Genomic DNA, 113,521 nt, shown 5'->3' with positions numbered 1-113,521 from the left:
CGTCGTGCAGCTCGCGCAGCACGCCCACCAGGCCCTGGGTGTGCTGGGTTTTCTCTTTGGCCGTGAGCGCGCGGCCTTCGCGCAAGGCGGCCAGCACGTTGTAGAGGCCGGTGAGGGTGAGGCCGGTGTTGCCGGATTCGGGGGCGAGCACGCGCTTGCGGTGGGCGTCGATCTGCTCGGCGAGTGTGGCGATGCGCTCGCGCAGCGGCGGGGTCAGGCCGGTGTCTTCGTCGGGGAAGGGGAAGGTTTCGAAGCAGCGGGATTTGTTGTAGCGCGGGCGATCTTCCAGCGTTCCGCCGGTTGCTAGGGCCCATTCGATATGCAATTGGCTAGACAAGACGCCGAGGACAGTCGCGTCATTCACGGCGATGGCGATCAGCATGTTGTCCGGCAGGATGCTGGCGTCGAGGAACTGGAAAGTGCGGTGTTTGGAAGTTTCGACCGTGGCAATGTAGCGGGGAAGGCCAACGAGAGCCAAACGTATTTCGCCTCGTGTGCGGCCATGTAGCCACCAGTTGGTCTTGATCTGGGCGTCTCGGTTGGTATCGCGTTCAGGTTTGACGCGTTCCAACAGCCATTGATAAACGGCTGGGTATTGCCTGCGCAGTTCATCTGTATTGAGACCAAATGCGTCGATCACCATCGCTTCGCGCGGTCTGTCGGTTAAGTCTCGTCCGTTGCGGTATGGGCGCACCAGTGTCGGACTACCCCATGACGTTGCCTGTTCGGGTGAAACGATAAAACCCGCTCCAAAGAGCATGACACCTCTGCTGGAGATTTTTCCGTTGGCTTGCAGGTGCACAACTGCCGCCACATTTGCGCCCACGCTTAAATCCGCGTGGATCAGCCCGCGGCGCTCGTGCAGCGTTACCGCCACTTCACCAAAGTCTCCCGTTTGCTCCACTGCTACGTTGTGTAGGCGGCCTTCGTTGGCGCCAAGCGCCAGCACCGTCATGGCAATGCGCACGGCGGCGCCGTTGGCGCCGTCCACCCACGGGTGGTCGGGAATCGCCATGTACAGATGACAGCCTTTGCTCAGCGCCGCCTGCACCACACGCCGGTTAAAGGTCTGGCGCAGGCTGTTGGTGGTAATCAGCCCCATGCGCCGCGTGCGGCCCGCCGCCACTTCGTCGGCCGCATGGTGCCACCAGAACATCACAAAGTCCGCGCTCTCTGGCACCTCGGGCCAGGCGCCGCGCAGGGCTTGCACGTAGCCGTCGCCCAAGGCAGCGCGCATGCTGGCGGCGCCAATGAACGGCGGATTCCCCACAATGAAATCCGCCTGCGGCCACTGCGCCTGCCGGGCGCCCACGTAGCGCCATTGCGGCACCTGGGCGGCTTCGTCGGGCACTAGTTCGCCCGTTACAGGGTGGGTCTTGAACGTGGTGCCGTCCCAGCGGCTGAGCAGCTGGCCGGCGTCGTCATACGCCAGCTCTTGCGCGTCCCAGGCCAGCACGGCGTCGCGGCATTCGATGTTGCCGTAGTTGTGCACCACGGGCTCGGCCACGGCGGCGTTGCCATGGGTGCGGATGTGCCACTGCAGGTAGCCGATCCACAGCACCAGCTCGGCCAGGGCGGCGGCACGTTCGTTCAGCTCGATGCCGCGCAGTTGCTGCAGGGTGACGGTTTCGCCTTCAAAGCCGAGCTGGTCTTGCGTGTGGCCGAGGGCTTCGAGCTGATTGACGACTTCGCCCTCCAGGCGCTTCAAGTGTTCCAGTGTCACGTACAAGAAGTTGGCGCTGCCGCAGGCCGGGTCGAGCACGCGGGTGGTGCACAGCTGGTGGTGGAATTTTTTGACTTCGGCGCGGGCCTCAGCCAGCTTGGCTTCCATCGCTTTGCCTTGCAGCGCGGCGGCCTCGTGCGCCAGCACCAGGGCGGCGGCCTGGGCGTTGGCCCAGTCTGCGCGCAGGGGCTCGATGACGGTGGGCAGCACCAGGCGCTCGACATAAGCGCGGGGCGTGTAGTGCGCGCCCAGGGCGTGGCGCTCGGCGGGGTCGAGCGCGCGTTCGAGCAGGGTGCCGAAGATGGCGGGCTCTACCTCGCGCCAGTTGGCTTGGGCGGCCTGGATGAGCAGGTCTATCTGCGCGGGGGTGAGCAGCAGGCTGTATCCGTCTTGCCCCGCGCCTTTGAACAGTTTGCCGTTGAAGTGCAGCACGGGTTTGGCCAGCGCAGCAGAAAAGCCACCCCGGTCCATGTCGGCCCACAGAATACGCAGCATCTGCTGCAGCGTGGCGGGGTCGTTGCGATGGGTTTGCAGCAGGCCGAGGAAGGCACCTTTGGGCAGCAGTTCCACATCCTCCGCAAACATGCTGAAGAGGCAGCGGGTGAGGTAGGATGCTATTATTCCAGGAGCTATTAACGCTTGCTGGTATTGGGTTTTCGCTGTATTTGTGGTATAATTTCTGTTCTGTTCTGTTCTGTTCTGTTCTGTTCTGTTCTGTTCTGTTCTGTTCTGTTCTGTTCTGGGCGACAGGCGATTCGAGCGACTTGGCCAGTCGCGCCAGCAGTGCAGACACGTCGCGCGTGACCTGCGCGCTGATGCGTGCGGGGTTCAGGCTGTCGGGGTCTTGCCAGATGCGGCGCAGGCGGTCTTGCACCTCGGGGCGGGCCAGGTCGGCCAGCTGCAGGCGGTGGCTGCGCGGGTCGGGGTAGGGGGTGTAGGTGCCGCCCGTTTTGCTGAACTCGGCGTACACCTCGATCACGGTGCCGACATCGACCACCAGCACGAAGGGCGGGCGACCCTCGTGGGCGGGCAGGGTGCGGGCATATCCCTCGCCCTGGCTGCGGGCGCGCAGCAGGCCGTCGTCAAAACCTTTGGTGTGGCTACTGGCCTTGAGCTTTTTGGCCTCCAGCACAAAGTGGCTGCGCCGGTAGCAGTCGATGCGTCCCGCGCTGGTGCTGCCGTCGCCATGGGTGAAGGTGACGGGGCGCTCGAACATGTAGTCCTGCTCGGGCGTGGGGTGGGGCTTGGCCATGCCCAGCAGCGCGCACAGGTCGATGACAAAGCTTTGTGCGGTGGCCAGTTCGCTGGCGGTGGTGCCGCTCCAGCGGGCAATGAAGTCTTGCGCGGCGGCGCCGTCAACCGGTGCGCTGGCGCCTGTGGCGGTGTTGTGGGCTCCCATGCCCGGGATGATAGCGGGGGGGCAGGGCGCCGCCGCTGCATCACCCACGTGCCGTGATTTCCTCTTTTGAAGTCGGGTTGAAGGGCGTAAGGAGCAGGCCTTAGGGGGATTCAACAAGAAACACCGTGTCATCCGCTTGCAGCTTCAGGCGCGCCAGTACCTCATCGGGCCGAACGAAGCCCACGGAGTCACCGATGGGTGAGGGGAGTGAATTTGCACGTTTTCATTCCGACCCGCACTACACCCACTCGCGTAGAGTGATGCAGGACGTCCTTAGCGGGCGCTGTGCCCGCAGTCGTGGGATTTTTCAGGCAAAGGTATTGACCTGCGTGCCCAGCGTGCCCGAGGTGGCCAGCGGGGGCTGGGGCGTGGTCTGCACCATGGCGTCGATCATGGTGGTGGCTGTGGCTTGTTGCATGTCCAGCGCCTTTTTCAGCATGGTGATGTTCACCGCGTCCGACGTTTTGGCGCTGGCCATGTTGGTGGCGGTGTTGATGATGGCGTTGGAAAGGGCGACGTCCATGGCAGAAAACTCCGGTAATAAGGCTTTATCGGCTCGCAGGGTGATTTCTTGAATGGACGGCGTTGCGACCGGCCTTACTCCAGCGCGGCCGAGCCCATCGGCGCGCAGTGTGCAAGGTCGGATACACGCGGCCCAGGGAGCTTGCGGGATACGTCGCGCAGCGCGGTGCGCAGGCCTTCTTCGAGCACGGGGTGGTAGATGGGCATGGCCAGAAGGTCTTGCACACCCAGGCCTTGCGACACCGCCAGCCCCAGCAGATGGGCCAGGTGTTCGCCCGCCGGTGCACACAGCTCGGCGCCCAGGAGCTTGCCGTCCGTGCCATCGGCGTACAAGGCGATGCGCCCTTCGTTGCGCTGGCCCGCCCGGGCGCGCCCCTGGTTAGCGAAGCTGGCGGAGCCCACTACAAAAGAGGGGTGCGCCAGATGGGCGGCGCTGGCGCCCACCACGGCCACTTCGGGGTCGGTGAAGACGATGGACAGGGGGGTGCGGCGCTTGTAGCAGCGCACTTCTTCGGCCAGTGCGTTCATACCGGCAATGTGGCCTTCGTCAGCGGCTTCGTGCAGCAAGGGGCGGTCGCCATTGACGTCCCCGGCGATGAAAACGCGCAGGTCGCCCACCTGCGTGCTGCCGGGGTGAAACGCGGGCATGCCGTGTTCGTCAAGCGGCACGCCGAGTGTCTCCAGGCCCAGCCCCTGCACGTTGGGCCTGCGGCCGACGGCTGCCAGTACTTGGTTCACCACCACGCGGGTGTCGCCGCTGGTGATGGCAATGCCGCCGTCCACCGCCTCCAGCTGCGCCTGGGCGCCCGTGTGCAGTGGCATGTCGGCCGCCAGCGCGGTGCGCAGCACGGCATTGATGTCGGGATCGCTCAGGCCGGCCAGCATGTCTTTGCTGGCAAAGGCGCTGACCTCGATGCCCAGCCGTGCGAGCGCCTGCACCAGTTCCGCGCCCAGCGGCCCCAGCCCCACCACGCCCAGCCTGGGGCCGATGCGGCTTTGCTCAAACAGCGTATCGGTTGTCAGCACGCGGTCTGCAAAGGCCTGCCACGGCTTGGGGATGAAGGGGTGTGAGCCGGTGGCGATGATGATGGCGCGTGCCGTGAGGCGTTCGCCGTTGACCTCCACACAGTCGGGCCCCCGCAGGCGGGCACGGCCCGCCACACTGCGCTTGCCCAGGGTGTCGGTCAATGCGAGGGTGCTGGCGACAAAATCGTCCCGCATCGCCCGCACGCGCTGCATCACGGCCGGGAAGTCGATCGACAGGGCGCTTGCCCCCCGGATGCCAAAGGTGTCGAAGCTGCCACGGCGGTGGTAGGCGTTGGCGGCTTCGATGAGCAGCTTGGAGGGCATGCAGCCCACACGTGCGCAGGTGGTTCCGTACGGCCCGTCGTTGACGATGAGGAAGTTGTCTGTGTGCTTTTTGACCTCGCTCAGTGCGGCAAGGCCTGCAGTACCGGCGCCGAGGATGATGACGTCGAAGGACTTTGGCATGGTGGGCTCCTGGGGGTTGCGGGGGTTACACCATGCTGCCATGGGCCTGCATTGTGTGGTGTAGGCCCATGCAGCCAAAACACCAGGGAAAAAAGCCTGATGAGCGACCTACCTCAGACGGAGACATCAGCCTCTGTATAAATAGCGGTGCCCGGATTGGGCCCCCTCTCCCGCAAGGGGATAGGGAGTGAAAACCTTTTGAGATATGTTCTCAATCAGGAAAAAAGGCCGTTACCGCTTTGAGGATGGCTTTTTATAGCTATCGAAACAGTAGTGTTTGCGCTATTCAATCCAGCGTCTCATCCCCATCGGGTACGTTGCTGCAGGTGATGGCGCCATGCGAGAGGTCGGCCAGGCGCTGCACCAGTGCCGGGGCGGCGGGTTCGGGCAGCGTGAAGTGCAGGCGCACATCGCTGGCATGCGCGGCGCTCTCCAGGCAGGCCCCGGCAGCGGCCAGTTCGCGCCGCACCGCGCCTTCGAGCGCGTAGGGCAGGCTGCAGTGCAAATGCGCGACGCGCTGCAGTGCGACCTTGTGCGCGCCCAGCAGGGCCTGGGCGACGGCGTCGGTGTACGCACGCACCAGGCCGCCCGCCCCCAGCTTGACGCCGCCAAAGTAGCGCACCACGGTGGCTTGCACGCCTTCAAGGTCCTGGTGGCGCAGCACATCAAGCATGGGGCGGCCTGCGGTGCCGCCGGGTTCGCCGTCGTCCACCGCAGCCGATTGCCCGCCCGCCAGCAGCGCCCAGCAGATGTGGGTGGCGCCGGGGTGTTCCTTCCAGAGCGCATCGACATGGGCCTGGGCGCTGGCCCGGTCCGGCATGGGCTGCACGCAACCGATGAAGCGGCTTTTCTTGATGATGAGTTCGCTGTGGACGGGGGCTGCAAGGGTGTAAGGCATGGAGCGGTAGAGCTTACCCTGCGCCCTACTCAGAGTGCTTTCAGGAGTGGATTTCGACAGCGAAGCGCTGATTCAGCAAGGGCGGTTTTGCTGGGTTCATAACGCCATGGCCACGCGATCGGGGGGAGAAACTCACTTGCTAACGCTATTGCAGACCCTGGGCCTCCACAGGTTTCTTGCGTTCATGCTGCCGTCGGAATGTTTGCAGCCTGCGGACGGCGATCACGCAGCCTGTCGCAGCGATGGCAAATGCTCCAAGGGTGAGCAGAATGATGACAATGTCCCGTGCCAAGGCTGCGCGCAGGAAAACTGGCAGATCCCAACTGTGCAGCAGATTGAAGAGCCATCGGCCGGTGCGCTGGGCGCGATCCATGCTGTGAACCACGTCGCCGGTGCGCGGGTCAATGTAGGTCTGCGTGCGGCCGATATCGCTGAACGTGAGCTTGAGTATCGGCAGTGGCCGTTCATTTCCTGCATACATCGAGGCACCGTGTCGCGCGTAGTAATACGCATCGTAATCTTGCAAAAACTCTACCGACTCGATGGAAGCGCTGTGCAGACGGGATGCCGCCTGCGCCAGCACACCGTCTGGCCAGCTTTCCTGCACGGCCCAGCCGTTGTTGTGCTGCACGACGAGACGGCTTTTGCCGTCGGCGCTGTGCGCCTGCAGATAGGCGGCGCCTGCAAGGACTTTCCATTCCAGTTCGCTGGCCGTAAAGCCGGCTTGCTGCAGCATGTCAAGGGCTTCGCTGGGGGGTAGCGTGGCGTGTACTGCACCAGGCGTACCTTGGCGATAGGCGACGATGTCGGGGCGGCCGTGTCCAGGGTTGAAGATGCCCACAGGGTTCATGGACATGATGCCGCTGAACATCCAGAGGATCAGCATTGTTCCAAAGGTCAAGCCGGCCACATGGTGCCAGCGCATGGGCAGGTTGCGGTACGGCGTTCGGTGGCCGGATTTGTATCGCCCGCGGAAACGCCAGCGCCACAGGCCAGTGCACGCGCCTGCAATGGCGCTGAGGGTGCCGAGGACAGAGAGAGCGATCAACAACCAGGTCCAGAAGGGGTCCGACGAACCGTCACGGAACATGTAGAGCCAATGCAGCCACGCGCCCACGAAGTTCCAGTACCTTTGTGCCTGTGGTGCATCGAGAACGACTTCGCCGGTACGCGAGGACACGTAAAGCAGCGTGTTCTGCGCATCGCCCATTTGCACCATGAACAATGGCCGGTGCGGATCCAGGCTGCGCCCGTGGGTCCAGCGGTCATCGTCCACCTGTCCTTGCAGTTCTGCCGAGGCGCCGGGCAGGAAGGCGCGGGCGCTTGCAAGGGCAGTGGCGTCATCCGCAGGCGGCAGTGCTTGGCCTGTCATCGCGTCGACGAGTTGTAATGTTCCATCGCCCTCGCGCAACCGGTAGCGCCAATGCTCGCCAATGCGGGTGAGAACCAGCTCCTGCACCTGTTCTGGTGCACGGCTGCGCGCCAGCGCTGCTTCTGCGGAAACGCAACAACCGGGCGCGCTCAGCGGGGGCAATGCCCTCAGCCGCTCCTGCGGCAGCAGCTTGGGGTAGCCAACATAGAGCATCACCACGCCGCTCACCAGCCAGAGCAGCATCAGCAGGCAAAAGCCGATGCCGCTCCAGCGGTGAAACAGGTAGATGAAGCGCTTGGCGTGTACGCCGTGCGACATAACTCGCGCGTCCTTAGAACCGGTGGTTCAAGGTCAGCTCGGCGCGGCGCCGCTCGCCAACGAGCCATTGCGTACCGCTGTAGTAAGCCGTTGTGAAGTAGTACTTGTCAAAGACGTTGAAGCCGCGCAGGGTGAGCGTGGTAGCAGGCCCAACGCGCCATTGAACTGCAAGGTCCGTGGTGGTGTAGGAAGGCAGCGCGATCGTGTTGGCGGTGTTGGCGTAGCGCTCGCCCACGTAACGCATGCCAGCGGAGAGAGTCCAGTTTGGCAAAACCTTCCAGCCCAGCCATGCATTGGCAACACGTTCGGGCACGTTGGTGGGCACCTTGCCGTTGCGTGAGGTGGCCACTCCGCCTACGGATTCCGTGAAGTCGTCATACCGCGCTTTCAACAGCGTTGCGTTGGCGTCAAACTGAAGTTTGTTGGCGATTGGCAGCGACAGCGTGCCTTCGATGCCCTGGGTGGACTGCTGGCCAACCTGAACCCACAACGACGGGTTGGTACTGTCCCGGGTCGTCAGGTTACTTTTCTTGATCTGGTACAGGGACAGTGACCAGTCGCCCTTCTTGTCCAGGATCGATTGTTTGATGCCAATCTCGAACTGACGGCCGGTGGTGAAATCAAAAGCGCTGTTGGCGGCAGAGAGGAACATCAAAGCCCGCGCCGGGTCGGCTGCCCGCGAAAACTGTGCATACACCGAAGTGTCGGGCTGCACCAGGTAAACGGCTCCCAAGCGACCACCGACGCTGGAGTAGGTTTTGTCGAAATCCTGGGTGCTGGCAACCAGGTTGTCACGCTGAATGCTGACCCGGTCGTAACGTAGGCCACCGACGATGGACAGCTTGTCGTTCAGCTCCAGCCGGTCTTCGGCGAAGAATGCGTATTGGTCGGCGCTGTTGCGGTAGCGCGGAATGAAGGGCACGGAGCTGTTGTAGTACCCCGGTGTCGGGTTGTAGGGGTCGACGGGTGTCGTTGTCCCCGTGTAGGTATTGTTCGTGTGCTGGAACTGGCTGGTATTGATGTCAAAGCCGACCGATGTGCGATTGGGCAGGCCGAATAACATGCCTGTGAACGCGACGTCGGTCGTGTTGCCAGTTTGGGACTGGTTGTGCGCGATCTCGGTGTTGTCGGCACGGTCAATCAAGCCGGTGCTGGTGTTGTAGGTAAAGGCCTCGGCGTTGCGCCAATAGCGGTAGCTGGTGAGGTGGTAGAACTTGCTTCGAACCAGCGTGTTGCTGTTGGGCGTCCACTGGGCCGCCAATTCGGTCCATTTGTCGTGGTACTCGATCTGGCTGTCTTCGACGTTGTAGTTCCTTCCGCGCAGAGCTTCGGGATGCTCTCCATTGATCGAGGGCATGCCGGCATAGCGCATCGGATTTTGCTTGCCCTGTGCGTGGCTGAGTTTGAACTGCAAATCGGGCGATACATCGAGCTGCATAGCCCCTGAGATGCTGGCGTTGTGGGTGTCGCCGAGATCGACCCAGCCGCCCGAGCGGTCGCCACTGACGTCAAGGCGGTACGAGAGCATATTGTTGATGGCTCCGCCACTTCCATAGGCCAGGGCCTGTTTGTCGCGGGTGCCGACGGTGGCCTGGATTTCGCTTTGAACCGGCCCACGGGTGGGTTTCTTGGGCACAACATTGATGACACCGCCAATACCGCCGTCGCCGTGGATCACCGAGGCAGGGCCCCGAAGCACTTCGATGTGATCAACCGACCAGGTGTCAAACGGGAAACTGACAGAGACGTTGCCATATTGGCGCGTACCGTCATACAGGCGCATGACTGAAGTGGAGTCGGTAAAACCACGGGCTGACAGGGCGCTGCCGCTGTTGCCGGGGTGGCCCATGCTGGTGATGCCGGTGGCGCGGGTGATGGCGTCGATGAGCGAGGCGTCTCCGCGCGCTTCCAGCTGCTCGCGGCTGATGATGTCGAGGCTGGCAGGGGTTTGCAGTGGTGTCAGGTCAAGGTTAGAGCCTGTAGATGCGGGTTTTTCCAGGCGGGGAGCCTCGCTGGCCGTGACGGTGACCTCCGGCAGTGGAGATGTGGCCTGGCTTTGTGCGGGCTGGTGCACGAGCAGCAAAGGAGCCAGCCAGGTGAGCTGCGCCAGGGCACTGCGAGGGAAAGGGACTTGAATGGACATGGTGGGTCAGAGAGTGTTCGAGGCGAAGCCGCATGCATGCGTGCAGGCCATTCTTTTGCGAGGGCAGATCCGGGTGCACCACGACGCGCTGCAGGGCAGCGTCAGCAAGGGTTCGGGGCTATCGTGCACAGGCGCGATGCCAGAACCGGCGCGGTTCAAGCGGAAAGGGAAGGGGGGGCTTCAGTGCTCCACAGCGCGTGCACTACGCGGTGGAAAACGATCTCAAGCCAGAGGCGCGGGCGGGGGGCCGCGAGCCGGCATTTGGGCACCCACCAAGCGGGGTGTGTGCCAGGATTCATAGTGTGGCAGCGCATACCCGCAGAGCTGGGGTTGCGCACACTTGGGCGGTGACGAAGTAGCAGGAGGACTGACGGCCAGACAGGTGGGGCAGTCCAGACTTGCATGAGCGGAGCTTACGACGGTGTCATCGCCCAGCGCAACCATTGTGAAATGCCCTGCCTGGGAACAGATCACCTGCATTGTCTTGGGCTGGACAAAAGGCGATGCGGTGGCGACACCCATGGACACCATCAGCCAGGCCAACATGAGGCGAGCGATGATGTTGAGGTGGCGCGGGCAGTTCATCGGGAGGGTTCAATACATGCGATGGGGTTCGCACCATCGCCGCCGGATGCTAAAGAGCGACCAGCAGAGAGAAACGCGAACGATTGCGTTTTCGACAAACGCTAACCATCGATCATATCAGTCGATGGCTGCCCCATTCGTGACGAGAATTCTCTATTTAGTGTTCTGTGGGCGGGCGCTTGATTCCCCGATCGGCATTCTCAAGCGGGTCACGGCGATGCTGAAGAAACACTGACATGAACGGAAAAATGTCGCGTGTTTGTGGTCAATGCGGCGTGGTGTTTGTCAGGATGCCCCGCACCAGGTTGCGGCTGTGTGCGCCGACATTGCGCATCAAGGTGGCGATGGTGGATTCCAGCGCGGCCTTGGGGGCTTCGCCCTGGCGCGCCACCTCGGCCATCAGGTCGATGTCTTTGGCGTGCAGGCCAAAGTCGAAACTGGGGTCGTTGACATAGCCCACGGGCACGGTAGCGAGCATCTGGTCGGTCACGGTAACGCCCAGGTCGTGTGCCTGGCGGGCCACGGTGTCCCGGGTGTACAGGTCGGACCACGCGGGGTAGCCCGCATCGGTGCCGGTGTCGTGCAGGGCCTTTTCCACACTGCTGGCCTGGCGGGTCTGGGCGGCAGCCTGGATCATCTGGCTCTCGTAGCGCTCCAGCACGAAGTGGCGGTTGGACAGCAGGATGACCATGTCGTTCTTGGCGCCCGGCATGCCCAGCAGGGACAGCAGGTTGATGCCGATGAGCCGCGCCGCCGAGAAGCCCGGCGCCAGGCTGGCATGGTAGGGCTGGGTCAGGTCTTGCACGTAGTGCAGCGCCAGCCCGGCAAAGCGCCAGCCCCAATAGGGGTGGCCGTTGCGAAAGGCCAGTTCGGACAGGCCCCGGTATTGCTGGATGCGCAGCAGTGGGTAGGTGCGCTTGAGGAAACCCGCCGCCATGTAGATGACGGGCGACTCGTGGAAGAAGCCCATGTGGAAGGGCGCCTGGGTGGAGAACGCGAGGTTGGGGTTGCCGAACGGAATTTTGCCAAAACCATAGCGCGGGCCCCAGGGCGAGGGGTTGTCCTCCCACAGGTTGAGGTCCATGCCGTAGTCGGGCTCGTCGCTGGCCGAGGCCAGCACCGCCAGCGGCGCCACGGCTTCGCCTGGGCGCAGGCGCACGAAGTGGTGGCCGCCGCCGTCTTTGTCGCGCTCGGGCAGGGCGCTGACGGTGTTGTGCGCCAGGGGCTCGGCCTGTGGCGCCGTGCTCCAGGGGTCGGGCTGCACGTACAGGGCCAGGCGGCTTTCGGGTGACACGCGCAATGCCGTCAAAAATGCCTTGCGCAGCGCCTGCGGGCCTTGCTGCGCCACCTGCGCATCAAAGCGCAGCGGTGCGGGCAGCGGTGGGTAGTGCGCAATGTGCTTTTGTGCCCAGGTGTCTTGCTGGGCCAGCAGCGCCGCGATGGGCTGGGCCTGTGCGGCCAGAAACGATTCGAGCGGTTCGGCCACGACCGGGGTGGCCTGCGCCACCTCGGGCATGCCCTCGAAAGCGCGGTAGCTGGCCAGGGCGTGGTTGCTCCAGGCCAGTGCGCTGCCTGTGGTGCCCAGGGCCAGCAGGGCGGCGAGGAAGAGGCGTTTCATGGCGGGGTTCCGGTGGTGTGGTTCAGTCTTGGGAAGGGTAGCCGGTGATGGCGCGGATGTCGCGGTACAGCGGTTGCAGGCGTTGGTACATGCGGCAGTACACCCGCCGGTAGAGCTGCTCGTAGGTGCGCGCGTGTACTGGCTCGGGCTCGAACCGGTCGCCCATGTGCGCCATGGCGGCCACGGCGGCGGCGTAGTCGGCGTGCAGGCCCAGGCCCACGGCGGCAATCATGGCGGCGCCCAGGCCACTGGTCTCGTACAAATGCGGGCGCTCGCAGGGCAGGTTGAAGATGTTGGCGGTGATCTGCATGGCCGCATTGCTTTGCGAGCCACCGCCCGAGACGCGCACCAGCGTGATCGGTGCGCCGCCGCGCTTTTCAATGCGCTCCTTGGCTTCTCGCAGCGCGTAGGCCAGGCCTTCGAGGATGGCGCGGTACAGGTGGGCGCGGGTGTGCACGTCGCCAAAGCCAATCACCGCGCCCTTGGCTTCGGGGCCGGGCACCTTGATGCCGGGGTTCCAGAAGGGCTGCAGCATGAGTCCCTGGGCGCCGGGCGGTACGCGGCCGACCAGGGCGTCGAACAGGCTCTCGGGCGTCACGCCCTCGGCCATGGCTTGTTGCTGCTCATACAGGCCGAACTGCTCCTTGAACCAGTTGACCATCCAAAAACCCCGCGTGATCTGCACCTCGGTGTTGTAGTGGCCCGGCACGGCGGCCTGGTAGGGCGGGATGAAAGGCGTGGCCTCCAGGTAGCGCGGCGTGGTGGTGTTGATGGTGGCGGCGGTGCCGTACGAGAGGCAGGCAATCTCGGGCGTGAGGCACCCGGCGCCCAGCACCTCGCAGGCTTTGTCTGCCGCGCCTGCCAGCACCTTCAATCCGGCGGGGATGCCAGTGTCCTGCGCGGCCTGTTGGCTCACTTCGCCGATGACGGTGCCCGCAGCCACCAGCTCGGGCAGCATGTCGGGTGTGATGGGCAGGGCCTGCCATTTCCAGTCGTGCGGCGGCGCCCAGTGGCCTTTTTTGTAGTCGAAGGGCACGTAGCCCACCTGCGAGGCAATCGAATCGACCAGGCGCCCGGTGAAGCGGTAGTTGAGGTAGCCCGAGAGCAGCAAATAGGTGCGGGTGCGCGCCCAGATGTCGGGCTGGTGCTGGGCAATCCAGTTGGCCTCGGCTTCTTTCTGGAAGTGGCGCACGGTATCGCGCATGCCAATGGCGCGAAAGGCCGCTTCCCACCACCAGGCCAGGCGCGGGGTGTGCTCGGCGCGCCGCTGGTCGAGCCAGATCATGGCGGGGCGCAAGGGCTGGCCGTGCTCGTCCAGCGCTAGGGTGGTGCCGCGTTGCGTGGTGATGACGAGGCCAGCGATGTCGCTCTTGTTGACGCTGGTGGTTTGCCACAGTTGCTCGCAGGCCTGGCACAGGGCTTGCCAGAATACGTCGGCGTCCGCTTCCATCCAGCCGGGTTCGGGCGACTGGTAGGTGATCGCTACCTGCGATTTGTCCACCAGGTTGCCATGCAGGTCGAACAGCAGGGCGCGCACGCTTTGCGTGCCGTTGTCGATGGCGAGCAGGTAGGGGGCGGGCATGGTGTCTCCGGTATTCTTCTGTTTTGATAGCTGCTCGCGCTTTATGGATAAGCGTTGGAGGCCGTTTTTACCCAATTATTGAATTGTCTTGGAAGCGGTGGCGCGGGCGAGCGGAGACTGCGCCCACGGTTCCGGGATTGGGGTCTGAGCACGAGTTTCGCTGCGCGAAATCGTGATCCGACCCCAATGCCTGCGCCGCGCCCGGCGGCTGGTAGTGCGCAGCGATCAGGGCGCGGTAGCGTTCGGCCTCGTCGGCCCAGCGTGCCGCTTCCCACGCCAGGTGCGGCGTGCACAGGGCCTGGATGCGTGGCAGGTGGGCAAGCCCCCCATGCGGCAGCAGCAGCCCGAGCCGCGTGCGGCGCAGCAGCAGGTCGTCCAGGTGCTGCACGGATTCGCGCCGGGCGGCGATGGACAGCTCCAGCCACAGGGTCTGGGTGCCGGGGACGGTGTGCAAATCGTCGTCGGGGGCATCGGCACTCCAGTCAGCCGCGTACGCGCCGTAGCGCGCTGTGAGGCGCTGGCGCACGGCGGGACTCCAGTGCGGGTTCAGCGGGGGTGCGGGGGTGAACAGTGCAGCGTCATTTGTGGCAAACGCCTTGCCTGCATGCGGCGCTGCCAGCGCCAGCGCGTCCTGGGCCATCAGGCGGAAGGTGGTGAGCTTGCCGCCCGCCAGCGTGACGAGGCCCGATTCGTCCCGCACCACATGGTCGCGCGTGGCCTTGGACGCATCCTGCTGGCCGTCGTCAATCACAGGGCGCACGCCGGCGTAGCAGGCGCTGATGTCGGATGGCGTGACCTGCGCCGCAGGGAACTGGTCGTTCACGGCGTCCAGCAAATAGGCCACTTCGGCCGCAGTGATTCTGGCCTCCACATCCAGATCCAGGGGGTGGTCCAGGTCGGTGGTGCCCACCAGCGTGGCGCCTTCCCATGGGTAGAAGAACACCGGGCGGCCGTCTTTGGGGTGCATGAAGCTAATGCTTTGCGCTACCGGCAGGCGCCAGAACGGTAGCACCAGGTGGCTGCCGCGCAGCGGGCGCAGCAGCGGCGCGGCGCCCACACCGGCACGCAGCCGGTCGGCCCAGGCGCCGGTGGCGTTGACGACGGTGCGGGCTTGCACGGTGTGGGTGTGGCCGGTGAGGGCGTCTTTGGTCACCACGCCGGTGACCTGGCCGTTGGCCGCTTGCAGGCGTTCAACCGCCATGTAGTTGAGCAGTGTGGCGCCGTCGCGCTGCGCTTCGAGCAGCACGCGCCAGACCAGGCGGGCGTCGTCGGTCTTGGCGTCCTGAAACACCAGCGCGCCGCGCAGACCGGGCGGTGCCAGGCCCGGCGCCAAGGCCTGGGTGGCGGCGAGGTCGGCGTAAAAGTGGCTGCTCCCCACACCTTGATTTCCGGCCATCCAGTCGTACACCGTTAACCCTGCCTGCATCAGCCAGCGCCCAGGCTTGCGGCCCGCGCAGTCGGCAAACAGAAAGCTTTGCGGTTCCACCAGGCCCGGGGCTTCGCGCAGCAGGCGCTGGCGTTCGCGCACCGAGTGCAGGGTGGTTTTGATGTCGCCTTCCTTGAGGTAGCGCAGGCCGCCGTGCACCAGCTTGGATGAGCGGCTCGACGTACCCCAGGCAAAGTCGCGCTGTTCGAGCAGCAGCACGCTCCAGCCGCGCCGCGCGGCCTGCTGCGCCACACCAGCACCGCTGATCCCGCCGCCAATGACGACCAGATCCCAGGGCTGCGCGGACAGGCGCGCGAGCGCGGCGGCCCGTTGCGCTTGTGGATTCAGTTCGCCCATGGCCCGCCGTCCTGCAGCAGCTTGCCGGGGTTCATGATGCCGTGCGGGTCAAAGTGGCGGCACAGCCCGGCCAGCGTCGCCATGCCCAGCGGGCCTTTTTCATCCACCAGGTGCACCGCGTGGTCGCGCCCCACGCCATGCTGGTGGCTCACCGTGCCGCCGTGCGCGGCAATGGCGTCCCCCACCGCGGCCTTGAGCGCTTGCCAGCGCTCGAAGTTGGGTGCAAAGCCGCCCGGCGCAATCGGCCACACGTACTGCGAATAAATGCTGCTGCCCTGCGGGTAGAGGTGCGAGAGGTGGGTGAAGGCGTGCACGCGCTGGCCGAAACTGTCGAACACGTCGCGCGCGGCCTGCTCCATGGCGAGCATCAGCGGTTTGACCTGGGGCCAGTCCACCGCCGTCTCGATGGTGTCGGCCGCGTAGCCCAGGTCCCACAGGGTGTTGCGCAGGTACGGCCCTTTGAAGCGGTTGGCCGCCCATTTGCTGCCCATGGCGGGGCCGATGTACACAGCGCCGTATGGCGCCAGCAGGCGCCGGGCCTCGCGCAGGGCGTGGCGGGCGGTGCGCGTGTCCGCGCTCACACCTAGCATCAGCATGCATTTGCCTGCGCTGCAACCGCGCCAGGCCAAGTACTTTTCCATCGCACCTACCAGCCGCTCGTGCCCGGCCAGCGTGAGGTTGGTTTCGGTCTCGATGCCGTTGGACAGCCGCAGCATGGACAGCGGGAGCTTGCGCTGCACCAGCGCGCGCACGGCGGCTTCGGCGCGGTCCCAGTCGGGCAGGAAGAGGGCGTGAAAGCTCTCGTGCTCCGGCAGCGGCGTGACGCGCACCGTGGCCTCGGTGAGGATGCCAAAGCGCCCTTCAGAGCCCAGCACCAGCTCGCGCAGGTCTGGCCCGGCGCTGGCGGCGGGCAGGGTGGGCATCGTCAGCGGGCCCACGGGTGTTTCCATGCGGCCCCCGGCAAACAGCTGCTCGATGCGCCCGTAGCGCAGCGACTGCTGGCCGCTCGATCGCGTCACCACCCAGCCGCCCACGGTGGAGTATTCAAACGACTGTGGAAAATGCCCCAGCGTGTAGCCGTGCGCGCGCAGTTGTGCCTCCACCAACGGCCCCGGCGTGCCCGCGCCAAAAGTGGCAAGCTGGCTGCTCTTGTCCAGGTGTAGCAGCCGGTTCATGCGGGTGAGGTTGACCGAGAGGATGGGGCCATCGCTCACAGGGCAATCGAGGTGTCCGGCCACGCTGGTGCCGCCAGCAAACGGGATGACCATCCAGCGGTTCGCCTGGGCCAGGTCCAGCAGTTCGCGCACCTGCTCGCCCGACTCGGGATACGCCACGCCATCGGGCACTGGGGGCAGCGCGCCAAAGCGTTTCCGGATCCAGTCGGCATAACTCTCGCCGAGCGCCATGGCGAGGCGCTCCGAAGGCTCGCGCGAAATGAGGGGGTGCGCGGGCAGGCGGGGCGGCGGGATGCGCGCCAGCAGGTCTTCGCGCTGCGCATCCTGCCCCGGCAGACCCGGGCCCAGGCGCGCGGCGATCATGGCGCGTGCGCCTTCTCCCAGACTCATCGAGGTGGCGTCGTCGCCCCAGCCGTTCCAGCGTCGCATGACATACTCCGTTGCAAAAGGGGCGCAATGCTTCCCCAGGTCCGCCAATGTAGTCCTGCGCCGCCCGTTTGCCACTTCGCAATGCCGCCAATTGATTGTTCGATCGCGCCAAGTGCGCCCCGCGTGGTGGCGCCCTATGCCCATACCTTGTGGGATGCCGCCCGTGCGGAGGGGCTGCCACAGGCAGTGCTGGAACAAGTGCTCGGCCCCGGTGGCCTGGGTGAGACCGACATAACAGCGGCGGCCTACAGGGCCCTGTTGCAGCAGGCGGTGGCGCATGCGGGTCCGGGGTTTGGCTGGCGTCTGGGCCAAAGCGTCAAACCCACCACCTACGGCGTTAACGGCATCCTGCTGCTGGCTTGCCCGACACTGGGCGAGGCGCTGCAGCAGGTGCTGCGCTTCGAATCGCTGGTGCACGATCTGGGGCGTTCGTCCTTTGAGCGCCAGGGCGACCAGGTGGTTTATGCCTGGCGCAACGATTGCCCAGGCCACGCGGCCGCCGGAGCGCTGGTCGAGTCGGTGTTTTCCGGCATACAGACCTGCGCACAGTGGCTGGTGGGCCAGCCTGTGACCGGGTTTACGCTGGAATTCATGCACCACACCGATGCCGAAACTGCCGCCGCCATTGCACGCGCCAGTGGTGCCAGCGTGCGCTGGGACGCGCAGGCCCACCGCGCAATCTTTCCGGCAGCGGTGCTGGACTGGCCGATTCCGCAGGCCAACAAAACCTTGCTGCCGCTGCTGCAAACCCACGCCGACGAACTGCTGCAGGCCCGCCACCCGCGCGAGGGCGGCATCGTGGCGCAGGTGCGCCAGTGCATCTCGGGTCGATTGGGGCAGGGCATGGTCAAACTGGCCGATGTGGCGCAAGACCTGCACTTGTCCACCCGCACCCTGCAGCGCCGCCTGATGGATGCGGGCGTGGCCTACCAGGCGCTGCTGGACGCCACGCGGCATGAGCTGGCTTGCCACTACCTCGCCACTTCGGCCATGCCCATTGCCGAGGTGGGCTACCTGCTGGGCTACCAGGATGCGCCGGCCTTCCACCACGCCTTCAAACAGTGGCAGGGGCAGGGGCCAGGGCAGTACCGGGCGTCTCGGGCCAGCGCATGACTGTTGCCTTGCGCACACAGAACGGAGAAGCCTGGCGTCGAGGGTGTGTGATTTCCGTCACGCTGGCCGCCATAGAGAGAGCAGGCGGGGTGTGGATGTGCGTTCTGTCACACGCAAGGAGGGGTTGCTTTCCTACACTGGACTGATACCCGGCGCCCTACGCTGTCCGTACCCCGCCCTTGAAGGAACTGCCATGTTTGCCCTGCCGCCCAACGCCCCTTTGCACAATGCCTTGGCCAGCCATGTGTTTGGCCGGTTTGCTGCGCGCGCTGTGCCTGCCGTGCGGCACGACAGTCCCGTGTCTGTGGTGTCCCGCCCCCGCCTGGCGCCACCCGAGGTGGTGGAAGACGCGGACGAGATCGACTTGGCCCAGCGGGTGCGTGACCTGGGCGAATGGTGACAGCCCAGGCGCAGGCAACACCTGCGCCGTATGGGGGCAAACCTGCAGGTTGCGACAAAAAGAGGCAGCCGCCGTAAAATCAAAGGTTGCCCCAAAATGGTCGCCTGGTTGCCCAAGGCCGCACCCCCATGAATTCCCCCGTTGATGTGTCCTTTTTTGCGCGTGCCGCCAAGCCGCTGACCAGCTACCGCCCGTACTGGGCCAAGCGCTTTGGCACGGCCCCGTTCCTGCCCATGAGCCGCGCCGAGATGGACCAACTCGGCTGGGACAGCTGCGACATCGTGCTCGTCACCGGCGACGCCTACATCGACCACCCGAGCTTTGGTATGGCCGTGATCGGCCGCACGCTCGAAGCGCAGGGCTTTCGCGTCGGCATCATTGCCCAGCCCGACTGGCAAAGCGCCGAGCCCTTCAAGGCGCTGGGCAAGCCCAATCTGTTCTGGGGCGTGACGGCGGGGAACATGGATTCCATGATCAACCGCTACACGGCCGACCGCAAGATCCGCAGCGACGACGCCTACACCCCCGGCGCCGAAGGCAACCGCCGCCCCGACCGCGCCGCCATCGTCTACAGCCAGCGCTGCCGCGAGGCGTACAAGGACGTGCCCATCGTGCTCGGCGGCATCGAAGGCAGCCTGCGCCGCATTGCCCACTACGATTACTGGAGCGACAAGGTGCGCCGCTCCATCGTGGTGGACGCCAAGTGTGACCTGCTGCTCTACGGCAACGCCGAGCGCGCCCTGGTCGAAGTGGCGCACCGTCTGGCGGCGCGCGAGCCGGTGCAGGAGATCACCGACGTGCGCGGCACGGCTTTTGTGCGCCGCAGCACGCCAGGCGGCTGGTTTGAAATCGATTCCACCGACGTCGACCAGCCCGGCCGCGTAGAAGACCACATCAACCCCTACCAAACCACCAGCGAGCAGGCGGCCGAGCAGGGCGGTACCTGCAGCTCGCAAGATACTACGATTTCGATAGCTGCTGGCGCAGAGCAGATAAGCGCTGACGGCCAAAAACAATCTGAAAAAAGCGCGACTACGCATGCGCTCAACTTCGTGCCCAATCCGGCGCTTGCAGCCAAACGCAAGGCGCCGCCGCAAGACCGCACGGTCATTCGCATTCCCAGCTACGAGCAGGTCAAGAGCGACCCGGTGCTCTACGCCCACGCCAACCGCGTGATGCACCTGGAGACCAACCCTGGCAATGCCCGCGCGCTGGTGCAGGCGCATGGCGAGGGCACCACCGCGCGCGACGTGTGGCTCAACCCGCCGCCCATCCCGCTCACCACGGCCGAGATGGACCACATCTTCGACCTGCCCTACGCCCGCAGCCCGCACCCCAGCTACGCCGACGCGCAGGGCCGCCACGATGGCGAAACCAAAATCCCCGCGTGGGAAGTGATCCGCTTCTCCATCAACATCATGCGCGGCTGCTTTGGCGGCTGCACCTTCTGCTCCATCACCGAGCACGAGGGCCGCATCATCCAGAGCCGCTCTGAGGATTCCATCCTGCGCGAGATCGAGGACGTGCGCGACAAGGTGCAGGGCTTTACCGGCACCATCTCCGACCTGGGCGGCCCCACGGCCAACATGTACCGCCTGGGCTGCCGCACGCCCGAGATCGAGGCCGCGTGCCGCAAGCCCAGCTGCGTCTATCCCGGCATCTGCACGAACCTGACGACCGACCACAACCCGCTGATTTCCATCTACAAGCGCGGCCGGGCGATCAAGGGCATCAAGAAAATCCTCATCAGCTCCGGCTTGCGCTACGACCTGGCCAACCAATCGCCCGAGTACGTGAAAGAACTGGTGCAGCACCACGTGGGCGGCTACCTGAAGATCGCGCCCGAGCACACCGAGGCTGGCCCGCTCACCAAGATGATGAAGCCGACGATCGGCAACTACGACAAATTCAAGCAGCTGTTTGAGAAATACTCGGCCGAGGCGGGCAAGAAGCAGTTCCTCATCCCCTACTTCATCGCCGCCCATCCCGGCACCAGCGACGAAGACATGATGAACCTGGCCATCTGGCTCAAGAAACACAGCTTCCGCGCCGACCAGGTGCAAACCTTCTACCCCAGCACCATGGCCAGCGCCACGGCGATGTACCACACCGGCATCAACACCCTCAAGGGCGTGCACCGCGATGAACGGGGCGAAAAGGTGGACGTGGTGCGCGGCGAAAAACGCCGCCGCCTGCACAAAGCCTTTTTGCGCTACCACGACCCGAAGAACTGGCCGCTGCTGCGCGACGCGCTCAAAGCCATGGGCCGCGCCGACCTGATTGGCAACGGCAAGCACCATTTGATTCCCACCTTCCAGCCTTTGGCGGGTGCGTGCGGTAGCCAGAAGAACGAGAAGTTCCTGACGATTCCGTCGATGGTGATGGAGAAAAACCAGCCCAAGCCGGGACAGATTCTGAGCCAGCACACGGGCCTGCCGCCGCGTGCGGGAACTGCAGGCAAAAAGCCGAGCTATCGCCCGTCTGGTAAGCGCTAAAAGCTATTGTTTTTGATGGTGTGAACGGGGCGCTGGAGCGCGGGGCTGTTCACTGGTTGTCCGGTTGCGGCGCTGCGGTGTGCGTGCCCACCTTCACCGATTGATTGGTGTCGCTCAGCGGCTGCTCAATCAGGTCTTCAATGACCAAAGTTCGGCAATAGAACGCTGCCACCGCGCCTGCTGCTTGCAGCTTGGCCCTGAGCGAGTCGGCATCGTCGTGCTTGCCCACCTCCACCAACAGGCCGTGGTGGCCAGGTCGGCAATGCTGCGCACCAAATCACTTTCTACGCTCATAGAAGACAAGAGCGAATCAGCATGAATTCGCAAGGGTCAGTACTGCCAAACCCAATCCACTTGGGCCATGCCGGTCAAAAGTCACTGTGAAGCAGTGCGCAAACCAAAAATGCCTGCGTCGTTGGATGCCAATGGTCGAGATTGGCGAAGGATGCCGACGTGCACCTCACGCCCGACACGCGCATACTCGCTCCCGTGATGCGATCCCTTCGCATCCAATTGGAGATTCATCCATGAATCACACAGTTTTGATCACAGGTTGTTCCTCGGGCATCGGTGCGGCTGCGGTGCAGCACTTTGCCGCGCAGGGCTGGAACGTCGCCGCGACGCTGCGCAACCCCGCTAGCGCCCACTTCGAGGACGGCGCGGGCAAGGTGGCGACCTTTGCGCTTGATGTGACAGACCAGAAGTCAGTCGACGCGGCAGTGGCGCAGGCTGCGGAGCGTTTCGGGCAGATCGACGTACTTATCAACAACGCCGGCTACGGCCTGTTCGGCCCGTTCGAGACCGCCACGCAAGAGGTCATCGAGCGCCAGTTCCAGACCAACGTTTTTGGCGTCTTTGCGGTGACGCGCGCCGTGCTGCCGCACATGCGCGAGCGCGCCAGCGGCGTCATCATCAACGTGGCCTCGCTCACGGGCCTGGTGGCAATGCCGCTGTACTCGCTCTATGCGGCGTCCAAGTTCGCCGTGGTGGGTTTTTCAGAGTCGCTCAGCCACGAACTAGGGCCCTTGGGCATACGGGTGAAAGTGTTTGCCCCCGGCGCGGTGGCGACCGACTTTTCGGGCCGCTCGCTGGTGCGCACGTTTGAGGGCGACGGCGGCCCTTATGCGCAATCCATTGGCAAGGTCATGGGCGTGTTTGCGGCCAATCGAGGCACCAGCAATGCCTCTACCCCTGAGCAACTGGCCCAGGCGCTGTACGACGCGGCGACCGATGGCAGCGAGCAGCTGCGCTATGTGATTGGCGAGGACGCCAAGGCGCTGATGCAAACCCGCAAGGATATCGGTGAAGAAGCCCTGATGGGTGCCATGCGCCAACGCTTTGGGTTGGCTGGTTGAAGCCTACGCCGGTTCGGTCAGAACGGCAAAGGTATGCGCCATTTGATTCCCACCTACCAGCCCATGGCCGGCAGTTGCGGCAGCCAGAAGAACGAGAAGTTATTGACCATTCCTTCGATGGTGATGGCGAAGAACCAGCCCAAGCCAGGGCAAATTTTGAGCCAGCACACCGGCCTGCTGCCCCGGGTCACCGGAAGCGCACGACCCGGGCCAAAGAAGAAGCCGCGCTGAACGGGCACGGCATGCTGGCAGCGCCGTAGGCATGGTGGAGACCTTGCCGAACGGCTGGTTCGCTGGACATTCTCTTGATGAATGACGCCATCCCTCACAGAATGAACTCTGTTGGGAGGCTGTAGGTGTGAGCCAACGGCGGTGTCTGGTGCTTGCAGATATGGGCCGCGTACGCTGTGCCCCAAGATCGGTACGAAACAGGGGAAAGGTCAAGTCGCGCAATGGTTCATCTGTCACACATCCTGCTGCTGCTGGGCGTTGCGGTCGCCGTGGTGCTCATTTTTCAGCACCTGCACATTCCCACCAGCCTGGGCTACTTGCTGGTCGGGGTCATTCTCGGTCCGCACACGGTCGGACCGATTGTCGATGTACCGGAGTTCAAGACCATGGCGGAGTTTGGCGTGGTCTTTCTGCTGTTCACGATCGGGCTGAATTTCTCTTTGCCGCAGTTGCACGCCCTTCGCGATCAGGTGCTTGGGCTTGGCACGGGGCAGGTGGTCTTCACGACGACCTTGGTCGGTGTCACCGCTTGGTTGGCGGGACTGCCTGCCGCTGTGGCATTCGTCATCGGAGCGGTGTTTGCCCAGTCCTCCTCCACCATCATCGGCAGCCAGTTGGCAGAACAAAAGGAAGAGAACTCACCCCACGGCCGACTCGGGCTGGCAATGTCGGTGTTCCAGGACGTCACTGCGGTGCCTTTTCTGGTCGTCATTCCTGTGCTGGGCATGGCGGTGGGGGCCGATATCCTGGCTCTCGAGCTGGGTTGGGCAATGGTCAAAGCCCTGCTGGCGTTTTCCCTCGTGTTTTATGTTGGTCGCTGGTTGCTGCGCCCGCTGTTTCGCTTCGTCACGCGGCGCCGCTCAGCAGAGGTGTTTACGCTGGCCGTATTGCTAGTGGCATTGCTCGCCGCCTGGACGACCTTCAGCCTCGGCATGTCGCTGGCGTTCGGTGCGTTTCTGGCCGGCATGATGCTGGGCGAGACAGAGTTTCGTCACCAGGTTGAATCGAGCATCCGCCCTTTCCGAGACGTGCTGCTCGGCCTCTTTTTTATCGGTATCGGCATGTTGTTCGACCCGGCGGCGATCCCTCGCATATGGCATTGGGCTTTGCTTGGCACCTTGCTGCTGTTGGTGAGCAAGATCCTGCTGGTCGCGGCGATGGTGAAGAAGAGCGGCATTGACACTCTGATGGCGTGGCGCACGGCGTTGTTGCTGGCTGTGGGCGGAGAATTCGGTTTCGCCCTGCTGGCCATTGCCCTCGATGCCAAGGTGATCGACATCGACGTGGGGCAGATCGCGCTGACCGCCGTGCTGTTCTCGATGATTGCGGGGGCCTTTCTCATCCGCTTCAACCATGCCATCGCCTCCCGGCTGGTGGGCGTCCGCCGCGATGCAGACCAGGGCCTTGCGCACCCCTTGTCGGATGCTCCTGAACCGCAAGTGGTGATAGGTGGCTATGGTCGTGTCGGTCACACCATTGCCGTGTTGTTGCATGCCAGCAATGTGCCGTTTGTGGCCTTCGACACCGACCCGAAGCGGGTGATGCAAGGGCGGGCCGATGGTTACCCGGTGCTGTATGGCGATATCACCGATGCAGAGCTGCTGGCAGCGGTTCATGTGGAGCGGGCCGCCCTGGTTGTCATCACGCTGGATGATCACGCCAACGCGTTGCGCACCGTGGGGGTTTTGCGCAGCAGCTGCCCCCATGTTGCCGTCATCGCGCGGGCGCAAGACCTCGAATCGAGCTCACGACTCATTGACGCCGGAGCCACCCACGCCTATCCGGAGGCGATTGAAGCCAGCTTGCGCTTGGGAGCGACCGCGTTGCGGATGCTGTCGATTCCGACCGACGATATCGATAGCATGCTGCAGGATGTGCGCGATTGGGACTACAAACCCGTGCTCGAAAATGAAACCGCCCCGGAGAAAAATCCATGACATCGCTCACACGTATTCTCGCCGCCACTGATTTGTCGGCCCACGCTCGCCACGCGACTGAACGCGCCGCCCTCGTGAGCAAGGATACGGCTGCGCTGCTCGATCTGCTGCATGTGGCGAATCTGGCGCCTCTGGAGCGGCTGCGGCAGTTGATGGACACATCGCCAGAGGAGATGGAGCGGCGGGTGCTCGATGCTGCGCGGCAACGGCTCCACGATCTGGCAGCTTCACTCCAGCAACGCTACGGTGTGGTTGCGGGCACGCATGCGGTGGTCGGCCCTGTGTTGGCGGAACTGGCCAGGCAGGTCGATAGCCAGGATGCCGGTCTGCTGGTTTGCGGAGCCAAAGGGGAAAGCATCATTCGGCACCATTTGCTGGGAACGACGGCGCTACGGATGTTGAGCACGACGAAATGTCCTGTTCTGGTGGTCAAGCAGCCCCCGCACGAATCCTATCGTCGGCTCCTTGTGCCCGTCGATTTTTCGCCTTCATCGCTGCGCGCGATCCGGCATGCACGCAGCATTGCCCCACAGGCTGGCATCGTGCTGCTGCATACCTTTGAGGCTCCTTTCGAGGGGAAGTTGCGCTACGCCAGCGTGGATGAGGACACCATCAACGACTATCGGGTCGTTGCCAGACAGGAAGCCATCCAGAAACTCCACGCACTGTGCGAGAAAGCCGGGCTGTTGCCCTACGAAACCCACCAGATCGTCCTACATGGCAATCCGACCTTGCACATCATCGAGCAAGAACAGGAGCAGGATTGCGATCTGATCGTGGTGGGCAAGCACGGTGAGAGCGTGCTGGAGGATCTGCTGCTGGGCAGCGTCACCAGGTACGTTCTGGCCGAATCGCAAAGCGACGTCCTGGTGTCGGTGTGACCATGATCGAAGCCGGGTTGGACCCTGCCTGCCTCCGGGGGCAAACGAACATGATGTCGGCTATTGCTGCGCTTTCAGCGCAATTCGTGCAGAACATCCCTAGAGCAAGTCACGATAGAGCCAGAACACCAGCGAGCCGCAATGCAGCACGATGGTGAGCCAGTACACCGCACGAAATTCCGCCTTGCTGGTTTTGTGCCGCATGTTTTGCTGGGCCAGCCAGGCAGCGGGCCAGCCGCCGAGCAGAGACAACAGGTGCAAATTTGACTCAGGAATGCGCCAACGGCCTGCACGTGCAGCGTTCTTGTCGGCCGCGTACATCCACAGCGTGACGACGTTCAGCGCCGCCAGGGCTGCGAGCGTCCACAGCGGCAGCCGCTGCGTCCACACGCCCCAGGCCAGCAAAGCGGCCCATACCAGCATCAGGCCATAGGCCAAGGATGCGCCGGTGGCGGGTGAGTGCGCTTTGCCCTGGCGTTGGTTTGCGCGGGGGGTAGGTGCCGAGCGCTTTGCGGGTGCCGGGCGTTGGGTGCGCTTGCTGTCGCTGCTGCGTGCGTCTTCGGCGCCCTGCGGGCTGGCCGCCGTGCGCACCGCCATGGCGCGCGGGCCTTTGCCGCCGACGTGGATTTCTTCAAACACCACGGCAAGGCCTTCGCGCGGGGGTGTGGCGCCGCGGTAGTCGCGTACGTGAAAGAACACATCGCCTGCGCAATCGCCGCTGCGAATGAAGCCAAAGGCGCGCGTGGCGTCCCAGCGAACGATGGAGCCTTGCTTGGTCATGTGTTGTCGTTCATTCAGTGTGTGGGCCTTTGTGCAGGTAGCATCGCTCTATCGACAAAATTACTATGAAAAATATAGCTGTTTGCGATTACTGGTAAAGCGCTAGAGGCCAAAAACTATCAAAATTGTCAGTAAAAAACCGCCCGTAGGCGGCTGGCAATTCCAAGGGTGCTGCGCACCCCCGAAAGCATCACATCACCTTGGCAATCGACGCGCAGACGTAGTCGATGTTCTTGCTGTTGAGCGCGGCCACGCACATGCGGCCGGTGTCGGTGCCGTACACGCCGAACTCGCTGCGCAGGCGCACCATTTGGTCTTTCGACAGGCCGGAGTAGCTGAACATGCCGATCTGCTGGGTGATGAAGGACATGTCCTTTTGCACACCGGCAGCCTTGAGGCCATCGACCAGCTTCTGGCGCATGGCCTTGATGCGCACGCGCATTTCGCCCAGCTCTTTTTCCCACAGGGCGCGCAGTTCGGGATTGTTCAGCACAGCGGCCACCACGGCGCCGCCGTGCGTGGGCGGGTTGCTGTAGTTGGTGCGGATGACGATCTTGAGCTGGCTCAGCACGCGGCTGGCTTCTTCCTTGTCAGCGCACAGGACAGAGAGGCCGCCCACGCGCTCGCCGTACAGGCTGAAGCTCTTGGAGAACGAGGTGGAGACAAAGAAGCTCAGGCCAGACGCGACGAATTTCTGGATGACGGCGCCGTCTTCCTGGATGCCGTGGCCAAAGCCCTGGTAGGCCATGTCGAGGAAGGCGGTGAGGTTTTTGGCCTTGACGACGGCGATGACCTGGTCCCACTGCGCGGGCGTGATGTCGTAGCCGGTGGGGTTGTGGCAGCAGGCGTGCAGCACCACGATGGTGCCGGGCGCGGCGGCGTTCAGGCTGGCCAGCATGCCGTCGAAGTTGACGCCGCGCTTCTCAGCGTCGTAGTAGGCGTAGGTATCCACGGTGAAACCTGCATTGGTGAACAAGGCGCGGTGGTTTTCCCAGCTGGGGTCAGAGATCAGCACCTTGGCATCGGGGCTGACTTTCTTCAGGAAGTCGGCGCCGATTTTCAGGCCGCCGGTACCGCCAATGGCTTGCACCGTGGCCACGCGGCCCGATTGCACAGGCTCGGAGTCGACACCAAAGACCAGGCCCTTGACGGCGTTGTCGTAGGCGGCGATGCCGTCGATGGGCAGGTAGCCGCGCGGCGTGGGCTTTTCCATCATGGTTTTTTCAGCCGCCTGCACGCAGGCTAGCAGCGGCAGCTTGCCGTTGTCATCGAAGTACACGCCCACGCCCAGGTTGACCTTGTGGGGGTTAGTGTCAGCGTTGAATTGCTCGTTGAGACCCAGGATGGGGTCGCGGGGGGCCATTTCGACGGCGGAGAACAGAGACATGGATCGTCCTTGGAGGGTGTAGGTGGCGGGCAAACCCAAGCTGCGTTAGGCTTTTGGGTTCACTCTTTGATTTTAGCGGCCCGCGCAGGCCGTGCCGCACCATGTCCATGCAAGAAACCGCCATCGAACCCGTCAAGGGGCAGTTCGTCCAGTTCCCCGGCTCGCCCTTCGAGCTGTACCAGCCATACCCCCCTGCGGGCGACCAGCCCACCGCCATCGACCTGTTGGTGGAGGGAGTGAACGCGGGAGAGGTGTTCCAGACCCTGCTGGGTGTGACTGGCTCGGGCAAAACCTTCACCATGGCCAACGTGATTGCGCGCCTGGGCCGGGCTGCCATTGTGTTTGCGCCCAACAAGACGCTGGCGGCGCAGCTCTACAGCGAGTTCCGTGAGTTCTTTCCGAAGAACGCGGTGGAATACTTCGTCAGCTACTACGACTACTACCAGCCCGAGGCCTACGTGCCCCAGCGCGATCTGTTCATCGAAAAGGACAGCGCCATCAATGAGCACATCGAGCAGATGCGCCTGTCGTGCACCAAAAGCCTGCTGGAGCGGCGCGATGTGGTGATCGTGGCCACGGTGTCGGCCATTTACGGCATTGGCAACCCCGAGAGCTACCACCGCATGGTCATGACGCTGCGTGCGGGCGACAAACTGGGCCAGCGTGATGCGATTGCGCAGTTGGTGCGCATGCAGTACCAGCGCAATGACATGGACTTTTCGCGCGGCAATTTTCGCGTGCGGGGCGACACCATTGATGTGTTTCCGGCCGAGCATTCGGAGCTGGCCCTGCGCATTGAGCTGTTTGACGACGAGATCGAGAGTCTGCAACTGTTCGATCCGCTCACCGGCCGGGTGCGCCAGAACATTCCGCGCTTTACCGTGTACCCCAGCAGCCACTACGTCACGCCGCGCGACCAGGTGCTGCTGGCGGTCGAAGCCATCAAGGCCGAACTGTCGGAGCGCCTCAAGCAACTGCTGGCCGACGGCAAGCTGGTCGAAGCGCAGCGCCTGGAACAGCGCACGCGCTTTGACCTGGAAATGCTCAGCGAGGTGGGCCATTGCAAAGGCATCGAAAACTACTCGCGCCACCTGGCAGGCACGGCGGCGGGCGACCCGCCCAGCACGCTGACCGACTATTTGCCGCGCGATGCATTGATGTTTCTGGACGAGAGCCACCAGATGATCGGCCAGCTCAACGCCATGTACAACGGCGACCGCTCGCGCAAGACCACGTTGGTGGAATATGGCTTCCGGCTCCCCAGTGCGCTCGATAACCGGCCACTCAAGTTCGAGGAATTCGAAGCCCGCATGCGCCAGGTGGTGTTCGTGTCTGCCACTCCGGCCGACTACGAAAAGCAGCACGCGAGCCAGGTGGTCGAACAGGTGGTACGGCCCACGGGCCTGGTCGATCCCTTGGTGGAAGTGCGGCCCGCCACCCACCAGGTGGACGATGTGCTGCAGGAAATCCGCATCCGCGCCGACCTGGGTGAGCGCGTGCTGATCACCACGCTGACCAAGCGCATGGCTGAGCAGCTCACCGACTACCTGACCGACAACGGCGTCAAGGTGCGCTATCTGCACAGCGATGTGGACACTGTGGAGCGCGTGGAGATCATCCGCGACCTGCGGCTGGGCGCCTTCGATGTGCTGGTGGGTATCAACCTGCTGCGCGAGGGCCTGGATATTCCCGAAGTGTCGCTGGTGGCCATTCTGGATGCGGACAAGGAAGGTTTTTTGCGCTCCGAGCGCAGCCTGATCCAGACCATTGGCCGGGCGGCACGCAATGTTTCGGGCAAGGCCATTCTGTATGCCGACCGTGTGACCGATTCCATGGCACGCGCCATCGGCGAGACCGAGCGCAGGCGCGCCCGGCAGGTCGCATTCAATACCGCGAATGGCATTACGCCGCGCAGCATTGTCAAGCAGGTAAGAGACCTGATTGATGGCGTCTACAGCGAGAAGGCGGGCAAGGACGCCCAACGCCTGGAGCAAGAGGCACTGCAGCGCGCACGGGCGGAGGATATGTCGGAAAAAGACCTGGCCCGTGAGATCAAGCGGCTGGAGAAGCTGATGCTGGAACATGCCCGCAACCTGGAGTTTGAACAGGCTGCCCGCGTACGCGACCAGTTGGCACGCCTCAAAGACATGGCCTTTGGTGCCCATGGTAGCGACAATGCCCCTCTGGCAGGCTAGGAATACAAGGTTTTTGCAACTTGCATGGCGCAATTGCGACCATCTGGTTTTTTTACCCGACAAATTTGATATGGATTGTGCTAGAATGCCCTTAGCCGAAAACAAAAAACCACGATGAAGACCCGCAGCCACTGACTTGTTGCGGGACGGGTGGAGACGGTGTCCTGATAGGTCATGAACCATTCAGGCGTTTCACGAACCAACAAGCCAGATAAAGGAGCTTGCGATGCGTCTCACTACCAAAGGCCGTTTTGCGGTCACCGCGATGATCGATCTGGCCTTGCGCCAAGGCAATGGACCAGTCACCCTGGCTGCCATCAGCCAGCGCCAGCGCATTTCGCTGTCGTACCTGGAGCAGCTGTTTGGCAAACTGCGCCGCCATGAGCTGGTGGAATCCACCCGCGGCCCTGGCGGCGGTTACACGCTGGCGCGCAAAGCCGGTGACATCACCATTGCCGACATCATTGTGTCGGTTGATGAGCCCATCGATGCCACGCAATGCGGCGGCAAGGAAAACTGCATGGGCGAAGCCGGTCGTTGCATGACGCACGACCTCTGGGCCACCTTGAACCAGCGCGTGGTTGAGTTTCTGGACTCCGTCACGTTGCAAAAACTGGTGGACGAGCAGTTGGCCAAAGGCTTGACGATCGAAGACAAGCCGATGACCCGCCGTGCCATCTCCACCACGCCTGTGATCAAACCGATCCGCGTGAATGCACCCAATTCAGTGTTTGCCCTGGGCAACGTGTTCGCCAAATCCTGAAGACCCTGATAGAGAAGCGGGTGGCTGCGTGCCGACCGGCGCGCGGTGCGCGTTTCCGGCAAGCTACCCGCCTGTGCACTGCAATTGCCAGCCCGAAGACCTGACCGAGCCAGCTATGGACATGACTCCCCACTTTCCGATTTATCTCGACTACGGCGCCACCACGCCAGTGGATCCGCGCGTCGTGGACGCCATGATTCCCTGGCTGCGCGAGCATTTTGGCAATCCTGCATCCCGTAGCCACGCCTGGGGCTGGGAAGCCGAAGAGGCCGTGGAAAAGGCCCGCGTCCAGGTCGCTGAGTTGATCGGCGCAGACCCGCGCGAAATCGTCTGGACCAGCGGCGCCACGGAATCGAACAACCTGGCCATCAAGGGCGCCGCCCATTTCTACAAGGGCAAGGGCAAGCACCTCATCACGGTCAAGACCGAGCACAAGGCTGTGCTGGACGTGATGCGCGAGCTGGAGCGCCAGGGTTTTGAGGTCACCTACCTGAACGTGCAGGAAAACGGCTTGCTGGACTTCGACGCGCTCAAGGCGGCGATTCGCCCCGACACCATCTTGATCAGCGTGATGTTCGTGAACAACGAGATCGGCGTGATCCAGGACATTCCGGCCATTGGCGCGATGTGCCGTGAAAAGGGCATCATCTTCCATGTGGATGCAGCGCAAGCCACGGGCAAGCTGCCTATCGACCTGGCCACGTTGCCGGTCGACCTGATGAGTCTGGCCTCACACAAAACCTATGGCCCCAAGGGCATTGGCGCTCTGTATGTGCGCCGCAAGCCGCGCATTCGCCTCGAAGCCCAGATGCACGGCGGCGGTCATGAGCGCGGTATGCGCTCGGGTACGCTGCCCACGCACCAGATTGTGGGCATGGGCGAGGCGTTCCGCATCGCCCGTGAGGAAATGGCGCAAGACCTTGCCAAGGCGCACAGCCTGCAAAAGCGTTTGCTCGATGGCCTGACCGATATGGAGCAGGTGTTCATCAACGGTGACATGGCGCAGCGCGTGCCGCACAACCTGAACATCAGCTTCAACTATGTAGAGGGCGAGTCGCTCATCATGGGGATCAAGGGCCTGGCGGTGTCGTCGGGTTCAGCCTGCACTTCGGCCAGCCTGGAACCCAGCTATGTGCTGCGTGCCCTGGGCCGCAGCGACGAGCTGGCGCACAGCAGCTTGCGCATGACGATTGGCCGCTTCACTACGGCCGAGGAAATCGACTACGCCATCGGCACGATCCGTGAAAACGTAGCCCGGCTGCGCGACCTCAGCCCCCTGTGGGACATGTACAAGGATGGCGTGGACCTGAGCACAATCCAGTGGGCCGCGCACTGAGCCTGCAGGCATTGCCCGCAGCACCCGTTATTTGAATCGAGGAGGTAAACACCATGGCTTACTCAGAAAAAGTGATCGACCATTACGAGAATCCGCGCAATGTGGGTTCGTTTGACAAGGGCGATGATTCCGTGGGCACTGGCATGGTCGGCGCCCCGGCCTGCGGCGACGTGATGAAGCTGCAGATCAAGGTCAACCCCGAAACGGGTGTCATTGAGGATGCACGCTTCAAGACCTATGGCTGTGGCTCGGCTATCGCTTCGTCATCGCTGGTGACCGAATGGGTCAAGGGCAAGACGCTGGACCAGGCGGCGGCCCTCAAGAACAGCGAAATTGCCCAGGAACTGGCGTTGCCGCCGGTCAAGATTCACTGCTCCATCCTTGCAGAAGACGCCATCAAGGCGGCGGTGCAGGACTACAAAACCAAACACGGCACCGCTGTTGCCGCCTGAAGCCATGGCAATTACCCTGACCGAAGCGGCAGCCCGGCATGTCAGCCGTTACCTGTCGCGGCGTGGCAAGGGCCTGGGAGTGCGTCTGGGTGTCAAGACCAGCGGTTGCTCGGGCCTGGCGTACAAGCTCGAATACGTGGACGACGCTGAGCCAGAAGACATCATTTTCGAGAACCACGGCGTGAAGGTGCTGATCGATCCCAAGAGCCTGGCCTATATCGACGGCACGGAGCTGGACTTCGTGCGTGAGGGGCTGAATGAAGGCTTTCGCTTCAGCAACCCGAACGAACGTGACCGCTGCGGATGTGGAGAGAGCTTCCGCGTCTGACCCTGGCCCGCTGAACTGTAAAACCGCCATCGCGCACCGTGTTGGCGGTTTTTTTGCTGATATGAACCTTCAATCCGACGATTTTGAGTTGTTTGGTGTGCCAAGGCGTTTTGCCCAGGAGCGCAGTGCGCTCGATGCACGCTGGAAAGAACTGCAGCGTGAAGCCCACCCCGACCGCCATACCGCCAGCAATGCCGCAGTACAACGCCAGGCCATGCAATGGTCGGTGCGCATCAACGAGGCGTATCAGCGCATCAAGGACCCGCTGCGCCGGGCGGCCTACCTGTGTGAGTTGAACGGTGCGCCGATCCGCGCTGAGGACAACACCGCCATGCCCGCTGATTTTTTGGTGCAGCAAATGGAATGGCGCGAAGCGCTCGAAGATGCAGAAAATCTGGCCGAAGTCGATGCGCTGGAAGCCCAGGTGCACCAGGCTCGGCGCACCACCCTGGAGCGCTGCGCCGATTTCATCGACCAGCAGCAGGACTATGCTGCTGCAGCCCGCCAGGTCAGAGCCCTCATGTTCATTGCGCGTTTTGCGCTCGACATCGAGCGCAAGCAGGAGCAACTGGGACAATAGCGCCCAGACCTATCGATTTTTCGTGCCGCCGAGCGTGCAGGCGCATCCCCCAGAAAAGACAGGAACCCATGGCGCTGTTGCAGATTTCCGAACCCGGCCAGTCCCCCGCACCCCACCAGCGACGCATTGCTGTGGGTATTGACCTGGGCACCACCCATTCGCTGGTGGCCGCTGTGCGCAACGGCGTGGCTGAATGCCTGCCCGATGGCGAAGGCCGGGTGCTGCTGCCTTCGGTCGTGCGTTACCTGCAGGGCGGGGGCCGCCAGATTGGGTATGCTGCCGTGGCAGCGCAGCAGGGTGATGCCGGTAACACCATTGCCTCCGCAAAGCGTCTGATGGGGCGGGGCCTGGCCGATATTGCCCAGGTCGACAAGTTGCCTTATGAGCTGGTGGCCGCAGGGCAGGGTGGCGGCATGGTCAGCATTGCCACGGCCGATGGCACCAAATCGCCGGTAGAGGTCAGCGCCGAGATCCTGGCCAGCCTGCGCCAGCGGGCCGAAGACACTTTCGATGACGACCTGTATGGCGCCGTGATCACCGTGCCGGCCTACTTTGACGATGCCCAGCGCCAGGCCACCAAGGATGCCGCGCAACTGGCGGGTATCAACCTCCTGCGCCTTATCAATGAGCCCACGGCTGCCGCGATTGCCTATGGCCTGGACAACGCCAGCGAAGGCGTTTATGCCGTTTATGACCTGGGCGGCGGAACCTTTGACATTTCCATCTTGCGGCTGACGCAAGGGGTTTTTGAGGTGCTGGCCACAGGTGGTGACTCGGCCCTGGGGGGAGATGACTACGACACGGCGTTGGCCGACTGGGTATTGGCGCAGTGTGGTGTGCAGGTGCACACCCCGGCCGACAAGACGGCGGCACAATTGGCTGCACGGGCCTGCAAAGAGGCGTTGACTGCTACTGAAAATGTAGCTTATAGCGCCCTGTTGACGGGCGTTAGAGTCCATTTTAATGTCAATCGCAATGATTTCGAGGCAGCTACGGCTGCGCTCACGGCGCGCTCGCTTGCCGCCGTGCGCAGGGCGCTGCGCGATGCCCAGCTGACCCGCGATGACGTGCAGGGCGTGGTCATGGTGGGTGGCTCCACACGTATGCCGCAGGTGCAACGTGCCGTTGGAGATTTTTTCGGCCGTGAACCTCTGACCAACCTGGACCCTGACGAAGTGGTCGCCCTGGGCGCCGCCATCCAGGCCAACCAGCTGGCGGGTAACAACACCACGGGTGATTTGCTGCTGCTGGACGTGATCCCGCTCTCACTGGGTGTGGAGACCATGGGCGGGTTGGTGGAGCGCATCGTTGCGCGCAACGAGACGATTCCCACCGCCAAGGCCCAGGATTTCACCACCTATAAAGATGGCCAGACCGCCCTGGCCATCCATGTAGTGCAAGGCGAACGCGACCTGGTGCAGGATTGCCGCAGCCTGGCACGCTTTGAGTTGCGGGGCATTCCCCCCATGGCGGCGGGCGCCGCGCGCATCCGCGTCACTTTTACCGTCGATGCCGATGGCCTGCTCAGCGTGGGTGCGCGCGAGCAAATCAGCGGTGTGGAAGCGCATATCGACGTCAAGCCCAGCTATGGGCTGAGTGACGAACAGATCGCCCGCATGCTGCAGGAGGGCTTCTCCACGGCCGCGCAGGACATGCAGGCGCGCGCCTTGGTAGAAGCCCGTGTCGATGCCGACCGCATGCTGATCGCCACGCAAAGTGCACTCGACGCGGATGGCGATATCCTGTCTCCGAGCGAGCGCGACAGCATTGACGCTCTCATGAACGCCTTGCGCCAAACAGTTTCGGTGGCCGATAGCGCCGCCACGCTGGAAGACGCCACGCAGGCCCTGGCCAAGGGTACGGAGGCCTTTGCTGCTCAGCGCATGAACCGCGGCATCCGCCAGGCGCTGGCCGGTAAAAACGTCCAGACCCTCTAACATTCAATACACGCCATGCCTGTCATCAAAATCCTGCCCCACCCCGAGTATTGCCCCGCAGGCACCGAGATCACTGCCCCCGTGGGCACCTCGATCTGCGAGGCCTTGCTGGAAAACCATATCAACATCGAGCACGCCTGCGACATGAGCTGTGCCTGCACGACCTGCCATATCATCGTGCGCGATGGTTTTTCTTCGCTCAATGAGGCCGAAGAAGAAGAGGAAGACCTGCTTGACCGCGCCTGGGGCCTGGAGCCGCAGTCACGCCTGAGCTGCCAGGCCATACTGACAACCCGGGATGTGACCATAGAGATTCCCAAATACTCGATCAACCACGCCAAGGAAAACCACTGATGGTTGTTGACCCCCACGTTGACTATTCACTGCTCGCCTCTGAGGCGGCGCACGCCCCCTTTGGGGCGGCCCGGCGGAGCGCATGATGCGCCAGATCGTTCTGGACACGGAAACCACGGGCCTGTCGGCAGAAGGCGGCGACCGGATCATCGAGATTGGTTGCGTCGAACTCGTGGCCCGCAAGCTGACGGGGAACAACAAGCACTTCTACTTGAACCCAGGGCGCGACAGCCACGAGGATGCGCTCAAGGTGCACGGCATCAGCAATGAGTTCCTGCGCGACAAGCCCCGCTTCGAGGCCGTGGCCGACGAGCTGCTCGAGTACCTGCAGGGTGCTGAGATCATCATCCACAACGCGGCGTTCGACGTCAGCTTTCTCAACAAGGAACTGGAGCTGTCGGGTCGACCCGCGTTCCGCACCCACGTTGCGCAGGTGACCGACACCTTGGCCATGGCCAAGGAGCTGTATCCCGGCAAGCGCAATTCGCTCGATGCGCTGTGCGATCGCCTGGGTGTGGACAACTCCAGTCGCACCCTGCATGGTGCACTGCTGGATGCAGAGTTGCTGGCAGACGTCTACATCAATCTCACCCGCGGTCAAGATGCGCTGCTGATGACCGATGACTCTGCCGGTGCTTCCGCAGGGGGTGTGTTCGTGCCTGCAGTCGATTTGCGTAGCCTGGCGCTGCAGGTTCTTCGTGCCAATGCACAGGAGTTGACGGCCCACGAGCAAATCCTGGTTCAGATCGACCAGGACAGCAAAGGCAAAACAATTTGGCGTAGTTTGGAAGGCGCCTAAAAAAGCTGTGCCATAATCAAAGGCTTGTTGCAGTTAGCATAATTAGGGTGATTAGCTCAGTGGTAGAGCACTGCCTTCACACGGCAGGGGTCGCAGGTTCAAACCCTGCATCACCCACCAACATTCCTCAGTCTGCATTCTTTCTCGACTGCAGACCTGAAGGGCGATTAGCTCAGCGGTAGAGCACTGCCTTCACACGGCAGGGGTCACATGTTCGATCCATGTATCGCCCACCATTTACATTGCCGCCTCGCACCCCTGCCAGTCCGCTCATCGCGGACTGGCATTGTTTTTGGTTACTGCAAAGAGGAAGATTGCCCGTAACGGACGCATTCACTGGCAATGGAATCGGCCCCGCGTTGCGCCGTCTGGCGTGGTATTTTTCGCCGATGCGTCCCTGCGGCCTATCGGGGGCAGTGTGGTTCATCCATTCCTTTGAGGCTGACCCACGGTCCAAACACCTGTGAAATCTACAGAGCCGTAAGAAGGCGCTCCTGTACCCTCCCGTCACTGCAGAGGCTCAGCCCTTCGCCACGCTGGCGCCCCGGTGGTCGTGCCAGCGTTGCTGGTGTTTTGCGGGTTGTACCCGGACAGTACAGACCAGCTTTTCTCCGGTGTACAGACCTGAGGGGGGCTTCCGACTGGTTCTATACCGTAGCCGTCACGGGGTTCTGGTGTTGATCGCGACCAGCCGTTTGGACGACATCCGCCTGGGGCCGGACGCCGCCGCGCCCGACCAAAACGGGTGGCACACCAGCGGCTGCACGCGAGGCGCTTGAATTGACCTTCTCTTACTGGGGATTTCACGCCTGGGCGGTGTACGGCCCGATGGGCATGGCGCTGGCCTACTTCGGGTTTCGCTACCACCTGCCGCCCACGCTGCGCTCGGGCTGGCCAGTCTCCAGTCGTCACTGGCAATGGTACGCATGTTCCTGGGCCCGCTCAGGCGCTGTGTGGCCAGTGCGTGGGCATGGGCCCAACCTTTTGCTTGTTGCACCAAACCCAGTCAGACATCAGTCGGCCGACATTGCACGCCACAAAATCTGGAACAGTTCGTTGAACTGATCGGTCAGTGGCGTTTTTTCTTCGCGCACGATGTGCATCAGCACGACCCGGCCGATCATGCCCATGAAGACATCCAGCAGCACCTTGGATGACACCTTGCTGTTGAGCACGCCCCGGGACTGGCCATCCTTGAAGACCCCCAAAAAAGCACCCATCAGCTTGGGGCTTTCGTAGATGTCGATGTTCTTGTACCGCGATACGGGCACGGCCGTGAACATCAGCAGCATCAAGGCGGGGTGCTTGTCCATGTAGTCCAGAGTGACCCAGCAGGTTTTGCGCAGGCGTTCGCGGACACCGTCAATGCCCTGCAGGTGGTCGATCATGCGTTCGGCCAGGCGGCCCAGCATCACGTCGAGCATGGTGTAGACCAGCACTTCCTTGCTGCCGAAGTACTTGTAGATCGTCTGCAATGAGACATTGGCGGCGCGCGCCACGTCGATCAGGCCTACTTCATGGAAATCACGGCTGGAAAAGAGCGCCAGAACTGCTTTTTCGATGCGCGCCTGGGTGTCGCTGCGCATCTGCGAAAGCTGGGCACTGCGGTGAAGCTTGGCGCCTGTCTGTGCAGGCGGAGCGTCGGGTGCCGGAGCAAGGGGTGGAGCTGTCATGGAAATTTATATTACCAAATGAGCTATGGCAGCGGAAGAAAATTGCGTCAACTTGTCATCCAGAGCCGGTTTGGTCAAGATACGGACTGTTGCGTCACCCTCGTATTCTCTTGTATGAAAAGGGTGATGGCACATGCAAGAGCTTGCAGATGGGTCTGTGTCGGTACACCAATTGTCGGTAATTGAAATTACTAATTTAGTGGTGCGATACATCGATGCAAGTTCTTTTGTTTGCATTACCGGAGGATTTGAACCCGTGGCTATTCAAAATTTTGCCCCTGCCTGGATGACCGAAGAGCACCAGATGCTGTACGACTCGGCACGTCGTTTTTTCAAGGAGCAGTGGGCACCCAAGGACGAAGCCTGGCGCAAGGCGGGCATGTTGGACCGCGAAGCCTGGGAAGAGGCAGGCGCCAATGGTTTTCTGTGTGCTTCCATGCCCGAGGAATACGGCGGTGGCGGGGGAGATTTTGGCCATGAGGCGGTGCTCATCCTGGCGCAGGGCTCGGCCAACGTTTCGGGATTTGGTGGCTCGCTGCACTCGGGCATCGTGGCGCCCTACATCCTGCACCATGGCACCGAAGAGCAGAAGAAGCGCTGGCTGCCGCGCCTGGCCACGGGCGAGCTGATTGGCGCCATTGCCATGACCGAACCGGGCACGGGCTCGGACCTGCAGGCGGTGCGCACCACCGCGATCAAAGAGGGCGAAAACTACCGCATCAACGGCAGCAAGACCTTCATCACCAATGGGCAGCTGGCCAACCTCGTCATTGTGGTCTGCAAGACCGACAAGGACCAGGGAGCGCAAGGCATGTCGCTGATGGTGGTTGAGACCGACCAGGTGCAGGGCTTCCGCCGCGGCCGCAATCTCGACAAACTGGGTATGGATGCGCAGGACACCTCGGAGTTGTTTTTTGACGATGTGGTGATTCCGGCTGCCAACCTGTTGGGTGGGCATGAGGGACAGGGCTTCGTGCAACTGATGCAGGAGTTGCCGCAGGAGCGCCTGATCGTGGCGTTTGCAGGTATTGCCGCCATGGAGCTGGCCATGCAGGAAACGCTGGCCTACACCAAGGAGCGCAAGGCGTTTGGCAAGCCGATCTTCTCGTTCCAAAACACCCGTTTCAAGCTGGCCGAATGCCAGGCACTGCTGATGGCCTCGCGCGCGCTGGTCGATGCGGCCATGGTGGCGCACCTCCAGGGTGGGCTAGGCGTGGACCGTGCCGCGCTTATCAAATACTGGATTAGCGACAACCAGTGCAAGCTGATCGACGAATGCCTGCAGCTCTTTGGTGGCTACGGCTACATGAAGGAATACCCCATCGCCCGCCTGTATGCCGATGCCCGCGTGCAGCGCATCTACGGCGGCACCAACGAAATCATGAAGGAACTGGCTTCGCGTTTTCTGTGATGCCAGACCAGAAAAACTTTAACCATTGAAGGAGCTTCCATGACCGAAGCCTATATTTTCGACGCCGTGCGTACCCCGCGCGGCAAGGGTAAAAAAGATGGCGGCCTGCACCAGGCCACGCCCGTGTGGCTGCTGCGCACGCTGCTGCAGGCCTTGCAGCAGCGCAACCAGCTCGATACCGCGCTGGTGGACGATCTCGTTCTCGGCTGTGTCACCCCGGTAGGAGAGCAGGGTGCCGACATCGCCCGTACAGCCGTGCTGGATGCTGGCTGGGCGCAAAGTGTGGCTGGCGTGACGCTCTCGCGCTTCTGTGCCTCGGGCCTGGAGGCTGTGAACCTGGCCACGGCCAAGATCATGTCCGGCATGGAGGACATGGTCGTTGCGGGAGGTGTCGAATCCATGAGCCGCTGGGCCATGGGCAGTGACGGTGGAGCGTGGGTGATGGACCCACGCATCAACAGCGGAACGGCCTTTGTGCCCCAGGGCATCAGCGCCGACCTGATTGCCACGCTGGAGGGCTTCAGCCGCCAGGACCTGGATGCCTTTGCAGCCGAGTCGCACCGCCGTGCGGCGGCCGCACAGGCCGGGGGGCGCTTTGCAAAATCGCTGGTCGCGGTCACGGATATCAATGGCATGACCTGGCTGGACCGCGACGAAACCATCCGCCCGGGGACCTCGGTCGAATTGCTCGCCAAGCTCAATTCCTCGTTCGAAATGATGGGCGCCATGGGTTTTGATTCCACGGCGCTGGACAAGTACACCACCATCGAGAAGATCCACCACCACCACCACGCGGGCAACTCCTCGGGCATTGTCGATGGCGCGGCGTTGATGCTGCTGGGCAGCAAGGCTGCGGGCGAGAAGGCAGGCCTCAAGCCCCGTGCCCGCGTACGCATGTGTGCCGTTATCGGCTCCGAGCCCACCATCATGCTGACCGGCCCCACGCCTGCGTGCCGCAAGGCGCTGGCCAAGGCGGGCATGTCGGCGTCAGACATCGACCTGTGGGAAATCAACGAGGCCTTCGCCACCGTGCCCATGAAGACAGCGCGCGACCTGGGCGTTTCGCTCGACCGCGTGAATGTGAACGGTGGTGCCATCGCCATGGGCCACCCCCTGGGCGCTACGGGCGCCATCATCCTGGGCACGGCGCTGGACGAGCTGGAACGCACCGGCAAAGCCACAGCCATGGCCACCCTGTGCGTCGGTGCCGGCATGGGCATCGCGACCATCATCGAACGCGTTTGAGGAAAGGCCGAACCATGACACAGAACAACACCATCGCCTTCGACGTGGATGCCAGCGGCATCGGCCTGGTCACCTTCGACCAGCCTGGCCGCGTGATGAATGTGCTTACGCCCGAGCTGCTGGGCGGCTTCGCCACCCTTCTGGAGCGGCTGGAGAAAGAAGACTCTCTCAAAGGGCTGGTCATCACCTCCGGCAAGCCCTCCTTCATCGTGGGCGCCGATATTGACCAGCTCAGCCAGATCACCACCGTAGAGCAGGCTTTCCAGCTCGGCGAAGAACTCAAGGCCCTGCTGCGCCGCATGGAGAAATGCGGCAAACCCGTGGTGGCCGCCCTCAACGGCACCACGCTGGGAGGCGGCCTGGAGCTGGCGCTGGCCTGCCACGCCCGCTTTGCCATCGACGACCCCAAGGCTAAGATCGGCTTGCCCGAGGTCAAGCTGGGCCTGCTGCCCGGTGCCGGTGGCACGCAGCGCCTGCCGCGCCTGATCGGCATCCAGAAGAGCTTCGAGCTCATCACCCAGGGCACGGAGCTGAGTCCCGCCAAGGCCAAGGGCCTGGGCATCGTCAACGAGCTGGCGGCCTCGCGCGAAGAACTGCTGCAAAAGGCGCGTGACTGGTGCCTGGCCAACCCCAAGCCCGTGCAGCCCTGGGACGCCAAGGGCTTCCGCATCCCCGGCGGCGACAGCAAGAGCCCGTCCGTGGTGCAGATGCTGGCCATCGCACCCTCCATGGCCAACGCCAAGGCGCATGGCAACTACCCGGCCATCACGCACATCATGAGCTGCCTGTTCGAGGGCTGCCTGCTCGACATCGACAACGCGCTGCAGGTCGAGTCGCGCTACTTTGCGGCCTGCATCGTCTCGCAGGTCAGCAAGAACATGATCGGTACGCTGTGGTACCAGCTGGGTGCCATCAAGAAGGGCCAGTCGCGCCCCGCGAACCAGCCGCAGGGCAAAGTCAAAAAGGTCGGCATCCTGGGTGCGGGCATGATGGGCGCGGGCATCGCCTACGTCTCGGCCAAGGCTGGCATCGACGTGGTACTGCTCGACACCACGCATGAGAACGCCGACAAGGGCAAGGCCTACTCGCAAGGGCTGCTGGACAAGGCACTGTCGCGCGGCAAGACCACGCAGGAGAAACGCGATGCGCTGCTCGCACGCATCCAGCCGACCACGCGCTACGAAGACCTGCATGGCTGCGACCTGGTGGTGGAGGCCGTGTTCGAGGACCGTGCCATCAAGGCCGACTGCACCAAGCTGGCCGAGGCCGTGATCGGCGAGGACGCGGTGTTCGCCTCCAACACCTCCACGCTGCCCATCACCGGCCTGGCCCAGGTGAGCCGCCGCCCGGCGCACTTCATCGGCCTGCATTTCTTCTCGCCCGTGGACAAGATGCCGCTGGTCGAGATCATCGTGGGCGAGAAGACGTCGGACGCCACGCTGGCACGCGGTTTCGACTACGTGCTGCAGATTGGCAAGACGCCCATCGTGGTCAATGACAGCCGGGGCTTCTACACCTCGCGCGTGTTCGCCACCTATGTGATGGAGGGCATCGCCATGCTGGCCGAGGGCGTGCATCCGCGCTCCATCGAGGTGGCGGGCGTCAAGGCCGGCATGCCCATGCCGCCGCTGGCCCTGCAGGACGAGGTGTCGCTGAGCCTGTCGCTGCACGTGAGCGACCAGACGCGCCGCGACCTGGAAGCCGAAGGCAAGACCTATCCCACGCACCCCGGCGAGGAGGTGCTGCGCAAGCTGTGCGCCGAGATGGGTCGCGTCGGCAAGAAGACAGGCAAGGGCTTTTACGACTACCAGGGCAAGGAAAAGACCCTGTGGCCAGATCTCACCAAACTCTACCCACCGCGCGCTGAACAGCCCACGCAGCAGGAACTGGTGGACCGCCTGATGTTCATCCAGGCCAACGAGGCCGCGCGCTGCTTCGAGGAAAACGTGGTGCGCTCGGTGGCGGACGCCAACATCGGCTCCATCTTCGGCTGGGGTTTTGCGCCGCACCAGGGCGGGGCATTGCAGTTCATCAACGCCATGGGCCTGCAGCGCTTCGTAGCGCGCTCGCGCGAACTGGCGCGGCAGCATGGCGCGCGCTTCGAGCCCGCGGCCATTCTGGTCCAGATGGCGCAGGAAAACCGGAGGTTTGAGGATGCGTGATCCGGCTCTGCGCAGTGTGTACGTGGACTACTTCAACGAAACCCACGGCATGGTGCGCGACACCATGCGCCGCTTCGTCAACGAGGCCGTCAAGCCGCACATCGACGCGTGGGAAGAGGCGGGCGGTTTCCCGCGCGAGATCTACCCGCAGGCGGGCGGCCTGGGCTTGCTGGGCATCGGCCATCCGACCGAGTTCGGCGGCTCGGGCGAACAGGATGTGTTCCTCAAGGTGGCCGCCAGCGAGGAACTGATGCGCAGCGGCTCGGGCGGCTTCGTCGCCAGCCTGGGTTCGCTGGACATCGGCCTGCCGCCGGTCTGGCGCACGGGTTCGGACGAGCTCAAGCAGCGCATCGTGCCGCAGGTGCTCGCGGGCGAGAAGATCATCGCCCTGGCCATCACCGAGCCCAGCGGCGGCTCGGACGTGGCCAACCTCAAGACCCGCGCGGTGCGCGATGGCGACCACTATGTGGTCAACGGCTCCAAGACCTTTATCACCTCGGGCGCCCGCGCCGACTACTACACCGTGGCCGTACGCACGGGCGAGGCGGGTTTTGGAGGCGTGTCGCTGCTACTCATCGAGAAGGGCACGCCGGGCTTCACCGTGGGGCGCAACCTGAAGAAGATGGGCTGGTGGGCGTCCGATACGGCCGAGCTGTTCTTCCAGGACTGCCGCGTGCCGGCGGAAAACCTGCTGGGGCCGGAGAACTCGGGCTTCTTCACCATCATGGCCAACTTCCAGGCCGAGCGCCTGAGCCTGGCCATCATGGCCTACATGACGGCGCAGCTTGCGCTGGAGCAATGCCTGGCCTACGTGAAGGAGCGCACCACCTTCGGCAAGCCGCTGTCCAAACACCAGGTCATCCGCCACAAGCTGGCCGAGATGGCCACGCAGGTGAACGTGGCGCGCGAATACACCTACCGCTGCGCCGCGCGCATGCAGGCGGGTGAGTCGGCGATCGCCGAGGTGTCGATGGCCAAGAACTTCGCCACCTCGGTGTCCACCATGGTCACCCACGAGGCGGTGCAGATCTTCGGCGGCATGGGCTACATGCGCGAGTCGCTGGTCGAGCGCCTGTACCGCGACAACCGCATCCTCTCGATCGGCGGCGGCACGCACGAGATCATGAACGAGATCATTTCCAAACAACTCGGGTTGTGACGGACATGGCTGTACCACCACTGCTGTCCGGCCTGCGCGTGCTCGACCTCACGCGCAACCTGCCTGGGCCGTTCGCCACGCGCCTGCTGGCCGACCTGGGCGCCACCATCGTCAAGGTGGAGCCGCCCGAGGGCGACCCTGCGCGGCCGCTGGCGGCGTTGTTCGAGGCGCTCAACCACGGCAAGGAATGCCGCACCATCGACTTCCGCAGCAGCGCCGACCTGGACCGCCTGCGCGCCTGGGTGCGCGACGCCGACGTGCTGCTCGACAGCTTTCGCCCTGGCGTGCTGCAGGGCCTGGGGCTGGATGCGGCCACGCTGCACGCGCTGAACCCGCGCCTGGTGATGGTGTCCATCACCGGCTACGGCCAGCATGGCCCCTGGGCGCAGAAGGCGGGGCACGACCTCAACTTCATGGCGCTGTCGGGCGTGCTGGACCAGATGCGCGCCCCCACGGGCGAGTTGGTCCTGTCCAACGTGCAGTGGGGCGATCTGGCGGGCGGCAGCGCCATGGCCTGCATCGCCGTGCTGGCGGCGGTGTTCGAGATGCAGCGCACGGGCCAGGGCCGGCACCTGGACGTCAGCATGGCCCATGGCCTGCACGCCCAACTGGTCATGCCCAAGGCCACGGGCGCCATGCTGGCGCCGCTGCTGGGGCGCCGCCCCGGTGCGGGCGAAGACTTGCTCAACGGCGTGCTGCCTTGCTACAACCTCTACGCCACGCAGGACGGGCGCCACCTGGCCGTGGGGGCGCTGGAGTTCAAGTTCTGGAAGGCAGCGTGCGAGGTCTTTGGCCGCGCTGACTGGGTGGCGCAGCACTGGCAACGCGGGCAACTGCCGGGCTCGCCCGAGTCCGCCGCTCTGCGCGATGCGGTGGCGCGGCTTGTGGCGTCGCACCCGCTGGAGTACTGGAGCGAGCGCTTTGCACAGGCCGATGCCTGCGTAACGCCGGTGCTCACGCTGGAAGAAGCGCAGGCGCACCCCTTGTTCGCGGATGGGGTGCGGCACCAGCCCTGGGCCGAGATACTGCCCTGATGCGGGCTTAAATCATGCTGCGCCGCTTTTACACTCAGCAGCATGATCACCTTTCACAACCCGCTGCACCACCTGCACGCTCCGGCCTATGAGTTTTTCCGGGGTGAGCGGGTGCCGTGTTTCGAGAAGCCTGCGCGCGTTGACTATGTCGAGACCCGCCTGACCGAGCAAGGCCATGTGCTGCTGGCGCCTGACCACGACAGCACCCCTGCGCTGGCCCAGGTGCATATGCTGCGCTACCTGCAATTCCTCACGACGGCCTGGTCGCAGTGGCTGGCGCTCGATCCGGCCAACGCCGATGTCCAGCCCTTTCCGTCGGTCTGGCCTGTGCGTACCCTGCGCAGCGACATCGAACCCGACAACTTCGTTGCCCGCCTCGGGCTGTATTCCATGGACAACGGCTCACCCTTGGCCGCTGGCACCTGGCAGGCAGCCAAGGCCGGCGCCGATGCTGCTGCCAGCGCAGCAGTGCGCGTGGCCGGTGGTGCGCGCGCTGCGTTCTGCTGTACACGCCCGCCGGGTCACCATGCAGGGCCTGACTTTATGGGGGGTTACTGCTTTCTCAACAACGCGGCGGTGGCCGCGCAAACGCTGCGCGACCAGGGCGCCGCCCGCGTTGCCGTGCTGGACGTCGACTACCACCACGGCAACGGCACGCAGGGCATTTTTTATGACCGCGCCGATGTGCTGTTCGTCAGCATCCACGGCGACCCGCGCACCGAATATCCGTTCTACCTGGGCCATGCCGATGAAGCCGGTGAAGGCGCCGGGGCTGGCTTCAACCTCAACCTTCCGCTGGCAGCGGGGAGCTCTGTCGTAGCCTGGTTTGACGCCCTGGATCAGGCCTGTGCGCGCATTGCGGCGGATGGTGTCGATGCCCTGGTGGTATCGCTGGGGCTCGATACCTATGAGGGTGATCCGATCTCGCGCTTTGCGCTGGCGTCGCCCGACTTCTTGCGGCTGGGCGAACGCCTGGCGCGGCTGGGCATGCCGACGGTGTTTGTGTTGGAGGGGGGCTATGCGGCTGCAGAACTGGGCACCAATGCCGTGAACGTGCTCGATGGTTTTGAACAGGCTTGACGGCAGAAGGAATGGGTATGGTGGACCAGGTCGATTGCGTGGTGGTGGGTGCTGGTGTGGTGGGGCTGGCAGTGGCGCGTGCGCTGGCGCTGCAGGGGCGCGAGGTCTTGGTGCTGGAGGCGGCGAACGCCATGGGTACCGGCACCAGTGCGCGCAACAGCGAGGTTATCCATGCGGGCCTGTACTACGCTGCGGGTTCGTTCAAAGCGCGCCTGTGTGTGCAGGGCCGCGAGATGTTGTATGGCTACTGCGCCGAGCGCCATGTTCCCCACCAGCGCTGCGGCAAACTGGTGGTGGCCACGGATGTCGCGCAGTTGTCCGCCTTGCAGGCGGTACAGCGCCACGCACAGGCCAATGGCGTGCTCGACCTGGAGTGGCTCGATCGCAATGCAGCGCAGGCGCTGGAACCTGCCCTGGAATGCGTAGCTGCCCTGCATTCGCCCAGCACGGGCATTGTGGACAGCCACGGCCTGATGCTGGCCTTGCTGGGTGATCTGGAGAGTCAAGGCGGTGTTTTGGCATTGAATTCGCCTCTAGAGCAAGCCCAATGCGCGCAAGAAGCTATTGAATTGGTAGTGAAGGACGGTACGCGATTGCGTGCAACCACCGTGGTGAACGCGGCCGGTCTGGCCGCGCCCAGCCTGGCTGCGCGGTTTGCGGGTGTGGACCCGGTGCATGTGCCGCAGGCGTGTTACGCCAAGGGCAACTATTTCACGCTCAGTGGCCGGGCACCTTTCTCGCGCCTGATCTATCCCGTGCCCGAAGCCTCCGGCCTGGGGGTACACCTGACGCTGGACCTGGGTGGCCAGGCCAAGTTTGGTCCCGATGTGCAATGGGTGGACAGTGCCGACGACCTGCTGGTGGATGCCGCGCGGGGCGATGCTTTTTACGCGCAAGTGCGCAAATACTGGCCGGGGCTGCGCGATGGTGCGCTGGCGCCGGGCTACGCCGGTATTCGGCCCAAGGTGCGTGGCCCGCAGGGACTGATGGCCGACTTCTGTATCCAGGGGCCGGCAGTGCACGGGGTGCCCGGACTGGTTCAGTTGTTCGGCATCGAATCGCCCGGCCTGACCAGTGCGTTGGCCATTGGCGCCCATGTCGCTGCCCTGCTGCAAGACTGACGGGTGACAGCCGCGTCCGACCAACTTTCTTGCGGGGTTTTGCCCATCATCGCTAAGATGAGCCCATGGTGGTCGCAAATTGGCACCTGCGGGCATGCCTGATTTGTATTTTTCATGAAAGGCTGATATGACGACTTCTGCAAACGATGTACTCCAAAGCACCCAGTCCGAACTGGAGAAACTGGTCTCCGACCTGCGTGCCCTGATGTCCAACAAGGATTTTGACGGCGTACCCGAAATCAAGATGCTGCGCCAGCGCCTGGACGATGGCCTGCACAACGCCCGCGATTCCGCCGTGCGTGCAGCCCAGGAAGCCGCGCGCCAGGCCAAGGATGCCGCACGCGCTGCCGACCGTTATGCCCACGACGAGCCCTGGCGTGTTGCAGGTGCCGCCATGGCTGTGGGCGCGCTGGTGGGATTCCTGCTTGCACGCCGTTGAAGCGAGCGTTCTGGCAATAGACAGACTGCAAGTGGGGAGGGAGGTGTCATGAACTGGATTTCCCTTCTCGGGCTTGAAACGCTTGTCTTGCGCTGGCGCGCCGCAGCCATGGAAGGTGCCATGGCCATCGAAGACAGGGCTGAGTTGGCGCGTCTCGAATGGCAGGAGCAAAAACGCAGGCTGCGTCAGCTGCTGCTGCTCGGCATTGCCGTGGCCGCACTGACCGTGGTGGCGCTGGTTGTGCTTTCGCTGGCTTTGCTGGTGCAGTTCTGGGACACGCCGCACCGTTCACTGGTGGCCTGGATTTTGGCGGCCCTGTGGTTGTTGGTCTGGGGCGGCTCCTTGGCCGCACTGCTGTCGGTAACCCGCCAGGCAGGCAATGCCTTTGCACTGACCCGCCAGGAGTTGCAACAAGACTGGCGCGAAATCAAGGAGCACCTGTGAGCATGTCGTCTTCCCCTGCATCCGTGCCCACCGCTCGGCGCCCCACCGCTCAGCAGCAACGGGTGCTAGAGCGTATTGCAACCCAGCGGACCAGACTGCGTGCCCGTAGCGCGCAGCGCCAACAGCTGCAGACCCAAGCCCGTAATACTCCAGGCGTTTCCCCCGATGCGCCTGTGATTCAACGGCTAGCGGTCTTTGCCAAACTGCATCCTGTGGTTGTGACGGCCGTGCTGGGCGCCGCATTGGCGGCGGGGCCGCGGCGCTTGGTGCGCTGGGCGGGGGTGATTTTGCCCCTCGTCATGCAGTTGCGCGGGCGATAAGACCCGCCTGCCTCGTCAGGCCAGGTTTTTGAGCGCGCGCGCCGTGCGCGCCACGATTGCTGGGCCTTCGTAGATCAACCCGGTGTAAATCTGCACCACATCAGCACCTGCGCGGATCTTGCTGACGGCATCTTCAGGACCCATGATGCCGCCTACCCCGATGATGGGGAAGCGGCTGCCCAGGGCGGAGCGCAACTGGCGGATGACCTGGTTGCTCGCCTCCAGAACAGGGGTGCCGCTCAGGCCGCCGGCTTCTTCGGCATGGCGCATACCTTGCACCGCAGTGCGGCTGATGGTGGTATTGGTGGCAACCACGCCATCCATGCCGTGGCGCTGCAGCGTTGCGGCAATGACGGCCACTTGGGCTTCGTCCAGATCGGGCGCAATTTTTACAAAAATCGGCACGCGGCGCGGTTGACCGTCGGCCCTGCGGTGCTTTCCGGCCAGTTGTTCGCGCCGCTCGGCAATGGCGCCGAGCAGGCTGTCCAGGGCCGCATCGCTTTGCAGTGCACGCAGGTTCTGGGTATTGGGCGAACTGATGTTCACTGTCACATAGTCTGCATGGGGGTAAACGCCATCGAGGCAGGTGAGATAGTCGCGCGTGGCCTCTTCGATGGGCGTGGTGGCATTCTTGCCAATGTTCAGGCCCAGCAGCAGGGGGTGCTGCTGCTTGGTGCGGAATTTCGCCTGTTGCACGTTGTGGAGAAAGGCGTCCAGCCCGTCGTTGTTGAAACCCAGTCGGTTGATGAGCGCGCGCGCTTCGGGCAGGCGGAACATGCGCGGCTTGGGGTTGCCCGGTTGTCCCTTGGGCGTGACCGTGCCCACTTCGACAAAACCAAAGCCCATGGCGCCCAGTGCGTCGATGCAGCGTGCATTTTTGTCCAGCCCGGCCGCCAGGCCTACGCGGTTAGGGAAGAGCAACCCCGCCAGCTCGATAGGGTCGTGCACGGTTTCATTGCACCAGGCCCACTGCAAGGGCGTGCCCTGGCCGCGGGCCAGCATGTCCATGGTGAGGTCGTGAGCGGTTTCGGCGTCGAGGCCGAACAGGAATGGGCGGGTAAGGGCGTAGGGGATCAGCGACATGGGGATAATTCAGTGTTCACCCCTTGATTCTCTCCCATGACGACACCTACCCCCCTGACCCAAGACGAACTCAAGGCCCTGGTTGGCCAGGCTGCCCTGCGCTATGTGGTGCCCGGCGACATTGTGGGCGTGGGCACCGGCTCCACCGTCAACAAGTTTATTGACGCACTGGCCACGATCAAGGACCAGGTGCGCGGCGCTGTTTCCAGCTCCATCGCCAGCACCGAGCGTCTGCGCGCTATCGGCATCCCGGTGTTCGACGCCAACGAGGTCGAGCAGCTCGCGGTCTATGTGGACGGCGCCGATGAAATCGATGGGAAGGGCTACATGGTCAAGGGCGGCGGCGCTGCCCTGACGCGAGAGAAAATCGTGGCGTCGCTGGCGCGGCAATTCGTCTGCATCGCTGATGAATCCAAGCTTGTGGATACGCTGGGGCGCTTTCCCCTGCCGGTAGAGGTCATCCCCATGGCAGCGGCGCATATTGCCCGCCGCTTTGCCGTATTGGGCGGCCAGGCCACGCTGCGCCTGAAGAATGACCAGCCGCTGGTGACCGACAACGGACAGCACATCCTGGATGTAACAGGTCTGCGCATTGCTGATCCGCTTGCGATCGAGTCAGAGATCAATCAGTGGGCTGGGGTGGTCACCGTGGGTATTTTTGCGCACCAGAAGGCGCAGGTCTGCCTGCTGGGCACGGCCCAAGGTGTGCAGACGCTGACCTATTGAGCGTGTTAACGGGCTCCGGTGCCGTGGCCCGTTTGCTCAGAACCGGATACCGGCCGGGTTGGATGGCGTTGGAGTGCCTGGTTCCGGTGGGGGCGGTGCGGGGCGTGCGCGCACAGGCGCACGCTGGGCTTCTGCGGCTTCGGCAGGGGCTGAAGCTGGCTCAGCACGCTTGAGAGCGACCAGCGGCGTCGCGGCGGGGCGCCGGTAGCTGGGTGGCAGTTTCGATTCTTTGGGGTACCCGGCCAAGTCAAGGTACTGCGTCCATTCCGTGTCAGAAAAACCGCGCAGCTGTTGCCCACCAATGGTTCCAAAGGGCAGGCTGGCGTCTCCGCTCAGCCTTTGGAGCGCGGCGACATCGTCTTGCGTTTCGACGGTACGTTCGGTGAACGGCACACCGCGCAGCGTCAACAAGTTGCGTGCGTTGACACAAGGCGAACAGTCCGGGCCCGAGTAGAGAGTGACGGGAAACTTGGATGCCACCTGGCGCAGCTCGTAGGGCAGGGATGCCGTAGCGCCGGATGATGCGGGTCCCGGCATCACCATGCTCTCGGTCGCAGCGGCCTTGCTGGGGGCTCGATCCGAGAAGGTGACTTTGCCGTCCGGCCCGACAATGCGGTGAACAGACTGGGCCAAGGCCAGGTTGCAGGCACTGGCGGCGCAGAGCAAGGAAAACAGGGCGAAGGATGGGCGCATCAGGTTCATCGGACGGTCTCCAAAAGCGGTGGCAATCGCAGTATTTTCAAGCCATTCCCTGGTGGCGCAAGAGCGCATCCAGGCTGGGTTCGCGGCCCCGGAAGGCTTTGAAGGATTCCATCGCGGGGCGGCTACCGCCCGCCTCCAGAATGGACTGGCGGTAACGGCGCCCGGTTTCGGCATTGGGTGTGCCATCGGGGGCCGCGGTTTCCTCAAACGCGGCGTAGGCGTCGGCACTGAGCACCTCGGCCCATTTGTAGCTGTAATAACCAGCGGCATAGCCGCCGGCAAAAATATGGCTGAAGGTGTGCGCCGTGCGGCTAAAGGCCGGTGGCTGCAATACGGCCACTTCGGCGCGCACCAGGTCCAGCAGGGGCATGAAATCCTGCGCTGGGTCGTGCTCGGTGTGCAGCAGCATGTCGAACAATGCGAACTCGATCTGGCGCAAGGTTTGCATGCCACTCTGGAAGTTCTTGGCGGCGATCATTTTGTCGAACAGCGGCCGGGGCAGGGGTGCCCCCGTGTCCACATGGGCGGTCATGTGCTGCAGAACCTCCCATTCCCAGCAAAAATTTTCCATGAACTGGCTGGGCAGCTCCACCGCATCCCACTCCACGCCGCCAATGCCCGAAACATCGCGTTCATTCACCTGCGTCAGCATGTGGTGCAGGCCGTGGCCAAATTCGTGGAACAGGGTGATGACGTCGTCGTGCGTGAGCAGGGCCGGTTTGCCGTCCACACCGCTGGCAAAGTTGCACACCAGATGGGCCACCGGGGTTTGCAAGGCGCCAGTGTCGGGGCGCAGCCAGCGGGTACGCACGTCGTCCATCCAGGCGCCGCCGCGTTTGCCGGTGCGCGCGGGCTGGTCCAGGTAGAACTGGCCGACCAGAGTGCCGCCCCGTTCGATGCGGTAGAACTCCACCGCCGGGTGCCATACCGGAGCCTGGTCGGGCCGGATGGCCACTTCAAACAGCGTTTCAATAATTTTGAACAGGCCGGCCAGCACCGTGGGGGCCGGGAAATACTGACGCAGTTCCTGCTCACTGAAAGCGTAGCGGGCTTCCTTGAGCTTCTCGGCCACATAGGGCCAGTCCCAGGCCTGCGGGTCGTTCAAGCCCAGCTGTTCGGCGGCAAAGGCGCGCAGATCGGCCACGTCTTTTTCGGCATGGGGGCGCGCACGGCGGGCCAGGTCGCGCAAAAAAGCGACCACTTCGGTGGGCGACTGTGCCATTTTGGGTACCACGGACACTTCACCAAAATTGGCGTAGCCCAGTAGGCGTGCTTCTTCCTGGCGCAAAGCCAGAATTTCCTGGATGAAGGCGCTGTTGTCAAAGCGCGTGGCATCGCCTTCGGCCTGGTCAGAAGCGCGGGTGGTGTAGGCGCGGTAGAGCCGCTCGCGCAAGGCGCTGCTGCGGGCAAACTGCATCACGGGCAGATAACACGGCATTTTCAGCGTGAGCTTGTAGCCCTCTTTGCCTTCGGCCTCGGCAGCCTGCCGTGCGGCCTGCTGCACATCTTGTGGAACGCCGTCGAGTTCTTCGGCGCGGGTGTAGTAGGCAAAGACGTCGGTAGCGTCGAGCGTGTTCTCGCTGAATTTTTGCTGCAGCTCGGCCTGGCGCTCCTGGATTTGGGCGAAGCGCTCTTTGGCGGCCCCAGTGAGTTCGGCGCCCGAGAGCACGAAGTTGCGCACGGCGTTCTTCAGGGCTTGGCGCTGTTCGGCATTGAGCAGCGCCGGGTCGATGGCTTTGTACTTGGCATACAGGCGTTCGTCGGCGCCCAGGCGCGTCCAGAACTCGGTCACGCGCGGCAAGGCCTCGTTGTAGGCGGCGCGCAGCTCAGGTGTGTCGGCCACGCTGTTGAGGTGGCTCACCGCACCCCAGGCGCGCCCCAGTTCCTCGGTGGCAACGTCCAGCACCTGGGCGATGGCGTCCCAGCGCGCAGGGAAATCAGTGGCTGTCACCGCTTCCAGCGCCGTATCAGCGCGGCCTAGCAGGGCGTCGATGGCGGGTGCTACATCGGCAGGCGCGATGCGGTCGAATGCGGGCAGGTCGGAGAAGTCGAGAAGGGGATTGCTCATGCGGGCTTAGATGGCGGCGCGGGGCGCAGGTTCAAGGCGGGGGCGCGGTGTCAGCGTGCAGCCGTGCGTTCAGCGGCTTCGAGGGTGTTGACCAGCAGCATGGTGATGGTCATGGGGCCTACGCCGCCGGGCACGGGCGTGATATGGCTGGCCACGGCCTTGACGCCGTCAAAGTCCACGTCGCCGCAGAGCTTGCCTTCATCGTTGCGGTTCATGCCCACGTCCAGCACCACAGCGCCAGGTTTGACCATGTCGGCCGTGAGCACGTTGCGCTTGCCCACGGCGGCGACGATTACGTCGGCCTGCAGCGTCAGGGCCCTGAGGTCCTTGGTGGCGCTGTGGCAGATGGTGACCGTGGCGTTTTTGCCCAGCAGCATCAGTGCCATGGGCTTGCCCACGATGTTGCTGCGGCCGATGACCACGGCGTGCTTGCCCTTGAGGTCGTAGCCGATGCTCTCCAGCATTTTCATGCAGCCGTACGGCGTGCAGGGCCAGAAGCCGGGCATGCCGGTCATCAATGCGCCTGCGCTGGCCATGTGGAAGCCATCGACGTCCTTGGCGGGCGAGATGGCCTCGATGACCTTTTGCGCATCGATGTGCGCGGGCAAGGGCAGCTGCACCAGGATGCCGTGGATGGCGGGGTCTTTGTTGAGGGCGTTGACCCGCGCCAGCAGCTCGGCTTCGCCCAGGTCGGCGGGGTATTGTTCCAGCACCGAGTGCAAGCCCGCCTCATGGCAGGCCTTGACCTTGTTGCGCACATAGACCTGGCTGGCAGGGTTATCGCCCACCAGTACCACGGCCAAGCCAGGGGTAATGCCACGGGCTTTGAGGGCCTGGGCGCGTTCGGCCACTTCCGTGCGCAGCTGGCGGGAGAGGGCGTTGCCGTCAATCAGTTGGGCTGTCATGCTCAAAATTTAAATAAAAAGTGGCTCTAACGCACTACTGGTAAGCGCTGAAAGCTATAAAAAGAGGAGTCATCAAGCCTTGGGCGCATTCTGGCCCAGGGCGATTTTGAGCAGGTCGGCCACGGTGTTGGCGCCTAGCTTTTCCATGATGTTGGCGCGGTGCGCCTCCACGGTCTTGATGCTGATGCCCAGGTCGTCGGCGATCTGCTTGTTCAGGCGGCCGGCCACGATGCGCTCGAGCACCTGTGCTTCGCGGCTGGTGAGTTTGGAAAGCAGGGCGTCGCGGCTGGCGGCCTGTTGGTGGCCTGCAAAGGCTTCGCGTGCGTGGTCGAGCATGCGCTCGACGAGGTTCACCAGTGCTTCTTCGTTGAAAGGCTTCTGGATGAAATCCAGCGCGCCTTTCTTCATGGTGTCGACAGCCATGGGTACGTCGCCATGGCCGGTGATGAAGACGATGGGCAAGGGAGAATTGCGCTCCAGCAAGCGGTCTTGCAGGTCCAGTCCGGTCATGCCGCCCATGCGGATATCGACGATCAGGCAGGCAATCTCGCGCGGGTCGTAGCGCGACAGAAACGATTCGGCCGAGTCGAAACATCGTACCCGGTAGTCTCTGCCTTCGAGCAGCCATTGAAGCGAATCGCGGACGGCTTCATCGTCGTCCACCACATAGACGGTGCCTTTTTTGGGAATCAAACTCATGCAATTGTCCTTGGGGTGTGTGCGTTTGCTACAGGTTCTGTAGTGTCGTTGGCAGGCGCAGCGAGCGGTAACCAGAAAGAAAATCGGCAACCCGTGACCTCTAAACCATTGTAGATGTTCTCGGCCTGCATCCTGCCCTGGTGCGATTCGACAATGCTACGGCACAGGTTCAGACCCATGCCCATGCCTTCACTTTTTGTGGAGAAAAAGGCTTCGAACAGGCGTTCGAGCACTTCAGTGGCCAGGCCCTTGCCCGTGTCCTGTACCGAAAACTCGACCACCTGCAGGCCCTCGATCTGGCGCGGAACCACGCGCAGTTCCACACTGCGCCCTGCGAGGGCGCGCTCGGCGTGGGCAATGGATTCGGCGCCGTTCTTCATGAGGTTGACCAGCACCTGTTCGATCAGGATGGTGTCGGCCATGACAGGAGGCAGGCGGGCGGCCACATAGTGGGTCAGGCGCACGTTGTGGCGGCGCAGCTCGATGTCGGCCAGCTCTACGGCCTCATTCACCATGGCGGCCACGTCGGCCAGCTGTCGGTTGGGCTCGCTTTTCTTCACGAAATCGCGGATGCGCTGGATGATCTGGCCCGCGCGCTGTGCCTGGTGCGCAGTTTTCTCCAGGGCGGCCAGCAAGGTTTCTTCGGTGATATTGCCGCTGTGGATGCGTGAAATGATGCCGCTGCAGTAGTTGCTGATGGCGGTCAGCGGTTGGTTCAGTTCGTGGGCCACGCTCGACGCCATCTCGCCCATGGTGATCAGGCGGCTGACCGACTGGGCGCGCTCGGTCTGGCGCGCCGTCTGTTCTTCGGCCAGGCGGCGCGGCGTGATGTCTGTGGCAATCACCATCTGCGCCAGGCGCCCATCGACCCAGCTGAGATAGCGCGAGCGCACCTCCAGCCATTTGCCCAGGTCGGGCAGGTAGATTTCGGCGTTTTCCGAGTGCGCACTGGTCAGCGGGTCGGCGGGCAGGCCCATCAGGCCGTCTTCGTCGTCCGCACCGCTGGCACTGGCGCTGGAGGCGGGCAAGACGCCGGCCTGGGCGACCAGTTGCAGGTGACCGCCGGTTTGCGAGCCAAACCACAAGCGGTAGAGCTTGTTGGCAAACAACAGCTCTTCACTGCCCAAAGGGGCCACCGAGACCGAGGCGTCCAGCGATTCGAGCACGATGGTGAAGCGCTCGTGCGAGGCCGACAGCTGCTCGCGGATGCGGTTGGGCTCGGTTATGTCGGTCATCGAGGTCATCCAGCCTGTCTGCTGGCCCCGGGCGTCGATCAGGGGCGACACATACAGGCGCGCATCGAACAGGGCCCCGTTCTTGCGCCGCACCCGCACCTGGAAGCCACCGGAGACGGTTTTGCCATTCAGCTCATCCTGCAGTCGGGCGCTGAGCTGCTCATATTCGGATTCGGGCCAGTAAGGGAAGGGGGCGGTCTGGCCCACCAGCTCGGCTTCGGTCCAGCCGGTCATCTGGCAGAAAGCCGCGTTCACGTAGGTGATGCGCCCCTGCAGGTCGAGCGCGCGCATGCCGGTGAGCACCGAGTTTTCCATGGCGCGGCGGAAATTGGTTTCAGCCACCAGGGCCAGTTGGGCCTGCATGCGGCGGCGGGTGTGGCGCCAGGTGGCAATCAGCATCCAGGCCGTCATGGCGCTGAGGGTACCCACCAGCCAGAACAAGCCGCTGCCCACCACACCGAGTGACGTGCGGTAGGCCTGCGCACGCAGCACCAGGCCGTTGCCCACTGGTGAAATAGGCACGGCGTACTCGTTGGCCTTAGCGCTCCAGGGTATCCACTGTGCGGCCCGGTTGCGGTTCTGCAGGGGAGTGCCCGCCAGCACCTGGCCCTTGTCGTCCAGCAGTGTCACGGCGTAACGTGCCAGCACCTCGGTGGGCGTGCCATAGCGCAGCAGGCTGTCAATGGAGTATTCGCCGAGCACCACCCCGCCGAACTTGCCTTGCACGTTGAGTGGAACAAGCACCTGCAGCAAAGGCGTTGACTCGTTAGCGACGGCCGATGGCTGGACATACACGGGCTGCTGCAGGTCCCGGGTCAGGCCAAAGTTGTCTGCGGTGGGGCCGGGCTTAAGCACTTCACCCGCCACGCGCACCTGGCTACCCGCCAGTGTGGGTGCGGAGTGGCTGGCGCGGATGCGGCCGCGCTCGTCGATCCAGGTGATGGCCTGCAGTTCAGGGTATTGGCTGACCAGAGACTCGGCGCGCTGGCCGAACTGGGTGCGCTCCATGTCCTGGTTGGAGAGGTCGCGTGCGATGCGCATGATCTGCTCTTGGCGCTCGAGCAGGCGCAGGCGCACCCGCTGTTGCGCGTATTCGATGTCGCGGCGCAAAGCTTCTTGCTCGCGCTCGCCTTCTTCCACGCGCAGGTACCAGAAAGCGGCCACGATGGCTGCCATGAAGATCAGCACGGCGGCCAGCGGCGCCAGGGCGGCAAACCGGTCCTGGCGCACCGGAGAAAGGCTGCGCCACCAGACACGCCACCACTGGGCCAGTGCGGCACGGGACAGCTTTCGCGGTGGTGTGGCGGGTGGTTGCTCCAACATGCCCCCGAGTGTAGGGGAGCGCCGGGCGAGCCTTCGCCCAGCAAATGTGCGTTTGCAGCAAAATATCACATAGTAAAAATGAAAAGCATAATTTGAAAAATAGAAAAATTGTGCAAAAATAGGGCGAACGCACTAAATTGTGGCAATTACCTAGGAGACAAAACATGTCCACTCAACCCGATTCCCCGGCCGTTCACGGCGAGCCCACCGACATCGACCAACAGGAAACCCGTGAGTGGATGGAGGCACTCTCCGCCGTCATCGAAAAAGAAGGCCCTGAGCGTGCCCACTTCCTGCTCGAGCAGCTCCTGGAACATGCCCGCCAGAGCAGCATCGACCTGCCGTTTTCTGCCAACACCGGCTACGTGAATACGCTTGAGCCCGACCAGGAAGCGCGTTGCCCGGGCAATATTTCGATTGAAAAACGCCTGCGCGCTTACATGCGCTGGAACGCCATGGCCATGGTGGTGCGTGCCAACCGCCTGCACCCGGCCGACGGCGGCGACCTGGGCGGTCACATTGGCTCCTTTGCCTCGCTCGCCAGTATGTGGGGCGCCGGTTTCAACCACTTCTGGCACGCCGAGAGTGAAAACCACGGCGGCGACTGCATTTACTTCCAGGGCCACAGCGCGCCAGGCATTTACGCCCGCGCCTATCTGGAAGGCCGCATTACCGAAGACCAGCTGGAAAATTTTCGGCAAGAAGTGGGCGGCAAGGGGCTCTCTAGCTACCCGCACCCCAAGCTGATGCCGGGCTTCTGGCAGTTCCCCACCGTCAGCATGGGCCTGGGGCCGATGATGGCGATCTACCAGGCGCGTTTTCTCAAGTACCTGCACGCCCGCGGCATTGCCGATACGGCCAACCGCAAAGTCTGGGTGTTTTTGGGCGACGGCGAGATGGACGAGCCAGAAAGCAAGGGCGCCATCAGCCTCGCGGCGCGCGAGAACCTCGACAACCTGATCTTCGTCATCAACTGCAACCTGCAGCGGCTCGACGGCCCGGTGCGCGGCAACGGCAAGATCATCCAGGAGCTCGAGGGTGACTTCCGCGGTGCCGGCTGGCACGTCATCAAGCTCCTGTGGGGCAAGGGCTGGGACGACCTGCTGGCGCGCGACAAGAGCGGCAAGCTGCGCCAAGTGATGATGGAAACGCTGGACGGCGACTACCAGACCTACCGCGCCATGGATGGCGCCTACATTCGCAAGCATTTCTTTGGCAAGTATCCCGAGACGCTCAAGCTCGTAGAGCACCTGAGCGACGATGACATCTGGGAGCTGCGCCGTGGTGGCCACGACCCTGAAAAGGTGTACGCCGCCTTCCATTCGGCCAACGCCCACCAGGGCCATCCGACCGTGCTGCTCGTCAAGACCGTCAAGGGCTATGGCATGGGCAAGGCCGGCGAGGCCAAGAACACGGTGCACCAGACCAAGAAACTGGCGGACGAGGACATCCGCTACATCCGCGACCGCTTCGCCATTCCCATCCCCGACAGCGAACTGGAAAAGCTGCCGTATTACAAGCCGGCCGACGACACGCCGGAAATGCAATACCTGCACCAGCGGCGCAAGGCGCTGGGCGGCTACCTGCCCAAGCGGCGCCAGCAGGCCGACGAGCACTTCACCGTGCCGTCGCTGGAGACGTTCAAGGCCGTTCTGGAGCCCACGGCCGAAGGCCGCGAGATCAGCACCACCCAGGCCTATGTGCGCTTCCTGACGCAGTTGCTGCGCGACAAGGCCCTGGGCCCGCGCGTGGTGCCCATTCTGGTGGACGAGGCGCGCACCTTCGGCATGGAGGGCATGTTCCGCCAGATCGGCATCTACAACCCCCGTGGCCAGCTCTACACCCCGGTCGACCGCGAGCAGGTGATGTACTATAAGGAGCAGGTGGACGGCCAGATCCTGCAAGAAGGCATCAACGAAGCGGGCGGCATGTGCTCATGGATCGCGGCGGCAACGTCGTATTCCACGAACAACCGCATCATGATTCCGTTCTTCGTGTACTACTCGATGTTCGGCTTTCAGCGCTTTGGCGACTTTGCCTGGGCGGCGGGCGACATGCAGGCGCGCGGCTTTATTTTGGGCGGCACCTCGGGCCGCACCACGCTCAACGGCGAAGGCCTGCAGCATGAAGACGGCCACAGCCACATTCTGGCCAACACCATTCCCAACTGCGTGAGCTACGACCCGAGCTTTGCGCACGAGGTGGCCGTCATCATGCATGAGGGCCTCAAGCGCATGGTGGAACGCCAGGAAAACGTGTACTACTACATCACCCTGTTGAATGAAAACTACGCCATGCCCGGCCTCACGCCCGGCACCGAAGAGCAGATCATCAAGGGCATGTACCTGTGCAAACAAGGCGCCGAAGGCGACAAGCGCGTGCAACTGCTGGGCTCGGGCTCCATCCTGCGCGAGTCACTCGAAGCGCAAAAGCTGCTTGCGGCGGAGTGGGGCATACAGGCCGATGTCTGGAGCTGCACCAGCTTCAACGAGCTGACCCGCGAAGGCCAGGACGCCGAGCGCTGGAACCTGCTGCACCCGCTGGAGACACCGCGTGTACCGTTTGCCACGCAGCAGCTGACCAGCCGCAGCGGCCCGGTGGTGGCTTCGACCGACTACATGAAGGCGTTTGCCGAGCAGATTCGTTCGTACATTCCCGCAGGCCGTGCGTACAAAGTGCTGGGCACCGACGGCTTTGGCCGCAGTGATTTCCGCAGCAAGCTGCGCGAGCATTTCGAGATCAACCGCCACTACATCGTCGTTGCCGCGCTCAAGGCGCTCAGCGAAGAAGGCGCCGTGCCTGCGACCAAGGTGGCCGAGGCGATTGCCAAATATGGCATTCAGGCCGACAAGATCAATCCGCTGCACGCATAACCAGAACCGGAGGCAAACCGTGAACCCCCACGCTCATATTCATTCGCTGCCCCCCAAGGGGGCGCATGCCTCCTTCGAGGCGGTTCGGCAGGAGGCATAACATGGCATTGGTAGACATCCAGATCCCGGACATCGGGGACGTTGACGAAGTAGGCGTGATTGAATTGCTGGTCAAACCCGGTGACACGGTGAAGGCCGAGCAGTCGCTCATTACGGTGGAATCCGACAAGGCGTCGATGGAAATTCCGTCGAGCCATGCAGGCGTGGTCAAGGAGCTGCGCGTGCAGGTGGGCGACAAGGTCAAGCAGGGCTCCGTCGTGCTGACACTTGAAGTGGCGGGGGCCTCGGAATCTGCATCAAATCCGGCTCCAGCGCCCGCCGTGCAAGCGCAAGCAGCTATCAAAACAGAAGAAGTTGTAGCTGCACCCGCAGCAGCGCCCGCTGCGGCACCGCCACCCGCCGCCGTTCCCGCGGCGGCGCCGCTGGTCGCCGCCGCAGTACCGGCCCATCAGCCTGGTACGCCCAGTGCGGGCTTGCCCCATGCATCGCCGTCGGTGCGCAAGTTTGCGCGGGCGCTGGGCGTGCCGCTGGACGAACTGGTCGGTACAGGCCCCAAGGGCCGCATCACGCAGGACGATGTGCAGAACTTCACCAAGTCGGTGATGGGCGGCGCAGCGCAAACCCGCGCTGCCGCTGCCAAGGCCCCGGCGGCGGGTGGTTCGGGCGAGGGCCTGAACCTGCTGCCCTGGCCCAAGGTGGACTTTGCCAAGTTTGGTCCCATCGAGCGCAAAGATATTTCGCGCATCAAAAAGATCAGCGGTGCCAACCTGCACCGCAACTGGGTGGTCATCCCGCACGTCACCAACCATGACGATGCCGACATCACCGAGCTCGAAGCCTTCCGCGTGCAACTGAACAAAGAGAACGAGAAGAGTGGCGTGAAGGTCACCATGCTGGCCTTCATGATCAAGGCGGCCGTGGCTGCGCTCAAGAAGTTTCCCGAGTTCAACGCCTCGCTCGATGGCGAGCAGCTGGTGTTCAAAAACTACTTCCACATCGGCTTTGCGGCCGATACGCCCAACGGCCTGATGGTGCCGGTCATCAAGGATGCCGACAAGAAAGGCATCTTCGAGATCAGCCAGGAGATGGGCGAACTGGCCAAGAAGGCGCGCGAAGGCAAGCTGAGCCCGGCCGAGATGAGCGGCGGGTGCTTCTCCATCAGCTCGCTCGGTGGCATTGGCGGGCGGTATTTCACGCCCATCATCAACGCGCCCGAAGTGGCCATCATGGGTGTCTGCAAGAGCAGCATTGAACCCCAATGGGACGGCAAGCAGTTCGTGCCGCGCCTCTCGCTGCCGCTCAGCCTGAGCTGGGACCACCGCGTGATCGACGGCGCCGCCGCTGCGCGTTTCAACGTGTACTTTGCCTCGCTGCTGGCGGACTTCCGCCGCATCGTGCTTTAACCGGGGGGCAATGCACATGGCAATCATCGACATCAAGGTGCCCGACATTGGCGATTTCGCCGAAGTGGCCATCATCGAAGTGCTGGTCCAGCCCGGCGACACCATCAAGGCCGAGCAAAGCCTGGTCACGGTCGAGTCCGACAAGGCCTCGATGGAAATCCCCTCCAGCCACGCCGGCGTGGTCAAAGAGCTGCGCGTGAAGCTGGGCGACAAGATCGCCGAAGGCTCGGTGGTGCTGACGCTCGAGACCGCTACTGCAGCAGCATCCTCGCCCGCTGCCACCACCGTTCATGCTCCTGAAAATGGAGCTGCTAACGCTTTATCTACAAGTGTTTCAGATAAAAAAATACCTGAAACCGCCAGTAATCAAGCGCAACCAGCTCCTAAAAATGAAGCAGCCAGTTTGGGTGGCACTGCGGATATCGAGTGCGACCTCGTCGTGCTCGGTGGCGGCCCTGGCGGCTATTCGGCGGCATTCCGTGCGGCCGACCTGGGCCTGAAGGTTGTCCTCGTCGAACGCTACGCCCAGCTCGGCGGCGTGTGCCTGAACGTGGGGTGCATTCCCTCCAAGGCGTTGCTGCATGTGGCCGCCGTCATGGACGAGGTGAGCCACCTGTCGGCGGCGGGCATCGACTTTGGTGCCCCCCAAATCAATGTGGACACGCTGCGTGGCCACAAGGAAAAGGTCATCGCCAAGCTCACCGGCGGCCTGGCCGCCATGGCCAAAATGCGCAAGGTGACCACCGTGCGTGGATACGGTGCCTTTGTGGGCGCCAACCACCTGGAGGTGGAAGAAACCACCGGCACCAGCCAGGACAAGACGGGTGTCAAGAAGGTCATCGCCTTCAAAAAAGCCATCATTGCCGCAGGCAGCCAGGCCGTGCGCCTGCCCTTCATGCCCGACGACCCGCGTGTGGTCGACTCCACCGGTGCCCTGGCGCTGCAGGGCGTTCCCAAGCGCATGCTCATCCTCGGCGGCGGCATCATCGGCCTGGAGATGGGCACCGTCTACAGCACGCTGGGTGCGCGCCTGGATGTGGTGGAAATGATGGACGGCCTGATGCAAGGCGCCGACCGCGATCTGGTCAAGATCTGGCAGAAGATGAACGCCAAGCGTTTTGACAACATCATGCTCAAGACGAAAACCGTGGGCGCCGAGGCCACTGCGGACGGCATCAAAGTCACGTTTGCGCCAGCAGAAGAGGGCGGCACTGCGCCGGAGCCCCAAACCTACGACCTGGTGCTGCAGGCCGTGGGCCGCACGCCCAACGGCAAGAAGATCGCCGCCGACAAAGCGGGCGTGACCGTGACGGACCGTGGCTTCATCAACGTCGATATCCAGATGCGCACCAACGTGCCGCACATCTTCGCCATCGGCGACATCGTCGGCCAGCCCATGCTGGCGCACAAGGCAGTGCACGAGGCGCATGTGGCAGCGGAAGTCATCGCAGGCGAGCTGCAGGGCAACAAGGAGTTGGCCAGCGCCGCCTTCAACGCCCGCGTCATCCCCAGCGTGGCCTACACAGACCCCGAAGTGGCATGGGTCGGCCTCACTGAAGACCAGGCCAAGGCGCAGGGCATCAAAGTCAAGAAGGGCCTGTTCCCCTGGACGGCCTCCGGCCGCGCCATCGCCAATGGCCGCGATGAAGGCGTTACCAAGTTGCTGTTCGACGACTCGCCCGAGGCGCATGGCCACGGCAAGATCCTGGGCGGCGGCATCGTCGGCACGCATGCGGGCGACATGATTGGCGAGATTGCGCTCGCCATTGAAATGGGCGCCGATGCGGTAGACATCGGCAAAACGATTCACCCGCACCCCACGCTGGGCGAGAGCATCGGCATGGCGGCCGAGATTGCGCATGGCAGTTGCACGGACGTGCCCCCAGCACGCAAGTAAGCCGGAGCGCGGCCACCGGCGCTGAGCATGGCCATGGCAGTCAAGAAGTTTCCTCAGGCCCCTGCCCACCCCGAGAGGGTGTGCTGGGGTTGCGACCTGTATTGCCCTGCCAAGGACATGCGCTGCGGCAACGGTTCGGACCGCACGCCGCATCCGGCAGAGCTGTTCGGGGAAGACTGGGCTCAGTGGGGAGAGACGGACGCAACGCATGAGGCCAACACCACCGGTTCGGTCACGCCAAAAAAGGATGTTTAAAGGCCCGTAGACTGTGGGTCTGTTTGTCTTTGTGAACCGCAGGTGCTGTCACAGGACTGACGGTATTGCGCTCAAAAATACCGGCGTACGCTGACCTGCAAAGTCCGAGGAGCGGCGCCGAAATCACTGCGCGGGGTTCCGCTGGAACTCTGCCATTGCAAGGCCAGGTCGGTTTGGGTCCAGTGGTACCGGGCCTCCAGCCAGTGCAGGCGGCTGTGGTCAGCGCCATTGAAGCGCACCATGGCGCTCAGGTCCAGGTGAGGCGCCAAGGCATCGGGCCAGTTCATGGAGAGCGCGTACTGCTGGCGAGTCGTCAATTCCTGCGCCGACTGCGTCCAACTGCGGTACAGCGCATACGCCCATGGGGAACCGCTTTGCAGATCGCTCCACTGCGATGCGGCGGGTGCGGCGCTGTTGCTGGAATATTCCAGGGTGAGCGAGAGTTTGTGGCCAGTGGTGTAGGTAATGCCTGTACTCAGGCGCTGCTGAAAGCGCTGATCTTCGGTCCATCCCAAGGCCTGCGACACCTGCGAGCGGCCGCGCCCTCCGGACCATTCCATGAAAACCACGGTGGCATCGTTGGCCAGTGCGGCCAGATTGAAGCCAATCTGCGGAGGTTTGCGCTCTTCACCATAAAGTAACCACTGCGGATTCAGGCGTTCACTCAACCGCTGGCTCCAGGTCAGTAGCCAGCGGTTGCTGGCGTTGGTGGCTCCTTCGTTCAGTGCGAAAGGAGCGCTCTTTGGCAGCCTGGCCAAACGCGGCGAGAGCAGTGCCGTCAGCGCCCCGTCGGCCCACAGCGTCTGGCCGCGCAGCATGAATGCACCTTGGCGGTTCTTCTTGAGGCTGTTCGGATCGACCGACACCAGTGAGCGAAGGGAGTTGGTGCGGAAGTAGTCGGTGGGGTTGTAGCCCGTGGCAACGCCAAAGCGTGCATTGATGCGCCCCAGGTCCAGCGCTTGCGCATCAGTGGGTTGCCAGCCCACATAGGCTTCCTTGAGGGTGTTGATGCGGTGCTCGGTGCCGTACTGGGCGGGCCAGTCCAGGTCCAGACGGTTCGCCAACACTCCGCGCCAGCCCGGGGCCAGCGACTTGTCGAGTTGCAGATCCAGCGACAGGCGCTGGTTGCTGTGCGTACCCACTGGGTTGCACACCTGGCCTGCGGCTATTTCAGCAAACCAGTGCCAGTCACTGGCGGCAACCGAAGGCGGTGGGGGCGTGTCGGCCAGCCGCAGCGCGTCGAGGTCACTGGTTTGTGCTGCAGCCATAGAGCACGTCAGGGCTGCCGCCAGTGCCCCTAGCCACTGCCACGATGGTCGTATTCCCACAATGTGAGGCTGCATGGCGCTACTCAGGTTTGAAGCGAGGCAGGTAGTCCCGCTGCAACCAGGCGTCGGGCACCTCGCGCCGTACCCAATCGGAAAACCGCATTACCGTGACCCATTGGGGGTCCAGTCCGTCAATGATCACGGTTTCTGTCGGGCGTTCTTGCCCCAGCTGGCGTTGGTAGCGGCGAAAGTAGGCGGTTTTGAGCAACTGGCCGCTGTCGGCGAAGTAGCGTGCCTTGATGGGCTGGCTGTTGCCTGTGTCGATCCACAATTCGATGCGAGGGTAGCTGACGTCGGTGGTTGGCGCGCTCAGGGCCAGCCGGTAGCACCGGCGCGTCTTGCGTTCGCCATCCTGCATGTCTCCCTCGCCCTCCAGCGTGGCCTGGTAGTCCTTGGCCAGGTTGACGGTGACCACGTCGCCGTTGGAGGCCTGGCCCAGCAAGCGCTGCTGGGGCGACAGGCGGATGCTGGCCTTGCTGCCAGGGTCGAAGAACCACAGGTCTTTGCCGCTGTAGAGCATGAGCTTGTTGGCATCGCGTGCTGGCGCCACAAAGCGCACCAGGTTGCGATACTGCCCGCTGCTGGTGTCGGCCTTGGAGTAGATTGCCAGCGTGCTGGTATCGGTCTGCTGGCCGTTGCGGTACTCGATCAGGGTGTTGGTCAACCCGAACGAAAAGTCAGGATTGCGCACCGCATCGCTGGCGGCCAGGATGTCCTGGGCACTGGGCGCGCCAAAGGCCGTTCCGATGCTTGCCAACAGCATCAACGGCATCAGCAGCAGGAATATGTATTGCTTTTTCATGGTCGTTTGCTCTTTAGGTGTGGCGCAGGGCGTCCACGATCAATAGGCGGGCAGCACGTCTGGCTGGCCACCAGGCGGACAGCCCCGCCACCACCACCAGGCCTGCAGCGCAACCCGCGACCATGGCCCAGGCGCCCCAGACGCGCACTTTGAGTGGGTAGGCGTATACATAGCCGGGAGGGGTCCAGGTCAAGCCGCTGTGGTTGATGAGTGCAGCCAGCAGCAGGGCCATCAGGGAACCCAGCACGGCTCCGGCCACGCCCAGCACCAAGCCTTCGCACACAAACAGACGGTGAATGCCGCCTTGGCGCAGTCCTATGGCCCGCAACGTTCCGATCTCGGTGGTGCGTTCGACCACCGCCATGCTCATGGTGTTGCCCACGGTGAACAGCACAATGACACCTATCAGCGTGGCGATGAAACCAAACACCGATTGAAAGAACTCGATGGTCTGGCCGTAGATTGGCGCCAGGGTTTCATAGTCCACTACCTCCAGTTGACTGTCTGGCTTGCCGGTTTCGAGCATTTGCTCCAAGCGGGCCTTGGCCTCGGGTATTTGCGCTGTATGCCGCAACTGGATCTGGATGGCAGTGACCTGGGGCGCGTCCGCGCCATAGACCAGGCGCTGGGCTTGCGCCAAGTGCATCATGGTGTAGCTGTCGTCAAACTCCTTGAGCCCAAAGTTTTCGGCTTTGACCGCGTTCAGTCCAACCACATTGGGTGCGCCATGCACCGTGGCCGCCAGTATTTCGATGTGTGTTTGCGGCGCCTGGGGCGCGACCTGGGTCTCCTGCGCAGACAGGGCAAGGATGTCGTCGGGAGCCGGTACACCGGATGCAGTGCTGGATTTGGCAGGCGACTGGCAGGGCTGAACCCCCAGCTCTTGACACAACTGCAGTTTGCGCGCCACGCCCGCGCCTATCACGATGGAGTCTGCGGGTGTATTGAGCAGTGCAATGGGCGGCGCGTAGCTCATGTTGCCGTAGTCGTCCCATTCGCGCAGCTGTGCTTGCTCAGGCGCCACAACGCCCGACGAATAGACATTGGTAGACACTCCGGCTGAAAAATTTCCAGCAATACCGCCAAGTTGCAGCTTGGGGGTGACCACTGTCAGCATGGGCGCCAGCACCGGGTCGCGGCGCACTTGCTCCAGCATCGGCACATAGTCTGCAATGGCGTAGTCGGCCGGGTTGCCGCTGCCATAGAGAAAGTAGTCTTTGCGCTGAATCTGCAAGTGCCCATGCAGTTGCACATAGCCCGTCTGCATGGCGTAGATGGTGCTTCCTGCGTAGCCACCAAATAGCAAAATGGCGCACAAGCCGATCACCATAGCCAGCAAGGTGGCCAGCGAACGGCGGCGGTTGCGCAACAGGTTGCGCAGTGCAAGGGTCAGGGTGTTCATGCCGACACCTTTTCCACTTCGGTGTGTCGTGCAATGGAGGTGATACAGCCATCGCGGATGACCACCGTATCGTCGGCCGCCGCCTGAACTTGCGGGTCGTGTGACGAAAACACGAAGGAAACATGGTGTTCGCGCTGCATCTGGCGCATCAGCGCGATGATGGCCGCACCGGTATGGCTGTCCAGGTTGGCCGTGGGCTCGTCGGCCAGCACCAGCGCCGGGGCGGGTGCCAGTGCGCGGGCAATGGCGACACGTTGGCGTTGTCCGCCAGAGAGCTGGCCTGGAAGGTTTTGGGCCTTGTCCGACAGCCCCACGGCGTCCAGCAGCGAGCGCACGCGCTCGCGTCGCTGCGCGCTTGGCATGTTGCATAGCCGCAATGGGTACTCAATATTTTCGTAGGCAGTCAGCACCTGCAGCAGATTGAAGTTCTGGAAGATGAAGCCCAGGTGGCGAGAGCGAAAATCCGACAGGGCATCGTCCGGCAAGGCCAGAATATTCTGCCCAGCCACGATCACCTTGCCTTGGTCGGGATGGTCAATACAGCCCATCACATTGAGCAGCGTCGTCTTGCCGCTGCCCGAAGGGCCGGAGATGACGGTAAAGCAATTAGCCCGTATTTCGAGACTCACCTCGCTTAGGGCCGGAACCTTGATGCTGTCAAGCAGGTAGGTTTTGCAAACATTTTTCAGTATGACGGGGTGCATGGTGCTGGGTGAATAGCGATGGAAAGCGTTGATGCGCACGGCTGGAATGCTCTGCAATCCGCAGTGTCTCAGGCTACACGGAGCGGCGTATTGAACGATTCCGACATGTGCACACCACCTAGAATTGCGGCATGAATTTGCCCGCAATTGCACTTCCAGCCCAGGGTTCGCGTTGCATGATGCTGGCGCCACGCCCATCCCTGGTCGCGTGCGTACGGGGCCATGTCGTGCGCAGCACGGTGGGTCTGGAGCTTGGCCATGAGCAACGGTTCAACCACTTTCCTGCATCTCCGCTATGTGCGATTTGCTGGTTGTTCCAGGGTGAGGCTGCGGTGGTCCGGCGCGGTGACCAGTGGATCCATGAAGCCACGCCGCGTATTGCACTGATCGGTCCGCACAGCGGGCCAGTGGTCAGCCACAACCCCGGCGCTGTCGAGGCGCTGATGGTGGCGATGACCCCAGCTGCAGTGCAGGCGCTTAGTGGGGTATCCATCAGTGCGTTGGTCAACCGCGTGGTTCCGCTGGAGAAGGTATTCGATGCCTCCTGGCTGGCCATGGCGCAGGCGGTGCTTCACGCGTCTGACGATGCCAGCCGCATCCACCTGGTCGAAGAGTTTTTAGAGCCGCGTTGGGCGCTTGTGCGCGATAGCGCGGTATCCCGGGCCGATCGCTTCCACTATTGGGTGGAGAACCTGGGGCTGCGTGCACTGCAGTCTGGAGTGGGTAGCAGCCTGCGCCAGGCAGAGCGGCGCATCAAGCATTGGGCCGGCTTGCCCATGCGCGATCTCCGGCGCATGGCGCGGGCCGAAGATGCTTTTTTTCGTGCAGCGTTGGCCTATGAGGACGGTTCGCTGGATCTGGCAGGGGCCGCTGTGGATAGCGGTTATGCCGATCAGGCGCACATGTGTCGCGAGGTGCGGCGCATCACCGGGCTAAGTCCGGTAGCGCTGCTCAAAGCCATTCAGCAGGACGAAATGTATTGGATGTATAGGCTGCGCGACTTTTAAGACCAGCGAAGTGCATGAGGCGCATGTGGCGGCCGAAGTCATCGCCGATGAACAGCCAGCCCTGCCAGGTCGAGACATAGGTTAAGTCCGAGACCCAGAGTTGGTTCGGTCGATCGGCCCGGAAACTGCCGATTTCAGGACCCGTTCGTCAAATACGCCGCATGAAACCGTTTGAAGGCCGGATCAATAACAAGCTTGCCTTGCCTTGTTATTGCTTGATGGCTTCGATCTGCACCACCACCCGCACGCTGTCGGGAATGCCTGGAAGGCCAAAACCCATTCCCCACTGGCTGCGTGCGATCGTGGCCTCGAAATCCCCGCCGCAGGTGTCGCGCTTCGATCGTGGGTTCTGGTAGCAGTTGAATCGATTGGCCTTGAGGACGACGTCCTGCGCGACGCCCAGCAGCGTCAGTTTGCCGGACACGCCAACGACCTTGTCCGCCTCGAACGTGAATGCGCTGCTTTGAAAAGAGACGCTGGGAAACGCGACCACGTCAAAGAAATCCTTGTTGCGCAGGTGCGCGTCAAAGGGCTTCGAGCCGGTGTTGATCGACGCCGGGTCGATACGGATATCGGCCCGTCCGGTTTTGCCCACGGGGTCCAGCACGACCGTGCCGGCGACCGTATCGAAGCGCCCGCGCGTGGTGGACGTGCCATTGTGGACAACCTCGAACGTGACGAAGCTGTGGTCAGGTTCAACCTCATAAACAATGCCTTGGGCGTAGGCATGACCGGCCCAGACTCCAAGGCTCAACAAGGCTGCAGCAAAACGTTTCGACATGGAAATTCTCCTGCTGGGAAATGCTTGAATCCGTTCAGTATCGCCCAGCGCCACGGTGGCGCGACGGCCATGGGGCACCTCGTTGTCCTACATCAAGGTCCAGTTTTGGCCCGTGTGGCGGCTGCGGCGGGCCGCCTGGTGCTGGCCTGGTTGACCCGCATGCACGCCTTTTTTCTTCTAGCGAATTGGCCGCAGCGAGCGCAGCGCGGGCGATGCCGCGACAAGGTGGCAGCGCGGCAATCCAAGTCAGCACAATAGGCATCTACCAGCCAAGCCAAATCAGCCCCCTCCGCCAAGCCTTGCAACCCATGCCGCGTTTTCCCATGCCCGCTTTTTCTGCCGTCTTGAGTCCTCAATGTCTTGGCACCCTGCGGATACACCCTGCGCAGCATCCGCACGCACGGGCGTATCTGAGTGCTGCAAGTGGTTTGGTGCGCTCGGGGAGAGCGCTGTATGTGGTGGCAGACGATGAGTTGCACCTGGGCGTGTTTGAAGACACCGTTGCTGCCGGAACACCACCTGCGCCCGGTTATTTGTTGCAACTGATGAAGGGCGATTTGCCCAGCGACACGGCGCAGCGCAAACAGGCCAAGCCGGACTTCGAAACCCTGGCCCACTTGCCACCCTTGCCCGGCTGTGCGGGCGGCGCGCTGCTGGCGTTGGGCTCGGGTTCCGGGCCCAACCGTGAGACCGGCGTGCTGCTGGCGCTGGCAGGTCCCGGTCAACTCAATGGACGCCAGTCCATCGTGTCGTTGTCTGCCTTGTATGCGCCGCTGCACAAGCAGTTCGCCGATTTGAATATTGAGGGCGCCTGGGTGGCCAATGGCGCGCTGCACTTGCTGCAGCGGGGCAACAAGGGCGATGCGCGCAGCGCCTGCATCCGTTGCGACTGGAATGCGGCCGCGCCCTGGCTGGCAGGCGTGCAAGCACAGCCACCCGCCATCCAGAGCGTGCAGATGCTGGACCTGGGGGCCGTGGACGGGGTGCCCCTGAGCCTGACCGACGGCGTGCCACTGCCGGGCGGTGGGTGGATGTTCAGCGCGGTGGCCGAAGACATCAGCGATAGCGTGGCAGACGGCGCCTGTGTGGCATCTGCTTTGGGGGTGGTGGCTGCGGACGGCCAGGTGCGCCGTGTGGTGCGACTGCAAGGCGCGCCCAAGGTGGAGGGCATCGCGGTTCAGGCCGAAGGCGTTGGCTGGCGGGTCACGATGGTGACCGACCCCGACGACCCGGCAGTGGCCTCGCAACTGCTGGTTGTGTGCTTACCCCGCGTTTAGTTGCGCCAGCCTGCGCGATCGCCGCATCGCCCGCATTGCATTTTTCAATCCACCGAGTACGCGAAGGCGAAGTGCAGACCGTACAGGCGTACGGCAAGCGAAGCCGACAAAGTAATCGTTTGATTTGGAAATGGAATCACTTGGCCATGGAGCAATGCCCGCCGCTCGTGGCCTGGCCCGAGCCGGCCGCGATCAGCGGTGGTTCGTTGCGCAGGTCTACGGGGGCGGAAGCGGAAAAGTCCCATGCAACAAAGCCCAGCAGACCGAGCCAGAAGACGATTTGCAAATGTTTGGTGGTGCTCAAGGTGCGCCTCCTTTCAGAACCCGTAGCGGCGGCGCAGGCGCACGCCGACCAGCGTGCCGCCAAATGCCAGTGGCACCCAGATCCAGCCGTGCAGGCTTCCGGTGGCGATACCGCTGAGCATGGCGCCCACGTTGCAACCAAAAGCCAGGCGCGAGCTGTACCCCAGGACGAAACCCGCGACGAGGCCAATCGCCCACTGCTTCAGGGTAAGGGGCTGGCTGGCCGGCGATGATCTGGATGAGACCCACAGCGCTCCGGCCAGGATGCCGATGTTGGTGATCGTCGTCACATCCAAAAGAATGGTTTGCGTCAGGCGCTGCGCATTGCCCGCCTGGCTCCAGAACATGTTGGCAGAGGGGTCGAACCCGCCCATCGCCACCGACAGCTTGGCCGCCCACAAACCAAAGCCATAGACGACGCCCCAGGGCTGGCCCGCCAGGAGCAGGTTGAGCGTGGCCAGCGCCGCCAGCGCCACCGCACCCCATACCCAGCGCTTTTCAAACCACTGCCGTCCTGTGCCGACCCAGGCACGCACGGCCAGCAAGGCAAGCGCCAGCAACACAAACGTCAGTGCCAGTGCGCCGCCGGTGCCGAACTTCGCCGGCAGGCTGACGGGTTCGATCTGCCCCAAGGCCAGCCAGTGCTCCAGATGTGCTGAGCCTAGAAAACTCCCCAATGCAAACAGCGGCAGGATGCCCATGTTGAGCGGCACGCCCAGCCCCGCCTTGTACAGCGTGCCCGAACCGCAGCCGTCGGCAATCTGCATCGCCAGGCCGAAAACGAAGGCGCCCACCAGCAGGCTGACGCTCGGCGGACCGAGCGCGGCGTGCAGTTCTGAAAACCGCTCCAACAGCGGCAGCGCGGCCAGGCTGGCCAGTGCCAGCAGCAGTGCCTGCCCGGTCACGCCGCGCGGGTCGCGCCGCTCGATCAGATGCCGCCAGCCGGTGGTGAAGCCAAAACGAGCGCCTGCCAACGCCGCGCCCATGCCGATGCCGACCAGCAGCAGCGCCGCCTGGCGCACCGACACCGAGAGTACGAGAAAGATAAAAAAGGCGGCCATCAGGGCCGCCAGAGGGAGTCGCTTCATTGCGTCAGTTGAAAGTCTTGGCAGTCCACATTTTCGCATCCATCAGCAGTTGCTGGGCGCGGCTGGGCGCGTTGGCCATCGGCAAACCATTCGGATCCTGCGACCATTCGGTCATCGAGCCGGGGTAGAGCTTGACGTTCTTCTGGCCCAGCACTTCGGACATGGCGAACCAGTTGGTTGCCGCCCAGTGGCCGGTGTTGCAGAAGGACACGGTCTCTTTGGCGGGATCGATCGGGCTGGATGCCGCGATCTGCCTGGCCTGTTCGGCGCCGACAAAGGTGGAGCTGCCGACTGCGAACCACTTATCGTGCTGGAAGTTCACGGCGTCGGGCAGCGTGCCGGCGATTTTGGCAGCCGGGGCGCGGGCCTCGCCGTTGAAGAAGGCGGCGGGCCGGGCGTCGATCAGCACGGCGTCCTTGGTTTTCACATGCTGCAGCACTTCGGCGGTGCTTGCGATCAGCGAGGCGTCCAACTGCGGCTGGAAACTGCTGGCTGCAATTTTCACGGCTTCGTTGTTCTGCGCCAGTTGCGCGCCGGACCACGCTTGGACGCCGCCGTTGAGCAGCGACAGCTCCTTCAGGCCCAGCACCTTGAGTGTCCAGTACACACGGGCGCTGGCGCCGAAATCGGTGGCGTCGGCGCCACTGGAGACGACGACGGCGTGCGTCGCAGGGGTCAGGCCCAGGCTCTGCACCAGCGTGGTCAGTTTGGACAGGGCGGGCAGCTCGCCGGGATTGGTCGCGGGCCCACGCCACTGGCCGTAGGGCGCATTGACTGCTCCAGGGATGTGGTTGGCCGCGTACGACTTCGGATCGCGGATATCGATCACCCGCACGTTCGGGTTGGCCAGGCTGGCGTTCAGCTCTTTTGGGGTCAGCAAGGGCTGGGCGGCAAAGGCGCTGGCGGCGGCCAGGCCCAAGCTCAAGCCGGCGATCAGGGTTTTAAGGCGTTGCTGCATGGTCGCTCCAAATAAACATGGCGGGATTCTGCCCAACGCCCGCGGATCAGGGAACGATTCTTTGGTTAGCTTTATATATCGAAATCAATGAAAAGAGTGGTGATTTTCTATTTGATAATGAATATGCTGCCCGTCTGCCAAAGGGCCGCACATCAGCATTTCCCGGCTGCCGGTGACAAGCGCACTATCGATAGAGGTTTGGATTGCTATTGTTTTAATAGCTTTTAATACTTTTTCAATAAGGGCTGCAGGCTGTTTTCAGGCTATTTTCCGTTCCGCTCCAGCCCCCTCTGTGCGCACGGCTCTTGCGGATCACGCCTTTTTCTTGACCAGACCGTAAATGAAGAGCAGCACGATGGCGCCGACGATGGAGGCCAGCCAGCCGGCAGGCGCACCGGGCAAATACCAGCCCATTGCCACGCCTACATAGCGTGCCAGGAACGAGCCGGCAATGCCCAGCACGGCGGTCATGATCCAGCCCAGTTTGTCGTCGCCGGGTTTCACTGCGCGTGCGATCAGCCCCACGATGAGACCCACCAAGATGGTTCCGAGAATGGCAAACATTCAATTCCTTTGTAAAGCAGCCGCATGGCTGGAAAGCGGGGAACTGTAGCCGGAGTGCGGACAATGTGCTCACGCAGGCTTTTGATCAATGCTCTCAACATGCCACACCTGCCCGCTGGCGCCTCGCTTATTTCCATGGTCGGTGGGGACACACAGGGGCAAGGTGACGCGAACACAGGTCTGCGGCATCGATGACGCCCCCTATTCCCTCTGGACGGCTGGTTCTAGAGGGGGCCTGAGTGCTCGGCAAAGTCAGGACGGCATGGTGCCGAGCCTGTTGCCTTTCCGTCTCTTGGCCTCGTACATCGCAAGATCGGCACGCCGCATCAGGGTGTCCGCTTCGACGCCATCATCGGGGTAGCTGGATACTCCGATGCTCAGCGAGATAGATAACGTTCGGCTGCCCATGGTGATGGGCGTGGCGACGGTCGAGGCGATTTTTTGTGAAACCAAGTTTGCGTCGCAAGCCTGTGCAAGGTCGGTGACCAAGACCACGAATTCGTCTCCGCCATAGCGGCAAACGAAGTCGATGTCTCGCACAGAGTTTGCAATGCAATGCGCGGCGTGTTTGATCACTTCATCACCTACGGCATGCCCCAGGGTGTCGTTGATGACTTTGAAACCGTCGATGTCCACAAACAGGATGGCCACGTGATTGCGGTGGCGGTGGGCACTGGCGATGGCGTGGGAAAAGCGTTCCTGCAGGTGTACGCGATTGGGTAATTGCGTCAGCATGTCCAGTCCGTAGGATCTTGAAAGTTCTCCGAGTGCCTGGGCGGCCTGCTCGGCGTCCGTTTGGCTTTGCAGGGCCGAGATGACGAGTTGTTCGTTGACTTCGATCAGAGAGATGCCGTCATCGCCATCGCGTTGCCCGCGCGTATCGGCGATCTGTCGCCTTAGATTAGCCAAGACGGCGCGAGCACGTGCCACTTGCTGTTGCAGGTCGTGCAGTTCATTTTCCGCGTGTGGCGCAGCGGGGAGCTTGTCGGGCGTATGGTTCAAGGGGTGCGACTCAATACAAGAGAAACACCGCTAGACAGCATGTTTCCTGGTTGTTGTCGATGGCGACAGGCGTAAAGGCTGCTTGCTTGTCGGCCTGCCGCCAAGCAGCCCCTCTCTGTCGGCAAGGGTTTCACCGACATGGATGCCATCGTCGTCGATGCGGAACAAGCGCATTTCGTCGGAATGTGCGCTGGCGCGGACTTTGACGACGGCAATCATTCTGCGCAGTCGGCTTTCGATTTCGATATAGCGCTGAACGATGATTGCGTCGGTCAGGTATGCCGTGCCGTAAGGGCTGAATCTCAAGTCGGTGTAGCGATCCTCTAGCTCGGAGGTCATCAGTACCGTCACGCCGGTGTCAACCAGCGCACTCACCATGCGGGACAGGGACTCGCGGAAATCTTCACGGAAGGTAGGGGCCAAGGCTAGCTCAAAGCCTGAGAGCGAATCAATGACGATCCTGGTGGCTTTGAGTCGTTCGATTTCTTTGAGAAGTAAAAGTACGATTTCGTCGATGGACAGGTCGGGGGCACGGCTGTCGACCAAGCCCACAATGCCTGATTCAATGAGTTTTGCGACCACCCGGTTACGCGACCCGCTGGGCGGCTGCTCGAAAGCCGCAATCACACCCGTTTCCCCGTTGCGTGCGCCCTCGGCCAGAAAGGCGGCAGCCAAAATGCTTTTGCCTGATCCCGAAGGGCCAGCCACCAGCAGCGAATAGCCCCGCGGAACCCCTCCGCCCAGCATTTCATCAAGGCCAGGCACACCAATGGACAAACGGCCCACCTGGGGATCCTTGGTCATGGCACGAGCGGGCCCCCCATCGCGACCAGCCGGTGGAAAAACCTGCAGTCCGCTCTGGTTGATGCGGAAAGTGTGCAAGCCAGGCAAGGTGGGCTGACCGCGCATCTTCAGGATCTCCATCTTGCGCACCATGGAGTTGCGCTGGATGCTCTGGCGTAGCCAGATAAGGCCATCGGCCACGGTGAATACCGGATTGGCGTCGACTTCGTTGAAATACTCGCCAATCAAAAAAGGTCGTGGCCTGCCAAGTCGTCATCAGCATGCCTAGTTGCTGCAAGAACATCTGCAGTTCGCCATGCGACTGCCCAGCACCTTCGTTGGCCAAAATCACAGAGCGAAACGAGTCGACAAATACCAGGGCAGGGTTGTGCGCCTGTACGTGCGTGGCGATTTTGCCTAGCACAACCCCCAAATCGCCTGCTGCGGTCTCGTCCGATAAATTGATGAAGCGGATGGAGGTGTTTACTTTGTTGCTATCGAAAAAGGCAAATTGCTGTTGATAGCGCAGCATCTTGAGCGGAGGTTCGCCCAGCACGGTGAAATACAAGGCAGGACGTTCGGGCGTTGCCAGTGCGAACATCAGTTGGTGCGCCAGCGTGGTTTTTCCGCAGCCGGGCGGACCTGCAATGAGGTTGAAGGAAAATTCCGGCAGTCCCCCAGCAAGAACGACATCCAGACCGGGTACGCCCGTCGAGAGCCGGTTGATGATTACTTTGTCAGTCATTTCGATCTGTCCTGAACGGGCGAGCCGCTGAAAGTGGGGGACCACAAACTGCCTAGCAGCTTTTGGGTCAGAGGGATGCCGATCAAGCTATTGAGTAGTTCGTGAAAGGTTTCGATAGACGCATCCGTGGCCATGGCGGCCTGGTCGGCGGGCTGCAGCAGCAGTACCTTCCGGAGCTGTTCAAAACAGACGGGCACAGTGTCTTCATGCGCCTGGAGCAAGCAAGGATGCGCCCGCCCGGCAACATTCAAAGTGCGCCGGTACAGCGCGGCAACGCCCCGTTGTCCCAGCGCGGGCGTCAGCGCATCGACCATGCACACCCATCGGGCCACAGCAGCGCCTGCGACCATTTGTGCTCCGTCATCGGTGACTTTGCTCAAGTCGGTTGGAATCACTGTGCAGGCCTTTCAGATAGGGGCAGGGCCTGGGTCGATGTCCTATCGGTTGTTGCGGGTCACTTCGACCTCCTCAGGCTTTTGACGAGCGTGTCATGAGTAATTGGGCGCGCTGGAGAGAGAGAAGTCTGTTCGATAGCGCACTGACGAGATGCCACGGTACAGTTCCACAATCCATCCTAACCATCGAGCCTGTCTGCAATGCCAGCGCGCCTTGCGCAACGATGGTCCTAACATCTGCGCACCTGTTTGCATGCACGCAAAGTTGCGAAAGAAGGAGCAAGGTGACGTGAACACAGGTTTGCGGCATCGATGAAAACCCCCATTTCCTCTAGGCGGCCGCCTCTAGAGCTTGTGTTGTGTTGCATGCGATAGTTAAAAGATGCAAAGAAGATCTCTTTTAAAGCTGGGCCTGGTATCGGGCGCGGTGCTGGCGTTGGCGGGTGGGGCTGCGGTGCTGCTGCAGCCTGGGCTGGAGCAGGGGCGACTGACCGCTTCGGCCCGTGAACTGTTTACCAGCCTGGGCCGTGCCATTCTCCAGGGCACCCTGCCTGCCGATGCACAGGCGCGCAGCCGCGCACTTGCGGGCATGGTCGATCGCATTGATGCGCTGGCGACCAACCTGCCGCCCACGGTGCAGGCCGAGCTGTCGCAACTTCTGGGTTTGCTGTGCACCGCGCCGGGGCGTCTGGGTCTGGCGGGTTTGACGCCTGCCTGGGCGGATGCCAGCGAGGCGCAGGTGCAGGCCGCGTTGGAAGGCATGCGCTATTCCAGCCTGGCCCTGCGCCAGCAGGCGTACCAGGCGCTGCACGAAATCGTGGGCGGCGCCTATCTGTCTGATGAAAGCACCTGGGCCGCTGTGGGCTACCCAGGGCCTCTCGCTATTTGAGCTTTATTCCATGAGCAATTTTCCTGATCCCATCCGCGAGGGACTGCAGCGCGGCTGGAAAGTCCTGGGCGGCGCGCTGGGCCCGCTGCCTGAAAAAATCACCTGCGATGTGGCCGTCGTCGGCTCCGGTGCCGGTGCTGGTATCACTGCCGAGCTGCTGACCCGGGCAGGCCTTTCCGTCGTCATTGTGGAAGAGGGGCCGCTCAAGAGCAGCGGCGACTTCCGCCAGCGCGAATCCGAGGCGTACCCCACGCTCTACCAGGAAAGCGGCAGCCGCAAGACCGAAGACAAGGGCGTCTCCATCCTGCAGGGGCGCTGCGTGGGGGGCTCGACCACAGTGAACTGGACCAGCTCCTTCCGAACGCCCGAGCCCACATTGCGTTTCTGGCAAGAGCATTTTGGGCTGAAGGACTACGGCCAGGACGCACTGGCGCCGTATTTCGAGCAGGCCGAGCGGCGTCTGCACATCTCGCCCTGGCTGGCGCCACCCAATGAGAACAATGCCTTGCTCCAGCGCGGCGCGCACAAACTGGGCATCCCAGCGGCCGCCATTGCGCGCAACGTGAAAGGTTGCTGGAGCCTCGGCTCCTGTGGTCTGGGTTGCCCCACCAATGCCAAGCAGTCCATGCTGGTGACGACCATTCCGGTAGCGCTCGACAAAGGCGCCACCCTGCTGGTGGAAACGCGCGCTGAACAGCTGGTGCTGGGCGGCGGCAAGGTGCAGGCACTGCGCTGCGTGGCCGTGCAACCCAACAGCGCGCCTGTGGAAGGTGGTAAGACCACCACCATTGTGGCCAAGCACTTTGTGCTGGCGGGGGGCGCCATCAATTCGCCGGCGGTGCTGCTGCGTTCCAAGGCACCCGATCCGCATGGGTTGGTGGGCACGCGCACCTTTTTGCACCCGGTGGTGATGTCGGCCGCGGTGCTGGAGCAGAAGGTGGAGGGCTGGGCCGGTGCGCCGCAAACGGTCTACACCGACCACTTCATGGACACCCAGCCCATCGATGGGCCCATGGGCTTCAAGCTGGAGGCACCGCCCCTGCATCCCGTCATTTTGGCCACCACCATGCCGGGCTATGGCCAGCCGCATGCGGATTTGCTGGCCAAGTTCCCGCACACGCACGTGCTGCTGGCACTGCTGCGCGATGGTTTCCACCCGCAGGCGGCGGGCGGCCGCGTCAAGCTGCGCGGTGATGGTTCGGCGGTGCTGGACTACCCACTGAACGATTTCGTCATGGAAGGCGCGCGCCGCGCCTTGCTGGCCATGGCCGAGATCCAGTTTGCCGCTGGTGCGCAGGAGGTGCTGCCGGTGCACGAGAGGGCGCAGCCCTATACCTCGTGGGCGCAGGCACAAAGCGCGATTAATGCGCTGCCGATGCAGCCGCTCCTGACCAAGGTGGTGAGCGCCCATGTCATGGGCGGTTGTGGCATGGCGGGAAGCGAAGCGCAGGGCGTGGTGCGCGCCGATGGCGGGCACTGGCAGTTGGAGAACCTGTCGGTGCACGATGGTTCTATTTTTCCCACCAGCGTGGGTGCCAACCCGCAATTGTCGATCTACGGCATCACCAACCGGCTGGCCCAGGGGCTGGTGCAGCGCTTGACGGGCAAGGCAGAGGCGCTGGCCTGAGCGTGCAGGAATAGGCTAAGGCTGCGCGCAGCGCATCCTGGCCTACCATGTCCCCATGGAAACGCCCGAGTCCTTCTTTTTACTGCAGTGGCTGCACGGGTTTGCGCTGTGGCTGCTGTCGTCGGTGCACATCGCGCTGGCGCTGGCGGTCACCCTGCATGCGCTGATGAAAAAGGAAGAGGTGCACAAGGCCGTGTCCTGGATCGGGCTGGCCTGGCTGGCGCCGTTTGGTGGTGCATTTGCCTATTGGCTGCTGGGCATCAACCGTATCGGGCGCACTGGTGTGGCGCTGGGCCTGCGCCAAGCCTGGAACAGTGATGGCGACGCGGCCGAAGCCTTTGCGGTGTCTTTCGACGCGGTGGATGCAGTGCTGGCCGGTGTGGCGCGTGTGGGGCAGCAGGTAACCGGCAAGCCCCTGCTGGGCGGTAACAGCGTGCAGCCGCTGACCGATGGCGACAACGCCTACCCGGCCATGCTGGCGGCGATGGATGCTGCAGAGCACTCCATCACGCTGCAGACCTACATCTTTCACAACGATAAGGCAGGCCAAGCTTTTGTAGAGGCGCTGGCACGCGCCCATGCGCGCGGTGTGCAGGTGCGCGTGCTGGTGGATGCCGTCGGCGCGCGCTACCGGCCCACCGGGGTGCTCAGGCGGCTGCGCAATTTGGACATTCCTTGTGCGTCGTTTTTGCGGCCCTCGATTACGCGCTTGCTCTCGCATGTCAACCTGCGCAACCACCGCAAGATTCTGGTAGTCGATGGTGAAGTGGGTTTCACCGGCGGCATGAACATTAGCGCCAACCACTGGTTCAGCACCCAGCCATCCACCCCCGTGCACTGCCTGCATTTCGAGGTGCGCGGCCCGGTGGTGACCGACATGCAGCGCGCCTTTGCGACCGACTGGGCCTTCACCACGCGCGAGCGCCTGCAAGGTGCGCCCTGGTTTGCACCGCCCGTGCCCCGCGGGTCGCTGCTGGCGCGCGGTGTCACCGACGGGCCCGATGCCGACATCGACCACATGCGCCAGGTCATCCTGGGCTCGCTGGCTGCGGCCCGCCAGCGGGTGCGCATTGTCACGCCGTATTTTCTACCCGACGAAGTGGTGCTGAGCACGCTGCAGACCACGGCGCTGCGGGGTGTGGCGGTCGATATTGTGCTGCCCGCACGCAGCAACCTGCCGCTGCTCGACTGGGCCATGCGGCCGCAGTGCGACGAGCTGCTGGCAGCGGGTTGCCGAATCCATCTGACCCCGCCACCGTTTGATCACGGCAAGCTCTTTGTGGTGGATGACGACTGGGCGTTGATCGGTTCGACCAATTGGGATGCGCGCAGCCTGCGGCTGAACTTTGAATACAACCTCGAGTGCTACGACGAGGCACTGGTGGCCGCGCTCGACCCGTTGATTGATGGGCGCATTGCCCAGGCCACACTGCTCGACGCCGACACCCTGGCCCGCCAGAGCCTGCCTGCGCGCTTGCGCAACCGCTTGGTGTGGTTGTTGTCACCCTATCTTTGATGCTATCTAATAAATAGCTGTTAGCGCTTATGCAGTAAGCGTTACAGACTGTTTTCATTGAAATTCTTGGGCAAGCGATCTTGCTGGCATCGCTCTCCCGTGTCGTTGCTTTTAACCGACACCACGCTCTTCGACCCGGTGATAACTTTGCGTCCCTCACCCGATCACCAAGGAGCCAAAATGCCCAAAACCCTGATTGAACCCTTCCGCATCAAAAGTGTGGAACCCATTCGCATGACCAGCCGCGCCGAGCGCGAGAACATGCTGACAGCGGCCAAACTCAACGTCTTCAAACTGCGCGCCGAAGACGTGCTGATCGACTGGCTGACCGATTCGGGCACAGGTGCCATGTCCAGCCGCCAATGGGGCGCCATCATGGAAGGGGATGAAAGCTACGCCGGGGCGCGCAGCTTTTACCGGCTGGAAAAAACCATCCAGGACATCACAGGCATGCAGCACTTCGTGCCCACGCACCAGGGCCGTGCGGCCGAGAAAGTGCTGTTCACGGCAGTGTGCAAAAAAGGCGACCTGGTGCCCAACAACTGCCACTTTGACACCACGCGGGCCAATCTCGAATATTTGGGGATCGAGGCGGTAGACCTTGTCATTCCCGAGGGCCTGCAACCTGCGCTGATCTACCCCTTCAAGGGCAACATCGACCTGGAGCGGGTCGAAGCGGTGCTGCAAAAGGAGGGTGCGCGCATTCCGTTTGGCATGCTCACCGTCACCAACAACACGGGCGGCGGCCAGCCAGTGTCGATGGCCAACATCCGCGCGTATTCCAAGCTGCTCAAGAAGTACGGCAAGCCCTTCATCATGGACGTGTGCCGTTTTTCGGAAAACGCCATGTTCATCAAGATGCGCGAGCCGGGCTATGAGAACACCCCTATCCGCGAGATCGTGCAAGAAATGTTCTCGTACTGCGACGGTGCCACCATGAGCGCCAAGAAAGACGCCATGGTCAACATCGGCGGCTTCATCGTGCTGCGCAGCAGCGAATGGATGGACGGCGTGCGCAACGGCCTGATCATGATGGAAGGCTTCCCCACCTACGGCGGTCTGGCCGGGCGCGACCTCGAAGCAATGGCCGTCGGCTTGGAGGAAGGCATGGACGAGGACTATCTGCGCTACCGATTGCGCACTGCCGAATACTTGGGAGAGCGCCTGGAGGCGGCCGGCGTGGGCTTTGTCAAGCCCACCGGCGGCCATGCTGTCTATATCGACGCCAAAACGGTGTTGCCCGGTATGCCGGTGGAGCATTACCCGGCCTGGGCGCTGTGCAATGCGCTGTACCTGGAGGGGGGCATTCGCGGCGTGGAGATTGGCTCGGTGATGTTTGGCAAGCGCCTGCCCGATGGCCAGGAGACGTACCACAGCATGGAGCTGGTGCGCCTGGCGTTCCCACGCCGCATGTACACCCAGTCGCATTTCGACTATGCGGCCGAGGTGATTGCCGAGGTGAAAGAGAAGGCATCCAGCATCCGCGGCGTAAAAATCACCAAGCAGCCGCAGTTTCTGCGCCATTTCACTTGTGAGTGCGAATGGGTTTGAGCGCTGCTCCTCAAGGGATGAACGGGGCCTTCATAATCCCATCCCCCATCACCCCTTGAAGGATTTCCATGGCCGGAGCCAGTTTGCTCACTTTGCTCGACGATATTGCCGCGATTCTGGATGACGTGGCCGCCATGACCAAGGTGGCCGCCCATAAAAGCACGGCTGTGATGGACGATGTAGCCACCATGACCAAGGTGGCCACGCAGAAGACGGCGGGTGTGTTGGGCGACGATTTGGCGCTCAACGCCCAGCAGGTCACCGGTGTGCGCGCCGAGCGGGAACTGCCTGTGGTCTGGGCCGTGGCCAAGGGGTCGCTGGTGAACAAGGCGATTTTGGTCCCGGCGGCGCTGGCTATCAGCGCCTTTTTGCCCTCGCTCATCACACCCTTGCTCATGCTGGGTGGCGCCTATCTGTGCTTTGAGGGGGTCGAGAAGCTGGCCCACAAGTTTCTGCACGCCAAAGAGGACGCTGTAGGCACTGCCCAGCACCTGCAGGCCAATGCCAATCCGGCCGTGGACCTGGTGGCCTTCGAAAAGGAAAAAATCAAGGGTGCGGTGCGGACCGACTTCATTCTTTCGGCCGAAATCATCGTGATTGCCTTGGGCACCGTGGCGGCGGCCAGTTTCTCGCAGCAAGTGGCGGTGCTGGTGGGCATTGCCCTCTTGATGACCGTGGGCGTCTATGGTTTGGTCGGCGGCATCGTCAAGCTCGATGACCTGGGGCTGTGGCTCAGCGGCAAGGCCAGTGGGGCTGCGCAGGCGTTGGGCCGGGGTTTTCTCGCCATGGCGCCGTGGTTGATGAAGTTTCTTTCGGTGGCCGGCACGGCGGCCATGTTTCTGGTGGGGGGCGGCATTCTGGTGCACGGCATTCCCTGGGTGCACCACGCCGTCGAGGCTGCGGGGGCGGCTGTGGGGCACGGTGCCATGGGCGGGCTGTGGCAGGCGCTTGCGACCAATCTGCTCAATGCGCTGGCAGGTCTGGCGGCGGGCGGGGTGGTGCTGGCAGGCGTGTTGCTGGTGCAGCGGCTGCGCAAACCGGGCGGCGTCTCCCGCTGAGTGTTCTCTTTACTGCTGAAATTGCGGGTAAACCCTTGTTTTTGATTTGGGGCAAAGATAGCCTTACTAAATATAGGCCTAATGGTGTTGCGGGTATTTCCCCGTGCCAATTCCCGAGTCGAGCATGAAAAAGAATCTTCTGGCGGTCGCTGTTGTGTGTGCCTTGAGCGCCGGTACTGCATTGGCGCAGCAGGCCGAAGGCCCCTGGATGGTGCGCGTGCGTGCGCTGCACCTGGACAGCGCCAACAAGGACACCACAGGCCTGAACCTGTCGGTCAACAACAAATGGATGCCCGACGTCGATGTGAGCTATTTCTTCAGCCCGAACCTGGCGGCGGAACTGGTGCTTTCGGTGCCGCAAAAACACACGCTGCGCTCGGGCGCCACGGACATCGGTTCACTCAAGCACCTGCCACCCACGCTGCTGCTGCAATACCACCACGATATGGGCGGCTTCAAGCCTTACGTGGGGGCTGGCGTGAACTACACACGCTTTAGCAGCGTGCGCGCGCCCGCAGGCGTGGACATTGACCGCAACAGCTTTGGAGCGGCGCTGCAGGTGGGTGTGGATATTCCGCTGCAAAAAAATCTCTACCTGAACCTGGATCTGAAGAAGGTGTACATCGGCACCGACGTCAGTGCGGGCGGAGTCAAGGTGGGCAGCTTCAAGGTCGATCCCGTGCTGTTCGGCGTGGGCCTGGGCTGGCGTTTCTGATCACACAGCGCATAGGGTGCAAGGCCGGTTTCCCCCGGCCTTTTTTTGTGGGCAGTGTTTTGTGGGGCGAAGGCCTACAGCGCAGATTGCAGCAGCCCGGCACAATGGGCTGGCGAATCTGCGGCCCCTTGCGCGGGGTAGCAGGTGCTTCTTTCTGCCAGCGGCCACGCCGAGAAAGCCCCCTCCGTTCATGCAAGAGCCCCGCCATGCCGAGATCATTGAAGGCCTGCGCCGCACCCCCGCCTGCATTTCTCCCAAATACTTTTACGACGAGCGCGGCTCCCGGCTGTTCGAAGCCATCACGCGCCTGCCCGAGTACTACCCGACACGCACCGAACACGCCATCCTGCAAGCGTCGGGCGCCGATATTGCCCGTGCCATCGGCCAGGGCTGCACGCTGATCGAGCCGGGCGCGGGCAGCTGTGCCAAGGCGGCCGTGCTGTGCGGGCTGATTGCACCGCGCTGCTTCGTGGGTGTCGATATTTCGGCCGACTACCTGACAGGGGCCGTGCAACGGCTGGGAGCGTGCTTTCCGGGCATGGACGCCCGTGCGCTGGGGGGCGACATCACGCGGGGGATTGATCTGCCAGGCGATTTACCTGCCGCGCCGCGCCTGGTCTTCTACCCTGGTTCGTCGATTGGCAACTTTGACCCGCCCGGTGCGCTGGCCTTGCTGCGCCAGATGCGCGCACTGGCGGGGGACGATGGCGGGCTGCTCATCGGTATCGACCTGCCCAAAGAGGTGGCGGTGCTCGAAGCTGCCTACGACGATGCGCAGGGCGTGACGGCGCAGTTCAACCTCAACGTGCTGGCACATGTGAACCGCCTGATCGGCAGCGACTTCGAGGCCAATGACTGGCAGCACCGCGCCTTCTTCAATGCCGCAGAGTCGCGCATCGAGATGCACCTGGAGGCCTGCACGCCCGTTGTCGTGCGTTGGCCCGGTGGAGAGCGGGCCTTTGCAGCGGGCGAGCGCATCCATACCGAAAACAGCTACAAATACCCGCTGGCCCCGTTTTGTGAAATGCTTGCGCACGCCGGTTTTGCACGCACCCGTGCGTGGACGGATGCGCGCCAGTGGTTTGCCCTGGTACACGCCCAAGCATGAGAAAGGATGCCGCCATGACCGACCTGGGTTTCCGCTTCTCTGCGGTGCGCGAGCACACGGCGTTGCTCGCAGCGCCACTGTCTGCCGAGGACTGCTGCGTCCAGTCCATGCCCGACGCCAGCCCCGTCAAATGGCATCTGGCACACACCACCTGGTTCTTCGAGACCTTTGTGCTCGAGCCGAATGAGCCGGGGTTTGAGCCTTTCCGCCCAGCATTTCGGGTGCTGTTCAACTCCTACTACAACGGCGTGGGCGCCAAGCACCCGCGCCCGCAGCGCGGCCTGCTCACCCGGCCGGCGCTCTCGGACGTGCTGGCCTACCGTGCCAACGTGGAGCAGCGCCTACAGGCCTTACTGGCGCGGCAAGGGGACAACGCCGCGCTGCAGGCCTTGGTAGAACTGGGGCTGCAGCACGAGCAGCAACACCAGGAACTGCTGCTCACCGACGTGCTGCACCTGTTCTCAGGCAACCCCTTGGCCCCGGCCTACCGCGATGCGCCGCCACCTGTTGCCGCGCCTGCGCAGGTGCAGGACTGGCTGGAGTTTGCGGGGGGGCTGTGCGAGATAGGGCACGGGGGGCGTGGTTTTTCGTTCGACAACGAGCTGCCGCGCCACACCACCTACCTTGCACCTTACGCCCTGGGCACCCGGCTGGTGAACCAGGCCGAGTTTGCGGCCTTCATTAGCGACGGCGGCTACCGCAGGCCCGGGCTTTGGTTGGCCGAGGGCTGGGACTGGCTGGCAGCGCAGCACATCGAGCACCCCTTGTACTGGCGCCATGCGCCGGGTGGCGGCTGGACGGTGTTTGGCCTGCACGGCGAACAGCCGCTCATACCGCAGGCCCCGGTCGCGCATCTGTCGTACTTTGAGGCTGATGCCTACGCGCGCTGGGCCGGTGCCCGTCTGCCCACCGAAGCCGAGTGGGAGGTGGCCGCCGCGCCGCTGGCGCCTGCCTTGCTGGCCCCTGCCGACGCACTGCGTGCCCGGATCGAGCCGCAGGCCGCACCGGGCAGTGGCCTGCGTGAACTGTGGGGCGAGGCCTGGCAGTGGACGCAGTCGAGCTATGCGCCGTACCCCGGGTTTCGCGCCGCCGAAGGGGCGGTGGGCGAATACAACGGCAAGTTCATGGTGAACCAATACGTGCTGCGTGGCAGCGCATGCGCCACGCCGCCGGGGCATGCCCGGCTCACGTACCGCAACTTCTTTCCCGCCACGGCCCGCTGGCAGTTCAGTGGTGTGCGCCTGGCGCGGGATCTGTGATTCGCTATTTATTTGAGAGCTGTAGGCGCTTTATCTATAAGCGCCAGAGGCGATTTTTGCTATAAATAGCAATCAGGCCAGCACCACCCGGTTGCGCCCCGTGGCCTTGGCCTGGTAGAGCGCTTGGTCGGCCGCCGCCACCAGGCTTTCGGGCGCTTGGCCTGCCTGGGCGACGCGCGCACAGACGCCGACACTGAGTGTGACGCAGCCGCCCGGTGCGGTGGGGTGGGGCAGCGCCAGGGTCGCCAGCGCCTGCTGGACTTGCAGCGCCACGGCCTGCATCTGCGCGGCCGTGGTGCTGGGGGCGATGATGGCAAATTCCTCTCCGCCATAGCGCGCCACCAGGTCGGTGCTGCGCACTGCGCAATGTGCCAGCACGCCCGCCACGCTGCGCAGGCAGTCGTCGCCTGCCAGGTGGCCGTACTGGTCGTTGTAGGCCTTGAACCAGTCGATGTCGAGCATGGCCAGCGCAAGCGGTTCGCCGCTGCGCAGCGAGCGCGCCCATTCGCTCGTCAATACCTCGTCAAACCGGCGCCGGTTGGCGATGCCTGTGAGGCCGTCGGTGCGGCTCAGGGATTCGAGTCGGCTGTTGGCCGCTTCGAGGGCCACAGTGCGTTCGGCCACGCGCGCCTCCAGGCGTTGCTCGTTGCCCCTGAGCGTGTCGATCAGCGTCTTCTGCGTGGCAAGCAGTTGTGCCTGCATGTCTGCTCGCTCGCGGCGCATCTGGTTGAAGCGATCGGCCAGGGCCAGCGCCAGCAAGATCATTTCCAGCGCCGATCCAAACTGCATGGCATTGGCAGTGAAAACGTTGCTGGGCAGCAGTCCTATGGCGCGCAGCGCGTTGGTCACAGCGCCAAGGCCCAGCACAGCGAACGCTGCGATAAAAAAATACGCGCTGCGCTGGCGCCGCCAGGCGGCGTAGACCGCCACGGCCATCATGGCCACCATGGCCAGCAGATACGCCACGGCGGCGGCCTTGATCAGGGCCTGGCCCGTCACCAGAAACAGCAGGGGACTGAAAAGGAAAAAGACGATAAAGCCCTGCAACCAGGGGTCCAGGCGGGGCAGCAGGAGCCGTGTCTCCACCATGCGGCGCAAAAACAGCATGCCGCTGGCCAGGGCGAACGAATAGCCAAAGCTGGTGCACAGGTCTGACCACAGGGGCGATTCGAGCCGGAAAATTTCTTTGACCAGGCCGTTTTGCGCCGCCAGGGCAAAGGCCATCGAGAGCGCAAACCCTACGTACTGCAGATACAGCCAGTCTTTCAGGCGCACGAACAGCAACAGATTGAACAGCACCATGGCGGCCGCCATGCCGAAATACCAGGCCTGCACCGCGTAGTCGCTGCGTTCGTAGGCGTGAAACGCAGCGGGCTCCCACAGCCGCGCGGGCACGATAAAGGCCGTGGTGGACGCCACGCGCAGGTACAGGGTTTGTTCAGCCAGGGGAGGCAAGGGCACGTTGAAGACGAAATGGCGGTGCGCGTAGCCGCGGCTCTCAAAAGGCGCGGTGGTTCCGGTTTCTACCGTGTGATAGCTGCCATCGCTTTGCGGGGCGTAGAAGTTCAGGTGCGACAGGCGTGCGTAGGCCACTTCCAGCAGGCGCTCTATCGGCTGGTCGCTGGTGTTGACCACCTGCAGGCGCAGCCACCAGGCCGACGGCGTGATGCCGAAATTCAGAGCCTCTCCGGTGAGGCGGCTGCGGGTGAATTGCTGTGCCAGCACGGGTGCGCGAACCTGCTCCAGCGTCAAACTGCCGCCGGGGTCTTCGAGTACGTCCAGGTGGGCCGTCAGGGCCAGCGGTTGGGCGCCCAGCCTGGAGGCATCCACCGCATCCTGCGGGGAAGTAGAAGCCCAGGCCTGCGCGTTGCCCAGTGCCAGCAGCAGGCTGGTGAGCAGCAGCGCAGCAAAACGCAGCAACGGAGCGCGGGAAGAGTACAGCACGGCGAGGGCAGCGGGCATGCGGTGCATGCACAGGGGCTTTGAAGGAGCCCAGTGTATTCGGGCCCGTGCTGTGTGATTTCATTTCTAAGGCGATGCTGAATAAGTCACCGCGATGATGCGCGCCGTGCATCGGGATGGGATGCAAGGCGCAAACCACAGCCATGGCCGCAGCTATGGCGAGGATTTGCAACGCCGCAGACCGCCCGAGGTACGGATGCGCAGCGCGTGAGGGACTTGTTCAGCATTGCCCTAAACCACTCGTGTCGTTGTGGCTTCGCCTTGCCGTGTTACAGCACTGATCGTAGGCTTCGCGCCTAAACACGAATGGTTTGGAAACAGAATGATGGGTAGAGCTGTCTGTAATGGTGTGGTTTTTACTACTCTAAAAATAGCTAGCAACGCTTACCCATTAAGCGCTAGAGACCGAAAATGCTTGAAATCCGGCCACTGTGTTGAAAGCAGCGGCCGGAGTGGTCTTCAGACCTTGTCCAGCGCCTGGGCCAGGTCAGCCTGCAGATCGTTGATGTGCTCGATGCCCACCGACAGGCGCACCATGTTCTCGCTCACACCGGCCTTTGCCAGCTCCTCAGGGTTGAGCTGGCGGTGCGTGGTCGATGCAGGGTGCGTGGCCAGCGACTTGGCGTCGCCGATGTTGACCAGGCGCGTGAACAGGTCCAGCGCGTCGAGGAAGCGTGCGCCAGCGGCACGCGGGTCGGCGTCGCTGCTCTTGAGGCCGAAGCTCAAGATACCCGAAGCCCGCCCGCCCATCTGGCGCTGCGCCAGCGCGTGGTCGGGGTGGTCGGGCAGCCCGGCATAGCGCACCCATTCCACCTTGGGGTGGCTTTGCAGGAACTTGGCCAGCGCCAGGGTGTTGTCGCAGGTGCGGTCCATGCGCAGCGGCAGGGTTTCGATGCCTTGCAGCGTGAGCCATGCGTTGAACGGCGAAATGGCGGCGCCCATGTTGCGCAGCGGCACGACGCGGGCGCGGCCGATGTAGGCGGCGGCGCCCAGGGCTTCGGTGTAGACCACGCCGTGGTAGCTCACGTCGGGCTCGTTCAGGCGCTTGAAGCGGGCTTTGTGCTCTGCCCAGGGGAACTTGCCGCTGTCGACAATGATGCCGCCAATGCTGTTGCCGTGGCCGTTCATGTACTTGGTCAGCGCGTGCACCACGATGTCGGCGCCGTGTTCGATGGGGCGACACAGGTAGGGACTGGGCACGGTGTTGTCCACGATCAGCGGCACGCCAGCGTCGTGCGCCACCTTGGCCAGCGCTGCGATATCGGTCACGTTGCCCAGCGGGTTGCCGATTGATTCGCAGAACACCGCCTTGGTGCGCTCGTCAATCAGCTTGGCAAAACTGGCAGGGTGGGCGGCATCGGCAAAGCGCACTTCAATGCCTTGCTGCGGAAAGGTGTGGGCAAACAGGTTGTAGGTGCCGCCATACAGCGTGCTGGTCGAGACGATGTTGTCGCCGGTCTCGGCAATGGTCTGGATGGCCGCGGTGATGGCCGCCATGCCCGAGGCCATGGCCAGGGCCGCCACGCCGCCCTCGAGCGCCGCGACGCGCTGCTCCAGCACGTCGGTGGTCGGGTTCATGATGCGGGTGTAGATGTTGCCCGCCACCTTCAGGTCAAACAGGTCGGCGCCGTGCTGGGCGTTGTCAAAGGCGTAGGCCGTGGTCTGGTACAGCGGCACGGCGGCTGATTTGGTCGTCGGATCGGGGGAGTAACCGGCGTGAACGGCAAGGGTTTCAATGCGCATGGTTGGAGTCTCTCTGGAGGGTGGTGGTGTGAGCGCACGCGCGCCCGGGCAAGTGGGCATTGTGCATGCCCGAACCGGCCCGCGATCGAACAATTTGCTATGAGCTTATTTGGCGGCCCGCCTGCTGCGCAGGGCCTTTCCGACTTCCACGGCGATGTAAACGGTGGCGGCGGCGGCCAGGCAGATCAGCAGCTCTGACAGGCTGAGCGGCTGGGTCTTGAAGATGGGGTTGAGAAAAGGCACATAGATGGTGGCCATCTGCAGGGCAAAGGTGAGCAGCACGGCGCCCAGCAGTGGGCGGTTGCTCAGTAGTCCCAAGCGCCAGATGGGTTCGGATTCAGAGCGGATGGCGATGACATGCGCCATCTGGGCCAGGGTGAGCACCGTGAACACCATGGTTTGCCAGTGGGCATGGCCGGTGTGCAGAGCCCAGGCCTGCACGGCCAGGCACAACCCGGCAATCAGCAGGCCCATGAACAGGATGTGCTGCCACATGCCATGGGCGAACAGGCTCTCGTGCGGTGGTCGGGGCGGGCGTTGCATGATGCCGCGCTCGGCGGGTTCGGCCGCCAGCGCCAGGCCGGGCAGGCCGTCGGTGACCAGATTGACCCACAGGATGTGGATGGGCAGCAGCGGAATGGGCAGAAACAGGAGCGGTGCGAGGAAGATGGTCCAGACCTCGCCTGAATTGCCGGTCATGGCATAGCGCACAAATTTTCGGATGTTGTCGTAGATGCGGCGCCCCTCCTTCACTGCGGCCACGATGGTGGCGAAGTTGTCGTCGAGCAGCACCAGGCTGCTGGCCTCGCGTGCCACATCGGTGCCGCCGCGCCCCATGGCCACGCCAATGTCGGCGCGTTTGAGGGCCGGGGCGTCGTTCACGCCATCGCCGGTCATGGCTACGAAATGCCCCTGGGCCTGCAGCGCCTCGACGATGCGAATCTTTTGTTCCGGGTCGACCCGCGCATACACCTGCACCTGCTCGACCTGCGCGCGCAGGGCCGCAGCGTCCAGCGTGGCCAGATCGGCGCCGGTGAGCACCGGGGCGTCGCTGCGGGTCACGATACCCAGGCGGTGCGCAATGGCGCGTGCTGTGGCGGGGTGGTCGCCGGTGATCATCACAGGGGTGATGCCCGCGCTGATGCAGTCGCGCACGGCGGCCTGCGCCTCGGGGCGGGGCGGGTCGATAAGGGCGATCAGGCCCAGCAGTTCGAGCTGGCTTTCCACGGCATCGAGCGCATTGGTATCGGGCAGGCAGGCATGGTGGCGCCGGGCCAGGGCCAGCACGCGCAGGCCCTGTGCGGCCAGGGTGGAGGCGGTGGCCAGCACGCTGGCCCCGTCGAGTGGGGCGCCGCCTTCGGGCGTCCATTGCGCGGTGCAGCGCGGCAGCAGCGATTCGGGGGCGCCCTTGGTGTAGGCCACAAAGCCATCGCCCTCCCGGTGGAAGGTCGTCATGCGCTTGCGGTCGGAATCGAAGGGCTGTTCTTGCACGCGCGGGCACGTGTGGTCCAGCTGGTCCTTGTCCAACCCGCCCGCGTGCGCAGCCAGCACCAGGGCGGTTTCGGTGGGGTCGCCCATCCAGGGGGTGGCCGTGGCGGGTGTGCCGTTTTCATCGGTGCCGTTGCGCCCGTGGCGCACTGCGTCGTTGCACAGGGCTGCGGCGCGCAGCGCTTCGTGGTGCACGGGGCCGGGCAGGGCGTCGCCCGGTGTCCAGCGCTGGCCCAGGGCCAGCAGTTGTTCTGCCTGCATGCGGTTCTGGGTGAGGGTGCCGGTCTTGTCGGAGCAAATGGTGGTGACCGAGCCCAGAGTTTCGACCGAAGGCAGGCGGCGCACCAGCGCATGCACGGCCACCATGCGGCGTGCGCCCAGCGCCAGCAGCACCGTCACCACCGCGGGCAGCGCTTCGGGGATGGCCGCCACGGCCAGGCTGATGGCCGTGAGCGCCATCAGCAAGGGTGCCTCGCCGCGCAGCACGCCCACCACGAAAATGATCGCGCAGATGCCCAGCACCGCCAGTGCCAGGCGCTTGCCGAATGCGGCCAGGCGCAATTGCAAGGGGGTGCTGCGGTCCTCGCTGTCGAGCAACCGGGCCACTTTGCCCAGCTCGGTGTGCATGCCGGTGGCCACCACCAGACCACGGGCACGGCCATGGGTGGCCGTGGTGCCCTTGAATGCCATGTTGGTGCGGTCGCCCAGGGCACTGGCACCTGCAAAGGCCAAGGTGCCGGTTTGCTTGGCGACGGTGACCGATTCGCCCGTCAGCGCAGATTCGTCCACCTGCAGTTGCGCAATCTCGATGAGGCGCAGGTCGGCTGGAATCTGGTTTCCAGCCTCCAGCAGCACGATGTCGCCCGGCACCAGGGCGCTGGCGGCCAGGTCCTGCACCTCTCCGCCGCGCAGCACGGTGGCATGCGCCGCCGCCAATTGCTGCAATGCCGCCATGGCCTTGTCGGCGCGCCAGGCCTGCACGAAACCGATGATGGCATTGAGCACCACGATGACCAGAATGACCAGTGTGTCTGTCAGTTCTCCCACCAGGCCTGAAACGATGGCGGCGCCCAGCAGCACCAGAACCATGAAATCCTTGAATTGATCGACCAGCAGGCGGGGCCATCCGTGCGATGCGGGGCCCGCCAGTTCGTTTGCGCCATGCAATTCGGTGCGGCGTCCCGCTTCGTCAGGATGCAGGCCGGTGTCCGGGTCCACGCCATGGGCGCGGGCCAGGTCCGGGATGTCGCGCAGGTGTGCGCCGCCCGTGGGCGCAGGGGCTTGAGGAGATGGCTGGGCCGGGTCAGTTGCCATGCAGAAAAATCACATAGGTGTTGAGCAGGTAGACCGCCACAAGGGCCAGGCTGACGGCGCCCACGGCGCGCAGGACCCGGTCGCGTGGGCGGAAGAACAGGCCGACCATGGCCAGGCCGGTCATCACGATGGCCGACGCGGTCGAGACGGCGTGCACCAGTGATACGTCGGCCAGCAAGGCGCCCTGGCGGTAAAAAAGGTCGTCCACGGCAATGATGGTGACGTTGAACAGGTTGCTGCCCAGTAGGTTGCCAATGGCCATGTCGAGCGCACCCAGGCGCAGGGCCGACAGGGTGACGGCCAGCTCCGGCAGGGTGGTGGCCATGGCCACGAACAGGCTACCGACAAAACTGCGGTTCCAGCCCATTGCGTGTGCCAGGTCAATCGCGGCAAAAGGTAGCCACAACCCTGCAAGCACGACCACCAGCGCCGCCAGCGCAAAGCGTGCAATGGCCTGGCGCAGCAAAGTGGCTGCAGGGGCCGAAGCTGGCTCCATGTCCGTTTCGGTCGGGTGGGCGCGTTCATAGGCAAAAACAACGCGCATGGCCACTACATACAACACCAGCATGGCGGGCGTCATCAGCCCCAGCCCCCAGCGCGAAGCTTGGGAGGCAGGCTGCGGCGCCAGTTGGCCGATCAGTAGGCCCAACAGCAAAAAACCCAGCAGTACCACGCCAAAAGCAGCCGCCAGCACATGGCCCCGGTGGGCGCGGCTCCAGACAGGTTCGCGCCGGTGCAGCAGGTCGATCACCACGAGAAATGCCAGGTTCAGCACGCAACTGCCCACGGCATTGCCCACAGCCAGGTTGGGCGCCTGGGCCAGGGTCACGCTGGTAATGCCGGTGGCCAGTTCTGGCAGCGAGGTGACGCTGGCGACCAGCGTCAGGCCAATCCAGCTCCCCGACAGCCCGGTGTGCCGTGCGATCGCATCGCCATAGCGCGAGAGTTGAAAGCCTGCGGTACCGATCAAGGCCGCGCAGGCTGCAAACTGCATCCAGGCCCAGGCAGCGGCACTCATGCGGCCAGGGGTCTCCAGGCGGCAGGCGATGAAACGGGGCGGTGCAGTGAGACGCGGGTCATGGTGATTTCCAGGGCCCGCAGGGTGCCGCGCATCAGGGCGCGCGCTGCGGACGGTGGGTGTAAAAGGTAACGGGGGTTTCGTGCGCTTGCTGGAGCACGTGGCGCTTGATCTTGCCGACGACATGCATTTCACAGGGCTTGCAGTCAAAGCGCAAGGTCAGCCGCTCGTTTCCGTTGACCAGTGTCAAGGGTTCGGCGCGAATCGTGCCCTGTACTCCTGTGACGCCCTTGGCCTGCTTGGGACATAGGCTCAAGGAATAGCGTACGCAGTGCTTGGTGATCATCAGGCTGACTTCGCCTTCTTCCTCGTGGCTCTCGTAAGCCGATGCGATCACCTTGACGCCATGGCGCGCATAGAAGTCGCGTGCCTTGTGGTTATACACATTGGCCAGGTAGGTCAGGGTGTCCTCGGGGTAGGGCGCTGGGGGCTCTACCGGCTGTGCGCGTTGCAGGCGCACCCAGCCATGGTTGCGCGCGGCTTCAAGGCTGGCCAAGGCATCGCGGCGCAAGGGGTTGAGCACCGAGGCCGGTATGAACCATGGCTGGGAGAACTGCAGCCTGATATCGTGCACGGCAAAGTGGCTGCTGCCAAAGCGGCCCAGTTGCTCGCGCAGGCTGGCTTCGGCCTGGGCCCTGTCCTGGGCAGTCTGGTGGGGCTGGGCCACCTCGGCTGTGCCGGTGAAACCGTCCTCGTCCGTCAGCGTGATGGCGAATCCATGGACGGTATCGGCCAGTTGTACCCACAGGCCGATACGCCGGTCGCTCGACTTGCGGTCGAGGCCACGCACCCAATCCATGTCCCGGTTGCGGTTGATTTCTGTGCCCTTGCGCAGATCCTTAAAGCCTTCCATCGGATCTTTGGGGAAGACACGCCACTGGGTCGTGCTGCGTGGTGATGCGGGCTCAGCGCGGTTGATGGCCAAGCCGACCAGTTCCTTTTGCAGGTTGTAGTAGCACAGGCCGTCGCCGTTGTGCAGCACGGTTGCGGGGTTGCTCACTTCCAGCTCCACGAAATTTGGCCCCAGTTTTGTCACCCAGCCAATGGCTTGGCCGGGGTTTTTGGGGGTATCGAAGGCTCCAATGTCGTCTTTGCGTCCATTGACAAAGTAGTCGGTGAACTCGCGGTTGAAGTTTTGCAGTGGATCGGGCGTGAAGGTGAACCGGGTACGGCCGCTGGAAGCGCGGGCCAACGGGTGGGCAGAGTTTTCGCGCTCATCGATGATTTCGTCGAGCAAGGTGCGGTAGTGGGCGGTGATGTTCTTCACGTAGCCCATGTCCTTGTAGCGTCCTTCGATTTTGAAGCTGCGCACCCCGGCATCGATAAGCGCACGCAGGTTATCGCTCTGGTTGTTGTCTTTCATTGAGAGCACATGCTTGTCGTGTGCAATGAAGCGGCCCTGTGCGTCGGTCACCTGGTAGGGCAGGCGGCAGGCCTGGCTGCAGTCGCCCCGGTTGGCGCTGCGGCCCGTTTGGGCATGGCTGATGTTGCACTGGCCGCTGTAGGCCACGCACAGCGCACCATGGATGAAAAACTCGATACTGCACCGCTCGGGGTTGGTGGCGGCGCGCACGGCGGCGATCTGCTGCACGGTCAGCTCGCGCGCCAGCACGATCTGGCTCAGGCCGGCGTCTTGCAGAAAGCGTGCTTTTTCAGGTGTGCGGATATCGGTCTGTGTGCTGGCGTGCAACTGGATCGGCGGCAGATCGATCTCCAGCAACCCCATGTCCTGGATGATGAGCGCATCGGCGCCCGCGTTGTAGACCTGCCAGGCCATCTGGCGAGCATCCTCCAGTTCGTCGTCGCGCAAGATGGTGTTGAGCGTGATGAAGATGCGGCTGTTGAAGCGGTGCGCGTGCTTCACCAGGCGTTCAATGTCCCGGATGTCGTTGCCCGCCCCGGCACGTGCGCCAAAGGCCGGGCCGCCAATGTAGACGGCGTCGGCGCCGTGGTCAATGGCCGCAATGCCGATGTCGGCGTCACGGGCGGGAGAGAGCAATTCAAGCTGGTGGGGCAGGAGGGACATGGGGCGCAATTATCCCGCCGAGGGCGCCTACGCGCTGGCAGCCCCTGCGTTTCCCCGCTTTATGCGGGACTTGCCTGTCGTTGTGCCATGGCTTCTCCCAGGCGGATGGGCCGTGCGGCGGCCCAGTCGGGGTTGAACTGCAGCGGCCCTTGCGGAAATAGCATGACCACGGTGGAGCCGAGCAAAAAGCGGCCCATTTCCTCGCCCTGGCGCAGGGTGATCGACTGGTCGGCGTAGTCCCACCGGCGCGGCACATCGGGGCGCGGCGGGTTCACCAGGCCATGCCACACCGTGGCCATGCTGCCCACGATGGTGGCGCCCACCAGTACCAGCACGAAGGGTCCCTGGGCGCCATCGAATACGCAGACGACGCGCTCGTTGCGCGCAAACAGGCCCGGCACACCGCGTGCGGTGGTGGGGTTGACAGAAAACAGGTCGCCGGGGACATGCACCATGTGTTGTAGCGTGCCGTCGCAAGGCATGTGGATACGGTGGTAGTCGCGCGGGCTCAGGTACAGGGTGGCGAAATGACCGTTCTGGAACTGTGCGCCCAGGGCGGCGTCTCCACCGACCAGCGCGGTGGTGGTGTAGCTGTGCCCTTTGGCCTGAAAGATCTGGTCCTGCTGTATGGGCCCGAACTGGCTGATGGCGCCGTCCACCGGACAAATCAGGTCGGCATTGGCCAGGGGCCGCGCACCCGTGCGCAAGGGGCGGGTGAAGAAGTCGTTGAAGCTGGCATAGCTGGCCGGGTCTGGATTGGCGGCTTCGGCCATGTTGACGCCGTAGCGGGCCACAAAACGGCGGATGAGGGTGGTGGTCAGCGCGCCGGCACGCGCCGATGCAATGCGCCCCGCAGCGACGGTCAAAGCCCGTTTGGGCATCAGGTACTGGGGCAGTACGGCAAGTCGATCGGACACGGCAGGGCTCATGGGGGAGTGGCGCAAGCGCGCCATTCTATCGGCGCGCGCTGCGATGACATGGCTGCGGCAAGGTCAATGAGCGGGCGCAGGCAGTACCGCTCCAACCAAGGCAAAATTCGCCCCCCTTTTGTCTGGTCAGCCACAGCATTGGCGCTGGGCGCGCTTGTTTTCTGCTTTCAAATGCCTGATTTTTCTCCCGAGCCAGTCCCGCCGAATCCCGCTGCCTTTGGGCGCATGGCAGGCTGGCTGCGCAATTTCTGGCCCGCTCCGGTGGGCATCAATCGTCGCGAATGGTTGCGCGTGACCATCGGTGTGGCACTGGGGGTGCTGCTGTCGGCATTGCTGGGCCGTTGGTGGTGGCACGCCGGGGCCGGTGGGCATTACTGGATGGTGGCTTCGTTGGGGGCCAGTGCGGTGCTTGTGTTTGGTATGCCATCCAGCCCCTTGTCGCAGCCATGGTCGGTGCTGGGTGGCAATGCCCTGTCCGTGCTGGTGGGAGTGGCCTGTGCAGCACTGGTGCCCGATCCCTCGCTGGCGGCAGCGCTGGCGGTTTCGGCCGCAGTGCTGGTGATGGTGCCGCTGCGCTGCCTGCATCCACCCGGGGCGGCCGTGGCCTTGTTTGTAGTGCTCAACCCCGAAGAAAGTGCGCAGCTGGCGGCGTTCCCTGTGATGTTCAATGTGTGCGTCTTGTTGCTGGCGGGCATTGTCTACAACAATCTCACGGGGCGCAGCTACCCGCATCCACAAAATGCCGCGCAGGCGCCGCAAGCTGAAGGGGATGGCGGCTTCACCAACGCAGACCTTGACGCTGCACTGTCGCACTACAACCAGGTGCTCGATATCAGCCGCGCGGATCTGGCGGGGCTGCTGCACATGGCGGGCAGGGCTGCTTTTCAGCGCACACTGGGAGAGTTGCGCTGCGCCGACATCATGTCCCGCCCACCCATGGCCGTGGAAGCAGGGGTGGCCCTGAAAGACGCCTGGGAGATGATGCAGCGCGAGCAGATCAAGGCCTTGCCGGTGGTCGATTCCGCAGGGCAGGTGCAAGGTATCGTCACCATGGCGGACTTCATGCGCCTGGCCAAACTCGAGATGCATGAAGGATGGGGACAGCGTTTGCGCACCCTGGTGAGGGGGCGCTCGGGCCAGCCGACACGGGTGGAGGACATCATGAGCCGACAGGTCCAGGTGGTGCAGGCACATCAGCATGTGATGGACCTGGTGCCGCTTTTTTCCCGGGGTGGACACCACCACATACCTATCGTAGATGCGAAATCACGGTTGGCTGGAGTCATCACCCAAACCGACCTCGTGCGTGCTCTGGCGTCGGCTTTACCTGCCCCTGAAGGCACGCCGGTTGGCAACCTGTAGGCAAAAAGGCTGCATCGCGCTACAATCGACAGGCTCATGCACAGCGCTTTGCCTGTCCATTGAAGCCGTCTCTCCCGGCATTCTTCCCGAACTGCGCCCCGGGTGCAGCGAACCCCACAGCATGCAAAGCACATGGCGTCTGCCGTAAGCGACAGGCGGTACCGTCTGTGGAGGAACCGCAATTTCGCAGGCGCCGTCCACGGATTGAATTGTTTTAGAGATTGAATATGGCAAAAGAAGAACTCATTGAAATGCAGGGCAGCGTCACCGAAGTGCTGCCCGATTCGCGCTTTCGCGTGACGCTGGAAAACGGTCATCAACTGATCGCCTATACCGGCGGCAAGATGCGCAAGCACCACATCCGCATCCTGGCCGGTGACAAGGTGTCCCTGGAGCTTTCTCCTTACGACCTGACCAAAGGTCGCATCACCTTCCGTCACCTGGCAGGCCGCGGCCCGGGCCCGTCCAGTCGTTGATGGGGTGTGGCCAGCGTGCTCACACTAAAAATAAAATCCTTCCTTGGTTCTGATTCGGTGAATTTTTCGGGTTAGAATTCTAGCTGTCGGAGCGTAGCGCAGCCTGGTAGCGCATCTGCTTTGGGAGCAGAGGGTCGCGAGTTCGAATCCCGCCGCTCCGACCATTGTTTGAAGGACTTGCAACCCCGTGTTGCAAGTCCTTTTTGCTTTGGGGTGCAAAGTTTACTCCTGTGTGGAGCGCTTCCCTTCCACGCAGATCGGTGCTTGCTGATGGCATCATGGCGCTTTGCGTTCATTGCCCTTTGCTGCGTGACTCCATCCAAATCTCTGTCTGTTCCTGTCGTCAGCCCGGTCCGCCTGGGTGTTGTCGATGCCTTGCGCGGCAGCGCCATGGTGTGGATGAGCGTCTTTCATTTTTGTTTTGATCTGAGCCATTTCGGCTACTGGCCACAAGACTTCCGGTCTGACCCGGTCTGGACGCTGCAGCGCACGTTGATCGTCAGCCTGTTTTTGCTGTGTGCAGGCATGGGCCAGGCCGTAGCGATCCACCAGGGCCAGAGTTGGAATCGGTTTGGCAAGCGGTGGATGCAGATTGCAACCTGCGCCATGCTGGTGACCCTGGGCTCTTTGGCGATGTTTCCCCGCAGCTATATCTATTTTGGTGTGCTCCATGGCATGGCGGTCATGCTGCCGCTGGTACGCGCTACGGCGTCGTGGCGGCGCTGGTTGTGGTTGGCGGGTGGGATTGCTCTGGCATTGCCCTGGATGGCGCATGCCGCATTGACCGGGCCGCTGGCCGATTGGGCGGTGTATTTCAATGCCCGTCCCCTGAACTGGCTGGGCCTGGTTTCGCGCAAGCCATTCACGGAAGACTATGTGCCGCTGCTACCCTGGCTGGGAGTGATGTGGTGGGGTATGGCGGCGGGAATCTGGTTGCTGGAGCATCGCACCCATTGGCTGCAAGTGCGTCTGCCTGCCGGGTTGCAAGGTTTGGCCGTGCTAGGGCGATGGAGCCTGAGCTATTACATGCTGCACCAGCCGGTGTTGCTTGGTCTGTTGCTGCTGTGGGGCGTGGTGGCGGGACACTAGAACCCAGGCATAAAAAACGCGGCCGGGGCCGCGTGTTGGTGCAAAAAGCATCAGGTACTTATTCGACCTTGGCCTTGGCGCGCATTTCTTCCTGGAACTTGGCCGCCTTCGTCTGCTGCAATTGTTGGGCAATCTGCGGCTTGACTTCTTCCAGCTTGGGCAATTGGGCCGTACGAACGTCATCCAGGCGGATGATGTGCCAGCCAAACTGGCTCTTGACCGGAGTGGTGGTGGTCTTGCCCTTTTCGAGCTTGGTCAGAGCTTCGGTGAATTCGGGGACATAGCTGCTGGGGTTGGCCCAGTCGAGGTCACCACCCTTGGCGCCAGAGCCTGGGTCTTTGGATTGCTTCTTGGCGATTTCTTCAAACTTGCCGCCCTTTTTGAGCGCAGCGAGGATGGCCTTGGCTTCGTCTTCCTTTTCGACCAGGATGTGGCTGGCCTTGTATTCCTTGCCGCTGTTGGCGGCCACGAACTTGTCGTACTCTGCCTGGATTTCGGCATCGGTCACGGCGTTCTTCTTCTGCTCGTCGAGGAACAGCTCGCGGATCATGATGCTCTGGCGTGCCAGTTCCATCTGTGCCTTGTAGTCGGCCGAGGCATCCAGCCCGCGTCTTTGCGCTTCCTGCATGAAGATCTCGCGGGCGATCACTTCTTCCTTGATCTGGCCTTCCATTTCAGGCGTGACCGGGCGACCCGAGCGCTCCACCTGCTGGCGCAAGGCTTCGGCGCGCTCCTTCGGAATAGGCTTGCCATTGACGATGGCAAGGTTTTGGGCAGAAACGGGCAGGGCCACGGTGCCCATCAAGGCGGCGGCCACGAGGCCGGTCAAGAGCTTTTTCTTCATTCGAAATCCAAAAAGAGAATGGTTTTCCAGGCGGGGAGCTAACGAGAGGAATGCACTGCCGCCTGTTCAGAGAATTTCAATCGCGATGGCGTGGGCGCCCCGGTCAATGAATTCTTGCAGCGCATCATACACAAGGCGATGCTGGCGTACGCGGGGCAAACCAGTAAACATTGGTGACGCAATGCGCACCCGAAAATGGGTGCCAAACCCGGTGCCGTTGGCGCCTACGTGGCCATCGTGCGCATGGCTTTCATCGAGGACTTGCAGCGCGGTGGGCGTGAGTTTTTCGCGCAGGCGCTGTTCCATGTTCGGGGCGGTGATGGCGAGGGTGTTCATGCCAGAGGATCCTTTGCGTTATCGGTGTCCTTGATGTAACGGCTGAGAAAAAGGGCCTGCGCCAGTACAAAAAGCAGCATCAGCCCCAGCCCGCCAAACAGTTTGAAGTTGACCCAGGTGTCGGTGTCGTAGTGGTAGGCCACCCAGAGGTTGATACCGCCCATGGCGGCAAAAAAACCGGTCCAGCTCCAGTTCATGGCACGCCAGGCGGCGTCGGGCAGTTCCATTTGTGCACCCATCAGGCTCTGGATGAAATTCTTGCGAAAGAACAGTTGACCGATGAGCAGGGTGCCGCCCATCAGCCAGTAGAGCACTGTCGGCTTCCATTTGATGAAGGTTTCACTTTGCGCCAGCAGGGTGGCCCCGCCAAACAGCACGATGACGCCCAGGCTCAGCCATTGCATGGGCTCGACCTTGCCGTGCTTGACCCGCAGGTAGGCGATTTGCACTACGGTGGCAGCGATGGCGATGCCTGTAGCCACGTAGATGCCCCAGAATTTGAAGGCAACGAAGAACAGGATGATGGGGAAAAAGTCGATCAGCAGTTTCATGGCGTAGCCGGTGGTGCCTTGTCAGGAGGCGTCGGGAGCAAAGTCCAGCGACGCCGAGTTCATGCAATAGCGCAGGCCCGTGGGGGCCGGCCCGTCCTCGAAAACGTGGCCCAGGTGCGACCCGCATTGTGCACACACTGTCTCGGTGCGGTGCATGCCGTGGCTGCTGTCGGTGATTTCGGCAATGGCGCCGGGCACCGCCTGCGAGAAGCTGGGCCAGCCGCAGCCTGCGTCGAACTTGGTGCCAGAGTCAAACAGCTTGTTGCCGCAGCAGATACAGTGGTAGCTGCCGTCCTGCCAATGCGCCTCGAATTTGCCGGTAAATGGGCGCTCGGTCGCTGCATGGCGGGTGACCGCCAAGGCGCCGGGCTCCGCATTCTTGGCCTGTAGCGCTTCCTGCCACTGGGCCTCGGTTTTCTGGATGGGATAGTTCATGATGAGCAGCTGATGGAAAGTTGCTGGGCCCAGTCGGGCGGGAAATCGGCATACGCCTCGAAGCCCGGATGTTCGTCGAACGGACGCTCGAGCAAGGCTTGGAGTGTGTGTACTTCGGAAAAATTCCCGGCCTGTGCAGCGCGAATGGCCTGCTCTGCAAGGTGGTTGCGCAAAACAAGCTGTGGATTATTGTTTAGCATAAAATTGGCATCTAACGCAATACCAGTAAGCGCTGAATGCTCTGAATACGATAGTAACCAGCGATCAAAACCTGCACGATCAGCAAACAGGTCGCGCACTGGTTCATGGTTGCCCGACGCCACCGCATGCGACAGGCGGCGCCAGAAGATGGTGTAGTCCACAGCATTGTCGGCCAGCAGGTGAAGAATACCGTCGATCAGCGTGCTGTCGCTCTCATGCGCCGCCGCCAGCCCGAGCTTGCCACGCATGTGTGCCATGAATTCCGCGGGAAAGAGGGCAACGAAAGAATCTAATGCGGCCATGGCGATGGCCGGGTCGCCAATCAGCGGCTGCAGGGCTTGGCCCAGCCGGTACAGGTTCCAGCGCACGACGGCAGGTTGCTGCTGGAAGGCATAGCGCCCCTGGTGGTCGCTGTGGTTGCAGATGTGGCCTGGATCGAATGCATCGAGAAACTGGAAGGGGCCGTAGTCGATGGTCAGGCCCAGGATGCTCATGTTGTCGGTGTTGAGCACGCCGTGGCAAAAGCCAACCGCCTGCCACTGCGCCACCAGGGCTGCTGTGCGCTCGCTCACTGCTTGCAACAGCGCTGCGTAGCGGTTGCCGTCAAAACCCGCTCCCGCCTGGCATGCGGGGTAATGGTGCTCAATCACGAAATCCGCCAGCGTTTGCAGCTCGGTCAACTGCCCGCGCGCGGCGAAATGTTCGAAGTGCCCAAACCGGATGAAGCTGGGCGCGACGCGGGTGACCACGGCGGCTGTTTCCATGGCTTCGCGGCGCACCGGCTCGGGCGAGCCTGTCAAGCACAAGGCGCGCGTGGTGGGTATGCCCAGCGCGTGCATGGCTTCGCTGCACAAATACTCGCGGATGCTGGACCGCAGCACCGCCCGGCCATCCCCCATGCGTGAATAGGGTGTGAGGCCGCTGCCTTTGAGCTGTATCTCCATCGGCCCCGCCGGTGTTTCCACTTCGCCCAGCAGGATGGCCCGGCCATCGCCGAGCTGCCCAGCCCATACACCGAACTGGTGGCCGCTGTATACGCTGGCCAGGGGGGCGCTGCCGTGCAGGGGGGTGTTGCCACTCAGGGCGTGCAATGCCGCGTCGGAGTGCAGCCACTCCGGCGCCAGCCCAAGTTCTTGTGCCAGCCCTGCGCTGGTGCTAACCCAGTACGGGGCGGGCAGGGGGGTCGGTTGTAGCGGGGTATGGAAAGCGGGCCCCAGAGCGGCGAAGCTGTTGCGCCAGGCCAGGCCGCAATCGGCCCGCTCCGGGCGGTCTTCAGACTGGTTCATACACCTATTCTCCCGCAGGGCGCAAAGCACGTGGCGCGCAGGGCTATCCCGGGTGGTGGGACGACGGGCCGTTCGCTGGCAACTGGGCGCGGTATTGCCCTGGAGGCATGCCAAACCAGCGTCGGCAGGCGCGAAACAAATTGCTCTGGTCTGCAAAGCCGAGCAGGTCAGCCACTTCGCCGAGACTGCGGTGCGCGTCGCTCAGGTACTGGCGGGCCAGCTCGCACCGGGTTGCATCCAGCAGTTGTGCAAAGCTGCTGGCCTCGGCCAGAAGACGGCGCTGCAGGGTGCGATCGGACAAGTGCAGGCGCGCCGCGATGACGTCGCGGCGCGGCTCGCCTCCTTGATGCAAAACGCGCGCCAGTTCGCTGCGCACGCGCGTGCTGATGTGGGTCTGGCCGAGCTCGTCCAGCCGCTCTTGAACCAGTCGGCCATGCAACTCCCACAAACTGGGGTTGTACGTGGGAATCGGGCTGAGCATGTCCTGTCTGGCCAGCAGCATGCGGCTGGCGGGCTGGTCAAAGCGCATGGGCACGTCAAAAGCAACCCGAAGCGGTGCCGGGTTGGCGGGAGCCGGATAAACCCATTCCACGGCCAGCGGTTCGACCTTCTGGCGTGTGAGCCACTGGCACAGCATGAGCAGGGTGAGCATGCCGTATTCCACGCGCTGGCGTGGCACCGGGCGGGCGGTGCCGATGTGGCCAAGGATCAGCCAGAACCCCCGGGTGTCTTCTTTCTGCAGTGCAAAAGTGGCGGCGTCTGACACCACGGCCATCTGGCGCGCCAGAAGCTCAAACCCTGCGCGCAGGCAGGGGGCCGATGCGAGTGCGTGGCCCACCACGTCCAGGTAGCCGTAGCGCGCGGCCAGCGGGCGGTCGAGCCCGAGATGGCTGTTGCCCGACTGCGCTACGGCCAGCTCCCATACCTGGCTGAAGGCATCGGCGGGAATGCGGGCCGTTGGGTCTTGCAACACAGCGATATCAATGCCTGCCTGTGCAAACAGTGATCGGGTGTCCAGGCCCTGGGCCGACATCATGTCGGCCACACCTTTGACCCATGCGGCGGAGCTGGTGCGGCCGATCACCCCCTTGAAAGGCATCGCAGATTCCTCGGAGGGCGGATGGCGCGTGAAGTCATTGTGTTGGCGTGGTTACGACAGTGGCTTAAAGGAGGGGTGTCCACAGAATGGCGGGGTGCCTGTTCAGGGCCGCAAGTGTGGACCGGATATCGCTTGCATGCCCATTCCTGAAAACCCCATGAGGAGACAAACATGATGAAGTTGCGGTTCTTAATGCAGTGGTGTGGTCTTGCCTTGCTGGCAGGCACGGTGGCCGGTTGCGGTGGAACGCTGGGTACGGATGCGCCCGAGTTGCGTGCGACCACCTACGGCGTGGTTCGGGGGGTGAACGACAGTGCCGTTTCGGGCACCTATGCATGGAAAGGCATTCCTTTTGCACAAGCGCCTGTGGGGGCGCTGCGCTGGCAGCCTCCGATGGAACCCGCCGCCTGGCCAGGCGTGCGCGATGTGCGTACTTTTGGCAACGCCTGCCTGCAAATAGGCCGTATTTATGGGCCCGGTGCGAACAACCGGTTCGACGACAGCATTGCGCAGACACTCAACACGCCGGTGGGCAGCGAGGATTGCTTGACGCTCAATATCTGGCGCCCGGCCAGTTCTCAGGAGCGCCTGCCCGTGGTTCTGTTTTTGCATGGGGGCAGCGCCATCTCGGGTTACACCGCCGACCCGGTATATGACGGTGCGATGTTGGCGCGCACCGCGAATGCCGTGGTGGTGACGGCAAACTATCGCCTTGATGTGCTGGGCTATATGCAGATGCCCCAGCTGGGTGGTGGCTCGGCGTCCTATACCGGGAACTATGCGCTGCTGGACCACATGCAGGCGTTGAAATTCCTGCAGAAAAACGCCGCAACTTTTGGTGGTGACCCGGGCAACGTGACCCTCATGGGGCAATCGGCGGGCGCAATTAATGCATTGGCATTACTGGCCGCACCGCAGGCCAAGGGTCTTTTCCACAAGATCATCCCGATCAGTGGCGGTCTTTCGTTGGCTGAAAATCTACCAAAGGGAACTATTCCGACCCTGAATCCGGTGGCGAAATATTCGGCGCAGTCGAGTCTGCTGCTCGCTCACCTGATCGTGGATGAGGGTCTGGCAGCAGATCTTCCTGCTGCCCAGACGCTGGCAGGTGCGTGGTCGTCGGCCCGGGTTGGGGAATACCTGCGCGGCAAGGACGGGAAGCTCGTACTGCAGACCGTCCTCAAGTACGGCTTGGGAGGGTCGGGACCGATTCCCGATGGCGTTTTTCTGCCTGTCAATCCAATGGCAGAAATAGCGGCGGGCCGTTACAACAAAGTTCCCGCATTGGTGGGCAGCACGGGTCAAGAGGGTAAATTGTTTGCACCTTTCCTGGCGCTGCTGGGCGGAAAACCGGGGATGAAAATAGACGATGCGACGCGCTTTCGCATGATGCAGGCGTTTGACCCCGATGCGCCGCCAACGCTCACGGCGGCAGACATCCTCGATCCGTCGTATTTACCGGTCACTGCCCCTGGTACTGGCTACAACGCCAAGACCGACCTTTTGGGTGCGCTTTTTACCGGCGCTAGCCGCGATAATCTGCTGCAATCTTTGCGCTCCCAGCAAGACAACGTATGGGCATATCAGTTCAACTGGAGTCAAGAGCCCGCACCTTGGAACGATGTGTATGGCTCAGCCCATGCATTTGATTTGCCATTCGTATTTGGTAACTTTGGTCCTTCGGTTTTTGCTAGGGCAGTGAACAGCCGGGCCAATCAGCCTGGGCGTCTGGCACTCTCCACTGCAATGATGGGGAGTCTGGGAGCATTTTTGCGAACAGGCAATCCAAACAATGCGGCACTGGGCAAGACGTGGGAGCCGGCGCCTCGGATCTGGTTATTCGATGCGGATCTGTCTGATTTGCGCATGGGCCAGAAATAGGGTGGTACCGCAGGTTCGTCAGTCGCCGGCTGTGGCCTTGAGGTGCGCCGCAAGCGCGTCGTCGTCCACGATAGCCACCCGTCCGAAGTCCAGCGACACGATGCCTGAGGCTTCCAGAGTGCGCAGCACGCGGTTGACGGTCTGGCGCGAAAGGCCGCACAGCTGGCCGATTTCTTCCTGTGTGAGGTTGAGCCTGCGCGTGCTGCGCCAAAACAGACGGCTGAGGTACAGCGCCACGCGATGCTCTGTTGAGCGCATGCGACCCGCTTCGATGATGGCCATGGCCTGGCCTAGCCGCAAGTTCATGTGCAGCACCAGAAATTGGTTGAAAGCCAGGCTGGTTTCACGCAGCGTAGCGAACAGAGGCTGTGGCAGGCAAAGCAGCTGGGTCGGGCGCAGGGCCACCACTTCGTACTTGCGCGGCTCGGGTTTCATGGCAGAGCCTTCACCGAACCAGTCGCCATCGGACACGCCGATGAAAGCCGATGCGCGCCCCTTGCATGCAGGGCTTTGCAGCAAGACCAGCCCCGAGAGCACGGCGTGCCAGCCCTCCACGGCAGAACCTGCAGGCAGCATGACATCGCCTTTGGCACCGCCGATGGCATACACGTCGCGACGCAACTGTTCCTGCAGATCAGTGGGAATCGAGGTGAACCACGGCTGGCACGCAATGAAGCGATCCGCCGAGGGGGTGGTGCAAAACATGGCTGGATTGTCGCTGCATATGTGTCTGCAACTGCGGGAAAACCCGTGCTAAATGTCGGACAGGCGACAGGTGTTGGATTTCCTGTCCAGGCACAGCACACTGCGCGGCCTTTGCGTCGCATGTGATGCAGAAGCATCCCAACGAAACGGAGACCGAAATGTTGAACAAGAGACGCGTGCTGGGTGTGCTGGCCTCACTGGCATTGCTGGCGCCCTGGGGTGCGCTGCATGCGGGGCCGGGCGTAACCGACAGCGAGATCGTCATTGGCCAGTCACTGGGGTTGACCGGCCCGTTGGCCGCCATGGCCCCAGAATTGGTGAATGTCACCAAGACGTATCTGGACGGCGTCAATGCCCAGGGCGGCATCCATGGGCGGCGCATCCGGATCGTGACCGAGGACGACGGCTACAAACCGGAAAACACTGTCCGGCTGGTGGGCAAGATGGTTGCAGAAGATCAGGTATTCGCTTTGATGAACCTGACTGGCACCGCCAATGTGGGTGCCATCCTGCCCTTGCTGGCCAAGGAGACCCCGCCCGTACCGTTGATTTCGCCCTTTACCGGGGCCGACCTGCTGCGGGAGCCGGCCATCAACCATGTCTTCAATGTCCGCGCCAGCTATGGCGACGAGGTCGAGAAGCTGGTGCAGCACCTCACCACCCTGGGTGTACCGCGCATCTCGGTGCTTTGGATGAACAACGGTTTTGGCAAGGATGGTTTGACGGGCGCACGCAAATCCATGGAAAAACGCGGACTCAAGCTGCACTCCGATGCACCCATCCAGGCCGACTCCTCTGATGTGCAACAAGCGGTGCAGGCCCTGAGCGCCAGCGCACCCGATGCCATCATCATGATTACCGCGGGTGCGCCGACGGTGACTTTTATCAAGGCGTATCGCAAGGTGAGCCGGGCAGCCCGTTTCTACACCACCTCGGTGATGGGGTCGCAGTCCACCATCCAGGCACTGGGGCCTGATGGCGTGGGTGTGGTGGTGACATCGGTCGTGCCATTTCCATGGAGCCACAGCCTGCCTGTGGCTCGGGAATACCGCGCGGTGTTGAAGAAGGCCAACATGGAGGAATCAGTGTCTTTCATCGGCCTGGAGGCCTATATCAATGCCAAGGTGCTGGTCGAGGGACTGCGCCGCGCCGGCAAGGACCTGACACGGCCCCGCTTCATCCAGGCCCTGGAATCCTTGCGGCATTTTGATGTGGGCGGGTTCGAGGTGGACTATGGCAAAGGGGTGCGCCAAGGCTCCCGCTTCGTGGATTTGACCATCATCGGTGCGGGTGGCAAGTTCACCCGTTAGGATGGTTCTGTTTTTATGGAATGCATAGTTAAAGGAGCACATATGCTGGGTTTGATGCAGAGTCAGCCATTGCTGATTTCGTCGTTGATTGAATTTGCCGAGCGCCACCACGGCGACGGGGAAATTGTTTCGCGGCGCGTGGAAGGCGATATTCACCGCTACACCTACCGTGATCTGGCGGCGCGCTCGCGCCAGTTGGCCAACGCGCTGGACAAGCAAGGGTTGGCGTTCAGCGACCGTGTGGCTTCCCTGGCCTGGAACGGCTATCGCCACATGGAAATGTATTTCGGCGTGAGTGGTTCGGGCCGTGTGCTGCACACCATCAACCCGCGTCTGCACCCCGAGCAGATTGCCTGGATCATCAACCACGCAGAAGACCAGGTGCTGTGTTTTGACATGAGCTTCCTCCCCCTGGTGCAGGCTGTGCATGCCAAGTGCCCCACGGTGAAGAAATGGGTGGCACTGTGCGATGCCGACAAGTTGCCGGCAGACACGGGCGTCCCGGGGCTGATCAGCTATGAGGCATGGATTGCCCCCCAATCGACCGAATATGCCTGGCCGCAGTTTGACGAAAACACGGCGTCCAGCATGTGCTACACCAGTGGCACCACAGGGAACCCCAAGGCTGCGCTCTACAGCCACCGCTCGACCACGCTGCACGCCTATGCAGCCGCATTGCCCGATGTGATGTGCCTGTCGGCCCGCGATGCCGTTTTGCCCGTGGTGCCCATGTTCCACGTCAATGCCTGGGGCATTCCGTACTCTGCGGCGCTGACCGGCTGCAAGGTTGTTTTCCCCGGTCCGGCGATGGACGGCAAGTCGATCTACGAATTGATCGAGGCCGAGAGGGTCACCTACGCTGCGGGCGTGCCCACGGTCTGGCAGATGATGCTGGGCCACATGAAGCCCGCCGGCCTGAAGTTCTCAACGCTCAAGCGCACCGTGATTGGCGGCTCGGCCTGCCCACCGGCCATGATCACCGCCTTCCAGGATGATTTTGGTGTCGAGGTGCTGCACGCCTGGGGCATGACTGAAATGAGCCCGCTGGGCACTCTGTGCACGCTCAAGAACAAGCAGCTCGACCTGTCCAAGGACGAGCAGATGAAGATCCGCCAGAAGCAAGGGCGGGCCATCTTCGGCGTGGACATGAAAATCGTGGACGGCAATGGCGACGAATTGCCCTGGGACGGCAAGACCTATGGCGACCTGCTGGTGCGCGGACCGTGGATTCTCGGAACCTATTACAAGGGAGAGTGCCCGTTGGTCGAAGATGCCCAGGGCCGGGGCTGGTTCCCCACGGGCGACGTGGCCACCATTGACGCCAATGGCTTCATGCAGATCACTGACCGCAGCAAGGACGTGATCAAGTCGGGTGGCGAATGGATCAGCTCCATCGATATTGAAAACATCGCCATGGCGCATCCTGCCGTGGCCATGGCTGCCTGCATTGGCATGCCGCACCCCAAGTGGGATGAACGCCCGATTGTTGCCGTCACGCTCAAGCAAGGTGCGGAGGTCACGCGCGAGGAACTGCTGCGGTTCTTCGAAGGCAAGACTGCGAAATGGCAAATCCCGGACGACGTGGTGTTCGTCGAGGCCATTCCTTTGGGTGCGACCGGCAAGATGCTCAAAACAAGGCTGCGTGAGCAGCTCAAGGATTACAGGCTTCCAAGCCTGTGATGAGAGGCTGCCATGGAACTCGGGGGAGTGCCATGGCAGTCGCGCGTGTGATAGGTGCTAGGGGCAATCCCTGAGTAATGATGCAGCGCAACACTGTACGCTGCACTTTGTTGATTCAACTGGAGACTAAAAATGAAATTTGCTATCAAGACCGTAGCTGCTTCCCTTTTGCTGGCAAGCGCTACAGGTGCTTTTGCTCAAAAGGGTGAAACCGTCAAAATTGCCTGGATGGATCCTCTGTCTGGCCTCATGGCAGCGGTCGGTACGAACCAGCTCAAGAGCTGGCAGTTTCTGGCAGAAGAATTCAGCAAGAAGAATGTCGCGGGCGTGAAGTACGAGATCATCGGCATCGACAACAAGCTCAGCCCGCAGGAAACCAGCAGCGCCTTGCGCTCTGCCATTGACCAGGGCGTGCGCTACGTGGTGCAGGGCAACGGCTCGGGCCCTGCGCTGGCCATCATGGATGCGCTGGAAAAGCACAATGCCCGCAATCCCGGCAAGGAGGTGCTGTACCTCAACTACGCTGCGGTGGACCCTGACCTGACCAACAGCAAGTGCAGCTACTGGCATTTCCGCCTCGATGCCGACACTTCCATGAAAATGGAAGCGTTGACCACTTACATGAAGGATGTGCCAGAGGTCAAGAAGGTTTACCTGATCAACCAGAACTACTCGCACGGCCACCAGGTTTCCAAATACGCCAAGGAAATGCTCAAGCGCAAGCGCCCCGACGTGCAGATCGTGGGTGACGACCTGTCGCCACTGGCCCAGGTGCGTGACTTCTCGCCCTACATCGCCAAGATCAAGGCTTCGGGTGCCGACACCGTGATCACGGGCAACTGGGGTTCCGACCTGGCGCTGCTCATCAAAGCTGCCAACGATGCAGGCCTGAACAACGTCAACTTCTACACCTACTACGGCTCCGTCTCGGGCACGCCCACGGCCATGGGTGCGAACGCCGCAGGCCGCGTGTACATGGTGGCTTATGCCCACATGAACCTGCCCGGCCCGCTGAACCAGATCGTGGTGGACTACAAGAAGAAGTTCAACGATGACATGTACACCGGCGCCGTGTACCACGGCTTTGCCATGCTGTCCGAAGCCTTTGCCAAGGCCAAGTCCACCGAGCCGGCCAAGGTGGCCCCCGTGCTGGAAGGCATGAAGTTCAAGAGCTTCAACGGCGAGGTCGAAATGCGCAAGACCGACCACCAGCTCCAGCAGGGCCTGTTTATCTCCAAGTGGGAAAAGGCCGGTGGCAAGAACCCCATTGACTCGGAAGGTACGGGCTACACCTTTGTGCCCGTGAAGTACTACGAGCCCTATGTGGCCAGCACGCCGACGTCGTGCCAGATGAAGCGCCCTTCCTAAAGCGGTTATTTCGGTATATGAGGCCCGATACCCCTCGGGCCTCTTTTTTTGACCTAGTGGTGAAGAATTTCCATGAATCCTGAGTTTTTCGTCATCTCGACGCTCAATGGCGTGAGCTATGGACTGCTGCTGTTCATGCTCAGTTCGGGCCTTACGCTGATCTTCAGCATGATGGGCGTGCTCAATTTTGCGCACACCAGTTTCTACATGCTGGGGGCCTATTTCGCCTACACCATCTCCAGTGTGGTCGGGTTCTGGCCGGCCCTGGTTCTGGCACCCTTGGCAGTGGGTGCCCTGGGGGCGCTGTTCGAGCGCTACAGCCTGCGCCGCGTGCACAAGTTCGGGCATGTGCCCGAGTTGCTGGTCACGTTCGGCTTGTCGTATTTGATTCTGGAACTGGTGCAGCTGGTGTGGGGGCGATCGACCGTACCCTATGGCCTGCCCGAACAGCTACAGGGGCCGCTCTTCACCATCTACGGCACGCAGTTTCCCAAATCGCGCTCCTTCATCATGCTTGTCGCCCTGGTCATGCTGGTCTCGGTATGGCTGCTGTTGACGCGCACACGCATTGGCCTGGTCATCCAGGCAGCCCTCAAGCACCCCGAGATGGTGCAGTCTCTGGGCCACAACGTGCCGCGCGTCTTCATGCTGGTGTTTGGCGGCGGCTGCGCGCTGGCTGGCCTGGCGGGGGTGATTGGTGGCAACACCTATGTCACCGAGCCTGCCATGGCGGGATCGGTGGGCTCCATCATCTTTGTGGTGGTGGTGGTGGGCGGCATGGGCTCGCTGGCGGGTGCCTTCCTGGCATCGCTGATTATCGGGTTGGTGCAAACCTTTGCCGTGGCCATGGACCAGTCGCTGGCGACCGGCCTGCAAGCGCTGGGCATGGCAGTGACCGAAGAAACCTTTGGCTGGCCTTTGCTCAAGCTCACCATTTCGCAGGTGGCTCCCATCCTGCCGTACCTCTTTTTGGTGCTGATTTTGATCTTCCGCCCCAAGGGCCTTTTGGGCACGCGGGAGGACTGATGCCATGACAATGACTACATCCACCGCTACTTCGTACTACCGTTTCAAGCCCTGGAACGTCGGGCGCATCGTTATCTGGTCTTTGTTTGCGCTCGTGCTCATTGCAGCGCCGCTGCTGTTCACCAGTAGCCTGGCGCTGACCATGCTGTCGCAGATCGGCTACCTGATCGTCATTTGCTTGAGTTACAACATGTTGTTGGGGCAGGGCGGCATGCTCAGCTTCGGGCATGCGGTGTACACCGGGCTGGGCTCCTTCATGGCGATCCACGCGATGAATCTGGCCGGCAAAGGCAGCATGCCCATTCCGCTGGTTCTGATTCCCTTGGTGGGCGGGCTGGCCGGCATGCTGTTTGCTGTGCTGCTGGGTTTTGTAACCACCAAGAAATCGGGCACCACCTTCGCCATGATTACCTTGGGTATTGGGGAACTGGTGGCCTCGATGGCTCTGATGTTCCCTGAGTTCTTTGGCGGCGAAGGCGGTATCACGACCGATCGCGTATATGGCAAGTCGTTCATGGGTCTGAGTTTTGGACCGGCCATTCAGGTGTACTACCTGATCGCTGCCTATTGCTTTGTATGCACGGCTGCCATGTTCGCCTTCACGGCGACGCCGCTGGGGCGCATGCTGAATGCCGTGCGGGACAACCCGGAGCGGGTCGAGTTCATTGGCTACAACACCCAGCGGGTGCGCTATTTCGCGTTCATCGTTTCTGGGTTCTTTGCCGGCATCGGTGGTGGCCTGGCGGCGATCAACTTCGAGATCGTCACAGCGGTGGACAGCGTGAGCGTGAT

General features: G+C 62.9%; 95 protein-coding genes, 3 tRNA genes and 3 pseudogenes (1 of these 101 running past the window's edge). 54 read left to right on the top strand and 47 right to left on the bottom strand.

The window, feature by feature from the left end; genetic code table 11:
• The 7 genes and pseudogenes from ACYVOC_RS01825 to ACYVOC_RS01795 all read right to left on the bottom strand — a co-directional run.
• Positions 1–2,308, bottom strand: the 5' portion of a protein-coding gene (locus ACYVOC_RS01825) for a class I SAM-dependent DNA methyltransferase (RefSeq protein WP_461160680.1). It extends 476 nt beyond the left edge of the window; the window shows 2,308 of its 2,784 coding nt (coding positions 1–2,308); its start codon is at positions 2,306–2,308; its stop codon lies off the left edge, out of view.
• Positions 2,309–2,537: 229 nt separating this feature from the next.
• Positions 2,538–3,122 (bottom strand): annotated as a pseudogene (locus tag ACYVOC_RS01820) (type IIL restriction-modification enzyme MmeI); the annotation flags it as partial.
• A gap of 307 nt (positions 3,123–3,429) precedes the next feature.
• The gene (locus ACYVOC_RS01815; RefSeq protein ID WP_461160679.1) at positions 3,430–3,645 is read right to left on the bottom strand and encodes a YjfB family protein; all 216 of its coding nucleotides are present in this window, start codon (positions 3,643–3,645) and stop codon (positions 3,430–3,432) included.
• A 74-nt stretch (positions 3,646–3,719) separates the two neighbouring features.
• A complete protein-coding gene (locus ACYVOC_RS01810; RefSeq protein ID WP_461160678.1) occupies positions 3,720–5,135 on the bottom strand; it encodes a dihydrolipoyl dehydrogenase in 1,416 nt (471 codons plus the stop codon).
• Positions 5,136–5,421: 286 nt separating this feature from the next.
• Positions 5,422–6,033 carry an IMPACT family protein gene (locus tag ACYVOC_RS01805; RefSeq protein WP_461160677.1) on the bottom strand — a complete coding sequence of 204 codons (612 nt, stop codon included), beginning with the start codon at positions 6,031–6,033 and terminating at the stop codon, positions 5,422–5,424.
• A 145-nt stretch (positions 6,034–6,178) separates the two neighbouring features.
• Positions 6,179–7,723 carry a PepSY domain-containing protein gene (locus ACYVOC_RS01800; protein WP_461160676.1) on the bottom strand — a complete coding sequence of 515 codons (1,545 nt, stop codon included), beginning with the start codon at positions 7,721–7,723 and terminating at the stop codon, positions 6,179–6,181.
• A 13-nt stretch (positions 7,724–7,736) separates the two neighbouring features.
• On the bottom strand, positions 7,737–9,866 hold the full coding sequence (locus tag ACYVOC_RS01795; RefSeq protein ID WP_116003730.1) for a TonB-dependent receptor: 2,130 nt from the start codon (positions 9,864–9,866) through the stop codon (positions 7,737–7,739).
• Between the two features lie 520 nt (positions 9,867–10,386).
• Here ACYVOC_RS01795 and ACYVOC_RS01790 point away from each other — a divergent pair.
• Entirely contained in the window at positions 10,387–10,686 is a 300-nt protein-coding gene (locus ACYVOC_RS01790) for a hypothetical protein (protein WP_461160675.1), read from the top strand.
• Between the two features lie 30 nt (positions 10,687–10,716).
• On the opposite strand, the gene ACYVOC_RS01785 is transcribed toward ACYVOC_RS01790, so the two are convergent.
• The 4 genes from ACYVOC_RS01785 to ACYVOC_RS01770 form a co-directional block, all read right to left on the bottom strand.
• Positions 10,717–12,069 (bottom strand): hypothetical protein, encoded by a 1,353-nt coding sequence (locus tag ACYVOC_RS01785; RefSeq protein ID WP_461160674.1) that lies wholly within the window; start codon positions 12,067–12,069, stop codon positions 10,717–10,719.
• A 22-nt stretch (positions 12,070–12,091) separates the two neighbouring features.
• Positions 12,092–13,651, bottom strand: a complete 1,560-nt coding sequence (locus ACYVOC_RS01780) for an FGGY-family carbohydrate kinase (protein ID WP_461160673.1) — start codon at positions 13,649–13,651, stop codon at positions 12,092–12,094.
• 67 nt (positions 13,652–13,718) lie between these two features.
• Positions 13,719–15,434, bottom strand: a complete 1,716-nt coding sequence (locus tag ACYVOC_RS01775; RefSeq protein ID WP_461160672.1) for a glycerol-3-phosphate dehydrogenase/oxidase — start codon at positions 15,432–15,434, stop codon at positions 13,719–13,721.
• A complete protein-coding gene (locus ACYVOC_RS01770; RefSeq protein ID WP_461160671.1) occupies positions 15,422–17,038 on the bottom strand; it encodes an FAD-binding oxidoreductase in 1,617 nt (538 codons plus the stop codon). The genes ACYVOC_RS01775 and ACYVOC_RS01770 overlap by 13 nt, the downstream gene beginning before the upstream one ends.
• A gap of 81 nt (positions 17,039–17,119) precedes the next feature.
• Here ACYVOC_RS01770 and ACYVOC_RS01765 point away from each other — a divergent pair, with 81 nt between their 5' ends.
• The 3 genes from ACYVOC_RS01765 to ACYVOC_RS01755 all read left to right on the top strand — a co-directional run bounded on the left by ACYVOC_RS01765 (position 17,120) and on the right by ACYVOC_RS01755 (position 21,046).
• The gene (locus tag ACYVOC_RS01765) at positions 17,120–18,151 is read left to right on the top strand and encodes a helix-turn-helix domain-containing protein (protein WP_461160670.1); all 1,032 of its coding nucleotides are present in this window, start codon (positions 17,120–17,122) and stop codon (positions 18,149–18,151) included.
• 193 nt (positions 18,152–18,344) lie between these two features.
• Positions 18,345–18,551, top strand: coding sequence for a hypothetical protein (locus ACYVOC_RS01760; protein ID WP_461160669.1), 207 nt, complete (start codon positions 18,345–18,347; stop codon positions 18,549–18,551).
• A gap of 128 nt (positions 18,552–18,679) precedes the next feature.
• Positions 18,680–21,046 carry a YgiQ family radical SAM protein gene (locus tag ACYVOC_RS01755; protein ID WP_461160668.1) on the top strand — a complete coding sequence of 789 codons (2,367 nt, stop codon included), beginning with the start codon at positions 18,680–18,682 and terminating at the stop codon, positions 21,044–21,046.
• A gap of 49 nt (positions 21,047–21,095) precedes the next feature.
• Here ACYVOC_RS01755 and ACYVOC_RS01750 read toward each other — a convergent pair whose 3' ends face one another.
• Positions 21,096–21,281: a hypothetical protein gene (locus ACYVOC_RS01750; protein WP_461160667.1), complete on the bottom strand. Its 186-nt coding sequence runs from the start codon at positions 21,279–21,281 to the stop codon at positions 21,096–21,098.
• A 292-nt stretch (positions 21,282–21,573) separates the two neighbouring features.
• On the opposite strand from ACYVOC_RS01750, the gene ACYVOC_RS01745 reads away from it, so the two are divergent.
• From ACYVOC_RS01745 to ACYVOC_RS01730, 4 genes are all read left to right on the top strand, one after another.
• Positions 21,574–22,401, top strand: a complete 828-nt coding sequence (locus ACYVOC_RS01745; protein WP_461160666.1) for an SDR family oxidoreductase — start codon at positions 21,574–21,576, stop codon at positions 22,399–22,401.
• A gap of 33 nt (positions 22,402–22,434) precedes the next feature.
• Positions 22,435–22,632: a hypothetical protein gene (locus tag ACYVOC_RS01740; protein WP_106447812.1), complete on the top strand. Its 198-nt coding sequence runs from the start codon at positions 22,435–22,437 to the stop codon at positions 22,630–22,632.
• A gap of 221 nt (positions 22,633–22,853) precedes the next feature.
• A complete protein-coding gene (locus ACYVOC_RS01735; RefSeq protein ID WP_106447811.1) occupies positions 22,854–24,569 on the top strand; it encodes a cation:proton antiporter domain-containing protein in 1,716 nt (571 codons plus the stop codon).
• Entirely contained in the window at positions 24,566–25,450 is an 885-nt protein-coding gene (locus ACYVOC_RS01730) for a universal stress protein (RefSeq protein WP_116003741.1), read from the top strand. Before ACYVOC_RS01735 ends, ACYVOC_RS01730 begins: the two co-directional genes overlap by 4 nt.
• Before the next feature lie 99 nt (positions 25,451–25,549).
• Here the strand turns inward: ACYVOC_RS01730 and ACYVOC_RS01725 are convergent, their stop codons facing one another.
• Positions 25,550–26,230, bottom strand: a complete 681-nt coding sequence (locus ACYVOC_RS01725; RefSeq protein ID WP_461160665.1) for a DUF1294 domain-containing protein — start codon at positions 26,228–26,230, stop codon at positions 25,550–25,552.
• Between the two features lie 190 nt (positions 26,231–26,420).
• Positions 26,421–27,617, bottom strand: coding sequence for an amino acid aminotransferase (locus ACYVOC_RS01720; protein WP_461160664.1), 1,197 nt, complete (start codon positions 27,615–27,617; stop codon positions 26,421–26,423).
• A 101-nt stretch (positions 27,618–27,718) separates the two neighbouring features.
• On the opposite strand from ACYVOC_RS01720, the gene uvrB reads away from it, so the two are divergent.
• From uvrB to ACYVOC_RS01660, 12 genes and pseudogenes are all read left to right on the top strand, one after another.
• Complete coding sequence (gene uvrB / locus ACYVOC_RS01715; protein ID WP_461160663.1) at positions 27,719–29,812, top strand: excinuclease ABC subunit UvrB; 2,094 nt, start codon at positions 27,719–27,721, stop codon at positions 29,810–29,812.
• A 226-nt stretch (positions 29,813–30,038) separates the two neighbouring features.
• Positions 30,039–30,575, top strand: a complete 537-nt coding sequence (gene iscR / locus ACYVOC_RS01710) for a Fe-S cluster assembly transcriptional regulator IscR (protein WP_116003745.1) — start codon at positions 30,039–30,041, stop codon at positions 30,573–30,575.
• A gap of 115 nt (positions 30,576–30,690) precedes the next feature.
• Complete coding sequence (locus ACYVOC_RS01705; protein ID WP_116003746.1) at positions 30,691–31,911, top strand: IscS subfamily cysteine desulfurase; 1,221 nt, start codon at positions 30,691–30,693, stop codon at positions 31,909–31,911.
• 53 nt (positions 31,912–31,964) lie between these two features.
• A complete protein-coding gene (iscU, locus tag ACYVOC_RS01700; RefSeq protein WP_116003747.1) occupies positions 31,965–32,363 on the top strand; it encodes a Fe-S cluster assembly scaffold IscU in 399 nt (132 codons plus the stop codon).
• Between the two features lie 4 nt (positions 32,364–32,367).
• Positions 32,368–32,691, top strand: a complete 324-nt coding sequence (gene iscA / locus ACYVOC_RS01695) for an iron-sulfur cluster assembly protein IscA (protein ID WP_116003748.1) — start codon at positions 32,368–32,370, stop codon at positions 32,689–32,691.
• 61 nt (positions 32,692–32,752) lie between these two features.
• Entirely contained in the window at positions 32,753–33,271 is a 519-nt protein-coding gene (gene hscB / locus ACYVOC_RS01690) for a Fe-S protein assembly co-chaperone HscB (protein WP_116003749.1), read from the top strand.
• A 68-nt stretch (positions 33,272–33,339) separates the two neighbouring features.
• Complete coding sequence (hscA, locus tag ACYVOC_RS01685) at positions 33,340–35,208, top strand: Fe-S protein assembly chaperone HscA (protein WP_461160662.1); 1,869 nt, start codon at positions 33,340–33,342, stop codon at positions 35,206–35,208.
• A gap of 15 nt (positions 35,209–35,223) precedes the next feature.
• Positions 35,224–35,562 (top strand): ISC system 2Fe-2S type ferredoxin, encoded by a 339-nt coding sequence (fdx, locus tag ACYVOC_RS01680; RefSeq protein WP_461160661.1) that lies wholly within the window; start codon positions 35,224–35,226, stop codon positions 35,560–35,562.
• An 82-nt stretch (positions 35,563–35,644) separates the two neighbouring features.
• Positions 35,645–36,361: a DNA polymerase III subunit epsilon gene (dnaQ, locus tag ACYVOC_RS01675; RefSeq protein ID WP_461160660.1), complete on the top strand. Its 717-nt coding sequence runs from the start codon at positions 35,645–35,647 to the stop codon at positions 36,359–36,361.
• A gap of 45 nt (positions 36,362–36,406) precedes the next feature.
• A tRNA-Val gene (locus tag ACYVOC_RS01670) sits at positions 36,407–36,481 on the top strand.
• 41 nt (positions 36,482–36,522) lie between these two features.
• Positions 36,523–36,597: transfer RNA gene (locus ACYVOC_RS01665), tRNA-Val, on the top strand.
• 311 nt (positions 36,598–36,908) lie between these two features.
• Positions 36,909–37,261 (top strand): annotated as a pseudogene (locus tag ACYVOC_RS01660) (BCCT family transporter); the annotation flags it as partial.
• A gap of 113 nt (positions 37,262–37,374) precedes the next feature.
• On the opposite strand, the gene ACYVOC_RS01655 reads toward ACYVOC_RS01660, so the two are convergent.
• Positions 37,375–38,034: a TetR/AcrR family transcriptional regulator gene (locus ACYVOC_RS01655; RefSeq protein WP_461160659.1), complete on the bottom strand. Its 660-nt coding sequence runs from the start codon at positions 38,032–38,034 to the stop codon at positions 37,375–37,377.
• A 256-nt stretch (positions 38,035–38,290) separates the two neighbouring features.
• Here ACYVOC_RS01655 and ACYVOC_RS01650 point away from each other — a divergent pair, with 256 nt between their 5' ends.
• The 9 genes from ACYVOC_RS01650 (at position 38,291) to ACYVOC_RS01610 (ending at position 48,129) form a co-directional block, all read left to right on the top strand.
• Positions 38,291–39,445 carry an acyl-CoA dehydrogenase family protein gene (locus ACYVOC_RS01650; RefSeq protein WP_461160658.1) on the top strand — a complete coding sequence of 385 codons (1,155 nt, stop codon included), beginning with the start codon at positions 38,291–38,293 and terminating at the stop codon, positions 39,443–39,445.
• Positions 39,446–39,484: 39 nt separating this feature from the next.
• Entirely contained in the window at positions 39,485–40,690 is a 1,206-nt protein-coding gene (locus ACYVOC_RS01645) for an acetyl-CoA C-acetyltransferase (RefSeq protein WP_461160657.1), read from the top strand.
• A 14-nt stretch (positions 40,691–40,704) separates the two neighbouring features.
• Positions 40,705–42,852, top strand: a complete 2,148-nt coding sequence (locus ACYVOC_RS01640) for a 3-hydroxyacyl-CoA dehydrogenase NAD-binding domain-containing protein (RefSeq protein WP_461160656.1) — start codon at positions 40,705–40,707, stop codon at positions 42,850–42,852.
• On the top strand, positions 42,845–44,011 hold the full coding sequence (locus ACYVOC_RS01635; protein ID WP_461160655.1) for an acyl-CoA dehydrogenase family protein: 1,167 nt from the start codon (positions 42,845–42,847) through the stop codon (positions 44,009–44,011). The genes ACYVOC_RS01640 and ACYVOC_RS01635 overlap by 8 nt, the downstream gene beginning before the upstream one ends.
• Positions 44,012–44,016: 5 nt before the next feature.
• Positions 44,017–45,045, top strand: a complete 1,029-nt coding sequence (locus ACYVOC_RS01630) for a CaiB/BaiF CoA transferase family protein (protein ID WP_461160654.1) — start codon at positions 44,017–44,019, stop codon at positions 45,043–45,045.
• Positions 45,046–45,087: 42 nt separating this feature from the next.
• On the top strand, positions 45,088–46,125 hold the full coding sequence (locus ACYVOC_RS01625; protein WP_116003759.1) for a histone deacetylase family protein: 1,038 nt from the start codon (positions 45,088–45,090) through the stop codon (positions 46,123–46,125).
• Positions 46,126–46,142: 17 nt separating this feature from the next.
• Positions 46,143–47,246, top strand: coding sequence for an NAD(P)/FAD-dependent oxidoreductase (locus ACYVOC_RS01620; RefSeq protein WP_461160704.1), 1,104 nt, complete (start codon positions 46,143–46,145; stop codon positions 47,244–47,246).
• Between the two features lie 127 nt (positions 47,247–47,373).
• A complete protein-coding gene (locus ACYVOC_RS01615) occupies positions 47,374–47,685 on the top strand; it encodes a DUF883 domain-containing protein (protein ID WP_116003760.1) in 312 nt (103 codons plus the stop codon).
• Positions 47,686–47,733: 48 nt separating this feature from the next.
• Complete coding sequence (locus ACYVOC_RS01610; RefSeq protein ID WP_461160653.1) at positions 47,734–48,129, top strand: phage holin family protein; 396 nt, start codon at positions 47,734–47,736, stop codon at positions 48,127–48,129.
• Positions 48,130–48,464: 335 nt separating this feature from the next.
• Here ACYVOC_RS01610 and ACYVOC_RS01605 read toward each other — a convergent pair whose 3' ends face one another.
• Positions 48,465–49,532 (bottom strand): quinone-dependent dihydroorotate dehydrogenase, encoded by a 1,068-nt coding sequence (locus ACYVOC_RS01605; protein ID WP_116003763.1) that lies wholly within the window; start codon positions 49,530–49,532, stop codon positions 48,465–48,467.
• 36 nt (positions 49,533–49,568) lie between these two features.
• Between ACYVOC_RS01605 and rpiA the strand changes: the two genes are divergently transcribed.
• Entirely contained in the window at positions 49,569–50,258 is a 690-nt protein-coding gene (gene rpiA, locus ACYVOC_RS01600; RefSeq protein WP_461160652.1) for a ribose-5-phosphate isomerase RpiA, read from the top strand.
• 36 nt (positions 50,259–50,294) lie between these two features.
• On the opposite strand, the gene ACYVOC_RS01595 is transcribed toward rpiA, so the two are convergent.
• From ACYVOC_RS01595 to ACYVOC_RS01575, 5 genes are all read right to left on the bottom strand, one after another.
• Positions 50,295–50,960, bottom strand: a complete 666-nt coding sequence (locus ACYVOC_RS01595) for a glutaredoxin family protein (protein WP_461160651.1) — start codon at positions 50,958–50,960, stop codon at positions 50,295–50,297.
• A 37-nt stretch (positions 50,961–50,997) separates the two neighbouring features.
• Complete coding sequence (locus ACYVOC_RS01590; RefSeq protein ID WP_461160650.1) at positions 50,998–53,028, bottom strand: M3 family metallopeptidase; 2,031 nt, start codon at positions 53,026–53,028, stop codon at positions 50,998–51,000.
• A gap of 50 nt (positions 53,029–53,078) precedes the next feature.
• Entirely contained in the window at positions 53,079–53,933 is an 855-nt protein-coding gene (folD, locus tag ACYVOC_RS01585) for a bifunctional methylenetetrahydrofolate dehydrogenase/methenyltetrahydrofolate cyclohydrolase FolD (protein WP_461160649.1), read from the bottom strand.
• Positions 53,934–54,005: 72 nt separating this feature from the next.
• Positions 54,006–54,632, bottom strand: a complete 627-nt coding sequence (locus ACYVOC_RS01580; protein WP_116003768.1) for a response regulator transcription factor — start codon at positions 54,630–54,632, stop codon at positions 54,006–54,008.
• Complete coding sequence (locus ACYVOC_RS01575; protein ID WP_116003769.1) at positions 54,629–57,190, bottom strand: PAS domain S-box protein; 2,562 nt, start codon at positions 57,188–57,190, stop codon at positions 54,629–54,631. The genes ACYVOC_RS01580 and ACYVOC_RS01575 overlap by 4 nt, the downstream gene beginning before the upstream one ends.
• A 164-nt stretch (positions 57,191–57,354) precedes the next feature.
• On the opposite strand from ACYVOC_RS01575, the gene aceE reads away from it, so the two are divergent.
• The 4 genes from aceE (at position 57,355) to ACYVOC_RS01555 (ending at position 63,678) form a co-directional block, all read left to right on the top strand.
• Complete coding sequence (gene aceE, locus ACYVOC_RS01570; RefSeq protein ID WP_461160648.1) at positions 57,355–60,063, top strand: pyruvate dehydrogenase (acetyl-transferring), homodimeric type; 2,709 nt, start codon at positions 57,355–57,357, stop codon at positions 60,061–60,063.
• Positions 60,064–60,164: 101 nt separating this feature from the next.
• Entirely contained in the window at positions 60,165–61,526 is a 1,362-nt protein-coding gene (gene aceF, locus ACYVOC_RS01565) for a dihydrolipoyllysine-residue acetyltransferase (RefSeq protein WP_461160647.1), read from the top strand.
• A 16-nt stretch (positions 61,527–61,542) separates the two neighbouring features.
• Complete coding sequence (gene lpdA, locus ACYVOC_RS01560; RefSeq protein ID WP_461160646.1) at positions 61,543–63,423, top strand: dihydrolipoyl dehydrogenase; 1,881 nt, start codon at positions 61,543–61,545, stop codon at positions 63,421–63,423.
• Positions 63,424–63,456: 33 nt separating this feature from the next.
• The gene (locus ACYVOC_RS01555; protein ID WP_461160645.1) at positions 63,457–63,678 is read left to right on the top strand and encodes a DUF3079 domain-containing protein; all 222 of its coding nucleotides are present in this window, start codon (positions 63,457–63,459) and stop codon (positions 63,676–63,678) included.
• Between the two features lie 71 nt (positions 63,679–63,749).
• Here the strand turns inward: ACYVOC_RS01555 and ACYVOC_RS01550 are convergent, their stop codons facing one another.
• From ACYVOC_RS01550 to ACYVOC_RS01535, 4 genes are read right to left on the bottom strand one after another with little or no spacing between them, the layout of a single operon-like run.
• Complete coding sequence (locus tag ACYVOC_RS01550) at positions 63,750–65,021, bottom strand: hypothetical protein (protein WP_461160644.1); 1,272 nt, start codon at positions 65,019–65,021, stop codon at positions 63,750–63,752.
• A gap of 4 nt (positions 65,022–65,025) precedes the next feature.
• Complete coding sequence (locus tag ACYVOC_RS01545; protein WP_461160643.1) at positions 65,026–65,808, bottom strand: outer membrane lipoprotein-sorting protein; 783 nt, start codon at positions 65,806–65,808, stop codon at positions 65,026–65,028.
• A gap of 13 nt (positions 65,809–65,821) precedes the next feature.
• Complete coding sequence (locus ACYVOC_RS01540) at positions 65,822–67,210, bottom strand: ABC transporter permease (RefSeq protein WP_461160642.1); 1,389 nt, start codon at positions 67,208–67,210, stop codon at positions 65,822–65,824.
• Positions 67,207–67,914, bottom strand: a complete 708-nt coding sequence (locus ACYVOC_RS01535) for an ABC transporter ATP-binding protein (protein ID WP_461160641.1) — start codon at positions 67,912–67,914, stop codon at positions 67,207–67,209. Before ACYVOC_RS01535 ends, ACYVOC_RS01540 begins: the two co-directional genes overlap by 4 nt.
• Before the next feature lie 131 nt (positions 67,915–68,045).
• Between ACYVOC_RS01535 and ACYVOC_RS01530 the strand changes: the two genes are divergently transcribed.
• A complete protein-coding gene (locus tag ACYVOC_RS01530) occupies positions 68,046–68,921 on the top strand; it encodes an AraC family transcriptional regulator (protein WP_461160640.1) in 876 nt (291 codons plus the stop codon).
• Between the two features lie 208 nt (positions 68,922–69,129).
• On the opposite strand, the gene ACYVOC_RS01525 is transcribed toward ACYVOC_RS01530, so the two are convergent.
• Complete coding sequence (locus ACYVOC_RS01525; RefSeq protein ID WP_461160639.1) at positions 69,130–69,702, bottom strand: YceI family protein; 573 nt, start codon at positions 69,700–69,702, stop codon at positions 69,130–69,132.
• Positions 69,703–70,010: 308 nt separating this feature from the next.
• Between ACYVOC_RS01525 and ACYVOC_RS01520 the strand changes: the two genes are divergently transcribed.
• The gene (locus ACYVOC_RS01520; protein ID WP_461160638.1) at positions 70,011–70,979 is read left to right on the top strand and encodes a DUF6910 family protein; all 969 of its coding nucleotides are present in this window, start codon (positions 70,011–70,013) and stop codon (positions 70,977–70,979) included.
• Positions 70,980–71,115: 136 nt separating this feature from the next.
• Here the strand turns inward: ACYVOC_RS01520 and ACYVOC_RS01515 are convergent, their stop codons facing one another.
• From ACYVOC_RS01515 to ACYVOC_RS01480, 8 genes and pseudogenes are all read right to left on the bottom strand, one after another.
• Positions 71,116–71,283, bottom strand: coding sequence for a hypothetical protein (locus ACYVOC_RS01515; RefSeq protein WP_461160637.1), 168 nt, complete (start codon positions 71,281–71,283; stop codon positions 71,116–71,118).
• A gap of 13 nt (positions 71,284–71,296) precedes the next feature.
• The gene (locus ACYVOC_RS01510; protein ID WP_461160636.1) at positions 71,297–72,370 is read right to left on the bottom strand and encodes a YeeE/YedE thiosulfate transporter family protein; all 1,074 of its coding nucleotides are present in this window, start codon (positions 72,368–72,370) and stop codon (positions 71,297–71,299) included.
• A gap of 4 nt (positions 72,371–72,374) precedes the next feature.
• Positions 72,375–73,328: a sulfurtransferase gene (locus ACYVOC_RS01505; RefSeq protein WP_461160635.1), complete on the bottom strand. Its 954-nt coding sequence runs from the start codon at positions 73,326–73,328 to the stop codon at positions 72,375–72,377.
• Positions 73,329–73,640: 312 nt separating this feature from the next.
• Positions 73,641–73,892: a GlsB/YeaQ/YmgE family stress response membrane protein gene (locus ACYVOC_RS01500; RefSeq protein WP_461160634.1), complete on the bottom strand. Its 252-nt coding sequence runs from the start codon at positions 73,890–73,892 to the stop codon at positions 73,641–73,643.
• Positions 73,893–74,144: 252 nt separating this feature from the next.
• Positions 74,145–74,894, bottom strand: a complete 750-nt coding sequence (locus tag ACYVOC_RS01495; RefSeq protein ID WP_461160633.1) for a diguanylate cyclase domain-containing protein — start codon at positions 74,892–74,894, stop codon at positions 74,145–74,147.
• A 30-nt stretch (positions 74,895–74,924) separates the two neighbouring features.
• Positions 74,925–75,698, bottom strand: a complete 774-nt coding sequence (locus ACYVOC_RS01490; protein WP_461160703.1) for an RAD55 family ATPase — start codon at positions 75,696–75,698, stop codon at positions 74,925–74,927.
• Between the two features lie 289 nt (positions 75,699–75,987).
• Positions 75,988–76,422, bottom strand: a pseudogene (locus ACYVOC_RS01485) (RAD55 family ATPase); the annotation flags it as partial.
• Complete coding sequence (locus ACYVOC_RS01480; protein WP_461160632.1) at positions 76,419–76,817, bottom strand: hypothetical protein; 399 nt, start codon at positions 76,815–76,817, stop codon at positions 76,419–76,421. The pseudogene ACYVOC_RS01485 and the gene ACYVOC_RS01480, both read right to left, overlap by 4 nt.
• 382 nt (positions 76,818–77,199) lie before the next feature.
• Here ACYVOC_RS01480 and ACYVOC_RS01475 point away from each other — a divergent pair, with 382 nt between their 5' ends.
• From ACYVOC_RS01475 to egtB, 8 genes are all read left to right on the top strand, one after another.
• The gene (locus ACYVOC_RS01475) at positions 77,200–77,706 is read left to right on the top strand and encodes a hypothetical protein (RefSeq protein WP_116003772.1); all 507 of its coding nucleotides are present in this window, start codon (positions 77,200–77,202) and stop codon (positions 77,704–77,706) included.
• Positions 77,707–77,716: 10 nt separating this feature from the next.
• Positions 77,717–79,333: a GMC family oxidoreductase gene (locus ACYVOC_RS01470; RefSeq protein WP_116003773.1), complete on the top strand. Its 1,617-nt coding sequence runs from the start codon at positions 77,717–77,719 to the stop codon at positions 79,331–79,333.
• A gap of 55 nt (positions 79,334–79,388) precedes the next feature.
• A complete protein-coding gene (locus ACYVOC_RS01465; RefSeq protein ID WP_116003774.1) occupies positions 79,389–80,849 on the top strand; it encodes a phospholipase D-like domain-containing protein in 1,461 nt (486 codons plus the stop codon).
• A gap of 180 nt (positions 80,850–81,029) precedes the next feature.
• Positions 81,030–82,400 carry a tryptophanase gene (locus tag ACYVOC_RS01460; RefSeq protein WP_116003775.1) on the top strand — a complete coding sequence of 457 codons (1,371 nt, stop codon included), beginning with the start codon at positions 81,030–81,032 and terminating at the stop codon, positions 82,398–82,400.
• A 68-nt stretch (positions 82,401–82,468) separates the two neighbouring features.
• Positions 82,469–83,458 (top strand): DUF808 domain-containing protein, encoded by a 990-nt coding sequence (locus ACYVOC_RS01455; RefSeq protein ID WP_116003776.1) that lies wholly within the window; start codon positions 82,469–82,471, stop codon positions 83,456–83,458.
• Between the two features lie 124 nt (positions 83,459–83,582).
• Positions 83,583–84,173 carry an OmpW/AlkL family protein gene (locus ACYVOC_RS01450; protein ID WP_116003777.1) on the top strand — a complete coding sequence of 197 codons (591 nt, stop codon included), beginning with the start codon at positions 83,583–83,585 and terminating at the stop codon, positions 84,171–84,173.
• A gap of 190 nt (positions 84,174–84,363) precedes the next feature.
• Complete coding sequence (gene egtD, locus ACYVOC_RS01445) at positions 84,364–85,281, top strand: L-histidine N(alpha)-methyltransferase (protein WP_461160631.1); 918 nt, start codon at positions 84,364–84,366, stop codon at positions 85,279–85,281.
• A 14-nt stretch (positions 85,282–85,295) separates the two neighbouring features.
• A complete protein-coding gene (egtB, locus tag ACYVOC_RS01440) occupies positions 85,296–86,540 on the top strand; it encodes an ergothioneine biosynthesis protein EgtB (RefSeq protein WP_461160630.1) in 1,245 nt (414 codons plus the stop codon).
• A 72-nt stretch (positions 86,541–86,612) separates the two neighbouring features.
• Here egtB and ACYVOC_RS01435 read toward each other — a convergent pair whose 3' ends face one another.
• The 6 genes from ACYVOC_RS01435 to asd all read right to left on the bottom strand — a co-directional run bounded on the left by ACYVOC_RS01435 (position 86,613) and on the right by asd (position 97,068).
• Entirely contained in the window at positions 86,613–88,502 is a 1,890-nt protein-coding gene (locus ACYVOC_RS01435) for a diguanylate cyclase domain-containing protein (RefSeq protein ID WP_461160629.1), read from the bottom strand.
• Positions 88,503–88,961: 459 nt separating this feature from the next.
• A complete protein-coding gene (locus ACYVOC_RS01430) occupies positions 88,962–90,245 on the bottom strand; it encodes an O-acetylhomoserine aminocarboxypropyltransferase/cysteine synthase family protein (protein WP_461160628.1) in 1,284 nt (427 codons plus the stop codon).
• A 105-nt stretch (positions 90,246–90,350) separates the two neighbouring features.
• Positions 90,351–93,047 (bottom strand): cation-translocating P-type ATPase, encoded by a 2,697-nt coding sequence (locus ACYVOC_RS01425; RefSeq protein ID WP_461160627.1) that lies wholly within the window; start codon positions 93,045–93,047, stop codon positions 90,351–90,353.
• Positions 93,037–94,065, bottom strand: a complete 1,029-nt coding sequence (locus ACYVOC_RS01420; protein WP_461160626.1) for a sodium:calcium antiporter — start codon at positions 94,063–94,065, stop codon at positions 93,037–93,039. Before ACYVOC_RS01420 ends, ACYVOC_RS01425 begins: the two co-directional genes overlap by 11 nt.
• Before the next feature lie 94 nt (positions 94,066–94,159).
• Entirely contained in the window at positions 94,160–96,151 is a 1,992-nt protein-coding gene (locus ACYVOC_RS01415; RefSeq protein WP_461160625.1) for a peptidase U32 family protein, read from the bottom strand.
• A gap of 59 nt (positions 96,152–96,210) precedes the next feature.
• The gene (gene asd / locus ACYVOC_RS01410; RefSeq protein ID WP_233521105.1) at positions 96,211–97,068 is read right to left on the bottom strand and encodes an archaetidylserine decarboxylase; all 858 of its coding nucleotides are present in this window, start codon (positions 97,066–97,068) and stop codon (positions 96,211–96,213) included.
• Positions 97,069–97,251: 183 nt separating this feature from the next.
• On the opposite strand from asd, the gene ACYVOC_RS01405 reads away from it, so the two are divergent.
• The 4 genes from ACYVOC_RS01405 to ACYVOC_RS01390 all read left to right on the top strand — a co-directional run bounded on the left by ACYVOC_RS01405 (position 97,252) and on the right by ACYVOC_RS01390 (position 100,007).
• On the top strand, positions 97,252–98,442 hold the full coding sequence (locus ACYVOC_RS01405; protein WP_461160624.1) for an HPP family protein: 1,191 nt from the start codon (positions 97,252–97,254) through the stop codon (positions 98,440–98,442).
• A 227-nt stretch (positions 98,443–98,669) separates the two neighbouring features.
• Entirely contained in the window at positions 98,670–98,918 is a 249-nt protein-coding gene (gene infA, locus ACYVOC_RS01400; RefSeq protein ID WP_024815327.1) for a translation initiation factor IF-1, read from the top strand.
• Between the two features lie 87 nt (positions 98,919–99,005).
• Positions 99,006–99,082 (top strand) — tRNA-Pro (locus tag ACYVOC_RS01395).
• Positions 99,083–99,227: 145 nt separating this feature from the next.
• Positions 99,228–100,007, top strand: coding sequence for a heparan-alpha-glucosaminide N-acetyltransferase (locus ACYVOC_RS01390; protein ID WP_461160623.1), 780 nt, complete (start codon positions 99,228–99,230; stop codon positions 100,005–100,007).
• 58 nt (positions 100,008–100,065) lie between these two features.
• Here the strand turns inward: ACYVOC_RS01390 and ACYVOC_RS01385 are convergent, their stop codons facing one another.
• The 6 genes from ACYVOC_RS01385 to ACYVOC_RS01360 all read right to left on the bottom strand — a co-directional run bounded on the left by ACYVOC_RS01385 (position 100,066) and on the right by ACYVOC_RS01360 (position 104,759).
• A complete protein-coding gene (locus ACYVOC_RS01385; protein WP_116003785.1) occupies positions 100,066–100,851 on the bottom strand; it encodes a peptidylprolyl isomerase in 786 nt (261 codons plus the stop codon).
• A gap of 66 nt (positions 100,852–100,917) precedes the next feature.
• Positions 100,918–101,187, bottom strand: a complete 270-nt coding sequence (locus tag ACYVOC_RS01380; RefSeq protein ID WP_461160622.1) for a BolA family protein — start codon at positions 101,185–101,187, stop codon at positions 100,918–100,920.
• The gene (locus tag ACYVOC_RS01375; RefSeq protein WP_116003787.1) at positions 101,184–101,738 is read right to left on the bottom strand and encodes a septation protein A; all 555 of its coding nucleotides are present in this window, start codon (positions 101,736–101,738) and stop codon (positions 101,184–101,186) included. Before ACYVOC_RS01375 ends, ACYVOC_RS01380 begins: the two co-directional genes overlap by 4 nt.
• Positions 101,739–101,759: 21 nt before the next feature.
• On the bottom strand, positions 101,760–102,173 hold the full coding sequence (msrB, locus tag ACYVOC_RS01370) for a peptide-methionine (R)-S-oxide reductase MsrB (protein WP_461160621.1): 414 nt from the start codon (positions 102,171–102,173) through the stop codon (positions 101,760–101,762).
• Entirely contained in the window at positions 102,170–103,660 is a 1,491-nt protein-coding gene (locus tag ACYVOC_RS01365; RefSeq protein ID WP_461160620.1) for a protein adenylyltransferase SelO, read from the bottom strand. The genes msrB and ACYVOC_RS01365 overlap by 4 nt, the downstream gene beginning before the upstream one ends.
• Before the next feature lie 43 nt (positions 103,661–103,703).
• Positions 103,704–104,759 (bottom strand): AraC family transcriptional regulator, encoded by a 1,056-nt coding sequence (locus ACYVOC_RS01360; RefSeq protein WP_461160619.1) that lies wholly within the window; start codon positions 104,757–104,759, stop codon positions 103,704–103,706.
• A 171-nt stretch (positions 104,760–104,930) separates the two neighbouring features.
• Here ACYVOC_RS01360 and ACYVOC_RS01355 point away from each other — a divergent pair, with 171 nt between their 5' ends.
• Positions 104,931–106,640: a carboxylesterase/lipase family protein gene (locus ACYVOC_RS01355; protein WP_461160618.1), complete on the top strand. Its 1,710-nt coding sequence runs from the start codon at positions 104,931–104,933 to the stop codon at positions 106,638–106,640.
• A gap of 18 nt (positions 106,641–106,658) precedes the next feature.
• Here the strand turns inward: ACYVOC_RS01355 and ACYVOC_RS01350 are convergent, their stop codons facing one another.
• Entirely contained in the window at positions 106,659–107,345 is a 687-nt protein-coding gene (locus ACYVOC_RS01350; protein ID WP_461160617.1) for a Crp/Fnr family transcriptional regulator, read from the bottom strand.
• Between the two features lie 158 nt (positions 107,346–107,503).
• Here ACYVOC_RS01350 and ACYVOC_RS01345 point away from each other — a divergent pair, with 158 nt between their 5' ends.
• From ACYVOC_RS01345 to ACYVOC_RS01325, 5 genes are all read left to right on the top strand, one after another.
• The gene (locus ACYVOC_RS01345; RefSeq protein WP_461160616.1) at positions 107,504–108,655 is read left to right on the top strand and encodes an ABC transporter substrate-binding protein; all 1,152 of its coding nucleotides are present in this window, start codon (positions 107,504–107,506) and stop codon (positions 108,653–108,655) included.
• 42 nt (positions 108,656–108,697) lie between these two features.
• On the top strand, positions 108,698–110,335 hold the full coding sequence (locus ACYVOC_RS01340; protein ID WP_461160615.1) for a 3-(methylthio)propionyl-CoA ligase: 1,638 nt from the start codon (positions 108,698–108,700) through the stop codon (positions 110,333–110,335).
• A 132-nt stretch (positions 110,336–110,467) separates the two neighbouring features.
• Positions 110,468–111,703: a branched-chain amino acid ABC transporter substrate-binding protein gene (locus ACYVOC_RS01335; RefSeq protein ID WP_116003794.1), complete on the top strand. Its 1,236-nt coding sequence runs from the start codon at positions 110,468–110,470 to the stop codon at positions 111,701–111,703.
• Between the two features lie 72 nt (positions 111,704–111,775).
• On the top strand, positions 111,776–112,729 hold the full coding sequence (locus ACYVOC_RS01330) for a branched-chain amino acid ABC transporter permease (RefSeq protein WP_116003795.1): 954 nt from the start codon (positions 111,776–111,778) through the stop codon (positions 112,727–112,729).
• 4 nt (positions 112,730–112,733) lie between these two features.
• Positions 112,734–113,521, top strand: a 788-nt coding sequence (locus tag ACYVOC_RS01325) for a branched-chain amino acid ABC transporter permease (RefSeq protein ID WP_461160614.1), incomplete at its 3' end; no start/stop codon positions are given.

It is taken from the genome of Simplicispira piscis, assembly GCF_054783455.1.
Note: the sequence above shows the minus strand (reverse complement) of the source record. Positions and strands in the feature narration are given on the sequence as shown.

Excerpts from the sequence above, each read along its gene's own strand:
- ACYVOC_RS01470 (WP_116003773.1), top strand. The coding sequence starts at position 77,717 with ATGAGCAATTTTCCTGATCCCATCCGCGAGGGACTGCAGCGCGGCTGG.
- ACYVOC_RS01365 (WP_461160620.1), bottom strand. The coding sequence starts at position 103,660 with ATGAACCAGTCTGAAGACCGCCCGGAGCGGGCCGATTGCGGCCTGGCC.
- ACYVOC_RS01420 (WP_461160626.1), bottom strand. The coding sequence starts at position 94,065 with ATGAGTGCCGCTGCCTGGGCCTGGATGCAGTTTGCAGCCTGCGCGGCC.
- ACYVOC_RS01360 (WP_461160619.1), bottom strand. The coding sequence starts at position 104,759 with ATGCCTTTCAAGGGGGTGATCGGCCGCACCAGCTCCGCCGCATGGGTC.
- ACYVOC_RS01575 (WP_116003769.1), bottom strand. The coding sequence starts at position 57,190 with ATGTTGGAGCAACCACCCGCCACACCACCGCGAAAGCTGTCCCGTGCC.
- ACYVOC_RS01525 (WP_461160639.1), bottom strand. The coding sequence starts at position 69,702 with ATGTCGAAACGTTTTGCTGCAGCCTTGTTGAGCCTTGGAGTCTGGGCC.
- ACYVOC_RS01705 (WP_116003746.1), top strand. The coding sequence starts at position 30,691 with ATGGACATGACTCCCCACTTTCCGATTTATCTCGACTACGGCGCCACC.
- ACYVOC_RS01790 (WP_461160675.1), top strand. The coding sequence starts at position 10,387 with ATGGACACCATCAGCCAGGCCAACATGAGGCGAGCGATGATGTTGAGG.
- ACYVOC_RS01340 (WP_461160615.1), top strand. The coding sequence starts at position 108,698 with ATGCTGGGTTTGATGCAGAGTCAGCCATTGCTGATTTCGTCGTTGATT.
- ACYVOC_RS01595 (WP_461160651.1), bottom strand. The coding sequence starts at position 50,960 with ATGAACCTGATGCGCCCATCCTTCGCCCTGTTTTCCTTGCTCTGCGCC.
- ACYVOC_RS01785 (WP_461160674.1), bottom strand. The coding sequence starts at position 12,069 with ATGAAACGCCTCTTCCTCGCCGCCCTGCTGGCCCTGGGCACCACAGGC.
- ACYVOC_RS01505 (WP_461160635.1), bottom strand. The coding sequence starts at position 73,328 with ATGCAGCAACGCCTTAAAACCCTGATCGCCGGCTTGAGCTTGGGCCTG.
- ACYVOC_RS01510 (WP_461160636.1), bottom strand. The coding sequence starts at position 72,370 with ATGAAGCGACTCCCTCTGGCGGCCCTGATGGCCGCCTTTTTTATCTTT.
- ACYVOC_RS01460 (WP_116003775.1), top strand. The coding sequence starts at position 81,030 with ATGCCCAAAACCCTGATTGAACCCTTCCGCATCAAAAGTGTGGAACCC.
- ACYVOC_RS01375 (WP_116003787.1), bottom strand. The coding sequence starts at position 101,738 with ATGAAACTGCTGATCGACTTTTTCCCCATCATCCTGTTCTTCGTTGCC.
- ACYVOC_RS01580 (WP_116003768.1), bottom strand. The coding sequence starts at position 54,632 with ATGAGTTTGATTCCCAAAAAAGGCACCGTCTATGTGGTGGACGACGAT.
- fdx (WP_461160661.1), top strand. The coding sequence starts at position 35,224 with ATGCCTGTCATCAAAATCCTGCCCCACCCCGAGTATTGCCCCGCAGGC.
- ACYVOC_RS01335 (WP_116003794.1), top strand. The coding sequence starts at position 110,468 with ATGAAATTTGCTATCAAGACCGTAGCTGCTTCCCTTTTGCTGGCAAGC.
- ACYVOC_RS01730 (WP_116003741.1), top strand. The coding sequence starts at position 24,566 with ATGACATCGCTCACACGTATTCTCGCCGCCACTGATTTGTCGGCCCAC.
- ACYVOC_RS01540 (WP_461160642.1), bottom strand. The coding sequence starts at position 67,210 with ATGAACACCCTGACCCTTGCACTGCGCAACCTGTTGCGCAACCGCCGC.
- ACYVOC_RS01765 (WP_461160670.1), top strand. The coding sequence starts at position 17,120 with ATGCCGCCAATTGATTGTTCGATCGCGCCAAGTGCGCCCCGCGTGGTG.
- ACYVOC_RS01755 (WP_461160668.1), top strand. The coding sequence starts at position 18,680 with ATGAATTCCCCCGTTGATGTGTCCTTTTTTGCGCGTGCCGCCAAGCCG.
- ACYVOC_RS01795 (WP_116003730.1), bottom strand. The coding sequence starts at position 9,866 with ATGTCCATTCAAGTCCCTTTCCCTCGCAGTGCCCTGGCGCAGCTCACC.
- msrB (WP_461160621.1), bottom strand. The coding sequence starts at position 102,173 with ATGAACTATCCCATCCAGAAAACCGAGGCCCAGTGGCAGGAAGCGCTA.
- ACYVOC_RS01345 (WP_461160616.1), top strand. The coding sequence starts at position 107,504 with ATGTTGAACAAGAGACGCGTGCTGGGTGTGCTGGCCTCACTGGCATTG.
- rpiA (WP_461160652.1), top strand. The coding sequence starts at position 49,569 with ATGACGACACCTACCCCCCTGACCCAAGACGAACTCAAGGCCCTGGTT.
- ACYVOC_RS01740 (WP_106447812.1), top strand. The coding sequence starts at position 22,435 with ATGCGCCATTTGATTCCCACCTACCAGCCCATGGCCGGCAGTTGCGGC.
- ACYVOC_RS01385 (WP_116003785.1), bottom strand. The coding sequence starts at position 100,851 with ATGAAGAAAAAGCTCTTGACCGGCCTCGTGGCCGCCGCCTTGATGGGC.
- egtB (WP_461160630.1), top strand. The coding sequence starts at position 85,296 with ATGACCGACCTGGGTTTCCGCTTCTCTGCGGTGCGCGAGCACACGGCG.
- hscB (WP_116003749.1), top strand. The coding sequence starts at position 32,753 with ATGAACCTTCAATCCGACGATTTTGAGTTGTTTGGTGTGCCAAGGCGT.
- ACYVOC_RS01500 (WP_461160634.1), bottom strand. The coding sequence starts at position 73,892 with ATGTTTGCCATTCTCGGAACCATCTTGGTGGGTCTCATCGTGGGGCTG.
- ACYVOC_RS01635 (WP_461160655.1), top strand. The coding sequence starts at position 42,845 with ATGCGTGATCCGGCTCTGCGCAGTGTGTACGTGGACTACTTCAACGAA.
- ACYVOC_RS01805 (WP_461160677.1), bottom strand. The coding sequence starts at position 6,033 with ATGCCTTACACCCTTGCAGCCCCCGTCCACAGCGAACTCATCATCAAG.
- ACYVOC_RS01800 (WP_461160676.1), bottom strand. The coding sequence starts at position 7,723 with ATGTCGCACGGCGTACACGCCAAGCGCTTCATCTACCTGTTTCACCGC.
- ACYVOC_RS01450 (WP_116003777.1), top strand. The coding sequence starts at position 83,583 with ATGAAAAAGAATCTTCTGGCGGTCGCTGTTGTGTGTGCCTTGAGCGCC.
- ACYVOC_RS01615 (WP_116003760.1), top strand. The coding sequence starts at position 47,374 with ATGACGACTTCTGCAAACGATGTACTCCAAAGCACCCAGTCCGAACTG.
- ACYVOC_RS01590 (WP_461160650.1), bottom strand. The coding sequence starts at position 53,028 with ATGAGCAATCCCCTTCTCGACTTCTCCGACCTGCCCGCATTCGACCGC.
- lpdA (WP_461160646.1), top strand. The coding sequence starts at position 61,543 with ATGGCAATCATCGACATCAAGGTGCCCGACATTGGCGATTTCGCCGAA.
- ACYVOC_RS01810 (WP_461160678.1), bottom strand. The coding sequence starts at position 5,135 with ATGCCAAAGTCCTTCGACGTCATCATCCTCGGCGCCGGTACTGCAGGC.
- ACYVOC_RS01745 (WP_461160666.1), top strand. The coding sequence starts at position 21,574 with ATGAATCACACAGTTTTGATCACAGGTTGTTCCTCGGGCATCGGTGCG.
- ACYVOC_RS01350 (WP_461160617.1), bottom strand. The coding sequence starts at position 107,345 with ATGTTTTGCACCACCCCCTCGGCGGATCGCTTCATTGCGTGCCAGCCG.
- ACYVOC_RS01530 (WP_461160640.1), top strand. The coding sequence starts at position 68,046 with ATGAATTTGCCCGCAATTGCACTTCCAGCCCAGGGTTCGCGTTGCATG.
- ACYVOC_RS01550 (WP_461160644.1), bottom strand. The coding sequence starts at position 65,021 with ATGCAGCCTCACATTGTGGGAATACGACCATCGTGGCAGTGGCTAGGG.
- ACYVOC_RS01520 (WP_461160638.1), top strand. The coding sequence starts at position 70,011 with ATGCCGCGTTTTCCCATGCCCGCTTTTTCTGCCGTCTTGAGTCCTCAA.
- egtD (WP_461160631.1), top strand. The coding sequence starts at position 84,364 with ATGCAAGAGCCCCGCCATGCCGAGATCATTGAAGGCCTGCGCCGCACC.
- ACYVOC_RS01780 (WP_461160673.1), bottom strand. The coding sequence starts at position 13,651 with ATGCCCGCCCCCTACCTGCTCGCCATCGACAACGGCACGCAAAGCGTG.
- ACYVOC_RS01620 (WP_461160704.1), top strand. The coding sequence starts at position 46,143 with ATGGTGGACCAGGTCGATTGCGTGGTGGTGGGTGCTGGTGTGGTGGGG.
- ACYVOC_RS01555 (WP_461160645.1), top strand. The coding sequence starts at position 63,457 with ATGGCAGTCAAGAAGTTTCCTCAGGCCCCTGCCCACCCCGAGAGGGTG.
- hscA (WP_461160662.1), top strand. The coding sequence starts at position 33,340 with ATGGCGCTGTTGCAGATTTCCGAACCCGGCCAGTCCCCCGCACCCCAC.
- ACYVOC_RS01625 (WP_116003759.1), top strand. The coding sequence starts at position 45,088 with ATGATCACCTTTCACAACCCGCTGCACCACCTGCACGCTCCGGCCTAT.
- ACYVOC_RS01545 (WP_461160643.1), bottom strand. The coding sequence starts at position 65,808 with ATGAAAAAGCAATACATATTCCTGCTGCTGATGCCGTTGATGCTGTTG.
- dnaQ (WP_461160660.1), top strand. The coding sequence starts at position 35,645 with ATGATGCGCCAGATCGTTCTGGACACGGAAACCACGGGCCTGTCGGCA.
- ACYVOC_RS01490 (WP_461160703.1), bottom strand. The coding sequence starts at position 75,698 with ATGACCAAGGATCCCCAGGTGGGCCGTTTGTCCATTGGTGTGCCTGGC.
- ACYVOC_RS01435 (WP_461160629.1), bottom strand. The coding sequence starts at position 88,502 with ATGCCCGCTGCCCTCGCCGTGCTGTACTCTTCCCGCGCTCCGTTGCTG.
- ACYVOC_RS01725 (WP_461160665.1), bottom strand. The coding sequence starts at position 26,230 with ATGACCAAGCAAGGCTCCATCGTTCGCTGGGACGCCACGCGCGCCTTT.
- ACYVOC_RS01605 (WP_116003763.1), bottom strand. The coding sequence starts at position 49,532 with ATGTCGCTGATCCCCTACGCCCTTACCCGCCCATTCCTGTTCGGCCTC.
- ACYVOC_RS01640 (WP_461160656.1), top strand. The coding sequence starts at position 40,705 with ATGACACAGAACAACACCATCGCCTTCGACGTGGATGCCAGCGGCATC.
- ACYVOC_RS01355 (WP_461160618.1), top strand. The coding sequence starts at position 104,931 with ATGATGAAGTTGCGGTTCTTAATGCAGTGGTGTGGTCTTGCCTTGCTG.
- ACYVOC_RS01380 (WP_461160622.1), bottom strand. The coding sequence starts at position 101,187 with ATGAACACCCTCGCCATCACCGCCCCGAACATGGAACAGCGCCTGCGC.
- ACYVOC_RS01535 (WP_461160641.1), bottom strand. The coding sequence starts at position 67,914 with ATGCACCCCGTCATACTGAAAAATGTTTGCAAAACCTACCTGCTTGAC.
- ACYVOC_RS01455 (WP_116003776.1), top strand. The coding sequence starts at position 82,469 with ATGGCCGGAGCCAGTTTGCTCACTTTGCTCGACGATATTGCCGCGATT.
- ACYVOC_RS01425 (WP_461160627.1), bottom strand. The coding sequence starts at position 93,047 with ATGGCAACTGACCCGGCCCAGCCATCTCCTCAAGCCCCTGCGCCCACG.
- ACYVOC_RS01405 (WP_461160624.1), top strand. The coding sequence starts at position 97,252 with ATGCCTGATTTTTCTCCCGAGCCAGTCCCGCCGAATCCCGCTGCCTTT.
- uvrB (WP_461160663.1), top strand. The coding sequence starts at position 27,719 with ATGTCCATGCAAGAAACCGCCATCGAACCCGTCAAGGGGCAGTTCGTC.
- ACYVOC_RS01735 (WP_106447811.1), top strand. The coding sequence starts at position 22,854 with ATGGTTCATCTGTCACACATCCTGCTGCTGCTGGGCGTTGCGGTCGCC.
- ACYVOC_RS01430 (WP_461160628.1), bottom strand. The coding sequence starts at position 90,245 with ATGCGCATTGAAACCCTTGCCGTTCACGCCGGTTACTCCCCCGATCCG.
- ACYVOC_RS01465 (WP_116003774.1), top strand. The coding sequence starts at position 79,389 with ATGGAAACGCCCGAGTCCTTCTTTTTACTGCAGTGGCTGCACGGGTTT.
- ACYVOC_RS01330 (WP_116003795.1), top strand. The coding sequence starts at position 111,776 with ATGAATCCTGAGTTTTTCGTCATCTCGACGCTCAATGGCGTGAGCTAT.
- ACYVOC_RS01815 (WP_461160679.1), bottom strand. The coding sequence starts at position 3,645 with ATGGACGTCGCCCTTTCCAACGCCATCATCAACACCGCCACCAACATG.
- ACYVOC_RS01760 (WP_461160669.1), top strand. The coding sequence starts at position 18,345 with ATGTTTGCCCTGCCGCCCAACGCCCCTTTGCACAATGCCTTGGCCAGC.
- ACYVOC_RS01770 (WP_461160671.1), bottom strand. The coding sequence starts at position 17,038 with ATGCGACGCTGGAACGGCTGGGGCGACGACGCCACCTCGATGAGTCTG.
- iscA (WP_116003748.1), top strand. The coding sequence starts at position 32,368 with ATGGCAATTACCCTGACCGAAGCGGCAGCCCGGCATGTCAGCCGTTAC.
- aceE (WP_461160648.1), top strand. The coding sequence starts at position 57,355 with ATGTCCACTCAACCCGATTCCCCGGCCGTTCACGGCGAGCCCACCGAC.
- ACYVOC_RS01610 (WP_461160653.1), top strand. The coding sequence starts at position 47,734 with ATGAACTGGATTTCCCTTCTCGGGCTTGAAACGCTTGTCTTGCGCTGG.
- ACYVOC_RS01775 (WP_461160672.1), bottom strand. The coding sequence starts at position 15,434 with ATGGGCGAACTGAATCCACAAGCGCAACGGGCCGCCGCGCTCGCGCGC.
- iscU (WP_116003747.1), top strand. The coding sequence starts at position 31,965 with ATGGCTTACTCAGAAAAAGTGATCGACCATTACGAGAATCCGCGCAAT.
- ACYVOC_RS01415 (WP_461160625.1), bottom strand. The coding sequence starts at position 96,151 with ATGTCCCTCCTGCCCCACCAGCTTGAATTGCTCTCTCCCGCCCGTGAC.
- folD (WP_461160649.1), bottom strand. The coding sequence starts at position 53,933 with ATGACAGCCCAACTGATTGACGGCAACGCCCTCTCCCGCCAGCTGCGC.
- ACYVOC_RS01720 (WP_461160664.1), bottom strand. The coding sequence starts at position 27,617 with ATGTCTCTGTTCTCCGCCGTCGAAATGGCCCCCCGCGACCCCATCCTG.
- ACYVOC_RS01630 (WP_461160654.1), top strand. The coding sequence starts at position 44,017 with ATGGCTGTACCACCACTGCTGTCCGGCCTGCGCGTGCTCGACCTCACG.
- ACYVOC_RS01475 (WP_116003772.1), top strand. The coding sequence starts at position 77,200 with ATGCAAAGAAGATCTCTTTTAAAGCTGGGCCTGGTATCGGGCGCGGTG.
- iscR (WP_116003745.1), top strand. The coding sequence starts at position 30,039 with ATGCGTCTCACTACCAAAGGCCGTTTTGCGGTCACCGCGATGATCGAT.
- aceF (WP_461160647.1), top strand. The coding sequence starts at position 60,165 with ATGGCATTGGTAGACATCCAGATCCCGGACATCGGGGACGTTGACGAA.
- ACYVOC_RS01655 (WP_461160659.1), bottom strand. The coding sequence starts at position 38,034 with ATGACAGCTCCACCCCTTGCTCCGGCACCCGACGCTCCGCCTGCACAG.
- infA (WP_024815327.1), top strand. The coding sequence starts at position 98,670 with ATGGCAAAAGAAGAACTCATTGAAATGCAGGGCAGCGTCACCGAAGTG.
- ACYVOC_RS01645 (WP_461160657.1), top strand. The coding sequence starts at position 39,485 with ATGACCGAAGCCTATATTTTCGACGCCGTGCGTACCCCGCGCGGCAAG.